Genomic DNA, 114,197 nt, shown 5'->3' on the forward strand with positions numbered 1-114,197 from the left:
CTCAATGGCATCGACAATGAATGGCTGACCAAGGAGCAGGCGAAGGAATACTGCCCGCCGCTCGATATTTCGGCCAATGCGCGTTATCCGGTTGTTGGTGCCACCTTGCAGCGGCGCGGCGGCGTTGCCCGTCACGATGCGGTTGCATGGGGCTATGCACGCGGTGCGACGGAACGCGGTGTTGATATCATCCAGAATTGCCCGGTCACGGCCATTCGCCGCGATGCATCGGGTCGCGTGACCGGCGTTGATACGCCACGCGGTTTCATCAAGGCGAAGAAAGTGGCCGTTTCTGCCGCTGGTAGCACCTCCATTGTCATGGACACGGCAGGCGTTCGTATGCCGCTCGAAAGTTACCCGCTACAGGCGCTGGTGTCCGAGCCGGTCAAGCCGATCTTCCCTTGCGTGGTCATGTCCAACACGGTCCACGCCTATATCAGCCAGTCCGATAAGGGCGAGCTGGTGATCGGTTCCGGTACCGACCAATATGTGTCCTACAGCCAGCGCGGCGGTCTGCCATTGATTGAGCATACGCTTGCGGCCATCTGCGAAGTCTTCCCGATCTTCACCCGTATGCGGATGCTGCGCAAATGGGGTGGTATTGTTGACGTGACGCCGGATCGTTCGCCGATCATTGGCAAGACGCCGGTTCCGGGCCTGTTTGTCAATTGCGGCTGGGGTACCGGCGGCTTCAAGGCGACACCGGGTTCGGCGCATGTCTTTGCCCATACGATCGCACGCGACGAGCCGCACTGGATCAACGCGCCGTTCACGCTTGAACGCTTCACCACCGGTCGCCTGATCGATGAAGCGGCTGCGGCCGCCGTAGCTCACTAAGGAAATAGGGGAAACACAAAATGCTTCTTATCCGTTGCCCTTATTGCGAGATGGAACGTCCAGAGCTTGAATTCGCCTATGCAGGCGAAGCGCATATCGCGCGTCCAGCCGACCCCTCGACGCTTTCCGATGATGAATGGCGTGATTTCCTGTTCACGCGTTCCAATCCACGCGGTACCCATTATGAACGCTGGCGGCACATCAACGGCTGCGGTCGCTTCTTCAATGCGGTGCGCGATACGGTGAGCGACAAGTTCGTCACCACCTACAAGGCTGGTGAACCCCGTCCTGCTTTGGCAGAAACTCCGGCTGCGGAGACGAAATAATGACCGATATGCGCATTCATAACAAAGGCCGTGTCAACAAGGCCAAGTCCGTGCGGTTCAGCTTCAACGGCAAAACCTATTCTGGTTTTGAAGGCGACACGCTGGCGTCGGCCATGCTTGCCAATGGCGAACATCTGGCCGGTCGTTCGTTTAAATATCACCGCCCGCGCGGCATTCTTTCTGCTGGTTCCGAAGAGCCGAATGCGCTGATGGGCGTCTCAAGAGGACCGGGCCGCTACGAGCCGAACACCCGCGCCACGGTGCTGGAACTCTATGACGGCCTCAAAGCCGAAACCCAGAACCACTGGCCATCATTGAAGCACGATGTCGGCGCGATCAATGATGCGCTCTACATGTTTTTCTCAGCAGGCTTTTACTACAAGACCTTCATGTGGCCAAAGAGCTTCTGGAACAAGGTCTATGAGCCTTTCATCCGTGGCGCTGCCGGTCTTGGCAAATCGCCATCCGAACCCGATCCGGACACCTATGCCAGTCGCTATGCCTTCTGCGACGTGCTGATCGCGGGTGGTGGACCTGCCGGTCTGGCGGCTGCTTTAGAGGCCGCAAAGAGTGGCGCGAAGGTTATCCTCGTTGATGAGCAGGCCGAATTTGGCGGTTCGCTTTTGTCCGAGCCAGAGCCGGTCATCAATGGCCGTTCAAGCTGGGACTGGCTCAATGAAACCCTAGCGGCCCTTAAAGCCAATCCGAATGTCACGCTTTTGCCGCGCACAACGGCCATTGGCTATTACCATCAGAACATGGTCGGCCTTTGTGAGCGCCTGACCGATCATCAGGCCAAGCCCGCCACCAATGCGCCGCGTGAACGCATGTGGCGCGTGCGTGCAAGCCAAGTGGTGCTGGCGCAGGGTGCAATCGAAAAGCCGCTGGTCTTTGCAGGCAATGACCGTCCCGGCGTGATGCTGGCTTCCGCTGCGCGTACCTATCTCAATCGCTATGGCGTCAAGGTCGGCAATCAGGCTGTCGTCGTCACTTCGCATGACAGCGCATGGCTTGCGGCTTTTGACCTCGCGGTCGCAGGCGTCAAGGTTCCAGCCATCATCGATGTGCGTTCAAGCGTTGCCGACAGCCTTATCAATCGTGCAAAAATGCTCGGCATTGAAACACTGACCGGCTGGGCTGTAACAGATACAGGCGGGCGCCATCGCGTGTCGTCGGTTCGCGCTAATCCGGTTTCTAACGGCTCGGTCGGAGCTGCGCGCACGATTGCCTGCGATGTTGTTTTGATGTCTGGCGGTTGGAACCCAAGCGTGCATCTGTTCTCTCACACAAAGGGCCAGCTCGTCTGGGACGAAGCACGCCAGATCTATCTGCCGGGCGAACGCACCGAGGAAAGCCGCTGTGCCGGTGCAGGCAATGGCAATTTCGATTTGCAGGCCGCATTGCGCGAGGGTGCGCAAGCGGGTGCTGCTGCAGCCAATGATGCAGGTCATAAAGCCAAAGCGTCGGAATATGCAGTTGCAGGCGATTTTGTCTGTGATGGTGTGAGCTGCCGCGAATTGCCAACGGATCGCGATCCGGGCAAAGCCAAGGCTTTCATCGATTTCCAGAACGATGTAACAGCCAAGGATATTCGTCTGGCCGTGCGCGAAGGGTTTCATTCCATCGAGCACGTCAAGCGCTATACCACCAATGGCATGGCGACCGATCAAGGCAAGACCTCGAACATCAATGGTCTGGCCGTTGCCGCCGATGCGCTCAAGCGCCCGACGCCGCAGGTTGGTCTCACCACTTTCCGGCCGCCTTATACGCCGACGACCTTTGGCGCTTTCTGCGGTTACAATCGCGGCAAACTGTTTGATGTCACGCGCAAGACGCCAATTGATAGCTGGGCTGAACAGCATGGCGCAGCTTTTGAGCCGGTCTCGCTGTGGCGCCGCGCATGGTATTTCCCAAAAACGGGCGAAGACATGCATCAAGCTGTGGCGCGTGAATGCAAGGCAACCCGCCAGTCGCTTGGCATGTTCGACGCATCTACCCTTGGCAAGATCGAAGTGGTCGGCCCGGATGCGGCGGAATTCATGAACCGCATGTACACCAACCCATGGACAAAGCTTGGTGTCGGGCGCTGCCGTTATGGTCTGTTGCTTGGCGAAGATGGTTTCATCCGCGATGACGGTGTTGTCGGTCGTCTGACGCAGGATCGTTTCCATGTGACGACCACAACCGGCGGTGCCGCGCGTGTTCTCAATATGATGGAAGACTATCTCCAGACCGAATGGCCGGACCTTAAAGTGCGGCTGACCTCGACCACCGAACAATGGGCCGTGGTGGCAATCAATGGCCCGAATGCCCGCAAGCTCATCGAGCCAATAGTCGAAGGTCTGGATATTTCTGACGAAGCTTTCCCGCATATGTCGGTTGCGGAATGTAAATTCCTGGGCGTGCCAGCGCGTCTCTTCCGCATGAGCTTCACTGGCGAGCTAGGCTATGAAATCAACGTGCCCGCCCGTTACGGTCTGTCGCTGTGGAAGGCGCTTTATGAGGCCGGTCAGCAATATGACATCACGCCTTACGGCACCGAAACCATGCACGTTCTGCGCGCGGAAAAAGGCTATATCATTGTCGGTCAGGATACGGACGGCACCGTAACGCCGGATGATGCAAGCCTCGGCTGGGCCGTCGGCAAGCAGAAGCCAGATTTCGTTGGCAAGCGTTCGCTGGCCCGTCCGGATATGCTCAAATCAGATCGCAAGCATCTTGTGGGTCTGTTGACCAACGATCCGAAGCTGGTGCTGGAAGAAGGTGCGCAGATTGTCGTTGATCCAAAGCAGGCGTTGCCTATGACCATGCTTGGTCATGTCACTTCGTCCTATTGGAGCGAGGCGCTTGGCCGGTCTATCGCTATGGCCGTGGTATCAGGCGGCAAGGATCGTATGGGCGAAACGCTTTATATGCCGATGCCTGATGGTACAGTGCATGAAGCCACTGTTTCGGGCATGGTCTTCTATGACCCCGAAGGTAAGAAGCTGAACGGATAAGGATTGAACCATGCTTGTTGAGACAAAACCTTATTCGAACCGCAAGGTCGTCATTCCCGGTCGTCTGGAAATCCATGCAGCCGATGACGCTGCCCGTTTTGTCCTACGCATTGCTCCGGAAAAACTGGCCCTGGCTGAAAAGGCACTGGGTGCAAAGTTCCCGGCTAAGATCGGTGGCCTTACGCGCAATGGCGATATTGCGGTTGCCTGCATCGGACCGGATGAATGGTATATCTGGGCAGATGAAAGCAAGGCGGACGCCATTACACAGGCCTTTGCCAAGCTCTACGAGAATGAGCCGCACAGCCTGACGGAAGTCAGTCACCGCGAAACCGGCATCGACATTTCCGGCCCCCAAGCCGAGTGGCTGTTGAATGCCGCTTCCCCGCTTGAGCTCTCAAAGATGAGCTTTCCGGGTGCTGCTCGCACGATCTTCGATCATGCCCAGATCATTCTGTTGAAGTGGGATGCCGATCATTACCGGATCGAAGTGTGGAACTCATTCGCTGATCACGTCTGGACCTTGCTGGAACTGGCCAGCAATGAAGTCGAATTGACACTCTGATTGATCCCTTATTTCCTTAAAAACGCCGCCCCACGGGGCGGCGTTTTTGCATTAGAGCGCATCCCGAAAAGTGTGAAACGGCTTCGCGGGGAAATCAGTCCACTGGACTGATTTCTTATCCCGCTTCGATCGGAAAAAGATGCGCGTCAAAATAAGAGATTAGAGCGCCGATCTGATCCAATCAGATCGAAATGCGCTCTAATACCCCAATTTCAGCCTTGCCTTCTATAAATCCATATGTGAAGACTATATTTACATAAGAAATTCATGAGGAGGGAATTTCCCGATGTCGGAAAGCGAACTGCCGCTGAGCGGGCTTGTCGTTGTCGATATGAGCCAGTTTCTGTCGGGGCCTTATTGCTCGTTGCGTCTGATGGATCTGGGCGCGCGCGTCATCAAGATTGAACGGCCTGATGGTGGCGATCTTTCGCGCAGACTTTATCTGAGCGACACGGAAATCGGGGGCGATTCCACGATTTTTCATGCGATCAATCGCGGCAAGGATAGCCTCGCGATCGATCTCAAAAATCCCGACGATCTGGCTGCATTGAAGAAGCTTCTCACACAGGCCGATGTGCTGATCCAGAATTTCCGCCCCGGTGTCATCAAGCGGCTTGGTCTTGATTACGAGGCCGCCAAAGAAATCAATCCGCGTCTCGTCTATGCATCGATCAGCGGCTATGGCGAAGAAGGGCCATGGGTCGGACGTCCCGGACAGGATCTGCTGGCGCAGGCGCGCTCGGGCCTCATGTGGCTCAATGGTGATGAGGGGCAGGGACCGGTCCCATTCGGTCTGGCGGTTGCCGATATGCTGGCAGGGGCTGCAGCCGCTCAGGGAATTCTCGCAGCGCTGGTTCGCCGCGGCATCACCAATAAAGGTTCGCATGTCGAGACCAGCCTTCTCGAAGCGCTGGTTGATTTCCAGTTTGAAGTGCTGACCACCCACCTTAACGATGGCCGTCGCCTGCCAAAGCGTTCCGATTTCCGCAGTGCCCACGCCTATCTCGCAGCACCTTACGGTGTCTATCCGGCAGCGGACGGTTATCTCGCAATCGCCATGATGCCGATTGCGAAACTGGCACCACTGCTTGAAACAGATACGCTTGCGCCTTTTATTGCCGATCCGAAAGTTGCTTTCGCAAAACGCGATGAGATTAAGCGGCTGATTGCTGCCCGCATTGCCGAGAAAACCGTCGATGAATGGCTCGCCATTCTGGAACCAGCTGATATCTGGTGCGCCCGCGTTCTCAACTGGGAAGAATTGCTCGCAAGCGAAGGCTTCTCAACCCTCGACATGCTCCAGACAGTGACGCGTGAAGATGATGTTGCCATCACCACCACACGTTCCCCACTGCGCATCAACGGACAGCGCCCGAAGGTCGCACGCGCCGCGCCGCGCATTGGCGAAAACAGCAAAGCAATCCGCGAGGAGTTCGGTCTATGAGCACGATCAAGCTTAAAGGCATGACCTGGAGCCACCCGCGCGGCTATGATCCGATGGTCGCAGGTGCCGAACAATGGCTTGCTGACAAGGGCGTCGAAATTGAGTGGGAAAAGCGGTCGCTACAGGATTTCGAGACCTTTCCGGTTGAGGAACTGGCACGCAATTTCGATATGATCGTAATCGACCATCCACATGTGGGCCAGATCACCAAGGAAGGTTGTCTGCTGCCGCTTGATGTGCCGGGCCGCGAAACGGAACTGAAAGAGCTTGCCGATGGCTCTGTGGGCCAGTCCTTCCCAAGCTATAACTGGCAGGGGCGGCAATGGGCGTTTCCGCTCGATGCAGCAACACAGGTTCAAGCATGGCGTCCGGACCTGATGGACAAGCCAGCTACCTCATGGGGCGAGGTGCTGCGTCTGGCGCGCGCCGGGAAAGTCCTGCTGCCACTGCGCTCGCCGCATTCGCTGATGTGCTTTTATACACTGGTTGCCAATGCCGGAACGCCTTGCGCGGTTGAAGGCGAGCTGATCGCTGTTGAGGATGGTGCGAAAGCTTTTGAGCAACTGCGCGAGGTTGCTTCGCTGGTTAAGCCTGAATGTTTCGGCATGGACCCGATTGCGGTGTTTGAGGAAATGGCAGAGCCAGAATCCGAAATTGCCTGTTCGCCGCTGATTTACGGCTATGTGAATTATGCCATGCCGGGCTTCCGCGATCGCCTGATCCGTTTTGCCGATATTCCATCGGGTCCAGCAGGCGTTGCAGGATCGGCTCTGGGTGGCACGGGTATTGCGGTTTCAGCCTTCAGCAAGCATCCGGAAGCGGCAATCGACTTCGCCTATTGGATTGCAAGCGGTGAGGTGCAGAAAGGGCTTTACGCGGCGTCCAACGGTCAGCCGGGACATGCGGAAGCATGGGAAGACGATGGGGTAAACAACGCAACATCGGGCTTCTATCGCGACACGCGCGCAACCTTGGAAGGGGCATGGGTGCGTCCGCGTCACGATGGCTATATGCCGTTTCAGGAAGCGGCTTCCGAGCGTATCAATAAGGGCTTGCTGAACAATGAGAAGGCGGAGGTCGTCGTCGCCGATCTCAACCGGCTTTTCCGCGAAAGCTTTTAATTCAACAAATTGGCTGGCGAGAAACTCGCCAGCCTTTAGGTTTAAATCTTCCAGATGCGCTGGGCATTGTCGGCAAGAAGCAGTGCCTTTTCGTCTTCGCTGCATCCTTTAAGCAGTGCATGGGTTGTCGCCACCCATGTGGAAAGCCCGGCATCGACGTTACTCGCTAAGGTGCAGACAGGCCAATCGCTTCCCCATACAATCCGCTCCCAGCCGAATGACTGAATCACATGCTCCACATAAGGGCGCAGTGTGTCGACGGTCCAGCTTTCAGCGTCAGCATAGGCCACCACGCCAGAGATTTTGGCGATCACATTGTCGCGTTGCGCAATCTCGGTAATCCCCTTCTGCCAGACTTCCAGCGCACCTGATTTGATGTCCGGAACGCCGCAGTGATCGAGCACGAACTGCACGTCCGGGGCGAGATCTGCCAGCGCCAGCACCTTGTCGATCTGGTGCGGGAGTGTGCAGAGATCAAAGGTCAGGCCAGTGCCTTCCAGCCGCTTGATATTCTCCCGAAACAGAGCGCCCTCAGAGACATTATCGGGTACGACATGCAACACACGGCGAAAGCCTTTGATGAAAGGATTGCTGCGGCTCTGTTCCAGATATTCGGCAAATCCCGGTTCTTCCGGGCGGCAAGATGCAATCGCGCCCTTGATATAGCCATTATTTTGACGCGAGATTGCCATAATGTGAGCGGTCTCTGCCACAATTTCAGGGGCAGAAACGTCCACTTCCATGTGTAATGCTGCTTTAATGCCGCAACGTTCGGCCTGCTTCCGATAGGTCTCAAACAGAAAATCGCGGTTCAAAGCTGGTACGTCTCCCAGCCATGGATAGTTGAGCGCGCTTTTGTCTATCAGATGCAGATGGGTATCGATAATCATGAAAACTGTCCTCCGATGTCATACTTTCAAAAAAGAAGAGAGTTTTCAAATAAGAATTATCGGTCTGGATTAATCTGTTGTTCCGATATCGGAACCGACCAGCTTTGAGAGGTCTTTGACGGTCTTTTGCAGCAGGCTGATGGTCTGTGTGATGTCAGGTGCGAACGTCGAATTGACTAGCGTGACATAAGGACAGGTGAGGGCTGCGATGCATGAGCCGTCAGGACCGAGAATCGGTGCAGAGAGGTTGTAGACGCCAGCCACCTGCGCACTTGGCATCATTTCGTAGCCGCGTTCGCGAATCTGATCGAGTCGCTCATAGAAGCTTTCATCGAGATTGCCGCTCTCGCCGTCTTTGACATATTCGGCAATCATCATCTTGCGTTCTTCCGGCGTGCGGAAGGCGAGAAGCACATGGCCGGAACCCGTGTCGAAAAGGCTGATATGCGAACCGACGCGGATCGAAATCCCCCAGTAATCCGGGGCTTCCTGCTGTGCAATCACCACGACAGAACCACGATCAAACACAGCAAGCTGATTGGCCTGCTTCGAGCGATCAGCAAGTTCGCGCATGAAGGGCGTTGCAAAGGAAGCAAGTCTGCGCACCGGCGCATGAAGATGCGCAAGACCGAACAGCTTGAGTGTCAGCGAATAACGGTCACCTTCCAGCTTGGTCACATACCCGCGCTTCACCAGACGATCGAGCATCCGGTAAAACTCGTTGGGGCTGCGGTCGAGGTGCTTGGCAATCTCGGCCTGGCTTAGTCCACCATCGACACTGGCCAGCAGTTCGAGAATGTCCAGCCCCTTGTCCAGCGCAGGCGCGCGATAACGATCATCTGTTTCCAAGCTGGTCCCCTTCGTGAATGGCATACTTCATATACGAACATCGCAAGTGATGAAAGTATTGAAGTCATCGAAATCGCCTTGACCGATTGTGAATAGTATGTTTGCATATAAATATAGGAAGCACAATCGGGTGCGGACTGGGGAGTTGTCCGTAAAAGCGTCGGCCTGAAGTCAGATTGGAATTTCGGGAAACACGATGATCGGGCTCAAGGAGGTTAGAGCGCCGTATGGGGCGTCCAAAAAAGGGCGCGCGGTGTTCTAGTAGGAGGAGAAGCATGAGGAATTTCACGACATCTGTGCTGGCAGGCTCTGTTCTGCTGGCTGCAGGAATGGTTTCCGCGGGGGCTGCGGAACTTCCGGGTAAATTTGAAGGCGTCACCATCAATGCCAAGCTCATTGGCGGTCAGCAGTATGAAGCGCTGTATTCGCGCATTGCTGAATGGGAAAAGGCGACCGGTGCCAAGGTCAACATCCTGTCCAAGAAGAACCACTTCGAGCTGGACAAGGAAATCAAGTCGGACATCGCTTCGGGTTCGATTAACTGGTGCGTTGGCTCCAACCATTCGTCTTTTGCGCCGCAATATCCTGATCTCTATGCCGATCTGAATGGTTTGCTTCCAAAAGAAGAAATCGAAGGCTTCGTGCCATCGGTGATCAAGGCTTCGACGCTTAACGATAAGCTGGTCATGCTGCCACGCGCGCAGTTCGACGTTTCAGCGCTCTATTATCAGAAGAGCCTTTACGAAGACGACGCCAAGAAGACCGCATTCAAGGAAAAATACGGTTACGATCTGGCACCGCCAAAGACCTGGAAAGAAGTTTCCGATCAGGCTGTGTTCTTTGCCGATCCGCCGAATTTCTACGGCACGCAGTTTGCGGGCAAGGAAGAAGCCATCAACGGCCGCTTCTACGAAATGCTGGTCGCTGAAGGCGGCGAATATCTCAAAGACGGCAAGCCAGCTTTCAATTCCGAAGCCGGTGTCCGTGCGCTCGACTGGTTCGTCAATCTTTACAAGGCCAAGGCCGTTCCTGCAGGCACCACCAACTATCTCTGGGATGAGCTGGGCGCTGGCTTTGCATCCGGCACCATTGCACTCAATCTGGATTGGCCGGGCTGGGCAACCTATTTCAACGATCCAAAGTCGTCGAAGGTCGCAGGCAATGTTGGCATTGTTCCACCACCGACAGGTTCTTCCGGCAAGCGCACTGGCTGGTCGGGGCATCATGGCTTCTCAGTCACTGAATCCTGTGGCACCAAGGAAGCTGCTGCTTCGCTCGTCTGGTTCCTGACCAACGAGGATTCGCAGAAGCAGGAATCGGCTGCCGGCACTTTGCCAACCCGCACCGCTGTCTGGGATTACGTGATCGAGCAGGCTGCTTCCGATCCGTACAAGAAGGAAGTGCTCTCGGTGTTCCAGGAAACGGCAAAGACCGCTTTCCCGGTTCCGCAAACCCCGTCATGGATCGAAATTTCCAACGCTGTCTATCCTGAACTTCAGGCAGCGATCCTTGGTGACAAGACCTCGCAGCAGGCGCTTGATGATGCAGCCAAGAAGGCAACGCAGATCCTTGAGGATGCTGGCGAACTCTAGGCCTATCGCCTCATTTAAACTGTGACTTCATGGCCCGCTCTGAACGGGGCGGGCCAATTTTGCGCTTAATGACCGCTTCGGAAGAACAATGTTTAAACGAATTTCCCCGCCGGTTTTGCTTTTGCTTCCGGCCTTCATCATCCTCGCTGCGGTGGTTCTGTTTCCCCTCGCGCTTTCGCTTTATTCAAGCTTCACGCCATTCCGGCTGACGCGCCCTGACAGCCTGTTTAACTTCATCGGTCTGCGCAACTATCAGCGCATCATGGGTGATTGGGTGTTCTGGGCTGCATTCATTCGCACGGTGATCTTCCTCACCATCGCGCTCAATCTGGAAATGCTGCTCGGACTTGGTCTGGCGCTGCTCATCAACAAGGCCACCCACGGCCAGCGCGTTTTGCGCACGCTGATGATGTTTCCGATGATGTTTTCGCCGGTTCTGGTCGGCTTCCAGTTCAAATTCATGTTCAACGACAATATCGGTCTTGTGAACAATGCGCTGCAATCGCTGGGTATCACCGACACCGCTATTCCATGGCTGATCGACGGCAATCTGGCGCTGTTTGCCATTCTGATGGCAGAAGTCTGGATGTCGACCTCGGTATTTGCGATCCTCATTCTGGGCGGTCTTCTGTCCATGCCGCAGGATCCGGTTGAAGCCGCGCGCGTTGATGGTTGCACGCCATGGCAGACATTCCGTTACGTCATCTGGCCTTATCTGATGCCATTTGCCTTCATCGCAATGACCATTCGTTCGCTGGATGTGGCGCGTGCCTATGACATCGTGAAGATCATGACCGATGGTGGTCCGGCACGGCGAACCGAGCTAATCTGGACGCTGGTTGGACGCACCGCTTATTCGGATGCGCAGATGGGCTTGGCCAATGCCATGGCTTATGTCGCGATCCTGCTCTCGATCCTCTTCACCGTAATGTTCTTCCGCAAGCTTGCAGCCGCACGCGCGCAAATCGGAGCGGAGTGGTAATCATGGCTTCCAAAACCCTCTCTAATGATCAGCATCGCCTGCTGCGCCGCGTCAAAAAAGTCGCGTACCTCATCGGCCTGTTTCTCGCGATGACGATCATCTGCCTGCCCGGTCTGTGGATTGTGCTGTCCTCGCTGCGTCCGCCGGTTGAAATCATGGCAAAGCCGCCGGTCTGGATTCCGCAAGAAATCACGCTTGATGCTTATTATGCGATGTTCTCTGGTGCAGGCGGCGGCGGCATTCCGGTCTGGGATTATTTCCGCAACTCGCTGATTATCTCGGTCACATCCACCATCATCGCGCTGATTGTCGGCGTTTCAGGTGGCTATGCCTTTGCGCGCTTCCGCTTCTGGGGCAAGTCAACGACATTCCTCGGTCTTATGCTGACGCGCTCGGTGCCGGGCATTGCGCTTTCACTGCCGCTCTTCATGCTCTATTCGCGCATCGGCATTATCGACACGCATTTCGGTCTGATTGTCACTTATGTGGCGCTCAATGTGCCATTCACGATCTGGCTGATCGACGGCTTCTTCCGTCAGGTGCCGAAGGATCTGGCTGAAGCAGCCCAGATTGACGGCTGCACGCGCTGGCAGGCCTTCTGGCAGGTGGAGTTTCCGCTTGCTGGTCCCGGCATTGCCACCGCAGGCATCTTCGCCTTCCTCACTTCATGGAACGAATATGCGCTGGCTTCCCAGCTGACCCGCTCGGTCAATTCCAAGACTCTTCCTGTCGGTCTTCTCGATTACACCGCTGAATTCACCATCGACTGGCGTGGCATGTGCGCGCTGGCGGTCGTGATGATTATTCCGGCGCTGACCCTCACATTCATCGTTCAGAAGCATCTTGTTGCTGGTCTGACGTTCGGCGCGGTTAAAGGTTGATATTACAATGGCTCAGCTTTCCATTAAAAATCTCGTCAAGCGCTATGGCACAATCGAAGTGGTGCATGGCATCAATCTCGAAATCGCCGACAAGGAATTTGTAGCGCTTGTAGGCCCGTCCGGCTGTGGCAAGTCCACAACGCTGCGCATGATTGCCGGTCTTGAAAGCATTTCCGACGGCGCGCTGGAAATCGGCGGCAAGGTGGTCAACGATCTGCCGCCGCGTGATCGCAACATCTCCATGGTGTTCCAGTCCTATGCGCTTTATCCGCATATGTCGGTGCGCGAAAACATGGGCTTCTCGCTCAAAATCGCCAAGCAGCCACAGGCGGAAATTGACCGTCGCGTCAATGAAGCCTCCGCCATTCTTGGCCTTGAAGCCTTGATGGAGCGCCGTCCGGCACAGCTTTCAGGCGGTCAGCGCCAGCGCGTTGCTATGGGCCGCGCCATCGTGCGTAATCCGGAAGTGTTTCTGTTCGACGAACCACTGTCTAACCTCGACGCGAAGCTGCGCACGCAGATGCGCACGGAGATCAAGAAGCTTCATGCCAAGGTGCAGTCTACAGTCGTTTATGTGACGCATGATCAGGTTGAGGCCATGACGCTGGCTGACCGCATCGTCATCATGCGCGATGGCCATATTGAACAGGTCGGAACACCGGATGAAGTGTTCAAGCGTCCTGCCACGCAGTTTGTTGCGGGCTTTATCGGCTCACCGCCGATGAATATGGCGGAGGCAACTGTGCAGGGTTCGGAACTGGTCTTCGCCAGCGGCGACCGTCTGCCAGTGCCTGCGCAGTTCAAGGCCAAGGTTACGGATGGCGCCAAGGTGACGTTCGGTCTGCGTCCGGATGATCTTTTCCCGACCGGCCACGGCCTGTCTTCGGGTGATGCCGGCACATCGCATGAGCAGGACCTGCGTGTTTCGATCACCGAGCCGCTTGGCAATGAAACACTGGTTTTTGTCGAGTTCGCCGGTAAGGAATGGGTAGCGCGTATGCTCAACCCGCGCCCTCTCAATTCCGGTGAAGCAATCTCCATGCATTTTGATCTGTCGCAGGCGCATCTGTTTGATGCGGCAAGCGGCAAGAGCTTGGCGGTATAGATATGGCACGTATTGAAAAAGTTGAACTGCGCATGGTCGACCTTCCGCCGAAGGTCAAACGTACCGATGCGATCCAGAGCTTTGTCAGTCAGGAAACGCCAATCGTCACCATTACCGACAGTGATGGGGCGGTGGGTACGGGCTATAGCTACACCATCGGCACCGGCGGCTCGTCCGTCATGCGCCTGTTGAACGACCATCTGGTGCCGCTGATTATCAATGAGGATGCGGATTGCATTGAGGCGATCTGGCGTAAGCTCGAATTTGCGACCCACGCCACAACCATCGGCGCGATTACCGCTTTGGCGCTTGCTGCCATTGACACGGCCCTCTGGGATTTGCGTGCGAAGAAACAGAACCTGCCGCTGTGGAAGCTTGCAGGCGGTGCCAAAGATCGCTGTCCGCTTTACACCACTGAAGGCGGCTGGCTGCATATCGAGAAAGAAGCGCTGGTCGAGGATGCTCTAGCCGCCAAAGCCAAGGGGTTCTCTGGTTCCAAAGTGAAAATCGGTAAGCCACATGGTTCGGAAGATTATGCGCGCCTTTCGGCTGTTCGTGCAGCCGTGGGTGACGGTTTTGAGATCATGACCGACTGCAATCAGGGCTTTACGGTTGACGAGTCCATTCGTCGTGCTGAGCGTCTGAAAGAGCTTGATCTTGCATGGATCGAAGAGCCGCTTCCGGCGGATGATCTGGACGGTCATATCCGCCTGACCCGCTCCACCCCGACACCGATTGCGGTTGGTGAATCGATCTATTCGATCCGCCATTTCCGCGAATATATGCAGAAGGGTGCTTGCTCCATCGTGCAGGTGGATGTGGCGCGCATCGGCGGCATCACGCCTTGGCTGAAAGTGGCACACGCCGCGGAAGCCTTCGACATTCCAGTTTGCCCGCACTTCCTGATGGAACTGCATGTCAGCCTCACCTGTGCCGTGCAGAACGGGCGCTATGTCGAATATATTCCGCAGCTTGATGATCTGACCACCAAGGGTATGGAAATTCGTGATGGCCACGCCATTGCGCCTTCCGAGCCGGGTATTGGCATTTCGTGGGATTGGGATGCCGTGCGTGCGCGGTCGGTTTCAGAATTCACCCGCGAGATCGTGAGGTCGTAATGGCGCAGCGAATGGGCATGGTGATCGGGCTGAAGCCTGAAAAGATCGCAGAATATAAAAAGCTGCACGCGAGTGTGTGGCCGGAGATTCTTGCACTCATTTCCGAGTGCAACATCACCAATTACACAATCTTTCTCAAAGAGCCGGAAAACCTGCTGTTTGGCACATGGGACTATGTCGGCACCGACTTTGAAGCCGATATGAAGAAGATGGCCGATAATCCGAAAAATCAGGAATGGTGGTCAGTCTGTATGCCATGCCAGAAGCCGCTTGAAACCCGCAAAGAGGGTGAGTGGTGGGCGATGATGGAGGAGGTTTTCCATCATGACTGAAGCTTTTGACGCCAAAGCCCTGCGCCAGTGGTGGGCGAAGCCGTCTGAACCAAAGCCGATTGTTATCTTCGGCGCGGGCAGCATTGTCGGCGACGCACATCTGCCTGCCTATAAGAAGGGCGGTTTTCCGGTTGCAGGTATTTTCGATCCCAATTTCGAGAAAGCATCGGCACTTGCTGACCAATGGGGCGTGAAGGCTTTTGCCAGTATTGAAGAGGCGCTAGCCGTTGGAAGTGCGATCTTCGATATGGCAACGCCGCCCTCAGCCCATGCTTCGATCCTCCAGCAATTGCCGGAAGGTTCTGCGTGTCTCATCCAGAAGCCGATGGGCAGCGATCTTGCAGCTGCTACGGAAATCTTGCAAGTCTGCCGCGCACGCAATCTCAAGGCTGCGGTGAATTTCCAGCTGCGTTTCGCGCCGATGATGTTGGCACTTTACGATGCTGTGGATCAGGGCTTGCTTGGCGAAGTGGTGGATTTTGACGCATGGCTGGCGCTTGCAACCCCTTGGGGTCTGTGGCCGTTCCTGAAAGGTCTGCCACGTATTGAGATCGCCATGCACTCGATCCATTATCTGGATTTCGTGCGCGGTCTGCTCGGCAATCCGCAAGGCGTTCACGCCAAGACGCTTGGGCATCCAAACCATGAAGTTGCACAGACCCGCACGGCTGCAATTCTCGACTATGGCAACCGCGTGCGCTGTGCACTGTCGATCAATCACGACCATGATTTTGGCCGCAAATTTCAGGCCTGCGAGTTCCGCATTTGCGGGACTGAGGGTGCAGCCTATGTGAAACTCGGCGTCAATCTCGACTATCCGCGCGGCGAACCGGACGAGCTTTGGATCAAGCCAAAGGGTGGCGACGACTGGGTGCAGGTGGAGCTTCAAGGCGCATGGTTCCCGGACGCATTCTTAAACCGCATGGCGCAGTTACAGCGCTTCGCCACTGGTGAAGATGCAGAACTGATCGGCTCGGTTGAAGATGCATGGCACACTATGGCGCTGGTCGAAGCGGCCTATCAGTCAAGCGCTGCGCCCGCCACGCCGCTTGCCGCAAAACCGGAGTTCTGATCATGTCTGAACAGACGATCTATTTTGAAGACTATGAATTGGGCCATCAGCGCATAACCTATGGCCGCACGATCACCGAAACGGATTTCGTAGTTCACGCCGGTCATACGGGCGATTTCTTTCCGCACCACATGGATGCGGAATTTGCAAAAACTTTGCCGGGTGGTCAGCGTATCGCGCATGGCACGATGATCTTTGCAATCGGCGTCGGCCTGACTGCGACGCTGATTAACCCTGTTGCGTTTTCCTATGGCTATGACCGCCTTCGGTTCGTGCGTCCGGTGCATATCGGCGATACGATCCGCACGCGCGTGACGATCAGCGCTAAGGAAGACGACCCGAAACGGACAAATCTGGGCCGCGTTACCGAGCGGTGCGAAGTGCTTAATCAGCGGGACGAAGTGGTGCTTGCTTGTGACCACATCCTGCTTGTTGAACGGAAGGCATGACTATGACGATACGATTTGATGGAAAAACCGCACTGGTGACAGCTGCCGCTCAGGGCATTGGCCGTGCGAGTGCGCTGGCTTTTGCGGAAGCAGGTGCCAAGGTCTATGCGACCGATATCAACGAAGCAGCGCTGAAGGAACTCGAAGGCGTTTCGGGTATCATCACCCGCAAACTCAACGTGCTTGACGAGGCCGAAGTGAAGGCGCTCGTTGCCGAGATCGGTCAGGTCGACATCCTGTTCAACTGCGCAGGCGTCGTCCATGGTGGTTCGATTTTGGAAATGAAGGATGAAGACCTCGACTTCGCCGTCAATCTCAACGTCAAGGCGATGATCCGCACCATTCAGGCCGTGCTGCCGGGTATGCTGGAACGCAAGGACGGTGCCATCGTCAACATGGCATCCGTTGCTTCAAGCGTTAAAGGCGTGCCGAACCGCTTTGCCTATGGCGTCACCAAGGCGGCCGTCATCGGTCTGACCAAGGCTGTTGCTGCCGACTATGTTGCCAAGGGCATCCGCTGCAACGCCATCTGCCCCGGTACGGTTGAAAGCCCGTCGCTGCAGGATCGCCTGCGTGCGCAGGGCGATTATGAAGAGCAGCGTGCAGCCTTCATCGCGCGTCAGCCAATTGGCCGTATCGGCCAGCCGGAAGAAATTGCCGATCTCGCGGTCTATCTCGCAGGTGCAACTTACACGACCGGTCAGGCCTACAACATCGACGGTGGTTGGACGATCTAGGGCAGTCGATATTCAGGCTCTGGCGGCCTGCAAATGGCACTTTTCTGCGCTTCCGGTGCTCATGTACCTTAAAGTACACTCCGCTCCGGTTCTCGAAAAACACCATTTTCGGCACGCCATAACCAGAATCTCAACCACCCTTGTTCGCCCCATCGTTACCAATTCAGCATCCCCACAAGGAGTAAACTCATGAAATTTCTTCGCTATGGCGAAACCGGTCAGGAAAAGCCGGGCCTTCTCGATGCCGACGGCAACATCCGTGATCTGTCTGCCCATGTCAGCGATTTGTCGGGTGCCGTTCTCAGCCCTGAAGCACTAGCCAAGCTCGGTTCGCTTGATGTCAATGCGCTGCCAAAGGTCGAAGGCAACCCGCGCCTTGGCCCATGTGTTGCAGGCACCGGCAAGTTCATCTGCATCGGCCTCAACTATGCCGATCACGCAGCAGAATCCGGTATGGCTGTGCCACCAGAGCCAGTTATTTTCATGAAGGCAACCTCGGCCATCGTCGGCCCGAATGACGATCTGCTGATCCCGCGTGGTTCGGAAAAGACCGACTGGGAAGTCGAACTCGGCATCGTCATCGGCAAGACCGCGAAATATGTCTCGGAAGATGATGCGCTTGATTATGTTGCTGGCTACTGCACGCTGCATGACGTTTCGGAGCGCGCTTTCCAGATCGAACGCGCCGGTCAGTGGACCAAGGGCAAGTCTTGCGACACATTCGGCCCGACCGGCCCATGGCTGGTAACAAAGGACGAAGTTGCTGATCCGCAGGATCTCAAAATGTGGCTCACCGTCAACGGCGAAACCATGCAGGACGGCTCGACCAAGACCATGGTCTACGGCGTGCGCCATCTGGTTTCCTATCTCTCGCAGTTCATGTCACTGCAGCCGGGCGATATCATTTCCACCGGTACGCCTCCGGGCGTTGGCATGGGCATGAAACCACCGCGCTACCTCAAGGCTGGCGATGTTGTCGAACTCGGCATTGAAGGCCTCGGTTCGCAGAAGCAGAACGTGCGCGCGGACGTTTAATTTTCTTGAGCATGATCTCTAAAACCGGTCTCCATTTTTGGGGATCATGCTCAGATCACGGAATCAAACATGACGAAAATTACTGATCTGCGCGTCTTCGATCTGCGCTTCCCGACTTCGCAAAGTCTGGACGGTTCCGACGCGATGAATCCGGACCCGGACTACTCGGCAGCTTATGTCATCCTCGATACGGATGACGAAGCGCTGAAAGGCCACGGGCTTACCTTCACCATTGGTCGCGGCAATGACATTTGCTGTCAGGCTATTCTTGCCATGCGTCATCTGGTGGTCGGCTCCTCGATGGATGATTTCCTCGCGGCCCCTGGCAAGTTCTGGCGTTACCTGACCGGCGATAGCCAGCTGCGCTGGATCGGCCCGGACAAGGGCGCGATGCATCTCGCCACCGGTGCAGTCGTCAACGCCTTCTGGGACCTCGCTGCAAAGCAGGCGGGCAAGCCGGTATGGCGGCTCGTGGCCGATATGTCGCCGGAAGAAATTGCCGATATCGTCGATTATCGCTATCTCACCGATGCACTGACGCGCGAGGAAGCTGTCGAAATTCTGCGCAAAGCAGAAAGCGGCAAGGCAGAGCGTATCGCCAAGCTCGAAGCCACTGGCTATCCTTGCTACACGACGTCTGCTGGCTGGCTTGGCTACGGTGATGACAAGCTGCGTCGTCTCTGTCAGGAAGCGATTGATGAAGGTTTCAACCACATCAAGATGAAGGTTGGCCGTGATCTTGAAGACGATATTCGTCGTCTCACCATCGCGCGTGAAGTGATCGGTCCAGATCGTTATCTGATGATCGACGCCAATCAGGTGTGGGAAGTTGATCAGGCGATCGAGTGGGTCAACAAGCTTGCCTTCTCGAAGCCGTTCTTCATCGAAGAACCGACCAGCCCGGATGATGTTGCAGGTCATCGCAAAATTCGCGAAGCCATTGGCGATGTGAAGGTTGCGACCGGCGAAATGTGCCAGAACCGCATCATGTTCAAGCAGTTCATCGCGGAAGGCGCTATCGACATTGTTCAGATCGACAGCTGCCGTATGGGTGGCCTGAATGAAGTGCTGGCCGTGCTGCTGATTGCTGCGAAATACAACAAGCCAGTCTGGCCACATGCCGGCGGCGTTGGCCTTTGTGAATATGTGCAGCATCTTTCCATGATCGATTATGTTGCCGTTTCCGGCACCATGGACGGTCGTGTGATCGAATATGTCGATCACCTGCACGAGCATTTCATCGAGCCATGCATCATTAAAAATGCAGCTTATATGCCGCCATCGCTGCCGGGCTTCTCGATTGAAATGAAGCCACAGTCGATTACGGAATACACCTTCAAAGGTTGATAGAAAAGCCGCGCTGGAAGCACTTCCAGCGCGGCTTTTGTTTGACGCTTCGTCCGAAGCAAATTTGCTTTACGCTTTTGCTGGAAATGCCTCAGAGAAAGCGGATCATCAGCGCTCCGGTGAGAAGCAGGACCGCGCCTGCGATGCGTCCCGCAGTGATCTCGCGCACAGCAACGCCCATGAAACCAATTCGGTCTGCAGCCAGTCCGGCCATCAATTGTCCAGCGACCGCAAGGCCCATCACGGCGGCAGCCCCGATACGTGGTGTCAGCAAAACCGATGTCGTGACATAGATGCAGCCGAGTGCGCCGCCAGCCACAAACAACCAGCCCGCTGGCACATTGAACGCCGGAATTGCGCCGGTGACACGCGCCGTTACGGCTGCGATCATACCAAGAATGACCGCTCCCGACAGAAACGATATTGCAGCGGCGGTGACTGGCGATCCAAGCCCGCGAGCCAGTGCGGCATTGATGGGAGCCTGAATGGCGATACAGGCACCCGAAAGAATGCCGAACAAGGTCCAGAGCATGGAAAATCCTCGCTAAGATGTTGAATAAGTCATGTGATGATAAGCGCAATGCGCTGAAACCCGAAAGATAACATTCCCAATTATCTGCAGGGTGCAGTGGTCGCAGAAGAAGCGCTGCAGATCAATCGCAGCAAGGCGGCACGCCGCAATCTCACTGAAAAGTGAAGCTGATCGGCGCGTTGGAAAAGCTTATTTCTGTTCGCCTGCGGAGATCAGATTCTTGCCACGGCGCTTGGCGTCATAGAGCAGAGCATCTGCCGCATATAGCGCTGCGGTCACATCGGCAGGCGCAACAGTGAAGCTCACAAGGCCCATCGAGAAACTGACATTGAAGCCTTCACGCGCAACGGCATCATCAAGCAAAGCCTTGATTTGCTGTGCTTCTGCAAGGTCGCTTGCCTTGGTGCCGCCCAATCGCAGCACAATGAACTCATCGCCGCCAGGGCGCGCGCTGACTTCATCCGGCCGATTGCGCCCGGCAAGCACTTCTCCGATCAGCCGCAGCAACTCGTCGCCTGCAGAGTGACCGCGCTCGTCATTGACCTGTTTGAAACGATCAACATCGAAATAGAGCAGCGAGAATGTCAGCCCATGATTACGGAGCGCTAAAATGGCCTTCTCGATTTCCAGCTCGATGCCTGTGCGATTGGCAATGCCGGTCAAACCGTCGACAAGCGCCAGCTTGCGGGCATCACGCATGATGCGGCGCATACTCAGGATTTCGACGGCGGTGCTAGCAAGATTGGTGAGTTTCAGTATTTCTTCAGAGGTACAGGGCCGCGATTTTGTATCGAGCGCACAGATCGCACCCAGCGTCGAGCCGTCTGGAGCAATCAGAGGTGCGCCAAGATAAAAGCGGATACCCGGCGCATCTTTCACGAAGGGATTGGCGGCAAAGCGATCATCGGATGTCGCATCTTCCACCAGAAAGGGCACTTGGCTTTCGATGGTTCGCGAGCAGAAGGTGTTCTCATTGGGCACATCGCCAAAAGTGCAGCCAGCCATGCCAATATGATGCGTTACGCGTTCATCAACCAGAGAGACCGCTGCCATCGGCACACCAAACGTGGACAGGACGAGATTGCAGAGCGCATCCAATGTGCGATCTTGCCCCATCTCGATCGTGTTGTAGGAAGTGAGAACAGCGAGCCGATGTTTGTCGTGTAGAAGCATGGGGCATCATTAAGCAAATTGGAATGTATCAATCAACTATCAAATACGCCCAAAAGCGCCATGTGGACACTCCTAACCAACGACTGGTTGCGCTCTAGGTTTTGTCCCAACGAAGGGTCGTATTTTGTTGCCAGCCGTTTTCATGCAGAAGTGGCATATCGCTCTCGAAACATGGCCAGCCAATACAGAGATAGAAACTGAAGCGCCAGTGTTCTGGTACCTGAAACAGTCTCTTCATGGCGTCCGGTTCAAGAATCGAAACCATGCCAACGCCAAGACCGAGAGAGCGGGCAGCGAGATTGAGGTTCTGCACAGCCATTGCCGTGCTTTGTTCAAGCGTTGATGCCATGGTCTGCCGACCAAGCCCATGGCCCTCCACAGGGTCGTTCTCGGTGAAGACGGCCAGTTGCACAGGGGCGGTGCGAATGGCTTCGAGTTTGAGTTGCTGATATTTGTTGGCACGAGCTTCATCATAGATGCGTGCGGCCTGCCGGTTTGATGCCTCAAACAGACTATAGACGGCTTCCCGCTTCTCAGTGCTTTCAACCTGGAAGATTCGCCATGGCCGCGAATTGCCGACAGATGGCGCATAATGCATCGCCTCGCACAGCTTTGTGAGCAGTTCGTCTGGTATGGGATCTGTCAGGAAATGCCTTACGTCCCGCCGCCAGCGCATAATATTGAAAAGCGCGTTCTGATCAGCCGGGGAGAATTTCATAAGTCCTCTGAACGCGAGACATCAAATGCCAAGGCTATAAGAGCAAAAAATATGTTTTGGAACATCATCTGGAGAAGAGTGGTGCCCGGAGACGGATTTGAACCGCCGACACGCGGATTTTCAATCCGCTGCTCTACCAACTGAGCTATCCGGGCATCCTGTCAGTGATTTCTCACTTAGTGGCGGTGTTGGTGTCCGCCGGAAGTGGGTGCGTTATAGCATTAAATTTCGCGCTGTCCAGCACCCTATCGCACTTTTTATAAGATTTCTTATAAACATGCTAAAGCACCGATTTCACTGTGGAAATCTGAGCCAATAAGGCTCAGTTGTCGTTCTCTTCCTCTTCTTCGATGGTTTTTCCCGGGATGACATAGCTTCCCGAAAGCCAACGATTGAGGTCGATGCTTTTGCACCGCGGTGAACAGAACGGATAAGAATCGCGAGACGAAGGCTTGCTGCACTCAGGGCAGGGACGAGTAGGCCGCAATGGCGTTACCCGTGCATCCGGTGCGGTGGATATGTCTTTCTTGTCACTCATGGGATTTTCAGACCTTGCCGCTTTCCCAATTAGCATAAACCGGATAGTCACCATCGGCCAGCAGGCTTACAGTTTCCTGCAATGGCAGGCCCACCACATTGGTATAGGAGCCAACCAGCTTGACCACGAAACTGCCCGCAAGGCCTTGGATGGCATAGCCACCAGCCTTGCCGCGCCACTCACCGGAAGCGAGATAGGCGTCAATCTGTTTGCGTGACAGGCGCTCGAAACGCAAACGCGTTTCAACGAGCGTCTGGCGCAGATTGCCATTGGGAAGAACAAGGCAGACACCGGTGAAAACCTTATGCATACGCCCCGACAGAAGACGCAGGCATTCCCGCGCTTCCTCTGTGATTTCTGCCTTAGGCAGAACCCGTCGTCCAACGGCAACAACCGTGTCAGCCGCCAGAACAAAAGCACCGGAATAATTCTCGTCGCTCTTGAGTTGTTCCTGGGCGGCCTTTGCCTTTTCACGCGCAAGACGACGCGCGAGCGAACGCGGATGTTCCGCGCGCTCAGGCGTTTCATCAATATCAGCTGGCTGAATATGATCAGGCTCGATACCAACTTGCCCCAGAAGCTCGATCCTGCGGGGAGAGCCGGAGGCAAGAACCAGCTTATGTTGCGCGTTCATAGACACCAGTTTTCCTGAAAAGCGAGATGAGGCTTACTTGAAGCGATAGGTGATACGGCCTTTGGTCAGGTCGTAAGGGGTCATTTCGACCAGAACCTTGTCGCCAGCGAGAACACGGATGCGGTTCTTGCGCATACGACCAGCAGTGTGGGCGATGATTTCATGGTCGTTTTCGAGCTTTACGCGGAACATTGCATTTGGCAGTAGTTCCGTAACAACGCCTGGAAACTCTAGGACTTCTTCTTTCGGCATACGATACCTATTTCTTTCTACGATAAATTGACCCGAAACCGGGCCATAGCTTTAAATTTGGCCGGAACCTATATGATTAGACGGCATTTGTGAACAACGGAATTGGATTAGGCTTACGGGCTGTTAATTCGGGGCTAATCGCTGGGTAATTTGCTGTTTTAACCGATCCCGAACATCCCGATAGGCATTCATTATTTGCTCGCGGCTGCCGGTAACAAGAGTCGGATCCGGCGTAGGCCAATATTCCACATCGACCGAAAAACCACGCATTCGTTCAAGCACAGTGTGATGGGCCAGCGGCGTGAGTGTAATGATCAGATCGAAATAGCCATCCGCCAGTTCTTCCAGCCCACGCGGTTGCCGATCATCCAGCGACAGTCCTTCTTCAACGAGAACCGCATCGACAAAGGGATCGCGCTCGCCGCGTTGCACGCCCGCAGAGGCTATATACATATTGGGTGGCAACAGCTTTCTTGCAAGAAGCTCGGCAATTGGTGAGCGGATCGCGTTCTTGCCGCAGACGAAAAGTACGGAAGTTGGCCGTTTCTCGACCTCTGTTTCTTCCGGTGTGGCGGTCTCGTCCTCAACACGCATTAAGGATCAGCCCCGCCAGTGCAACACGCAGACGAGCGTGAAAAGCCGCCGAGCGGTTGTAAAATCGACTTCGATCTTGCCGTTCAGTCGTGTTTGCAGAACTTGTGACCCTTCATTGTGCAAGCCACGCCGACCCATATCGATGGCTTCAATCTTGCTTGGGGTCGCTGAACGGATCGCTTCATAATAGCTTTCGCAAACCATGAAATAATCACGTACCACGCGGCGAAGTGGCGTCAGCGATAGAATATGAGTCGCAACCACATCACCACTTTCCCGCATGATGGAAAAAATCAGGCGCGATTCCATCAAGGAGAGTTTTAGTTTGTATGGTCCGCCCACATCGTCTCCGACCGGATAGAATGCGTTTTCTTCAACCAGATCGAAAATCGCGACCGCGCGTTCATGCTCGACATCAGGCGTCGAGCGGCCGATGGATTCATCCAGCTCGATGTCGATCAATCGGGCATTAGGAACGCCGGCGGTCATGATCCCTCATAGATTGAGCCGGATGGCGACGGATTGCGCGTGGGCATCAAGGCCTTCTGCGCGGGCGATTTCAATGGCTGCAGGTCCGAGCGCGCGCAGCTGGTCGGGGCCGAGCTTCAGAAGCGACGTGCGCTTCATGTAATCCAGAACCGAGAGGCCGGACGAGAATCGCGCTGAACGTGCCGTTGGCAGAACGTGGTTGCAGCCGCCGACATAATCGCCGATCACTTCCGGCGTATAGGCTCCGATAAACACTGAACCAGCATTGCGGATTTTCGGCAAAAGCGCTTCCGGATCGGCGGTAGCGATTTCCAGATGCTCGGCAGCAATGCGGTTGGCCAGTGGAATGGCCGCTTCAAAATCATCAACCAGAATAACCGCGCCAAAATCGCGCCAGCTTGCGGCCGCTGTTTCAGCGCGCGGCAAGGTTTTGAGCTGGCTTTCGACAGCTTCTTCGACAGCTTTTGCGAAAGGCTCGTCATTAGTCATCAGGATCGACTGCGCGGCCGTGTCATGTTCTGCCTGCGCAAGAATGTCCGCGGCCAGCCAGTCTGGATTGTTGTCCTTGTCGGCAATCACCAGCACTTCCGAAGGTCCGGCGATCATGTCGATGCCGACCGTGCCAAAAACAATGCGTTTGGCGGCTGCAACATATGCATTGCCCGGGCCGACGATTTTCGCAACCGGCGCAATCGTTTCTGTACCATAGGCCAAAGCTGCGACAGCCTGCGCGCCGCCTACACGATAGATTTCTGAAACACCGGCAAGACGCGCAGCAACCAGAACCAGCGGGTTCAGCTTGCCATCGGGCGAGGGGACAACCATCACGATGCGCTCGCAACCGGCAACCTTCGCAGGCACAGCATTCATTAGCACTGAGCTTGGGTAGCTTGCGGTGCCGCCTGGCACATAAAGGCCGACAGCTTCAATCGCCGTCCAGCGTGAACCGAGTTCAACGCCGAGCGCATCGGTGTAGCGGTCATCTTTCGGCAATTGCCGCGCATGATGTTTTTCAATGCGCTCATGAGCGAGCTTCAGCGCTTCAATGGTCGAAGCTGGCGCCTCATCGAAAGCCGCATCAATTTCAGCTTCCGTCACACGGATGCCGGTCTTGTTCAGATCAATACGGTCGAAACGCAGGGAATATTCAATGAGTGCGGAATCGCCTTCACGGCGCACACGATCGACGATTTCGCGGGCAGCACGATCCACATCTTCAGAAACTTCGCGCTTGCCCGCAAGGAGAGCTGCAAAGTTATTTTCAAAATCGGCATCGGCTTGTCTGAGCGTCGTAACCACGCTGGTATTCCTTTAATTTTCAGTCTGGGCGGTGCCCATCAGGTATGTGAAGCGGTTTTGAGCAGCAATCAGGCGTCATGTCGCGGCAGGGAATTTGTTTCCCATGCAGGCCCCAGATCCGTTAGCTGCGCTTCAATGCATTCTACATCCAGACGGATAGCCCCATTTGCCGAGAAAGTCAGTTCCAATGTTCCGGCAGGTGCTTCGCCGGGAACAAAGCGAATGGCGAGCAGCGAAAGCACTTCTTCCGTTTTCTGCCGGTCGATGCCGCTGCCTTTGACTGCGGTTACGCGATTGAAATGCAAAGTGGTGCGGCGACGCTGATATTGCGGCTTGCGGAACAGTTTGGGCTTCGATTCTTCCCACGCAAAGCGATTGGCGGTGAGAACGAAGCGCTTATCCGCTGCCAGATACTGCAGGTCTGATACTTTCAGGACTGCATCTTGAAGATGGGCGGATAAGACCTGCAAATCTTCTTCATCCAGCGCCACAAGCTTCAACATTTCCATATCTGTTATCGTTCCCTGCTATTTTCAGATGACGTGTCAGCAACTTTACATGCCAGCACAAAAAAATCGACAGGCTTTTCAGCCTGTTGATTAATAAGCCCGGAATGAAAGAAAAGCCGGAATGCTTTTGGCAATTCCGGCTTTCGGCTCTTCAGAGCGGTTCCAGTTGATATTGAATCGTTGGAACCGCTCAATTTTTTTGTTTTTACGCATTATCCTTACGCAAAACCGCTTCGCACTTTTGCTGGAAATGCTTTAACCGCTGATGCGCTCGACATTCGCGCCGCAGCGCGAGAGCTTTTCTTCCAGGCGCTCAAAGCCGCGATCAAGGTGATAGACGCGGTTGACGATGGTTTCGCCTTCGGCAGCAAGACCCGCGATAACAAGCGAAACAGATGCACGCAGATCGGTAGCCATAACCTGTGCGCCCTTGAGGCGTTCCACGCCTTCAACAGTTGCAGTCTGGCCGGAAAGCGAAATCTTCGCACCAAGACGTGCCAGTTCCTGAACATGCATGAAACGGTTTTCGAAAATCGTTTCAGTAATGCGCGAGGTGCCCTTTGCTTTTGTCATCAGCCCCATGAACTGAGCCTGAAGATCGGTCGGGAAGCCAGGGAATGGATCGGTGGTCACATCAACCGGTTGAATGCCGTGGCCATTACGAACAACACGCAGACCGCTATTGGTTTCGGTGATTTCGGCACCGGCCTGACGCAGCGTGTCGAGTGCTGCGGTCAACTGGCTTGCTTCTGCACCTTCGAGCAGCACATCGCCGCCGGTCATCGCAACAACCATGGCATAGGTGCCGGTTTCGATACGGTCAGGAATGACGCGAACGCGTGCGCCAGAAAGGCTGGTCACGCCCTGAACATGGATCGTTTCGGTGCCTGCACCGGTGATTTTTGCACCCATTGCGTTGAGGCAGTCGGCCAGATTGACCACTTCCGGTTCGCGCGCAGGATTTTCAATAATCGTTTCGCCCTTGGCAAGCACGGCTGCCATCAGCATGACGTGGGTTGCGCCGACCGAAACCTTCGGGAAGCGATAGCGTGCGCCGATAAGGCCGCCCTGTGGCGCGCGCGCCTTGGCATAACCATTTTCGATGTCGATCTGAGCACCGAGCGCCTGAAGGCACTCAAGAAGGAGGTCAACCGGACGCGTGCCGATGGCGCAACCGCCTGGCAGAGAAACGGTTGCTTCGCCCATACGCGCCAGAAGTGGCCCGATGACCCAGAAGCTCGCGCGCATCTTGGAAACCAGCTCATAAGGAGCAACGGTATCGACAATATTGCGGGCTGTGAAATGGATGGTGCGCGAGTAGGCGCCGTTCTGATGTTCACGGCGGCCGTTTACCGAATAATCGACGCCGTGATTGGAAAGAATGCGGATCAGCTGCTCGACATCGGCGAGGTGCGGCACGTTTTCAAGCGTCAGCGTATCGTCGGTGAGGAGGGAGGCGATCATCAGAGGCAGCGCTGCATTTTTCGCGCCAGAGATAGGAATGACGCCATTGAGCTTGTTGCCGCCGACGATTTTGATGCGATCCATGCTGTTTCACCTTTTGGGCCGAAGCTATTGCCCGGCAATCGATATTTGCAAGTGCCGCGACTCTGAGGCCCGCGGTGCTGCTGTATGAAATGACTGTTCTTACGGCGGAATTACGTCGGTCACGAATCATAGTCGTACGGCAACGCCAGCAAGATTGAATTGCGCTTTTACCGCAGCTGCTCCCTATCTTCAAGGAAGGCTTTGCCGGCTGCGTTTTCGTTCCGCCTGATATGTTATTCCGGAAAATTGAATCGCACGTTAATCGGTGTCGTCTTTGCCAGCGGTAATACCGGTGTTGCGTTCATCGGCATCGCCGGAACGACGCGAACGGGTTTGCGCTTTGCGACGCATCAGATTCGCCCGAAGCTCCTCTGCAAGCCGCTTTTTGCGCCTGTCCGCCTGATTTTTCTTCTCGTCGTGGGTGTTATCTTCGCTCATGAGGGGTGTTTACTACGGCAAAATGCGCGGGAAAAGCGCCTTCTGTGGCGGTTGACAGGGGATTTCCACATTATGTGAAAATAATTGCGATTAGTTGCTTGCGATTTGCGTAATGATGTGTCAGAAGTCCGCCGCGTTCAAGAGAATGCTGCGGTAGCTCAGTGGTAGAGCACTCCATTGGTAATGGAGAGGTCGAGAGTTCAATCCTCTCTCGCAGCACCAGTCTTCTTCCCAAAGTGGGAACAAAAACGCGTCTCCCCACACACAAAAATCAAACTAAAACTTGACGTCTGATGCGTTCATTCGCGCATTGCTGCAAACGCATTCGAGCGCGTTACACACGAACTTTCTCGCGCAAAGAACTGCGGCATCTCAAATGTCGGGATGTTTTAGGATAAGCGGACCAAAACCGCAAATCATTGAAATTAAACAGAAAGCCTGTTGGCTAACTGTTACAATTTCTATCTTATTTTCTTTGAAGAAGAATGGCGCACCCGAAAGGATTCGAACCTCTGACCCCCAGATTCGTAGTCTGGTGCTCTATCCAGCTGAGCTACGGGTGCTTGCCTGTGCCGCGTCTGCTGCGGCGATGGGCGGTTGATAATCGGACAGATTGCTAAATGCAAGCGTCTTCTGAGAAAAAAATGAAGTTCTGTGAAGTTTTCTTGTCAAAGCCCGGATTTCCGGGCTTTTCCTCTGTGTATTAGAGCGTGGAAAACTAACTCATAGCGGGAAAAGCCTGCGCTGCACTCGTATGAAGGCAGTCATGGGCAGGAATCACATGCTGCAACATTCTGATTTCACGCACATTTTTTTGGCTGCGCTGTAAAAAATCAGGCGACTTCGCTCTCAGATCGACTGCTTCGTCTGTCATTCCAGTTTGGAAGGTCGGGAAGGCGAATCTCGAAATGTGCACCGATCGGACGATCTTCGCGCAATTCGATCGTGCCACCATGCGCACGAACCAGTTCCTGCGCGATTGCCAGGCCAAGCCCCGTACCGTCGCTGCGTGTTGAGCCCTTGAAGGCGGTAAAGAGATTGTCGCGCGCCTTTTGCGGCAGGCCGGGGCCGGTATCTTCCACGCCGATGATTGTCGTGGTTCCGATTCTGCCTGCAGAAAGGGTGAGGCGCTTTACGGTGGACACATCGCTGCGCTGATCGCGCTCCATTGCCTGCACCGAATTCCGGCACAGATTATGCAGCACACGGAAGAGCTGCTCGGAATCGACATTCAGTTCGAAATCACCCGGAATGAGGTTTTCGAACTCGATGCCGCTCTCCTTGTTGAGATTAAGTGTTTCCTGCACATCGAGAATGACCGTGGCAAGCTGCACGCGGCGCGGCGCAGGCGGTGCTTCCTGCGAGCGGCCATAGGCCATCACGCTCTCTGAATAGTTGATGGCGCGGCTCAGCGTGTGAATGAGCTTCGGCGCAAAGCGCTGAACCATGGGGTCTCTGGTATCAGCAAGACGGTCCGACATGAGCTGTGCGGAGGCCAGAATATTGCGCATGTCATGATTGATCTTGGAAACAGCGAGACCGAGATCGGCCAGATGTTTCTGCTCTTTCAGGGTACGCTGCAGATCACTTTGAATATGCGCGATCTGCCTTTGTGCAATGCCGAACTCATCCTTGCGGTTTTCGGGCACAAGGATTCGCGTCGGATTGTCAGGCGCGGATGCAAAATCGATCATATTGCGATGCATCAGACGGACGGGACGCAGCAGCATCTCATGGATGATGAGATAGATGAGGCTTGCGGCAATGACCGAGATAAGAAGCGAGATGATTGCAACATTGGTTGCATAGCTCAGCATGGCATGGCGAAGCGGCGCATCGGAAGTGACGATTTCGATGATACGTCCCGGATTGGCGGATGGCGGGTTTGAGCCATATATGCGCAAAGTGCGATTACCACCGTTAAAGAGCGTTCCAAACGCGTCCCAGATTGCTGCAGCTTCACTTATATTATTGAGATCGACCACCTGATCGATATTGCCGGGCATTTCACTCATTGCCAGAAGATGCGATGCGCCCGCTTCACGCAAAGCAATTGCCTTGGTGCCGGTCGCAAGCAGCACCTTATCCTGCACTTCGCGCGGAATATTGATGTTGCCGCTTGCAATCAGCACTTCGCTGACAGCATCCACTGTATCAAGGCGCGAACTCATCCAGCGTACGCGCATATTCGCGATGGATGGAACAAAGATCAGCACTTCTGCAATGAGAACGGCAAGTGCGGTGAGAATGAGAAGCTTGCTCGAAAGCCGGTTACGCCAGCGCAGACGCGTAAAATGGATCGGTGAGGTCTTGTCATCCTGTGGTGAAGCCATAGTTGGTGAATGTGTGGCCGCATCCGCGACGACACCAGCCGTATCCATGGTCTTTTCAACAGCCGCCATACGTTAAATCCAAATTGACAGGCTGTCTGGCTGCAATGCGGCCGTGCCCAATCTCAGTAAGCTCACACAATGCGATACATATAAATGTCGTCTTCTATATATGGAGGCGCAAGTTAATTCCAACGGCCTTTGTCTAAATTGATTGAAAGAAGTTGGCCGCAAGCATTACCGAAATTTAACTCGACGTGCTGAATCGGTCTGTGCAAACTCGCAAATGGGAAAATCCGTGACGCTTCGATTGTTGCAATTCCGATGCAACCTATTGGGGCGATCATTATTTTGATACTGTTTTCTGCATATCCTGCGCCCAACCTGAATATGAATGATTTGAATGAGAGGCGCGTTGCCTAAGCGACAATGCCTTGCCGGAGAGTTGAATGAAGTCTTGGAAGCAGATTGTTCTGTGCCTGCTTATCATTATTGTCGCCGGTGGCGGCTGGTACATATATAAAAACAAAGACTCTTCGACACAGACGGCTTCGGGTGAAGCCTCTGGGCAACAGAAGCATGGTGCGCAATCGGGTGGATCTTCCGGTCGTGCAGCTCCGCTGGTCGTGGTTGAGCCAGCAGGCGAAGAGACAATCAACAATCGTCTGACGGCCATCGGTTCAGCCCGCGCTCTCAGCACGGTTTCTGTCACACCTTATTCGAGCGGTTATATGAATGAGCTGCTCGTTAAGGCTGGCGATGCCATCAAGGCAGGCGATCCGATTGCGATCCTCGACAATGAGACCGAAACGATTGCAGTCAATAAAGCGCAGATCGCACTGAAAGATGCTGAAACCACCCGTCAGCGTATTGCACGGCTGCGCTCCACAAATACCGCAACCGTCGTGCAGGAAGTTGAAGCCGATCTGGCCCTGTCCAATGCCAAGCTCGCTCTTGATGATGCGCAGCTTGCGTTGAGCCGCCGTACCGTGCGCGCGCCAATTACCGGTATTGTCGGTATTCTACCGGTAAACGCTGGAAACTATGTCACTGCACAGACATCCATTGCCCGAATTGATGACCGCTCCAAAGTGCTGATCGACATCTGGGTGCCTGAACGTTTTGCTCCGCAAATCAAGGTCGGCCAGCCGCTTACTGCAGAATCTACCGCTTTTCCGGGCGTAACGGATAAGGGCGAAATCAACGCCGTGGACAACATGCTTGATGAGGCAAGCCGTACGCTGCATGTGCGCGCCGAAATCAACAATGAGCAGGACCGCTTGCGTGCGGGCATGTCATTCTCGGTCACAGTTCTTTTCCCGGGCAACAGTTATCCTTCTGTTGATCCGCTGGCCATTCAGTGGGGCGCAGATGGATCTTATGTCTGGCGCGTTGAAGAAGGTGTTGCAAAGAAAGTATCCGCGCGCATCGTGCAGCGTAACTCGACCAATATCCTGATCGATGGCGCCGTTAAAGAAGGCGACATGATCGTTACGCAGGGCGTGCAAACCGTACGCGATGATGCGCCGGTGCGTCTGCAGGACGAGCAGGGGACAGCCCGCATTGATCCCGCCGCCAAAAGCCGCGTTGCAGGGTGAGGATAAAGCGTGAGCAATCCTAATTCGAAATCCGGAAACAATGGCGGATCGACGGCGCTTTTCATCCGCCGTCCGGTCTTTGCCTTCGTCATCAACGTTCTGATCATTGTCGCGGGTATGGCGGCCTTCACTGGCGTCGATATTCGTGAATTGCCCGATGTGGATCGTCCTGTCGTTACCATCAGCACCGATTTTAGTGGTGCTTCGGCGGAAACGATCGACCGACAGCTCACGCAGGTTCTCGAAAACGCGGTCGCCCGCGTATCGGGCGTTAAAACGATTTCTTCGTCTTCGTCTTTCGAGCGCAGCCGTGTCACAGTCGAGTTCAACGACGGTGTCGATCTCAATGTCGCTGCCGCCGACATGCGCGACGCGATTTCGCGTGTTGCCAACGACGTACCGGAAGAAGCCGACCCGTCCCGCATCATCAAAGCCGACTCCAATGCCGATCCGGTAATGCGCCTCGCTGTCACCTCCGACACGATGGCCGTCGACGATATGACGGTGCTGGTGGAAGACCAGATCCAGGATGTCCTTTCAGCTGTTCCTGGCGTGGCCGATGTGCAGATCAATGGTGATCGCGACAAGATTTTCCGCATTGATATCAATCAGGCGCGCCTTGCAAGTTATGGCCTGACCATTGCGGATCTATCCAGCGCACTGTCTTCCATGGGGCTTGATGCCCCTGCCGGCTCGCTGCGCAGTTCCGATCAGTCAATTGTGGTTCGTGCAACGGCCAATCTTGAACGGCCTGAGGATTTTGAAAACGTCTATATCAAAGGCCGCACGCAAATCCGCGATGTGGCAACAGTAACGCTTGGTCCGGATGTGGAAAGCTCCGCTGTTCGCTCCAACGGGAAGACAGCAATCGGCCTGGGTATCGTGCGTCAGGCACAGTCGAATACGCTCGATATTTCCGAAGGCGTTCGTGCCGCTGTTGCAAATTTGAAGAACACCTTGCCACCGGGTGTGGACGTGACGGTCACCAGTGACGATGCCAGCTTCATCAATGGCGCTATCCATGAGGTCGAAATCGCGCTGATTGCTTCGGTCATTATCGTGGTCGTGATTATCTTCATGTTTCTGTGGGATATCCGCGCAACGCTTATCCCTGCTCTGGCCATGCCAGTCGCCCTTATTGGTACGATTGCCGCGATTTATCTGACGGGTTTCTCGGTCAATATTCTCACGCTGCTCGCGCTGGTGCTCGCCACAGGCCTTGTGGTGGATGACGCGATTGTCGTGCTCGAAAATATTGTCCGACGACGCAATCAGGGCATGGGGCCGCGTGCAGCAGCTGTGCTTGGCACGCAGGAAGTGTTCTTTGCGGTTATCGCGACGACATTGACGCTCGTTGCCGTTTTCGTGCCGATTTCCTTCCTGCCGGGGCAGGCGGGTGGTCTGTTCCGAGAATTTGGTTTCGTGCTGGCGATTGCAATTCTGTTGTCATCGATTGTGGCACTGACGCTCTGTCCGATGCTTGCATCGCGCTTCCTCAAGGAAGGTGCGGAGACTACTGAAGGCGGCGGTCACGGCCCGAAGTTCCTGCGCCGCATTGGCAGCGGCTTGGCGAATTTTTATCGCCGGAGCCTCCATGCCTGTCTTTCGGCTCCATATATCGTGGTGCTGGTGGCCGTGCTCTTTGCTGGCGCATCCTATGTCGGTTTCGGTATGCTCAGACAGGAACTGACGCCGACCGAAGATCGTGCTGTAGCGCTTCTTCGCATCAACGGTCCGCAAGGCATCAGCGTAGAATATCTTCAGTCGCAGCTCGACAGAATCGAAACCGCTATCCAGCCTTTGCGCGATAGCGGTGAGATCCAGACGACTTACGCGATTGCCGGTTCTGGTGGTTCTTCAAACAACGGCTTTGTCGTGCTGACACTTGCACCTTGGAAAGAACGCAGCCGCACGCAGCAGGAAATCATGGCCGACATCACCGCGCGCGTAAGCGGGATTACAGCGGTCCGCATTTTCACTGCTCAGCCAAATAGCCTTGGTATTCGCGGTGCAGGTAACGGCTTGCAGTTTGCCGTTCTTGGCAGTGATTACGCCAAGCTTCGTCCAGCGACGGATGCGATTGTTGCAGCGCTCGAAAAAGATCCGCGCTTTGTGCAGCCGCGCCTGTCAGTCGAACCAACGCAACCGCAGCTTTCCGTCGAAATCAACCGCGAACGCGCGTCCGATCTCGGCATCGATATTACCGGTCTTGCCAATGCAGTTCAGTCTGTTCTTGATGGTCGCAAGATCGGCTCGGTTTACGTGGGCGACAGAAGCTTTGACGTGAAGCTCGTTTCGACCACCAACCCGATCAACGATCCGACCGATCTTGAAAACGTCTTCCTCAAGACGACTGACGGTCGCTATGTCCCGATGTCTTCGATAGCAACTGTCGTTGAAAAGGCTGTTCCGCCGCAGTTGAACCGTGAAGAACGCTTGCGCTCGGTTGCAATCACGACCGACCTTCGCAGCGACTTTGCCTTGGGCGATGCATATGCTGCCGCGTTGCAAATTGCTGCACCACTTCTGCCGCCCGGCGCGCATATCATTCCATTGGCAGAAGCCTCGACATTGAGCGAAACCTCAACGGGCATTGCACTCGTCTTCGGCTTTGCGATCATCATCATCATGCTGGTGCTTGCAGCTCAGTTTGAAAGCTTCATCAGTGCGCTGATCGTTATGGCTACGGTGCCTTTGGGCCTCGGCTGTGCTGTGTTTGCGATGATCCTCACCGGCACAAGCCTTAACGTCTATAGCCAGATCGGGCTTGTGCTACTGGTCGGCATCATGGCCAAGAACGGTATTCTGATCGTCGAATTTGCCGATCAGTTGCGCGATAAAGGCATGAATGTTCGTCAGGCCATCGAGGAAGCAGCCAATATCCGACTGCGTCCGGTCTGTATGACGATGATCTGTTCGGTTCTGGGTGGTGTGCCGCTTGTATTAGCAAGCGGTGCGGGCGCAGAAGCGCGTGTCGCACTCGGCTGGGTTATCGTTGGCGGTCTTGGTCTTGCAACGATTGCCACGCTTTTCGTGACGCCAGTTGCTTATCTCCTGCTCGGACGCTTCACCAAGCCAAAGGTTGAAGAAGAAGCACGGCTTGAACGCGAGCTGGTCAGGGCAGTCGCTTTGGAAGAAAAGCTGAAATAAAGCACATCCCGAAAAGTGGGTACCGGTTTTCGGAACGAGATGTGCGGAAAAGGACTAGAGTATTTCTGGATAGAAATACTCGGTAAAACCCCGGTCGTGAGACCGGGCTTTTCAGAGCATAATTCCTTAAACTTGGATCAGTTTAAGGTAAAATTATGCTCTGGATTTAAAGAGACAGAGCGCCGGTCGTCCAATAGGACGCCCGGCGCTCTAATTGCCTTGTTTACTTCTTCATCGCGTCCGTTACCTTTGCGGACCATGCACCTTCCGGCTTCTTGGTAATGACAGGATCAGAGCCGCCACCAAGCAAAGTTTCGACGGTGCGGTCGGCAGCAGCTACATCAAGCGTGCCGTCAGAACCGTCAATCAGCTTGGCGATTTCCTTCACCATGCGCTCCTGAACTTCCTGTGTCTGCGCACCGGAAGAGTCGTTTTCGAGAATGATCTCGGCGGCTTCATCAGGATGTTCTGACGCATATTGCCAACCCTTCATCGAAGCGCGGACAAAGCGGGCAAGCTTGTCGACCATTGCAGGGTCTTCAAGGCTCTTATCGAGCACGTAGAGCCCGTCTTCAAGCGTAGCGACGCCCTGTTCTTCATAGGGGAACACGACGAGCTGATCCGCCGGAATACCGGCATCGATCACTTGCCAATATTCATTATAGGTCATCGTGGAAATACAGTCGGCCTGCTTCTGGATCAGCGGATCCACGTTAAAGCCCTGCTTGAGCACGGTTACGCCATCCTTGCCGCCTTCGGTCGGGATTTTCAGATGGCTCATCCATGACAGGAACGGATATTCATTGCCGCCAAACCAAACGCCAAGCGTGCGGCCCTTGAAGTCTTCCGGCTTGGTGATGTTGGTGTCTTTGCGGCAGGTCAGCATCATGCCGGATTTCTTGAATGGCTGCGCGATGTTGACGAGCGGAACGCCCTTTTCGCGGGTGGCGAGCGCAGACGGCATCCAGTCCACCACTACGTCAGCACCACCACCGGCGATCACCTGAGGGGGAGCCACATCCGGGCCACCCGGCTTGATTTCAACGTCGAGATTTTCGGCTTCATAAAAGCCTTTATCCTTGGCAACGTAGTAGCCCGCAAACTGCCCCTGTGTCACCCATTTGAGCTGCAAGGTCAGCTTGTCAGCTGCCATTGCCGAGCTGCTCATGAGCGCCAGTGCCAGTCCGGCTGTTCCAAGGCATAGAGAAATTGCCTTTTTCATCTCAGTTCTCCTCTGGTTCTTTTTTATTGCGCGCATTTTGCCCGAAAACCGGTTTCCACTTTTCGGAATGCGCTTTGGTCCGCCTTATGTTGGCGGATGCCAAATCGTCAGGCTTAAGCCCTCCTGTAAGAAGGGTGCCAGAATGTCATTCTGCGCTCGATCAGCGCGATCAGCCCATACGAGAGCGACCCCGCAAGAGCGGCTACAAAGATTTCGGCCCAGACCATGTCCACATTCATGCGCCCGATTTCCGCGGATATACGGAAGCCCATGCCGACAATGGGCGTGCCGAAAAACTCGGCCACAATCGCGCCGATCAGCGCCAATGTGGAGTTGATCTTGAGCGCATTGAAGATGAAGGGCATGGCCGCTGGCAGTCGCAGCTTGACGAGCGTTTGCCAGTAGTTTGAGCCATAGGTCTGCATCAGATCGCGCTCCATCGAACCACTTGCTGCAAGTCCCGCAACTGTGTTCACGAGCATCGGGAAGAAGGTCATGATGATGACGACCGCTGCCTTTGACTGCCAGTCGAAGCCAAACCACATCACCATGATGGGAGCCACGCCGACAATCGGAAGGGCAGCAGCAAGATTGCCAAGCGGCAGCAGGCCTTTGCGCAAGAACGGTATGCGATCAGCGATGATCGCCGTAATGAAACCCAGTCCGCACCCCGCGATATAACCGATGATGACGGCCTTCATGAAGGTCTGCTGAAAGTCGGCCCACAGGATCGGAACCGAACTCGTAATCCGCGCCCATATGACTGACGGGGCTGGCAAGAGCACCTGCGGCACGGCAAACAATCGAACGGTGACTTCCCAAAGGAGAAGCATCGCTATGCCGAAGAGGGCAGGGACGGCAATGTCCAGCAGTTTTTGGGCGTGTGGGTTGCGCGCCTTGAGGCTTGCCACCCAGCCCACAATTGCCCAGGAAACGGCAATCAGCGCGATAATGATTATGACGTTCATCATCATGCAGCCGCCCTTTCTGGTCGCGCACCCATACGTCGGTTGACGATGCGTGCGATCAACCCGACAAGTGCCACAAGCAGCCCCGCCATGATGGCTGCTGCGATGAGGGCGGCCCATATCTGAACCGTCTGCCCGTAATAAGAACCCGCCAGCAAACGCGCGCCAAGACCTGCAACTGCACCGGTTGGCAACTCGCCGACGATGGCCCCCACCAGACTGATAGCGACTGCAATCTGCATCGATGTGAACAGGAACGGCATGGCCGCAGGCCAGCGTAGTTTCCAGAACACCTGATTGCGAGATGCATTGTAAGTCCGCATCAGATCAAGATGCATCACATCGGGCGAGCGCAGGCCTTTGACCATGCCCACCGCAACGGGGAAGAAGGAGAGATAGGTCGATATGATTGCCTTTGGCAGCAGGCCCGAAATACCAATCGCATTCAGCACCACAATAATCATCGGTGCGATGGCGAGGATGGGGATTGTCTGCGAGGTGATGATCCACGGCATCAGGCTTTTGTCCAGCGTGCGCGAATGCACAATACCGACCGCGAGCAACACACCAAGCGCCGATCCCAGCACAAAACCGAGCAATGTCGATGAGAGCGTCACCCAGCCATGATAGACAAGGCTGCGCTTGGAGCTTGGTTTCACGTCAAAGACGGTTTTCCAGATTTCTTCCGCGACTTGATGCGGCGCAGGCAGGACCGGGCGATCCTGATGCATCGTATTGGCCGCAATTGTCGAGAAAGAAATCTCGGTTCCGGCCCGCTCTGCCTGATCGCGCTCAAACGGAGCGTTGAGAAAAACCGCAAGCAGATACCAAAGCCCGATGATCGCCAGCAGAACCGTCGTCACCGGAATGAATTTGTCGCGAAAAAAGGCTCTCATGTCAGCCCCCTTTCATCTAATTTTTGGCCCCGCTGGTTACTCATGAATATGCCCCAGCCGCAGGCCTTCGCGCACACGATGGGCGATTTTGAGAAACGCTTCCGATTCACGAATATCCAGTGTGCGATCCGGCCCGAGATCACAGTCGATGATTTCATGAATGCGGCCCGGGCGCGGGCTCATCACGACGATCTTGGTCGAAAGAAAAACGGCTTCCGGGATCGAGTGGGTTACAAAGATGACAGTCTTTTGCGTTGCGGCCCAGAGCTTGAGAAGCTGTTCGTTGAGGTGATCGCGAACGATCTCGTCCAGTGCGCCGAACGGCTCGTCCATCAGCAGCATATCCGGATCGAATGACAGCGCACGGGCAATCGATGCCCGCTGCTGCATTCCACCGGAAAGCTGCCATGGAAACTTCTTGCCGAAGCCCGAAAGGTTCACCAGTGCAAGGTTCTTTTCGATCCGCGCTTTGCGATCGGCCGCGCTATATCCCATCACTTCCAGCGGCAGGCTGATATTGTCTTCAATGGTGCGCCACGGAAACAGTGCCGCCGCCTGAAAGACATAGCCGTAAGAGCGATCAAGCCGCGCCTGTTCAGGCGTCTTGCCGTTAACGGTTACAGAGCCGGATGTGGGCTGTTCAAGATCAGCCACCACACGCATCAAGGTGGTTTTGCCGCAACCAGACGGACCAATGAAAGAAACAAACTCGCCACGTTGAATGGCGAGATTGATGTCGGACAGGGCATGAACCGGACCGTCATTGGTTTCAAAAACCAGTGACAGATCCTTGATGTCGATCACGGTCTGCGCATTTTTTAAGCCCCTCTCCGGGGCAACGCTGTTTTCCAAATTCATGCGCATTTCCCGAAGCTGAGCTAGAGCCATGTATCAGACCCCTATCGGCATATGTTCGGCGCTGCGTTCCACTTTGCGTGGTGCGACGATTTCTTTCCATTGCGACAGAGCCCGGTTGACCGCGCCGTTAGGCTCGCGTTCAACGAAACGTCCATCACCCGGCTGCGCCGTCACATGCCCCTTGTCGAAGGCAAGACGACCGCGCGAGAATGTCTTTACCGGCAGGCCTTTCAGCTCAAAACCTTCAAAGACATTGTAATCAATGGAAGAGTGCTGCGTCTTGGCGGAAACCTTCTTGGTCGCCTCCGGGTCCCAGATGATGATATCGGCATCAGCACCCGGTAGGACCGCACCCTTTCGCGGATAGATGTTGAGGATCTTCGCAATATTGGTTGAGGTGACAGCCACGAACTCATTGGGCGTGAGACGACCGGTGCGAACTCCACGCGTCCAGAGCACGGGCAGCCGTTCTTCAAGTCCGCCGGTGCCATTCGGAATCTTGGTGAAATTGCCGATGCCATGGCGCTTTTGTTCGGACGTGAAGGCGCAATGATCGGTTGCAACACATTGCAGACTGCCTGCAGCTAAGCCCGCCCAGAGACTATCCTGATTGACCTTGTCGCGGAATGGCGGCGACATCACGCGGCGCGCAGCATAATCCCAATCGCGATTGTGATATTCACTTTCATCGAGCGTCAAATGCTGGATCAGTGGCTCACCATAAACGCGCATCCCTTTCTGGCGTGCGCGGCGGATTGCTTCATGCGCCTGCTCGCAGGATGTGTGCACCACATAAAGCGGCACACCGGCCTGATCGGCAATCATGATGGCGCGGTTGGTCGCTTCACCTTCCACTTCCGGCGGGCGTGAATAGGCGTGCGCCTCCGGTCCGTCATTGCCAGCGGCCAGCAGCTTTGCCTGCAATTGCGCAACGATGTCGCCGTTTTCCGCATGAACGAGCGGCATGGCGCCGAGCTCAGCGCAGCGCTGGAACGATGCGAACATCTCGTCATCATTGACCATCAACGCGCCCTTATAGGCCATAAAGTGCTTGAAGGTGTTGATGCCGCGCTTCACCACTTCCGGCATTTCATTGAAAGCGCGTTCGCTCCAGCCGGTGATCGCCATATGGAAAGAATAGTCGGTGCGGGCCTTGCCTGCCTTCTGGAACCATTCCTGCAACGCGTCGAGTAGATTGCCTTCCGGTCCGGGCAGCACGAAATCCACAACCATCGTCGTGCCGCCTGCAAGCGCTGCAGCGGTGCCGGTGTCGAAATCGTCGGATGAATAGGTGCCCATGAAGGGCATCTGCAAATGCGTATGCGGATCGATGCCGCCGGGCATGATGTAACAGCCCGAAGCGTCGATGGTTTCATCGCCGGTCAGATTATCGCCCACGGCAACAATCTTCTCGCCTTCGATGAGAACGTCGGCTTTAAAGGTGCGGTCTGCCGTAATGACGGTGCCGCCTTTGATAACCTTACTTGCCCCAGAACTAACCATGTTCGCGTTCCCCTTTTTGGTTTTGTTTCGAACATTAAGCAGTATTGGATCGGCTGAAAACTAACTTACAATTTCAGCAGTCTCCAATACGGCATGAAGAAGCACATCAGCGCCAGCCGATGCCCATTCTTTGGAAATATCTTCGTCTTCGTTGTGGCTGAGACCATCCACGCATGGACACATGACCATGGCGGTAGGCGCTACACGATTGATCCAGCAGGCGTCGTGACCGGCGCCTGAAACGATGTTGCGATGGCTATAACCAAGCCGTTCGGCTGCATTGCGAATAGCCGTGACGCAGCCCTCGTCGAACGTGACGGGATCGAAATGTCCGGCCACTTCGATTTCAATGCCGATGCCAAGTTCTTCGGCGATTTTTGGCGCTTCAGTTTCAAATCGCGCTTTCATGGCATCGAGGGTTTTTTGATCCGGCGAACGGAAATCGACGGTGAAAACGATCTGGCCTGGAAGCACATTGCGTGAGTTTGGCGAGACTTCAATATGGCCCACGCCGCCAACAGCATCAGGCTGATGCGACATGGCGATCTCGTTGACGAGCTGCAGCATCTTGCCCAGCCCTACGCTTGCATTCTTGCGCATCTTCATAGGCGTCGAGCCAGTATGCGCTTCCTTTCCGGTTAATGTTACCTGCAACCACCACAGTCCCTGACCATGGGTGACAACGCCAATGTCCTTGTTCTCAATCTCAAGAATCGGGCCTTGTTCGATGTGCAGCTCAAACATCGAATGAATTTTGCGCTTGCCGACCGGTTCGTCGCCCTTCCAGCCAATACGCTCCAGCTCATCAATGAATTTCTTGCCTTTGGCGTCGGTGCGTTCATAGGCCCAATCCTGCTCATGCACACCGGCGAAAACGCCGGAAGCGAGCATTGCAGGTGCAAAACGCGTGCCTTCTTCATTGGTCCAATTGACCACGACGATAGGGCGCTTTGTCTTGATATTGGTGTCGTTCAATGTGCGCATGACTTCAAGTCCGCCAAGCACACCGAGCACGCCATCATATTTGCCGCCTGTCGGCTGCGTGTCGAGATGGCTGCCCATGTAAACCGGATCAGCATCCGCATCTTCGCCGGGGCGAAGGAAGAACATATTGCCCATCGTGTCGACGGTCATCGACAATCCGGCTTTTTCACACCACGACTGGAAAAGCTGGCGGCCTTCGCTGTCTTCATCGGTCAGCGTCTGGCGGTTATTGCCGCCACGAATACCAGGGCCAATTTTGGCCATATCCATCAAGCTGTCCCATAGCCGATCACCATCGACCTTGAGATTGCTGAAACTGGGATTGCTGCTGAGCGCCATATGCTCTGCCTCCACATTTCAAGCATGCATAAGCTGTGGCATTGCTGCCAGCGCTTCGCATGTTATGTTGTTCCCGCGACCCGGCTCTTTGGCCTCAATCTTCTTGCAGTATTTGCAAAAACTTGACTAGTTGGTCAAAATGCAGGCTAGAAGAGCGTTCGACAACGGTCAAGCGGTTTTAAGAAATTTTGCTTCGTCAGAAGGTGTTAAATGGTCACAGATGCGACAGCTCCCGCCGAAGCAGGTGCAAACGAGAAAGCGGAAGGTGCGACGCGCATTCAGGCGATCAACCGCAGGCTTATTCTGGATGCAGCGCTTGATGTCTTTTCCGCCTATGGCTTTCGTGGTTCGACAGTCGATCAGATCGCCGAAAAGGCAGGCATGTCGAAGCCAAACCTGCTTTATTATTTTCCGCGCAAGCAGAATATCTATGTGACGGTTCTTGAAGAGACACTCACAGAATGGCTTGGCCCGTTTGAGAGCATCAACCCGCAAGGTGATCCGCTTGAGGAGTTGCGAAACTATATCGCGCAGAAGCTCGAGCTTTCGGCCAAACGGCCAGAAGCATCGCGGCTATTTGCCAATGAAATTCTACATGGCGCACCGGCAATTACCGAATTTCTGAAAGGTCATTTGAAAGATCTGGTTGATGAAAAAGCGCGGGTCATTCATCGCTGGATTGAGGAGAAGCGCATTGCGCCGATTGATCCCTATCACCTGATTTTCACGATCTGGGCGGTGACGCAGCATTATTCCGACTTCTCGGTTCAGGTCGCAGCCATACTTGGCAAACGCACGGAAGAACCGGATTTTTACGAGCAGACAGCGCGCTCCATTGCGGCAATCATTCTTGACGGTGTGCGTGTTCGCGACGATGTTTCGTCATCATGAAAACGATTCTTATTGCAGCAGCCATTGTCCGTGATGAAGCGGGCCGTTTCCTCCTCGTGCGCAAGCGCGGCAGCGAGATTTTTTTCCAGCCCGGTGGCAAGATTGATGCAGGCGAAGCGCCTGAAATAGCCCTAATCCGCGAGATCGAAGAAGAGCTTGGCATTCGCATTGACGAAAGCCAGTTAAGCTATGCTGCGAAAATGTCAGCGCCTGCAGCCAACGAACTTGATTCCACAGTTGAAGCCGAGCTGTTTCATCTCACCCTGAAAGAAGGGCAGGTGCCTGCCGCTTCCAGTGAGATTGAAGAACTGATCTGGCTCAAGGCTGGTGATCAAAGCCGCCCCGTTGCCCTGCTTTCGCAGAGCATTCAGGCGCGGTTTTCGGATGCAGTTTAAGCGCTCTCGACGCGATTTCCTTCGCCATCGAACAGATGGAGATGCTGTGCCGGGAAGCTTACCTGAACAGAACCCTGCGCATGAAGCGCATCGCGATCCAGCGTGAAAATCTTGAACGGCAATCCGTGCAGGCTGAGATGCAGGATAATGCCGAAGCCAGTCGGCTCGACCAGATCGACATCAGCCGTCAGGTCTGCTGAATTCTCGATATGCACATGCTCTGGACGAATGCCAAGCGTGGCGTTCGCGCCATCCTTGAGTTTTACCGGCTGCGGCAGCGCGATGAGCGTGCCGTCCTTGAGTTTCAGACGCGGGCCACCATCCTTTTCAAGATAGGTAACATCGAGAAAATTCATGGCGGGTGAGCCGATGAAACCTGCCACGAAGAGATTGGCCGGGCGGTCATAAAGCTCCAGTGGAGAGCCGACCTGCTGCACCACACCACCATGCATGGCGACGATACGGTCGGCCAGAGTCATGGCTTCGATCTGGTCATGTGTCACATAGATGGATGTGGCTTTCAGCTCACCATGCAGCTTCTTGATTTCAGCACGCATCTGCTCGCGCAGGCGGGCGTCGAGGTTGGAAAGTGGCTCGTCAAAGAGGAAGGCCTTGGGCTGACGCACAATGGCGCGGCCCATGGCAACACGTTGACGCTGGCCGCCTGAAAGCGCCTTCGGGCGACGTTCCAGCAAAGGATCTAGCCCAAGTTTGGCGGCGGTCGATTTGATGGCGCTTGCAATCTTTTCTTTAGGCGTTTTGCGCAGCCGCATACTGTAGCTCATATTGTCGGCGACACTCATATGCGGGTAGAGCGCATAGGACTGAAACACCATAGCAATATCGCGGTCTTTGGGTGCCAGTTCATTGACGCGCTTGCCACTGATTTGCACCTGGCCGGCGGTGATGTCTTCAAGGCCAGCAATCATGCGCAGCAATGTGGATTTGCCACAGCCTGACGGGCCGACCAGCACAATGAATTCGCCATCTTTGATCTCAAGATCAACGCCGTGCAGAACAGCATGTTCGCCATAGCTTTTGCGGACTGACTGAATATCGATGGAAGCCATAGGGAAAAATCCTTTCAGCCTTTGACCGCGCCAGCCGTGAGGCCCTGCACGAGATATCGTTGAATGAGGAAGAAGAAGAGACAGGCCGGGATCAGCGCGAGCACGCCCGCTGCCATCATCTGTCCGAAATCGACCGAGAATTTTGAGACGAAGCTCAAAAGCCCGACCGGGAACGTGGCTGAATCATTGCCGGAAATCAGCATCAGCGCGAACAGAAGCTCGCTCCACGCTGCGGTGAAAACAAAGCCTAGCGTTGCTGCAATACCGGGCAGAGTCAGCGGCAGAATGATCTGGCGGAAAGCCATGAACTGCGTTGCGCCGTCGATCTTGGCGGCTTCTTCGAGATCCTTCGGAATGCCGTCGAAGAACGATTGCATCAGGAAGGTGGCAAAAGGCACATTGAATGCCGAATAGACGATGATAAGGCCGATCAGGCTATTGGTGAGACCGAGCGGTGCCATGATCTTGTAGATTGGCGCGATCAGCATCACGAGCGGAAACATCTGCGTCAGTAGCATCAGCGCCACAATCCAGTATTTGGCGCGGAAGTTGAAACGTGACAGCGCATAGCCGGAGAGCGATGCCAGCAGCGTAACAATAATGGCAGTTGAGCCGGACACGATCAGGCTGTTGCGGAAAAACAGCGGAAATGAGCTGTTATTCAACACATGGCTGAAGTGATCGAACGTCATACGCGATGGCCATAGCCGCACGCCTTCGCTGTAAAGCAGATCATTGGGTGTGACGGAAACCTTCACCAGCCAGAAAATCGGAAACAGTGCAAACAGAACGAATAGCAGAATGGCAATGCGATGCGCGCCAACAAGGAGGATTTTACGGTTGGTCATGGCCTCAATCCTTGTTCAGAAGCGTCTGGCGCAACAGCACGATGAGCATCGAATAGACCATCAGCAGCACAAGCAAGACCATCGCAATCGCCGAGGCATAACCGAAATCAAGCCGTTTGAAGGCCTGCGTGAAAATATAGCTGGCGACGATCTGGGTCCGGTCGGCAGGACCGCCGCCGGTCATCACGACAATCAGATCGGCACTGTTGGCAATCCAGACGGTGCGCAGCAAAATGGTGATAGCCATGGTTGGCGCAAGGTAGGGAAGCGTGATTGAGAGAAAACGCTGGAAGGGGCCAGCACCATCGATCGCTGCTGCTTCATAAAGGTCGCGCGGGATAGCCTGCAAGGCGGCCAGCATGGTGATGGCAAAGAACGGAATACCCCACCACACACCGGCGGTAATGATGCCCCACATGGCCAGATTAGGGTCGGACAGGATGTTGTCTGGTGCGCTCAGAATACCGATTGCATGTAGCCAATGCGGCAGCGGGCCGATAACCGGATTAAAAAGCCATGCAAAGTTAAGACCTGTGAGGAAAGTCGGCACAGCCCATGGCAGGAAGATCAACGCCTGTGCCAGCCCACGTCCGGCGAATGGCTTGTCGAGCAACAGGGCGAGAATAAGCCCGAACACGAATTGCAGCAGCACCGAGCAACCGGTCCACCAGAGTGTATTTTTTAAGGAACGATAGAAAGCCTGATCGGTCGCAAGTTCGCGGAAATGATCAAGCCCCACATAGCCACCCGAAAACGGGTTGAGCAACTGAATGTCGCGAAAGGCATAGGAGACGCCGAGGATCAGCGGAACCAGCATGACGGCGCCGATGAGGATCAGTGCGGGGGCACTGTAGAGATAAGGTTCGGAGGCGTGCGCAAGTCGCTGCAGAAAACTGCGGCGATCCTGCTTTTGCACGTTGTTGCGCACCGGGGCCTTTATGGAAGCGGTGTCGTTCATCATTTTTCCCTTCGCGGGGCTGCATCATTCGCTTTGCAGGCGTGGCTGTTCCACGCCTGCAAGCTGTTCATGTTGCTATTGCTTTGAAAGGTGCTTCTGCTGTGCCTTGGTCAGATATTCTGCCCACTGGTCGGCCAGCTGATCTGGCGTGATGTCGCCGAGAAGCGCTTCCTGCGAGGTCTTGATGACGAGCGAATCCTTGAAGAATGCAAATTCTTCCAGATAGGTCGGCATGACGGTTGGAACGACGTTCTTGTCAGCCAGTTCATCGAACCAGCCCTTGAACTGCTCGCCGCTATAGAACGGATCGTTCTGAGCGGATTTGAGAACCGGCAAGGCACCGGTGCGCTTGTTCCATTCGATGTTGCCTTCCGGGCCTTCAAGCATCGAGATCAGCTTCCAGGAGAGGTCCTTGTTCTGGCTGCCGCTCATCATCGACCAGCCGGCAAAGCCGATGGTTGGGAAGGTTTTGCCAGCCGGGCCCTTTGGCATGATGGCAACGCCGAAATCTTCCGGCTTCATGCGTTCGGCAATGGCGATCAGCGCATCCGGATCTTGGTTGAGGAAGGCACAGGTGCCGCTATAGAAACCGGCGACGGTTTCGTTGAAGCCCCAGTTGACGCTGTCCTTCGGTGCAAGGCCGTTCTTGTAGAGATCGACCATCCAGGTGATGCCCTTTTTCCAACCTTCGCTGTTCATGGTCGAGGTGCCGTCTTCGTTGAAGAACTTATTGTCACCGGCCATGGATGCAGCAAAAATCACCCAGCCATTGAGGCCGCCGGGGCCACCACGCATACAGAACCCGGACTTGCCGGGAAGAGCGGCAATCTTCTTGGAGGCTTCGACAAATTCGTCCATCGTCTTCGGTGGCTCGGACACACCAGCCTCAGACAGCAGCTTCTTGTTGTAGAACATGGCGTTCAGATAGAAGCCGTAAGGCAGCGTATAGGCTGTGTTCTTGACGCTGCGGCCAAGTTCAAGCGCGCGCTCGGTCAGGTCTGGTGTGGTTTCCCACTTTTCAAGATATGGCTCGAGGCTTTCCAGCATCCCGTTATTGGCATAGAGCGAAACCCAGGTGTCGGGCATTTCCATGACGTCAGGAATTTCACCAGCCGAAACCATGGTTGCGAATTTCTGGAAGGATTCGCCCCATGGCAGCGAGATGATCTCGACCTTGGTGCCCGGATTGGCTGCCTCAAACTTGGCAACGATGGATTCAAGCGTCTTAGTGCGCTCCGGGCTGGTGATGACTTCAACAAGCTTCAGAGTGGTATCGGCAAGTGCCGTACCGCTCAAAAGCATGGTTGCGAATGCGGCTGCTATTAGTTTTTTCATTGCAGTTCCCCTTATTGCTCCTCACTAGATTTTCGTTATTCGGTCGATGCTGTGAGCGCTCCTTCAATATCCCGCCACAGCGCTTCCGTTCCTTCCAGTCCGACATGCAGGCGCACGGAGCGCGGGTCGATGCCGAACGTATGTGCTGAATTTGGCTGTGCTTTCTGCTGCAGCACGACTTCGCCTGGCACGATCAGGCTTTCATGTCCGCCCCAGCTCACGCCGAGCTTGAACAGATCGAGATGATTGCAGAATTCGCGAATGTTCACGCCTTCCCGGAAGATGACCGAGAACAGACCGGACGTACCCTTGAGGCCCGCAGGCAGACGATTGGCAAGTGCCGGGTGGCAGACGGTCTCAACCACATCCAGCGCCTGAAGACGCTTTGCAATTTCCAGTGCCGAAGCCTCATGCGCCTTCATGCGCGTCGGCAAGGTGCGCATACCACGCACCAGAAGCCACGCATCAAATGGTGAAAGCTTGCCGCCGAGATATGGATAGGTTTCTGCACGGATTGCATTGATCAGCTCTTTCGAGCCGGTCACGACGCCGGCCACGACATCGCTATGGCCGCCAAGATATTTCGATGCCGAATGCACGACAAGATCAACGCCAAGCGACAGCGGGCGCTGGAAGATCGGGCTGGCCCAGCTGTTATCGATGATGCTCAACACGCCATGCTGCTTGGCAATGGTTGCCAAGGCACCGACATCATGGGCTTCCATGACCCAGCTCGTCGGGCTTTCCATATAGAAGAGCTTTGCACCGGGCAGGGCTTTTGCAACCGCTTCCTCGTCGCGGCCATCGACGTAGTCTACCTGCACCTGCATGCGCTTCATAATGGTGCCGAACAGGCGGAACGCATCTGGATAGACATGGCGCACGGCAACAATGCGATCACCCGGCTTAACAAATGCCAGAACACTTGAGGAGATCGCAGCCATGCCGCTGGCAAACCCCAGCGCGTCTTCGCCGCCTTCAAGTTTCGCCAGCATTTCTTCAAATGCTCGCACGGTCGGGTTCAGGCCGCGCGTATAGATCGGGCGAACCTTTTCGCCGCGATAGGAGGCGACCATGTCGTCATAGCTTGGGAAGGTGAAAAGCGAAGTCTGCACGATGGGTGGAACCACGGCGTCGTATGCATTGCCTTCATCATGGGCAACCGTAAGCGCTGCGAAATCCAGCGGATCCATCCCGTCGGTCATTTGGACATTTCCTTGATGTCTTCCTCGACTATGTCGAGGATCTTGAGTGTTTCCTGCCGAGCGGCTTCAGGGTCCTGAGCCAGGATGGCGTTAAAGAGCGTGCGGTGGAACGGAAAGGTTCGCCGCGCGAAGTCGATCCGCTCGAACGGATGATCCCAGAAGTGCAAGAAGGCTTCGCGCATCTGTTCGAGCAATTGTCTGAAAAGCGGATTATGGGTCGCGTCGTAAATGGCCAGGTGAAACGCCAGATCTTCCGGGCCAGACGTGCCTTCCGCGATATGAACGCGCTCCATCTCATTGAGATTGCGTTCGATGATGACGAGGTCTTCAGCCGTGCGTTTGCGGGCGGCGACCATGCTGGCTTCGGCTTCGATGCCACGGCGTACTTCAAGCGATTGCAGTAAAGCATCACGCAATTGCGCAGGATCGAATGAAAGCGGCATATGAATGGTTGCCGCCGAAACGGGCTTTAGCAGATAGGTGCCGCTGCCTTTACGGGCTTCGATCACACCCAGCGCCTGAAAGTGTCGGATTGCTTCGCGAATGGTGGAGCGCCCCACGGCCAGCGCGGTCATCAATTCACGTTCGGCGGGAAGGCGATCTCCGGCCTGAAGCTGAGCGGTCTGGATATAGGTTGCGAGCGCATCCGTTACCTGCCGGGCGCGATCCATCGGCGGTAGTGGTGCAATCTGCAGCAGCCTGCGATCTTTCATTCCGCCATCTCCCACTGGCTTCGTGCATCGGAATTTGCGGCATTGCTCTGAAACTTCATTTTTCAGGCATGCGGCAGTTCGAATGACGTCAGGCCGTATCTCTTATTGGTTCTAAAATTGGTCTGACATCATACTAATATCGACGGGAAATCGGCGTTGTCAAGCGGGTGATGATTAAGGCTTTTACGGGATAGTGGTCGGGGTTGTTGAATTATCCTATTGATATTAAATGAATAATTTCTGCACTCTCCTGCTTTTATGCCCAGGTAAATGATCTATTTGTGCGTGAATATGCTGTTTGCATGTGTATGCTTTTCCGATTGCGCTTCGGCAAACTTGCTCCTATCAATCGCGGGAAGAGGCAACGCGTCCCAAAAATTGCGAAGCAGTTTTTGGATAAGGCGCGCTGAAAAAGGCGGCGCGTCCCAAAAAGTGTGAAACGGTTTTTGGATAAGACGCGGTGAAGATGGAGTACGGCACGTTGCGTGCTGTGATTGAGGAGATACCCATGCATCTGAAGGCATCCGAGAAGCGGACGCTTGGCCGCACTGGTCTGACGGTAACCGCGCTTGGTCTGGGAACGGCACCTTTGGGCGGGCTTTATGCGCCTGTTTCGCGTGCTGACGCAGACGCATTGCTGGAAGCTGGTTGGGACAGCGGTATTCGCTATTTCGACAGCGCACCGATGTATGGCTATGGCCGTTGCGAACATTTGCTTGGCGATATGCTGCGCGAAAAAAGCGAACGTGCGGTTGTCTCCACCAAGGTCGGACGCCTGATGACCAATGAGCGCGCTGGTCGCACTTTGCCGCCAGCGCCGCCAAAGAATCCACTCGATTCGGGCTGGCATAATGGCCTCAATTTCCGTGAGGTCTTTGACTATAGCTATGACGGCGTCATGCGCAGCTTCGATGACAGCCAACAGCGTCTGGGCTTTCCTGAAATTGATCTTCTCTATGTTCACGACATTGGCCGCGTGACCCATGCCGACAGACACGAGTTTCACTGGAACGCGCTGACCAAGGGCGGTGGTTTCCGTGCGCTGACTGAGTTGCGCGCGGCAGGCAATATCAAGGGCTTCGGTCTTGGTGTGAATGAATGGCAGATCATTCGCGATGCGCTTGAAGAGGCTGATCTTGATTGCTCGCTGTTGGCCGGGCGTTATTCGCTGCTCGATCAGGTGTCGGAAAAAGAATTTCTGCCGCTGGCGCAAAAGCGTGGCATGGCGCTGGTGATTGCTGGTGTGTTCAACTCCGGCATTCTGGCCGCGCCACGCGGCGGCGAACAGAAGTTCGATTATGCCGACGCGCCTGCTGAAATCATTGCTCGCACCAATCGCCTGCATGATATTTGCGATGAGTATCGTGTGCCGCTCGCCGCTGCTGCTATGCAATTCCCGATGATGCATGAGGCCGTCAGCTCCATTCTGATCGGTGTGCGTTCGCCAGAACAGATCAGGCAGAATGTCGTCTGGTTCGAGCAGTCGATTCCGCACGAATTCTGGACGAAGCTTCGCTCGGAAGGTCTCATTTCCTAATCATGACTTCCAAAATTCTCTGCGTTGGTGCCCTCACCATGGACACCATTCTCCGCCTTGATGAGCTCCCACACGCGGCAGGCAAATATCTGCCGCGTGAAGCGGTCGAAATCGCAGCTGGCATGGCTTCAAGTGCAGCGGCTGCGATTGCCCGGCTCGGTGGCAACGTGGCGCTCTGGGCTTCTGCGGGGATTGATTCAGTAGGCGACCGCGCTGTCGCAGAGCTTTCAGCCGAAGGCATCGATTGCGCTTATATCCGGCGGCTGGAAGGCGCGCGCACTGCATTTTCTTCGATCCTCGTCGATGCGAATGGCGAACGCATTATCGTGCCGTTTTATGATCGCAGGCTTGCAAGTCCGTCTGATCCGGTGCCGCCGATTGCAGCGGGAACCTATGCGGCTGTTATGACCGATGTACGCTGGCCGTGGGCTGCTGAAACAGCACTAAGTGCTGCGCGCGATGCAGGTATTCCGGCCATTCTGGATGCCGATACCGCACCCGTCGAACTGTTGGAAACGCTGTTACCACTTGCAACTCATATTGTTGCATCGGAACCAGCCGCAATCAGCGTCACGGGCACGACGGACTTGCGTGAATGTGTCCGTATTCTCAGCAATCGCTATGATGTTTTCACATCTGTCACGGCTGGCGCAGATGGCTGCTATTGGGCGGAAGGTGCTGGCAAGCCTGTTTCCCATGTGGCGGGTTTCAAAGTCGATGCTGTGGATACGCTCGCTGCGGGCGACGTTTTCCACGGTGCTTTTGCGCATGGTCTTGTTGAGGGCAAGGGGATGACTGACATCATCCGCTTTGCCAATGCCGCTGCGGCCATCAAATGCGCGCGCTTTGGTGGACGTGCCGGTTCTCCAAGCCAGGATGAAGTTGTTTCCTTCATCGAAACCGGTATTGTTCCAGCCCGATAAGCTGGGTTTCAATCGTAGACCTTCCTCATCCTGAGCCGGTGTGAAGTGCTGCCTGAAAGGGTGAGGGCAGCGCATGCCGGCGTTCTGGGCCGAGCCAAACTTACCGAACTCCGAGTTCTCCCACGCTCTCCCAAAATCATCCGAATGCACACTGAACACGAATTGACTCTTTACTAACATGTTAGTATGTGCAAACTTAAAGTTCAAACTTGGGAGGAGCCAGTTTTGGCACATAATCATTCTGGGCAGGAGCGCTTCGGGCTCTCTGCAGCGCTTACCACGCCATTCGATGCTGATGGCAAAATCGATGTCAGCCGGGCGCTGAAACATGCTCGCGCGCGCCTCGATAATGGCTGCTCAAGCGTCACCTTGTTTGGCACCACCGGCGAAGGTTCGTCGATTGCCGATGCTGAACGCGCTGCTCTTCTCGATGCATTTATCGCAGGCGGCTTCCCTGCTTCCAACATTGTTGTCGGCGTCATGGAAAATTCGGTTGCCGATGCTGTCCTTCAGTCGGCCGATGCGCTGCGTCGCGGTTGCAAGGCCATTCTTCTGGCTCCGCCTTCCTATTTCAAAAACCTCTCAGACGAGGGTCTGTTCAACTGGTTCTCGTCTGTCTTCAAAGGTTTGGGCGAAGATGCGCGCAGCATCATTCTCTACAATATTCCATCGGTGACAGCGGTTGAATTGTCGGTCGATCTCATCAGTCGTCTTCGTGCAGCTTTTGGCGGCATCATCACCGGCGTGAAGGATTCTTCCGGCACCTGGGCCTATACGGAAAAGCTGCTTGCAGCCCACAAAGATATTGCGATCCTTATCGGCGATGAACGTGATCTTGCTGCCGGTGTACGGCTTGGTGGACAGGGTGCGATTTCAGGCATGGCCAATCTGTTCCCGGATCGTCTTTTGCGCATGGTCAATGACGGTCAGGATGATGCTGAACTCGTCGGTGCCGTGCAGCAGCTGCTGAACTAACCGGTAACGCCTGCGGTCAAGGCCATGGTTGCGCGTCATACGGGTGACAAGGAATGGCGTCGCGTGCGCGCACCGCTGATTTCACTCAATGACGCGGATTTCGATGCAATTGGTAGTGTATTCGACCGTTTGCATCTGGCAAAAGCGGCCTAATCGCGGCATAAGCCTCGATAACAAAAAAGGGAATGGCTTTGGTGGACGATCACAACGAACCGGTAAAATTGCGGGATAAGGCTTATCAGAGCTTCACCCAGCATTTGCTGGCGCGTGATTTTCATCCGGGTCAGTTCGTTTCGCAGCGCCAGCTCGTCACCATGACGGGCTTGCCGCTGGGTGCGATCCGCGAACTGATCCCGCGTCTTGAAGCGGAAGGTCTAATCAAGACCGTGCCGCAGCGCGGGCTCCAGATCGCGCATATCGATCTTAATCTGATCCGTGAAGCGTTTCAGTTTCGCCTTTTCATCGAAAAAGAGTCGATCGCGATTTTCTGCCAGTCGGCTTCCGATGAATTGCTGCGCTCGCTGCGTGCTGCCCATGAAGATACGCTCAACCGCGCGATGAGCGAAGGTGAAACGCCGGAGCTTGAAGAGCAGGCACAGAATATCGACTGGAGCATGCATGATACGATTGTCGGCTCACTCGATAATGAAATTATCTGGCGTGCCTATCAGACCAATACGATCAAGATGCGTCTGATCAATCAGGAGCGCTTCCGCATCACCGGGCGCGTTATCCCGGTCATGCAGGAACATCTTTCTGTGCTGAGTGCAATCGAAACCCGAGACCCGCAGACCGCCATGGATGCCATCGCCGTTCACATCAATAATGCACGGAAGCTGGCTTTGCAGATTTAACAACCGAGGCCGGGCAAGAGGAGTTGCCGGGTTGAAGGAATCAATGGGCCAGGAAGGCCTAAGGGGAGGAGCATGTAATGAATCTATTACGTCCAACACGTCGCCAGTTTTTGGCAGGCACAGCGGCTATTGCCGCCACAGGTGTAACAGGCATCAGCCCATCTTTCGCGCAGTCGGGTGTCGACTGGAAGAAATATGCGGGCACAACGCTCGAAGTTAATCTCATCAAAAGTCCGCGCGGTGAAATCCTTCAGAAATATCAAAAGGAATTCGAAGAGCTGACTGGCATCAAGGTTAATTCCGAACAGATGCCAGAACAGCAGCAGCGCCAGAAGGCCGTGATCGAGCTGACTTCGGGTCGTCCGAGCTTCGACGTCATCCATATCAGCTATCACGTTCAGAAGCGCCAGTTTGAAAAGGGCGGCTGGCTTGCCGATCTCAATCCGTTCCTGAAAGACCCGACGCTGACCGATGCGTCGCTCACCGAAGATGATTTCGCAAGTGCTGGCCTAACCTTCGCCAAGGATGCCAATGGCCGCTTCGGCGCACTGCCGTTCTCGGTCGATTACTGGATCATCTACTGGAACAAGGAACTCTTTGCCGCCAAGGGCATCGAATTCCCGAAAACCTTCGAAGAGCTGGTTGCAGCGGCAGAAGCGCTTACCGATCCATCGACAAATACATATGGTTTCGTCGCGCGCGGCATGAAGAATGCCAATGCTCCGGTCTATACCAGCCTTCTGCTCGGCTATGGCAAGCAGTCGGTTGATGCGGACGGCAACCTGCAGACGGATTCGGCTGAAGGTATTGAAGCCGCCAAGCTCTATCAGCGTCTGATGACCAAATCAGCACCTCCCGGTGTTGCAGGCTTCAACTGGGCTGAATGCCAGTCGAACTTCCTGCAGGGCCGCGTTGGCATGTGGCTCGACGGTATCGGCTTTGCGCCGCCACTCGAAGACCCGAACAAGTCCCGCGTTGTCGGCAAGGTTGGTTATGGCGTTATGCCAGCAGGCCCGAATGCACAGGCAGCGCCAACGACAGGTGATGGCATCGGCGTGACCGAAGCCTCGAAGAACAAGGAAGCCGCATATCTTTACTGCCAGTGGGCCATTTCCAAGGAAATGGGTGCTCGCCTGTTGCAGTCGGGATCGGGCGTTCCGTTCCGCAAGTCGATCATCGACGATGCAGATGTGCGTAAGGGTGTCACCATGCCGGAAGGCTGGGTCGAAGCTCTCTCGAAATCTGCACCAATCAGCCAGCTCTGCCTGCCGGTCATCGTGCCTGTCACGGAATTCCGCGACATTATCGGTGTTGGCCTCACCAATCTTCTCAATGGTGCAGACGCAGAAGCTGAAATGAAACGCGCGACGGAAGAATTCCGTCCGGTCCTCGCACGGAGCGAAGGAAAATGACATCTGCCGCCCCGATAGGAGCAAAAACGGGAGCTGCTGCCAAAGCAGCTTCCTCCACCAAGACGGCCACAAACCGTCTGCGGCCAAGTTACTGGCCGTTTGTTCTTCCTGCCTTGATCACTGTCGGGGCGGTGATCGTCTTCCCATGGGTGTTTACACTCTGGATGAGTACCAACCAGTGGCAGCTTGGCGGCGAGCAGAGCTTTGTCGGTTTTGACAATTATCTGCGTCTTGCGACCGATATGCGCTTCTGGGAATCCATGTGGCACACGGTTGTTTACACGGTTCTGTCCGTCGTGGCCCCGATGATATTGGGTACGATTGCAGCGCTGGTGTTTGACAGCAAACTGCCCATGCGCGGGCTGCTGCGCGGTATCTTCGTCATGCCAATGATGGCAACACCGGTGGCGGTCGCGCTGGTTTGGACGATGATGTATCACCCACAGCTGGGTGTGCTGAACTATCTCCTGTCGCTGATCGGCATTCCGCCGCAGGAATGGATCTTCAATCAGAGCACGGTTATCCCGTCGCTGGTAGCTGTTGAAACCTGGCAGTGGACGCCGCTGGTCATGCTGATCGTGCTGGGTGGCCTTGCATCCATGCCGCGCGATCCGTTTGAAAGCGCGGAAATTGATGGCGCCAATGGCTGGCAGAAATTCCGTTACATCACGCTTCCGATGATCCTGCCATTTATCATGGTTGCCGTTATCATCCGCTCGATTGATGCGCTGAAAAGCTTCGACATCATCTTTGCAATGACGCAAGGCGGTCCAGGAACGGCATCGGAAACCATCAATATCTATCTCTATAATGTGGCGTTTTCTTACTATGACATTGGTTACGGCTCGGCGATTGCTGTGGTGTTCTTTGTTGTCATTATCGCCATGTCGATGATCCTTCTGGCGCTGCGCCAGCGGACCAAGTGGAACAGCTGAGGACAGGTCATGGCAAGCAAGTCTATTCTTTCAAAGCTTGGCACGGCACTCGTGGTGTTCGTCATCGTGTCGCCTGCAATCTTCTTCTTCGTCTGGATGCTGTCGCTTTCCTTGAAATATGAAATCGACAATGGCGCTTATCCGCCCATCCTGATCCCTGACCGCATAGCATGGTCAAACTATACCGGGATTTTCGAAACCAATGACTTCCTGCTCTATTTCTGGAACAGTCTTCTGGTCACAGGAACCGCGACCCTGCTGGCATTGATTGTCGGCGTTCCGGCAGGCTACGGCATTGCGCGACTGCGTGCCAACAAGTCGGCAATCGTCATCATGATTGCGCGTATGACACCGGGCCTGTCTTATCTGATCCCGCTGTTCCTGTTGTTCCAGACGCTGGGTCTTCTCGGCACGCTCTGGCCGCAGATCATCATTCATCTGGTCGTCACCGTTCCAATCGTGATCTGGATCATGATCGGCTATTTCGAGACAACACCGATGGAGCTTGAAGAAGCAGCCATTATCGATGGTGCTTCCTCGTGGCAGGTGTTCATGAAGGTGGCACTCCCGATCGCCAAGCCCGGCGTTGTGGTGTCGCTCATCCTCGCGGTGATCTTCTCGTGGAACAATTTCGTTTTCGGCATCGTGCTTGCAAGTCGCGAGACACGCACCCTGCCGGTCGCAGTTTACAACATGCTGTCCTTTGAACAGGTCAGCTGGGGTCCGCTTGCAGCTGCAGCCCTTGTGGTCACATTGCCGGTCCTGTTGCTAACCGTTTTCGCACAGCGCCAGATCGTTGCAGGTCTGACAGCAGGCGCCGTCAAATAAGAGTTGAGGTTCAAGATGGCATCTGTATCCATCCGAAATGCAATCAAGAAATATGGCAATGTCGGCGTTCTGCATGGCGTGTCGGTTAATATCGAAGACGGCGAATTTGTCGTTCTGGTTGGCCCGTCGGGCTGCGGAAAATCCACGCTCCTGCGCATGATCGCAGGGCTTGAGGAAATCAGCGATGGTGAAATCGCCATTGGTCCGCGTGTGGTAAATGACCTGCGCGCCAAGGAACGCGATATCGCCATGGTGTTCCAGAATTATGCGCTCTATCCGCATATGACGGTTGCCGACAATATGGGCTTCGCGCTCATGCTGAAAAACGCACCGAAGGAAGAACGCGACAGCCGTGTTAATCGCGCGGCGGAAATCCTCGGCCTCAACAAGCTGCTCGACCGCTTTCCACGCCAGCTTTCCGGCGGTCAGCGTCAGCGTGTGGCTATGGGCCGTGCGATTGTTCGCGATCCGCAGGTGTTTCTGTTTGACGAACCGCTGTCCAATCTCGATGCCAAGCTGCGCGTGCAGATGCGTGGCGAGATCAAGGGACTGCATCAGCGTTTGAAGACCACCACGATTTATGTGACCCACGATCAGATCGAAGCCATGACCATGGCAGACAAGATCGTCGTCATGCGCGATGGTCTGGTGGAGCAGATCGGTGCGCCGCTCGATCTCTATGATCGTCCGGCCAATATGTTTGTCGCGGGCTTTATCGGCTCACCATCGATGAACTTCGTCAATGGCAAGATCGAAGAAGGTTCGTTTGTGGCAGATGGCGGCTTCCGTATGCCGCTTCCTGAAGGCGATTATGCAAGTCTTTCGGGCAAGGCTGTTTATGGTATGCGCCCTGAGCATATGAAGATAGCCGATAACGGCGTACCGGTCACAGTCGAGATCGTTGAGCCGACTGGTTCGGAAATCATGGTCATGGGCAAGCTCGGCGACCAGCCAGTCACCTGCCTGTTCCGTGAACGCCTGACCGTGCGTCCGGGTGATGTGCTGACCATCGCGGTTGATCCGGCAACGAGCCATGTGTTTGAGCCGGAAAAAGGCATGCGCGTTAGTCGCTAAATCATCTGTCAGCAATGAAAAACGCCGGGGTTTTCCCCGGCGTTTTTGATATTTGTTTTACGCGCATCTTATCTGATCGGAGCGGGAACAGAAATTAGTCCAGTGGACTAATTTCCCCGCGTAGGCGGTTCCCACTTTTCGGGATGCGCTCTATTCAGCAGCTTCTTTTACAGCCATCGGGTTATTCGGATGGGTTGTCCAGTTGGCATATTGTGCCGGGATCGGTGCCTTGGTGCGCGGATCGAAATCGCCGATCTGCTCCATGGTGATGCAATCCTCGACCGGGCAGACATTGACGCAAAGATTGCAGCCAACGCATTCCTCATCGATCACCTCAAAGTGCCGCGCACCATTCACCAGATTGGTGATTGCCTGATGTGAGGTGTCTTCGCAGGCAATATGGCAACGACCGCACTTGATGCAGGAATCCTGATCAATCCGTGCCTTGGTGACATAATTGAGGTTGAGATACTGCCAGTCACTCACATGCCCCACGGCCATGCCGCGGAAATCATCAAGCGTCTGATAGCCTTTGCTGTCCATCCAGTCGGAAAGACCGTCGATCATTTCCTCAACGACCTTGAAACCATAGGTCATTGCAGCAGTACAGACCTGAACGGTGCCGCAGCCGAGCGCGATAAATTCAGCAGCATCGCGCCATGTGGTAATACCGCCAATGCCTGAAATCGGCAGGCCATAGGTTTCAGGATCGCGTGCAATTTCCGCCACCATGTTCAGCGCAATCGGCTTGACCGCCGGTCCGCAATAACCGCCGTGGCTGCCGCGACCGTCAATGGACGGAACCGGCGACATGCTGTCGAGATCGACCGACACAATGGAATTGATCGTGTTGATCAGCGATACAGCATCGGTGCCATTGGCCTTTGCGCCGCGTGCAGGTTTGCGGATATCGGTGATGTTTGGTGTCAGCTTGGTGATCACCGGCATACGACTATATTGCTTGCACCATTTCACAACCATGCCGACATATTCCGGCACCTGACCGACGGCCGCACCCATGCCGCGTTCGCTCATGCCGTGCGGACAACCGAAGTTCAGTTCGATGCCGTCAGCGCCGGTTTCTTCCACCAGTGGCAGAATGGCTTTCCATGCTTCTTCTTCGCACGGCACCATGATCGATGCGATCAATGCGCGGTCGGGCCAACGCATCTTCACTTCTTTCATTTCACGAAGGTTCACTTCGAGCGGGCGGTCGGTGATCAGCTCGATATTGTTAAGACCAAGCAGACGCCGGTCAGCGCCATGGATAGCGCCATAGCGCGGACCATTAACATTGACCACCGGCGGGCCTTCGGAACCCAACGTTTTCCAGACCACGCCACCCCAACCAGCCTTGAAAGCACGCTCGACATTGTAAGCTTTGTCAGTCGGCGGAGCCGAAGCCAGCCAGAACGGGTTTGGCGACTTGATGCCGAGGAAGTTCGTTGAAAGATCAGCCATGTTTACTCTCCTCAGCCCTGTTCCTGGCCCAAAGGCACACTGCGGTCACGATGAGTAGACGGAGTTGGCGCATGAAGCGCGCCGCCCGACAGCACCGCATCGGCAAAGCCTTCAATCGCTTCGGGACGTTTCGTCAGCGTCGCATGGATGGATTCAGCGGCAACCTTGCCGTCTTCCACCGATGCAACGGTCAGATCCTGTCCACCTGCAACGCAGTCGCCCCCCGCCCAAATGCCCTCAACGGATGTGCGACGTTCATCATCGACGCTAATGCGTCCTTTGGAGAGTCCGATGCCTGAACCTGCAATTGGCTCTGGTTCAAACTTCTGACCGATTGCCTTGAAAACCTGATCGGCTTCAAGAATGAGATATTCGCCGGTGCCGGAAAGCTTGCCGCTATCGGCATTGGTATATTCGAATACTACGGCATTGACGGTGCCGTCGTCGCTCCGCTCAAGTGCATGTGGCTGCAACCAGTGACGGATCACCACGCCGTGGATCTGCGCCAATTCCTGTTCATAGGCGCTGGCATTCATGCTTTCCTGACCGCGACGATAAACGATGGTCACGTTTTCAGCACCGAGCTTCTTGGTCTGGATGGCAACGTCCACTGCGGTCATGCCGCCACCGATAACCACAACATGACGGCCAACAGGCAGAGACGCGAGGTCTTTTGCCTGACGTAGATTGGCGATGTAATCAACGGCATCGATCACGTTGGGCGCGTCTTCGCCAACAAGTCCCAGATCATTCACGCCGGGCATTCCCATGCCGAGGAACACCGCATCATAGCCCGCTTTTAAGGCTTCAATCGTGATGTCCTGACCGAGTGTCTGGTTATACTCGATATTGATCGCGCCGATTTTCAGCACGAATTCCAGTTCGCGCTGGGCAAAATTATTGACCGTCTTATAGGCGGCAATACCATATTCATTAAGACCGCCGCCCTTGGGGCGCGCTTCAAAAATCGTCACCCTAGACCCAAGCATCGCAAGGCGGTGCGCCGCAGAAAGGCCCGCTGGACCTGCGCCAACAATGGCGATGTGCTTGCCGGTATCAGGTGCGCGCTTGAATGGGTGATTGCCGGTTTCCATCAAAACATCGGTGGCATAACGCTGCAATTCACCAATCTTGACCGGCTTACCTTCCGAAGTTTCGCGAACACACACTTCTTCGCACAGCGTTTCGGTCGGGCAAACGCGGGCGCACATGCCACCCAGAATGTTTTCTGAAAGAATGGTCTTTGCCGCACCAATTGCATTGCCGGTATTGATCTGGCGAATGAAACGCGGAATGTCGATGCTGGTAGGACATGCATTCATGCAAGGCGCATCATAGCAATAATAGCAGCGGTCGGATTCAACGAGGGCTTCATGCTTGTTGAGCGGCGGATGCAGATCATCGAAAACATGCGCATAATCGGCCTTTTCCAGCCGCGAGCCATGGATATCAGGCCCGTTTGCGTGTCCCGGATTATCAATTGCATCAATAGGTGAATTCTCTGCTGATCTCATCGATCGCATCTCCCATTTTTGCTTGTTAAGGCGCGGGTTCCCTTTGCGCACCTTGAACTCTGTTCCGGGCTGCGATCTTTATCGTCGCGTGATGCCCGTTAATGACAGGATGACAGATTTTTACGGAAGGTCAAATTTTTTATCATCTGGTCAATTTATGACTTTTAGGCACCACAAATGTAGAAAAGGCCCGGCTTTGGAAGCACGGGCCTTTGTAACTTGATGGGAGCATAAAATCAGATTGTCTCTGACTTGATAATATTGTTGTCAGAGGTTTCGTCTGTCTCAGCGCCCGGGAAAGCTTCAGCTTCTTTAGGAAGGGCAGGGCGTGAGCTTAGCACCAGCGCACAGCCAGCAATGATGACGGCCGCTCCGACAAACTGGATGATGGAGAGCTGTTCTTTCAGGAAAACCGCGCCCACCAGAACCGCAATCACGGTGACTGCAAATTCTACGCTAATGGCTTTTGTTGGTCCGACGTTTCCGACCAGTCTGAAATAAAGCACATAGGTGAGGGCGCTCATCACGCAGGCCGAAATCAGCAGGTAGATGAAGTCAACAAGTCCCGGCATAGCTGGTACAGGGATGGCAACGATCAGTGGCAAAGTCAGGATGCCGCCAAAGACGAATGCGCCAATGGTGGTTTCCCATGAGCCAGTGGTTGAAAGGCGACGGCTTGCATAATTGCTGCCGAAAGCTGCCGAGAAGCAGGAGAAAAGTACAGCCACACAGCCCATGATAAATTCAGGCGTAACCGCAACTGCCGGGAAGCCGACCAGAAGCACGATGCCCGTCACACCGAGCAGCAGACCGATCAGGCCGCGTGATGTAATGCGCTCAAGCCCCCAGAGCTGGCTGATGACCATCGAAAAAAGCGGAATGGATGCAACGCAGATCGCGGCCATCGCCGTTCCAATGAGTGGTGTTCCGTAGGAAAGGCCGATCAGCTGGCCCGCAACGGTGGTTGCACCAACAACGGCAAAGGGTTTCCATCCAGCGTGAAAATCAAGCTTGCGCCCGGAAAGTTTGGCGATTGCAAACAGTGTTCCTGCGGCAATGAAGGAGCGGAAGGCAACGGCGCCCACCCAGCCGAAGGCCTCGACCACGCGCAGCACCACGAGGAACGATAGCCCCCATGCAATGGCTAGGAAAATATAGGTCGCGGTGTCTCTGGGTTTCATGCCGATAGGCCTTCATCATGCTGCTGGATTATCGACTACCTCATAGGGACGAAAAGCAAAAACGCTTTCCCATCTATTCTCATACCATCTTGGAATGAAATTATGCCGTTTTTGCAGCGGCATTTTGTGCCGCTTTTTGTGCCGCCGCAGCACCGATATTGGCAAAGAAGCGATCCGCAATCTTGCGGGCGACCGAACCGAGCAGTTTCGACCCAAGTTGTGCGATCTTGCCACCAGCATCGCCACGGATCACGTAGCTCAGGATCGTGTCATTGCCATCTTCAGTCAGAGTCACGTCGGTGTCGCCATGCGCAAAGCCGGCAATAGAGCCTTCACCGCGCCCGGAGATCGTATAGGAGGCAGGCGGGTTCATGTTGGAGAGTTCAAGCATTCCATGGAAACGCACTTTGATCACACCGAGGCTGACTTTCAGCGCGGCTCGAATTTCTGTTTCAGACAGACGTTCCAGATCTTCGCAGCCGGGAATGCAGTTTTTTAGCGTATCGATGTCGTTGAGTGCGTCCCAGACGGCCTGCCGGGGTGCGCTAATTCTCTCTTCTCCGACGAGGTCCATGCTTTGACTAAACTCCTGATCAACCTAAATTGATGCATATGCATATATGGAACCACATCAAAAGGAAAATTTCTGTAATTTAACGGATGCATTTCTCGAATAAACTGCTTAATTATCCGCAATTAAATCGATTTGATTGACTGGGAGTACCATCATGGCAAGAGACACGGCGAAGCTTGAAGCAACGGTCGCAAAGCTGAAGAAACATTGGGCGGAATCTGCACCAAAAGACATGCGTGCCGCATTCAAAGCCGATCCGGGCCGTTTTGAGCGTTATTCGCTGTCGCTTCATGATCTGCTGTTCGACTGGTCGAAGGCCCGCGTCAATGATGAGACGGTTGCACTTCTGACCGAACTTGCAAAGGCGGCTGATGTTGAAGGCCGTCGCGCTGCAATGTTTGCAGGTGAGCACATCAACAACACCGAAGATCGCGCTGTTCTGCATGTGGCCCTTCGCGACACCACGTCGAAAGAAGTGCTGGTCGATGGCCACAACGTCCTGCCGGACGTGAAGGAAGTGCTCGACCGTATGGCTGCCTTCTCCGATGGCATCCGCTCCGGCTCCATCAAGGGTGCGACAGGCAAGAAGATCACCGATATCGTCAATATCGGGATCGGCGGTTCCGATCTCGGCCCGGTCATGGCGACGATTGCGCTTTCGCCTTACCATGATGGCCCACGCGCACATTATGTGTCGAACATCGATGGCGCGCATATTGCCGACACGCTCAATGTGCTTGATCCGGCAACGACACTCATCATCGTAGCGTCGAAGACCTTCACCACCATCGAAACCATGACCAACGCGCAGACCGCGCGCAAATGGATTGCGGATGCTCTGGGTGAAGATGCCGTTGGTGCACATTTTGCTGCCGTCTCGACCGCGCTTGATAAGGTTGCCGCATTCGGTATCGGCGAAGAGCGCGTCTTTGGTTTCTGGGATTGGGTCGGCGGTCGTTATTCGGTCTGGTCGGCGATTGGCCTGCCAGTGATGATCGCTATTGGTGCAGATAATTTCCGCAAGTTCCTTGCTGGCGCACATTCGATGGACGTGCATTTCCGTGATGCGCCGCTGGAAAAGAACCTGCCAATCTGGCTCGGCCTTATCGGCTATTGGCACCGCGCTATCTGCGATTATTCCAGCCGCGCAGTCATCCCTTATGATCAGCGTTTGGCGCGTGTTCCAGCCTATCTCCAGCAGCTCGACATGGAATCGAACGGCAAGAGCGTGACGGTTGACGGCAAGCCGGTTTCCGGCCCAACGGGTCCGGTTGTCTGGGGTGAGCCTGGTACGAATGGCCAGCACGCTTTCTTCCAGCTGCTGCATCAGGGCACCGACACCATTCCGCTCGAATTCATCGTTGCGGCAAAGGGCCATGAAAAGCATCTTGATCATCAGCACGAAATGTTGCTCGCCAACTGCCTTGCGCAGTCGGAAGCCTTGATGAAGGGCCGTACGCTCGATGAAGCCCGCGCGCAGCTCCAGTCTAAGAAGCTGCCCGAAGCGGAAGTCGAACGCATTGCACCGCATCGCGTGTTCTCCGGTAACCGTCCGTCGCTCACCCTTGTTCACGACAAGCTGGATCCGTTTGCATTCGGTCGCCTGATCGCTCTTTACGAACATCGCGTGTTCGTGGAAGCGCAGATTTTCGGCATCAATGCGTTTGACCAGTGGGGCGTGGAACTTGGCAAGGAACTCGCAACCGAGCTTCTTCCGGTTGTTTCGGGTGCCGAATCTGCTGAAGGCAAAGACGCTTCGACAGTGGGCCTCGTTGCCCATTTGCATGCACGCCGCAAAGCCTGATATTACAAACAGGTGGATAAGGATAAAGCCGGGTTTCACACCCGGCTTTTTTTCCGTCTAGGTATGAAGTGCTGAATGAAAATGGGAACTGAAATGAAGACCGAGATTATCGAGTTTGCCGGCGATGTACCGGGTAACGCCATTGAACTGCGTGTGCTGCGCTTTGCAGGCAAAGACAGCGATGCACCGACCGCCTATCTGCAATCGTCGCTGCATGGCGGTGAATTACCGGGACAGGCTGCTCTGCATTTTCTCGTTCCGATGCTGAAAAAAGCATCTGAAGAAGGCCGCATTCTCGGCAATATCACGGTTATCCCACAGGCAAATCCGATTGGCTCGAACCAGTGGCAGGCACATCAGCATCTGGGCCGTTTCGAGTTTTTCTCGGCGGTTAATTTCAATCGCGCTTTCCCGCTGCTGCCGGATTTCGACACGTCTGAATTGCCCGGCCCGGACGCGCCGGTAGCGCTTGCACAGCGTCTGAAAAGCACACTTCTGAAGCTTGCTCTCGAAAATGACATTGTGCTCGATCTTCATTGCGATGATGAAAGCGAAAACTACGTCTATATCGCCAAGGAATTTGTGGAAGACATGAAGGATCTGGCCGTGGCACTCGGCTCGACCGCGATCCTCGCATGGGACACGACAGCGGATGCAGCTTTTGAGGAAGCCTGCGCGCATCCTGTTCTGCAATTGCCTGCCGATAAGCGCAACATGAAGCGCCGCGCCGTCACTACGGTTGAATTCCGGGGCTTAAGCGATGTCTATGCTGACATGGGCAAAGGTGATGCCGAAGGCCTTTACAAGTTCCTCGTCCATCGTGGTGTCATTGTCGACGAAAGCGTAAAGCTCGATCTCGACTACAAGGGCCTCATCACGCCGCTTGAAAATGTAGAGATGCTGCGCGCGCCGGAAGGCGGTATGGTGCTTTATCATGTGGTTCCGGGCGATGTGGTGGAGGCGGGTGCAAAGCTTGTGACCGTCGTGACCCGTCCGGGTGAACCGGAAGGCGACATTACGCTGACCGCGCCGCAGGCAGGCCGTATTCTCACGCGCCGGACACTGCGTTATGTCCGCCGTGGTGACGATTTGCTGAAACTGCTCGGCTCAAAGCCTTCGGCAGTCAAGAAACGTTCCGGTGCGTTAGAGGCATGAGTGCATCCCTTTCCTCCGAAAAGTTGAAATCAATCCGTGCCATCCTGTTCGATAAGGATGGCACATTGATCGATTTTGACCGCACATGGTTTACCGTGTCGTGGAACCTCGCGCAGCGCACCGCCAATGGCGATGAGCATCGTGCACGCTCGCTGCTCGACGCTGGCGGTTATGACTGGGAAGCATCGCGTTTTCGCGCCAATTCGGTGATTGCTGCCGGTACGGTCGAAGACATCGTTCAGCTCTGGCACCCGGATATTGACGAGGCTGGTTTCAAAGCCAAGATCGCTGAGTTTGACAGTTATACGGTTGCTGAAGGTGCGCGTTCTGCGGTTGCAATTGAAGGCTTGAAGGAAACCTTGGAAACCCTTCGTGAAATGGGTTTTGTCCTTGGCATTGCGACTAACGATTCAGAAGCGGGCGCCCATGCCACAGCCAAGGCGCTGGGGATCGACCATTTGTTTGATGTCGTGATCGGCTATGACACGGCAGAGCGCCCAAAGCCATTTGCAGACCCATTGCTCTATTTTGCGAAAAAAGTGGGCCTTGAACCGGGCGCAATCGCCATGGTCGGCGATAATCTGCACGATCTAGAAACGGCACATGCTGCAAAAGCTGGTCTTGGTGTTGGCGTTCTGTCCGGCAACAGCCCACGCGAAGCGCTTGAGCCTCACGCCGATGTGGTGCTTGATTCCATCGCTGATCTGCCAGCTTTGTTCAAATGATCCTGGCTGGATGGTAAAACGCCATCCAGCAGCCATTCTGTCATTTCCGGCCAAAGACTTTGAGAAAATCGCGAGCGGAAAAAGCCGAGATGACCGATTGGCTGGCCGCCAGTGTCGGCTGGTGAATACCAGCGCTGCTCAATCGGCGCGCTGATATGATAGCTTAAAAAGTGATTGACGGCGCGCCGCGTTCCCCATTGATCATCTTCCAGTCCGACTGCAAGAACAGGCATTTTGACCTTGGCCAAAAGCTCAGCTGCGCCAAGCTGCGGATCGTCAAAGAAATAGTTCTTCATCCGGCACCACCGCGCCCAATCGCGGAATACCGATCCGGGGATTGGCTCGCCATTCATCCAGCGTGGCATATTAGGTGTGAGGTAGGAGACAGGCACGCCAACGATATTCATGCGTGGCCAGACCCATTTATCGTCCAGAAGATGCACTGCACCCGACATGGTTGCCACCATGCCATAACGTGAGAAACCGCTGGAACAATCAGAAATGCCCAATGCCTGTCCGCCAAACGATTGGCCGATGCCAACCGTCTCATGTCCTGGCGCAACTGCCTGCAAACAGCGGAGTGCGGCAGGAAAATCCTTAACGGCCCAATCCTTGAAACGGATTTCGGGTACTGCTTTGCGGGCACGGCGGGAAGCGGCGACGCCACGATAATCGTAAGTTAGAACCGCGCGCGCACCGTTGGCGATGAGGTGCTTGGCAAAGGCGGAATAAAAGCCTTGCGGCACGGCGGTTGCCGATGAAATCAGCACAAGGGGCTTTCTGCCTTCGCCATGGAACAGCTGCCCACAAAGTGGGAAGCCGTCGCTGGCTTCAAAGGTGACTTCTTCAATCATCGGCCCATTCCCTTTGACACAATGCTCTGCCGTCTGCGGCTCAGTAGAGCCGCAGTTTGTCATCCTTAATGATTGAGACTGTTTAGTCTCTAAGTTCACGACGCAGGATTTTGCCGACATTGGTTTTCGGCAGTGCGTCACGGAATTCGACTTCGCGCGGACGCTTATAGTTGGTGAGGCGCTGGGCGCAGAAGGACTTCACATCTTCCTCCGTCAGGTTAGGATCGCGGCGCACCACGTAGAGCTTCACGACTTCACCTGAATGTTCGTTTGGAATGCCGACGGCTGCCGATTCCACGATACCGGGATGTTCCGCAGCCACTTCCTCGATTTCATTCGGATAGACGTTGAAGCCGGAAACGAGGATCATGTCCTTCTTGCGGTCAACGATCTTGGTGAAGCCGTTTTCGTCCATGAAGCCCATATCGCCGGTACGGAAGAAACCGTCTGGCATGATAGCGCGGGAAGTTTCATCGGGGCGGTTCCAGTAGCCGAGCATGACCTGAGGGCCACGCACACAAATCTCGCCCACTTCCCCAAGCGGCTGATCCTTGCCGTCATCATCACGAATGACAATATCGGTCGATGGCATCGGAAGACCGATGGTCCCGCTAAACTCGGTCGCATCAAGTGCATTGGCTGACGCAACAGGCGAGGTTTCGGAAAGGCCATAGCCTTCCGTTATGTGACAACCGGTCATTTGCTGCCAGCGTTCAGCCACAGGGCGTTGCACCGCCATACCGCCACCCAGTGTGAGAATAAGCGGTTTGAAATTCAACGCTTTGAATTCATCATTGTTCATCAGGGCATTAAACAGGGTGTTGAGGCCCGGAAAAATATGGAACGGATATTTCTGCAGTTCTTTGACGAATGCAGGAATATCGCGCGGGTTGGGAATGAGGATATTGCGCGCGCCAAGCTTCATGCCGATCATCGCGTTCACGGTCAGCGCGAAGATATGATAGAGCGGCAATGCGCAAACGAAGTTGAGTTCCTTCGGTTTGCCCTTGTTCTGGAAGGCTACATCCATCCAGAGCTGCATCTGCTCAACATTGGCGAGAATATTGGTGTGGCTGAGCATTGCGCCTTTGGAAATGCCTGTGGTGCCGCCGGTATATTGCAGGAAGGCGAGGTCGGAGTTGCCGACCGGAACCGGGTTGAAGGATTTGCCGCGCCCCTGCGTCAACGCATCCTTGAAGCGCACATGGCCCGGAATATTCCATGCTGGCACCAGCTTCTTTACCTTGCGCACCACCAGATTGATGATGTGGCCTTTAAAGCCATGCATATCACCCATCGTGGCAACAATAATGTTCGGTACATGGATGGAAGCCAGTGATTTTTGAACTGTCGCTGCGAAGTTTTCGAGCACGACCAAAGCTTTTGCACCAGAGTCGTTTAGCTGATGCTGAAGCTCGCGCGGTGTATAAAGCGGGTTGACGTTGACGACGACCAGACCGGCACGAAGAATTGCCGAGATAGTAATCGGATACTGCAGAATATTTGGCATCATGACGGCGACGCGATCACCCTTGACCAATCCACGCGACTGAAGCCAGGCAGCAAGCCCGCGCGAGTTTTCGTCCAGATCCTTATAGGATAGATCCTTGCCCATGCAGGTGAATGCTGGCCTGTCTGCAAATTGACGGCACGCATTGGAGATCATGTCGCCAATTGAAGTGGCTTTGCTCAGATCAATCTCATGCGGAACGCTTTTCGGATAGGATTTCAGCCAAATCTTATCCAGTGCAGGTGATGCTTCAGCTGCAGTGCCCACTGCTGAGCTCGACGTGGTTTTGGTTTCTGTTGCCTTTTTTACCATGCCTTCTCCCCGGATTGCTCCGTCCGTTGTTTGAGCAGCAAGCCCGCCACCCTTCTCCCAATGATGCCAGATCCTCAATAAAGGAAAGGCACGCTCCTCAAAAATTAATGTGGTCGACTTTCGTCGTAATCGCAAGAGTTACATTGACGTAAGCGTAAATTAAAATTTGAGAGAACGTCTCTCCCAATAATTACGGAGAGGGGATCACGATGCGGTGAGGCAATGTCTATTGGAGATACAAAGTGCAGCTTTACGCGACAGGAACCGGTTCGCGGCGCATGGATTTCATCATGGTTTTGATGGCTTTTCCGCCATCGCTGACCAGATCGAACCCGCGTTCACTTCTGAGCCATTCATTGAGCAGGCCACCCAACACGGCGAGCAGGATTTGCGCGGCTGAAAGGGAAGTCCATTCGCTGGAAAGCTCTCCGCGTCGTTCTGCAACTTCGAGCAATCCTGTAAAAAGCGAAAGCACATTCGCGCGGGCTTCTTTTAGATGCTCAACAAGCGGAGCGATCTCGCCGACATATTCACAACGTTGGTGGATGATAGTGAATAGATTCTGCTGCCGCTCATTGGTGATGAACAGTTCAAGTGCTGTTAGGATCGACTGTTCAAGAACATAAAGAGGATTGGGATGGTCACAGGCCGCCGCCTGTAGCATAATCTCTTCATGTGGGAAGCGAGTGCGGTTGATTAGCGCTTGAAAAATGTCGAGCTTGTCGTGAAAATGGAAGTAGATCGCACCGCGTGTCACACCAGCATGACCCGCAATCTCCATCAGAGTAGATTGCGTTAAACCGCGTTCCAGAAAGACATGCTCGGCGGCCGTCAGAATAGCATCACGGGTTTCCGCGGCCTCGGCTTTGGTCCTGCGCATTCGGGTTCTTTCGATATTCCAAGGTGAATAAAAACCCCAAAGCCGTCTCGGGATTTTACTTCACAATTGGGATAAATCATTCGTGATATGTAACATTAGGTGATTGACTATAACACGGTAATTCGTATTTACAAACATTCGTGTATGTTTATTCGGCCGCACCGTGCGACATCAAGGGCAACTCCCATTATGACCATGAACCGTTCTATTCGGCTTTTTGCGGCAGGAGCCGCATTTTTCATTATTGCAGGACAGTCTGCCTATGCGCAGGCGCCAGGAGGGGCTACGCCACCACCTCCGCCGGTCACTGTTACAGAACTCAAGGCGCAGAACGTTTCAGTCCCTTATGAATATGCCGCTCGCGTGAGCGCATATCGTGATGTTCAGGTGCGTGCTCGCGTTGGCGGCATTCTTTTGCATCGCAACTTTATTGAAGGCACGGAAGTCAAAGCTGGCGACGTGCTTTTCGAGATCGATCCGGCACCATATGAGGCTGAAGCTGCTCGCGCACAGGCGCAGGTTGCGCAGGCTGAGGCTACCTATCAGCAGTCGATCCGCGATGCGGAACGGGCCGAGCAGCTCGTTCAGCAGAAGGTGCAGAGCACAGCCGTCCGTGATACTGCCCTGGCGACGCGAGACCTTAACAAGGCTGCAGTTGCGGCTGCCAAGGCGCAGTTGCGCACGGCAGAACTGAACCTGAGCTATACCAAGGTTACGGCGCCTATCAGCGGCATCACCAGTCTCGAACAGGTTTCCGAAGGCAGTCTGATCGGTACGGATGCTTCGTCGAGCCTGCTGACATCGATCACCCAGATCAATCCGGTTTACGTCAACTTCTCCTTCACGGACTCGGAAGCTGCGGAAATCCGCAAGCTGCGTGAAGCACGCGGAGCGACGGGACAGGATGCGGATCGTCTACGCATCCGGATTCTGTTTGGTGACGGTGATGCCTATGACCATGAAGGCACCATCGACTTCACATCCTCGTCGCTCGATACGGAAACCGGAACGCTTGGCGCCCGTGCTGTCGTTGACAATCCTGATCAGCGCTTGATCCCAGGTCAGTTTGTTCGCGCATCGATCCTTGGCGTAACCATCGACAACGCAATTCTGGTTCCAAAAGCGGCTCTGATGCAAAGCCCGCAAGGCCAGTTCGTCTATGTTGTGAACAAGGAAAACGTTGCGGAAGTTCGGCCAGTTACGGTTTCCCGCGAACTGACGGATGCATGGCTCGTCAGCAAAGGCGTTCAGGCTGGCGACCGTATCATCACCGAAGGTGTGATCAAGGCGGCCCCAGGCAAAACGGTTCAGCCGGTTGAAGCTTCAGCTGAGAAGGCTGCAAGCGAAGCTGGAGCAGAGGCCGGAAAAGAACAGGCGGCAGACAAGCAATGAATAGATTCTTCGTCGACCGTCCGGTTTTCGCGGCGGTCATCTCCATCATCATTGTGCTGGCAGGCCTCATTGCGATGCGGATCCTGCCTGTCGCGCAATATCCCGAGCTGACGCCGCCCCAGGTTGTCGTCAGCGCGACCTATCCGGGCGCAAGTGCTGAAACGGTCACGCAAACCGTTGCGGCACCGCTTGAGCAGCAGATCAATGGCGTCGAGAACATGCTTTATATGCAGTCCTCGAGCCTTGGCAGCGGCACCATGCAGCTGACCGTGACCTTTGCTCTGGGCACCGATCCGGATCAGGCAACGATCAACGTCAACAACCGTGTTCAGCGTGCAACTTCGTCTCTGCCGCAGGAAGTGCAGCGTCTCGGCGTGACCGTCGATAAGCGCTCCAGCACCATTCTCGGCATGGTGGCGATGTTCTCCACCACGGATCGCTATGACCGTACCTATGTTGGTAACTACGCGCTTTTGAACGTCATCGACGACCTCAAGCGCCTTACTGGTGTGGGCGATGTTCAGCTTCTCGGCAACATCGATTATTCGATGCGCGTCTGGCTGCGTCCGGACAAGCTTGCACAGTATAATCTGACACCAACCGATGTTCAGACGGCAATTCAGGAACAGAACGCACAGTTTGCGGCAGGTCGCTTTGGCGATCAGCCTGATCCGCAGGCAGGGCCGTTTACTTACACGGCAACAACGCAAGGCCGTTTGCCGGACGCATCAGCGTTCGAAAACATCATTCTTCGTTCCGACAAGAATGCTGCAACGCTGCGTCTTAAGGACGTTGCCCGTGTGGAACTGGGTACAGAAAGCTATCTGGTAGATAGCGCCCTCAACGGCACTCCGGCTGTTCCGATTGCGATTTATCTGCAGCCGGGCGCCAACGCGCTCAACACGATGGAGCTTATTCAGAGCCGCATGGCGGAGCTGAAAACAAGCTTCCCTGAAGGTATCGACTATTCGGTTCCATTCGATACGACCAAGTTCATTAAGGTCTCTGTCGAGGAAGTGATCCATACTTTCATCGAGGCTATCATCCTCGTTGTTCTGGTGGTCTTCATCTTCCTTCAGAACTGGCGTGCAACGCTTATTCCAGTCATCGCGGTTCCGATCTCGATTATCGGTACATTCGCAGGCATGTATGTGCTTGGCTTCTCCATCAACCTGCTGACATTGTTCGGTCTGGTTCTGGCGATCGGTATCGTCGTGGACGACGCCATCGTGGTGTTGGAAAACGTCGAACGCATTATGACGACCGAGAAACTGCCGCCACGCGAAGCTGCCATCAAGGCAATGAGCGAAGTGACAGGGCCGGTAATTGCGATTGTTCTGGTGCTCTGCGCCGTGTTCATTCCGGTCGCTTTCATGGGCGGTCTGGTCGGCGAAATGTATAAGCAGTTCGCTGTTACGATTGCGATTTCGGTGACGATCTCCGGTATCGTGGCTTTGACGCTGACGCCCGCACTCTGCGCGCTGATCCTGAAGCCCGGCCATCATGAGCCGATGCTGCCATTTCGTATCTTCAACCGCTTCTTCGACAGTTTGACGCGCGGTTATACCAACGGCGTGCGCTTCTTCCTGAAACGCGCTGCTATTGGCTTGCTGATTTTTGCAGGTCTGTTGGGCGGTACATATTATCTCTTTGAGAAAGTACCGGGATCGCTTCTGCCAGACGAAGATCAGGGCTTCCTGTTCAGTGTGGCCATCCTGCCGCCAGCGGCATCGCTGGAGCGCACAAGTGCGGTTCTTCATGAGGCCAGCGAAAATATTCGTAAGCATCCCGCGGTAGAAAGCGTGTTTGAAGTCTCCGGCTTCGACCTGCTCTCGGGTGGTCTTAAGACCAGTGCCGGTACGATGTTCATCATGCTCAAGGACTGGAAAGAACGCACGACGCCGGATCTCGACGCGCGCAATCTGCCCGGTGCAATCATGGGTATGAATGCGGGCATTCAGGATGGTCTGGTTCTGGCATTCAACCCACCTCCGATCATGGGTCTCAGCACGACCGGCGGTTTCGAACTTTACGTGCAGGATCGTACGGGTGGCGGTGTTGAATCGCTGACTAATGCGACCAAGCTTCTGACAGATGCCGCGGCCAAGCGCCCGGAACTGACGGGTGTGCGCACAACGTTTGATCCGAACGTGCCGCAGTATGATATCCAGCTTGACCGTGAAAAAGCCAAGGCGATGGGCGTGCCGATCAATTCGGTCTTCACCGCCATGCAGGCGACCTTCGGTAGCGTTTACGTCAACGACTTTACGCTTTATGGCCGCAACTATCAGGTCAATCTGCAGTCGGAAGCCGAGTTCCGCCGCGACCCGAGCGATTTGAAGCATGTGTTTGTGCGCGCCGATTCTGGCAGCATGATCCCGCTGAGCGCGCTGGTAACGGTCAAGCGCGTTGTTGGCCCTGATCAGCTTGAACGTTTCAACGCGTTTAATGCGGCTAAGGTCACGGGTAATCCGGCACCGGGTTACACGTCGGGTGACTCGATCAAGGCGATGCAGGAAGTGGCTGCTGAAGTGCTCCCGCAGGGCTATCAGATTGCCTGGACTGGCTCCGCCTATCAGGAAGTCACGACAAGCGGCAGCGGTAGTCAGGCTATGATCTTCGGCTTGCTCATGGTGTTCCTGATCCTTGCCGCCCAGTATGAACGCTGGAGCCTGCCACTGGCAGTCATTACCGCTGTGCCTTTTGCGATCTTCGGTGCATTGCTGGCAACTGATCTGCGTGGTCTGACCAACGACGTCTACTTCCAGATCGGTCTGGTGACGCTCATAGGTCTCGCGGCAAAGAACGCGATTCTGATCGTGGAATTTGCAGTGTTGCAACGCGAAGAGGGTAAGTCAGCCATCGAAGCTGCTGCTGAGGCTGCTCGCCTGCGCTTCCGTCCGATTGTGATGACGTCACTGGCGTTCATCCTTGGTGTGGTCCCGCTGGCAATCAGCTCTGGTGCAGGTTCGGCAAGCCGTCACTCGATCGGTACCGGCGTTATCGGTGGTATGTTGGCTGCGACCTTCATCGCGACCTTCTTCATTCCGATGTTCTATAGCCTGATCGCACGCAAGCCGCCTAAAAAGCGTCCTGATGATGTAGCTGGAGCGCCAGCGCCTGTGCAGCAGCAGGCAGCACATGGCGACGAGAGCGGTGCGACGCACTAAAAGTGATCAGCCCCGGCATATTCCTACGGATGTGCCGGGGTTAGAGAATAAGAAAAAGCCCCGCTCTCAAGCGGGGCTTTTTGTTGAATGCCGTAAGGCGCCAACGGAGCATCTGATGACTCAAGCGCATCCTATGGCCCATCATTATTTGGAAGCTTATGTGCGAAGTCTACCAAGCGCTATCCGCACCTGTTCGCTACGCTTCGTCAAAATCCATCGCCATCTACAGGCTCGTGACCGACAATCTATCTCGGGATCACCTGACTTTCTTAGAAATGCGTCATTATGCTTTGAGCAATCGCCCAAAGGATAATTGCTGCAGGAACAGTCAGGCACGCCAGAAAAATCCCAAAGAACACATAGGTTGCTTCATTCGGCGACCGCTGGGTCTGTGCAGGAGACTTGTGCCAATGAGTGCTGATGCCTTGGTACATGTATAATTCCTCCTTCTCCTCGATTTTGATTATCGATTAAAAGAAGAATTCTTCAAGAACAAATAAACATATGGATTTATTGGGAAAATGTGATATAAGGCGATACGAAATTACATAATAAGACGCGATTTAGCGCTTTAATTTCCTGAAAATCCAATTCAATATTTTGATTTCAAATAATTTTACTTATGTACTGTAAGTATCGAATGGTCGGAAATTTCAATAATCACTGAAAATTCGCGGTGCTGCGTTCCCGTTGGTGCGACAAAATGGCACGAAATTCTGCGGCGTGCGTCGGTCAAAGAGTTGGCATGAACGGGCGTAACCCGCCGAACAGATGATTCTGTCACGCGATTCATGCGCAGCTGTTGCAGGTCTTAATCAATAGAAGCTGGTTGGGAAGTAGCGCAGATAGAGCTCTGTGAGTTTGCCCTGCTGCTGTAATGACTGCAACGCACTGTTAAAAGCGATTGCCAGAGCAGCATTCTTTTGAGCGACAGCAATTGTCAGACCTGAGCCAAGATATTGCGGTGCCAGATATGGCCCGTCTGTGAAGACGCAGCAATCATGAGCCTGATCACTTTCAAGCCAGAATGACAGCGACATGCCGTCATCAAAAGCAGCGGTGATCTCACCTTTTTGCAGTGAAGCTAAGAGAGCAGCTCGGTCGGGAAATGATTTGGCAACGGCTTGTGGAAAATATGCTTTTAAAAGCTGTTCATGCGCAGAGCCTGCTACAACGCCAATGTCTTTGCCGCGTGTTGAAATCGCCGCAGGTTCGGAAAAGCTATTTGCTTTTTTGGTTATGAAGCGTGCGGGAAAGCGCATATAGGCGCGGGTGAAAACGAATTTCTGCCGGCTTTGCGCATTGACACTCAAGCCTGCGATGATTGCTTCCGCTTCACCACTTTCCAGCTTGGCTTCAAGTTCATTCCAGGGAACAGCCTCGATCTGGCATATGTCGCTCAATCCCATCTGACTGCAGAGCGTTTTCGCAAGGTCAATATTGTAGCCTGAAAGTTGTCCGGCTTCGTTAAGTGCATTGAAGGGCGGGAAATCGAGCGTCGTCACGAAGCGCAGCCGATTAAGTCCCTGAAGGGATGGCAAGGCCAGCCTTTCCTTCTGGTTGAAGAAGTCAGGTGCCTTGGGCGCGGGCTGGGCGCCGACGGAGATGCTGCTGGCAAGCCAGCAAGTTGCAACCGCTATGCTCAAAAGGTGCCGTTTCATTGGAGCCTTGTGTAAGCAATATCTGATAATTTCACGTTAATAGAGCCTATGTGGAAAACTATGCAATGAATTTGAATGGGTTGGCATTAATTTGACCGTAAAGATCCTGAATATAGTTATATTTAAATAATTCTGTTTCAATTTAAAATAGAATGAAATAAATATCTATATAGAGGGGTTATTTTCTAAATACATAATTTAGTTAAATAAATAATCCTCATCAAGCATTATAATAAATATTAGTGAAAAATAAAAATAGTCCATTAGTAGTGCGGGGGTACTATGAGTAACGGATCGATTGCTTCCGATCTGGGGATATGCACGGCCATATCTGCCAGATTGGAGCGACGCGGTGTGTCGCGTGATTGCCTGACGAAAGCCTATGAAGCATCCATCATCAACGGGACAAGCTTTTGCGCCGAAATTTCGCATCAGCGGGGTGTTTCAGAGACGTTGTTGTTTGAAGCAATAGCCGACTATCTCGAATTGACATTCACAGAGGAGGTCCTCTCGTCACGCGTCTTTGTTACGGGTGAAGAGACATCGGCGATTTTTACGGAGCCGGGACAATTGACGGTGCTCGGAAAGGACGGCACTTCCTATCTTTATCTCGCCCCGACTGAAAGTCGTATTGCAAAACTGCGCGACCATATTCAGCAAACACCAGAACTGCGGGAGCGGATTAGGATTTCCACACCGTCGGTCATCAAGAAGATCCTTCGCCAGCGCCATCAGAAGGATTTGATCGCGCGGGCGCATGGAATGACACCACAGCTGTTTTCAGCAGCCCGGGTCCTTGAAACGCCACAGGCTTTCATCATTGCAATGGGGCTTTATGCGTTTATTGCAAGTTTCGTGAATTGGCCGTCAAAAACTATTCTATTCCTGCACGTCTGTCTGACATTGTTCTTTTTCGGCTGTGTACTCATCCGCCTCTTCGCAGCGGTTTCAAGCCGTCGTCTGCGTTTTCCAGAAATCGTGCCGTTTAATCGATGCGACTTGCCGGTCTACTCTGTTCTGGTGCCGCTCTATCGTGAACAAGCAGTTGTGGGGCAACTAATTGCTTCGCTGGAGAGGCTTAACTGGCCGCGCAGCAAACTCGATATCAAACTTGTCTGCGAGAGAGACGATTTTGATACCATCGGGGAAATCAGGGCGAGGGCTCTTCCATCAAATTATGAGCTGGTTCTCGTTCCAACAGGCGGTCCGCGCACCAAGCCGAAGGCGTTGAACTATGCGCTTCAATTTGCACGCGGCGAAATCATAGCCGTCTTTGATGCAGAGGATCGTCCTCATCCAGATCAGCTCCTTGAGGCATGGCAGGCGTTTCAGCGGGGTGGCGATCAGCTTGCTTGCGTTCAGGCGCCTTTGATTATCGGAAACTTCCGGCAAAACCTGCTCACGCGTATGTTTGCATTTGAATATGCCACGCTGTTCCGTGGGTTGTTGCCATGGCTTGCTTCCCAAGGATTGGTTATCCCACTGGGCGGCACATCCAATCACTTCCGCCGTTCATGCCTTGACCAGGTTGGTGGGTGGGACGCCTATAATGTCACCGAGGATGCCGATCTTGGAATGCGGCTCGCTCGCTTTGGTTACGGTATCGATGTTATCACTCGGGGCACCGTCGAAGACGCGCCGGTTGACTACTCGGTCTGGCATAAGCAGCGTACGCGCTGGATCAAAGGCTGGATGCAGACATGGCTCGTTCATGGACGTAATCCATATGCCACCTGGCGCGAGCTTGGCTGGTGGCGCTTCGTCGTCAACCAGATTTACACCTTGGGTATTATTGGTTCGGCGCTTCTGCATCCATTCATGCTGGTGACCGTGCTGGTTCTTGCGGGGTTTATGCTGTTTGGCCCTCTCGATTCCCAAAACCAGTGGCTGTTGCGCATTGATATGATCAATATCATGCTGGCCTACCTGAGTTTCTATGTGCTTGGGTCGAAGACTATGGAGCCGACGGAATTAGGCGGTTATGCCTATATTCTCGCCATCCCAGCCTATTGGGTCTTGATCTCAGTTTCGGCATGGCGAGCTCTGTGGCAGCTGGTGTGGAAGCCGCATCTCTGGGAGAAAACACCACACCAGCCAAGCACGTTCTATTTGCCGGAATCGGATGCCGCCGGTGTTTTGGAAGCAAGAAACTCAGCGCCTCGTCCGATAATGGATTGATCTTCCGGGCCGATGGCTTCGAGATCACGCCCTTCATAAGGCAAACTCAGGAGAATGCGCCGGATTGCAGCCAATCTGGCGCGTCTCTTATCGTTGGATCGAATAATCGTCCATGGCGCGTAACCGCTATCTGTGCGCTCAAGCATGACATGCAGCGCTTTGGAATAGTCATCCCAGCGTGAAATACCCGCAACATCCATCGGTGAGAATTTCCAGCTTTTCAGTGGGCTGTGGCGGCGCTCATGGAAACGCTTGAGCTGCATTTCCTGTCCGATATCCAGCCAGAACTTGAACAGGTGGATACCTTCGGTGACGATCATCCGCTCGAAATCAGGCGTTTCCGTCAGAAACGTTTCAAGTTGCTCGGGCGTACAGAACTGCATGACGCGCTCAACACCTGCACGGTTATACCAGGAACGGTCGAAGGTGACGAATTCACCCGACGTGGGGAAGAGCTGCACGTAGCGCTGAAAATACCATTGACCGCGCTCGGTTTCAGTGGGCTTTGGCAAGGCGACATTGCGCGCAGTTCTGGGGTTCATGAACTGCCGGATGGTGAAGATTGTTCCACCTTTGCCAGCAGCATCCCGCCCTTCAAAGACGCTGATTACCCGTCCACCGGTACTTTGCAGCCAGTATTGCATTTTGACGAGCTCGATTTGAAGCCGCTCCAGCGTTTCCTCATAATCCTTCGATTTCATTTTATCAGGATAAGGATATCCGCCAGATTGCAGAGCCTGGTCATCAATCCAGTCCGGAAGCTTGGGATCGTTGATATCGAACTTGTGGGTGTCGCCTTCGATTTTGATCTTCAGAGGCTTGTCGCCGGATTTTGAATTGTCTTTTTCCGCTTTCTTTTTGTTAGCTGTCTTTGAACTGTCACCCACGGCAAGCTCCTTTGGTTTATATAAAGGCACGTTTACGCAGTGCCCGCCGAACCTAGTGCATGCCGCAGAAATTGGGAAACCGTCTTCGCGGGGAAATCAGTTTACTGGGCTGATTTCTAATCCCGCTACGATCCGATAACGACATGCGAAAGAACAAGGACTTAAAGCGCATCATTTGGAAATGATAAAATGCGATACGCTTTAATGCATGATATGGGCTGTTTATAAGCCGCGTAAAGGATCGTTGACCCGCTTTCGGGACAATTACATGCGTAAGGTAAATGGCTTGCGCGCTGTCTGAATTGAGAGATTTGAGAATGAGTGAAAGCAGCAACCAACCTTCTCCCGGTTCCGAGCCAGAGGAAACCCTCTTTGCTCCGCTTCTCAGGGTCAAGGGTGTGCTTATTGCCAGCCTGGTGTTGGTGGTTTGCATCATGGTGCTGGAGTTGCCCTTGTGGTTTCGCATCCTTTTGATGGTTCTGGTCGTCGTTGGCGCCATCTGGGTCGCAAGCGCCACGCGCGATGACCCTGTTGAGGAAAAGCTGCAGGATGAACATCCCGTCAATGAAATGGCTGGTGTTTCCGGTGAGCGGCTTGCCGATCTTCTGACCGATCCGATGATTGTATTTGATCAGCGTGGAACTGTGCTCTTCGCAAATGCTGCAGCGCTCAGTGCCTTCCAGTCACTTGAAAAAGATACAGGTCTTTATCTGCGGTTTCGTGCTCCGGAAATGCACGCACTTATTCAAGGCGTGATTGCTGACGGTGAGCCGCGCAGCATAGACTATTTCGAGCGTGTGCCGATTGACCGCTGGTATAAGGCGATGGTGAAGGCTCTAAGGGATGCATCGGGCAAACCGGAACTTTTCGTTCTTCTGTTCCGCGATCAAAGTGAAACACGTCGCATCGACCGTATGCGTTCGGACTTTATCGCTAATGCCAGTCACGAGTTGCGTACGCCGCTTGCCTCATTGCTTGGGTTCATCGAGACGCTGCAAGGCCCGGCACGCAATGATGCAGGCGCACGCGAGCGGTTTCTGGGTATCATGCAGAAACAGGCCGAGCGCATGTCGCGTTTGATTGACGATCTGCTTTCTCTCTCACGTTTGGAAATGCGCGCGCATTTGGCGGTGAGCGAATGTGTGGATATGACCGCTGTGCTCAACCACGTAGCCGACACACTGACACCTCTCGCCGCGGGTCTTGATGTCGTCATTGAGCGACACTTCCCGGATCATCCGGTCAATGTGACTGGCACCAGAGATGAACTTATCCAGGTTTTCCAGAACCTCGTTGAAAATGCCTGTAAATATGGGCAGGGCGGCAAACGTATCATTCTAAGCCTGGACGAAGAGAGCAGCGAAAACGCCTCGGAAGTCGTAGCCTCGGTGCAGGATTTCGGTCCGGGCATTGCTGCCGAGCATCTCCCGCGTCTGACCGAACGCTTTTACCGCATCGATGTCGAAACAAGCCGTGCTCAAAAGGGAACAGGTCTGGGACTTGCTATCGTCAAGCACATCCTCGCTCGCCATCGCGCCCGCCTTGTTGTACGCTCGCAGCTTGGCGAAGGTTCTACCTTTATGGTCCGTCTGCCCAAGCGGGCGTAGGCAGATCATCCATGCTTCTTATAGCATTTCCAGCAAAAGTGCGAAGCGGTTTTGCGTCGGATAATGCGTAAAAACAAATAGTTACAGCGGTTCCAACGATTCTTTCTTAACTGGAACCGCTGTAACGGACAGTTGGGAGCCGCCTTGAGGAGAGAGAGAGCAAAGAAAAACCCCGGAGCGGAAACGCTGCCGGGGTTTAAATTTATTGGACGCTGGTAAAGGAGATTAGCGCGCGCGACGACGTTCCGCCGTCGGCTGGAAAGCCAGCTTCGAATGATAGCTGCAATATGGGCTGGATTCACCGGATTCACTGCCGCAGAAGTGGAAATCTTCATTGAGTGGATCGCCGATCGGCCACTTGCAGGTGCGCTCGCTGAGCTGCAGAAGTGTCAGCTTGCGGGAAATTGGAACAACGACGTCCGACGCTGGGCGTACGACGCGTTCTGTTACGGCATCTGCAACATATTCCATCTGAAGCGCAGTTGCACCGACGGTCTGCGTGACAGTTGCTGTGCGAATGGTTGTGGTCGCCTGTGGGCGGCTTGCACCATTGCTATGGGTGGTTGCTGCAGGACGCGGGGTCGCTGCAACGGTATTTACTTTTTTACTGCGTGGTGCTGCGGTCGTGGTCTTGCCACGACCCGAAAGCTTCAGGCGGTGCACTTTACCGATCACTGCATTGCGGCTGACGCCACCAAGCTGCGCTGCGATCTGGCTTGCACTCAAGCCTTCGTTCCATAATTTCTTTAGCAGTTCGACGCGCTCATCTGTCCAGTTCATCGCCCTGGGCTCCAATCAGTTTTCGTTATCCGGAATCCACCAGCGTCCCCGGATTGCTCCAGGCACAAACACTATATCTATCCGGGTGACTAGGTCCGCCGTACGAAATGTAGTTTTTTACTTTAAATAGAAACTACAATACCGAACGACTCCATGACAAGGGATAGCCTTGCCAGGCGGATTCCATTTTTATGGTTTTCCCCAACTTGGGTGCTAAAGACGGTTTTTCTGAGTCAGCTACGCGTATTTCGCGGGTGCATTTCAGAGGGATTTCCCGTCGGGGAAGACATCTGGCGTCTATATATCGACCCGATCGGAAAAATGCCACCCCTGCAACCGCATAGGTGCCATCTTAATCCCGCTCTTTATAATGTGAGCTTCCCGCATGAACTCATGCATAAAGATGCATGATTATCCGGGTGGGCTTTGATTGACATTTTTTTTGCGAGCGCCAATATACGCGCGGGATTAAATATTGCCGCCCTGAGGGCGGTTTTTTATTTCCGCCGGGAGGACCATGCAAAGACATGTGATCCCCGAACCCGCCAGTGAACGATTGCGTTCATGTGCGGGACATCAACACAATGGGAAACGCTGCCTGACCGGCCCTAGCCGGAGGCGCTGCATTTAAAAGGCTAATGGAGGCCTGACTGCAATGACCGACGTTACGACTGTGCAACCGCTCTACGACACTTACAATCGTGCGGCTCTGCGCTTCGAGCGAGGTGAGGGCATCTGGCTTATTACCGAAGGCGGCGACCGTTATCTCGATTTCGCAGCTGGCATCGCGGTTAACTCGCTGGGCCACTCCCATCCGCATCTGGTTAATACGCTTAAAGAGCAGGCTGACAAGCTCTGGCACCTGTCGAACCTCTATGAAGTTCCTGGTCAGGAAAAGCTTGGCAAGCGTCTCGTAGATGCGACTTTTGCAGACAAGGTATTCTTTACCAATTCCGGTGCTGAAGCGCTGGAATGCGCGATCAAGACTGCGCGCCGCTATCATTATGTAAACGGCAATCCTGAGCGCTTCCGCGTCATCACCTTTGAAGGCGCGTTCCACGGCCGTACGCTGGCAACGATCGCTGCTGGCGGTCAGGCTAAGTATCTCGAAGGTTTCGGTCCGAAGGTCGAGGGCTTCGATCAGGTTCCATTCGGCGATGAAGCGGCGCTGCGTGCCGCAATCACCGAAGAAACTGCGGCAATTCTGCTTGAGCCTGTGCAGGGCGAGGGCGGTCTGCGCGGGTTCCCTGAAGAATTCATGCGTCTTCTGCGCAAGATCTGCGACGACAAGGGTCTTCTTCTGATCCTCGATGAAGTGCAGACCGGCGTTGGCCGTACCGGCAAGCTTTTCGCCCATGAATGGTCGGGTATCACGCCAGACATCATGGCAGTCGCAAAGGGTATAGGCGGTGGCTTCCCAATGGGCGCTTGCCTTGCAACAGCAGAAGCTGCCAAGGGCATGGTGGCCGGCGTTCACGGCACGACCTATGGCGGCAACCCGCTTGCTATGGCTGTTGGCAATGCCGTGCTTGATGTCGTGCTTGCTGACGGCTTCCTTGAAAACGTGCAGGAAACTGCGCTGACCATGAAGCAGGGCCTTGCCTCGATCATCGATCGTTTTCCGAACGTTATTTCGGAAGTACGCGGTCGCGGCCTGTTGATGGGCATCAAGTGCGTGGGTCCTAACGTGAACCTCATTCAGGCTTTGCGTGATGAGCATCTGCTCAGCGTTGGCGCTGGCGACAATGTCGTTCGTATCCTGCCTCCGCTGGTTACGACGCCTGAAGAGGCCCGTGAAGCACTGGCACGGATTGAAGCGGCCGTTGAACGGCTTTCCGTCGCAAATCCGATCAGCAAGACGGCATAAAATCATGGCGAACAACGGTATCAAGCACTTCATCGATTTATCGACAGTTCCATCATCGGAACTGCGTGTCATCATGGAAGACGCCAAAGCCCGCAAAGCACGTCTGAAGGCTGGCGAGATCGAAAAGCCTTTCGCCGGCAAGGTTCTGGCGATGATTTTCGAAAAGCCGTCCACCCGTACCCGCGTGTCGTTTGACGTCGGTATGCGTCAGCTCGGCGGTGAGACGATCATGCTCACGGGGTCGGAGATGCAGCTCGGTCGCAGCGAGACGATTGCGGACACCGCCAAGGTGCTTTCGCGCTATGTTGACGCGATCATGATCCGCACGACATCGCATGATCGTATGCTGGAATTGGCTGAATACGCGACTGTTCCAGTGATTAATGCACTGACCGACGACACACACCCTTGTCAGATCATGGCTGACGTTCTTACATATGAGGAACATCGCGGCTCGATCAAAGGCAAGACCTTTGCCTGGATGGGGGACGGTAACAACGTCCTGCATTCGCTTGTGGAAGCTGCGGCGCGTTTTGATTTCAACGTCAATATCGCAACGCCGGAAGGCAGTGAGCCGAAGCAGCAATATATCGATTGGGCAAAGGCAAACGGCGCGAAAATCCTGTCCACAGTAGACCCGGACAAGGCAGTGAACGGTGCAGATTGCATCGTCACAGACACCTGGGTTTCGATGGGGCAGGAAGATCACGCTCGCGGCCATAATGTTTTCATGCCTTATCAGGTCAATGCGCATCTGATGGCTAAAGCTGACCCGAAGGCGCTTTTCATGCACTGCCTACCCGCACATCGCGGCGAGGAAGTGACCGACGAAGTGATCGACGGCCCGCAATCGGTCGTATTCGATGAAGCTGAAAACAGGCTCCACGCCCAGAAGGCCATTCTGGCTTGGTGCCTGCAAGGAGCATAATTTGGCTGACAAGACCAGCATTGAGCATAACGAAGAAGAAGTCGTTCAGATCGACCTGAATAACTTCGACTTCGCGGGCGATGACGCCGTTGTGCCCTTCCAGGTGGAAGGGCTCGACGTGCGCGGTCGCGCCGTTCAGTTGGGTGCAAGCATCGACGCTATTCTCAAGCGTCACAATTATCCGGAAACAGTCGCACGCCTGCTGGCGGAAGCGACTGTGCTCACGGTTCTGCTTGGCACGTCTCTGAAATTCGAAGGCAAGTTCATCTTCCAGACCCAGTCCGACGGACCTGTCGATATGCTGGTCGTGGATTTCCGCACACCACGTTCGGTGCGTGCCTACGCACGTTTTGATGCCGAGCGCGTCGCGGAAGCGGTGAGCGCAGGCAAAACACGTCCGGAAGAACTGCTTGGCCGTGGCACGCTTGCTTTTACGGTTGACCAGGGTTCCCACACGCAGCGCTATCAGGGCATTGTGGCTCTCGATGGATCGACGCTGGAAGAGATCGCACGCACCTACTTCCGCCAGTCGGAGCAGATTGCAACCGATATGAAGCTAAGCGTTGCAAAGCTCGTTGAGCGCGGCAGCGACGGCAAACTCGTCGAACGTTGGCGCGCCGGTGGCTTGATGATCCAGTTCTTGCCGGAATCCGAAATTCGTTCACGCATGCCGGACCTTCCGGGTGGCGATGGCGACGAAAACACAGTTGTTCTCGACCTTGAAGACGACGGCTGGGATGAAGCGCGCTCGCTGGTCGGCACGATTGAAAGCTCGGAACTGACCGACCCGCAGGTTGGCTCGGAGCGTCTGCTTTATCGTCTGTTCCATGAGCGTGGCGTTCGCATCTATGAGGCGATCCGGGTTATCGATGATTGCGCCTGTTCGCGCGAGAAGATCGAAGGCGTCTTTTCAAACTTCTCGGCTGAAGAAATTCAGGATAGCGTGGAGGATGGCAAGATTTCGGTTACGTGCGAATTCTGCTCCAAAACCTATGAGTTTGATCCTGCACAGTTTGCGAAATAAATAAGCGCATCCCGAAAAAGCGCGATGCGGTTTTCGGGATAAGCGAGACATGAAAAAGGCGCTTCAAAAGAAGCGCCTTTTTTAGTTCAGCGTGCGGCGGGCTTCTGGAATATCCAGCGAGAAAGCCGGAATATCGACTTCAAAGGCATTCCCGTCGGAAGCTTGCATTTGATATCGCCCAACCATGACACCGGATGTCGTGCTCAAGGGGCAGCCTGAAGAGTATTGATAAGAGTCGCCGGGATTAAGCGTCGGCTGTTCGCCGATAACGCCTGCGCCCTGTACTTCTTCAATATGGCCATTGCCGTCTGTGATCTGCCAGTAACGCGAGCGCAACTGTACAGTCTGAGATGAATTGTTGGCGATTGTGATCCGGTAGCCCCAGACATAGCGGTTGTCGTCTGGCTCGGACTGGTCTTCGAGATAAAACGGTTCAGCCGTTACTTCGATACCCCGCGTTACCGCTTTGTACATACGCACCCGCCTTTGAATCGCATCAAGTCTACTTGTCTCACCTATCGCTAAAGTTGCGCGGGAGGTCAACGAGTTGATGCCGACAAATGCAGCGCAATTGCCGAAATGTTCCGGCAATTGCGTCGTTTATGCATCGTTTTGCGGTCGAAAGCTGCAAAATTAGTCGATTTTTGTTATCGAGCGGCAGCTAGCGCTTCCAGCACATCCTCAACCAGATCATCCTGATCTTCGAGACCAACAGAGATACGCAGCATACCGTCAGAAATACCGAGTTCCGCGCGGGCTTCGTCCGTGAGGCTCTGATGCGTAGTTGTGGCGGGGTGAGTGATGATGCTCTTTGCATCGCCCAGATTGTTGGAAATGCTGAAGACCCGCAGCGCATTTTCAAACTTGAACGCAGCTTCCTTGCCGCCTTCGAGTTCCAGCGCGATCAGCGTCGAGCCGCCGGTCATCTGCTTGGCGATGATATCGGCTTGTGGGTGATCAGCGCGGCCCGGATAAATGACCTGTTTCACACCTGCCTGACCGGCAAGCGCATCGGCAACGGCTGTAGCCGACTGTGTCTGCTGACGCACGCGAACGCCGAGCGTTTCGAGGCCTTTGAGCATGATCCATGCATTAAATGGGCTCATACCCGGGCCGGTATGACGGAAGTAAGGCTGGAGAACTTCTTCAGTCCACTCCTGATCGGAAAGAATGATCCCGCCAAGACAACGGCCCTGACCATCAATATGCTTGGTGGTCGAATAGACGACGATATGCGCGCCGAGCTCCAGTGGCTTCTGGTAAAGCGGCGTCGCAAACACGTTGTCAACGATCAGCTTTGCGCCGATTTCATTGGCAATGTCTGCGACAGCAGCAATGTCGATCACTTCGAGCGTCGGGTTCGACGGGCTTTCGAGCAACATCACTTTGGTGTTCGGACGAACAGCTGCTTTCCAGTTTTCAATCTTTGAGCCGTCGATGATCGAAAACTCAACGCCATAGCGCGGCAGCAGCGTTTCAATAATGTAACGCGACGACCCAAAGACGGCGCGTGCGCAGATGACGTGTTCTCCAGCCTGTACCTGACAGAGAATGGAGGCGGCGACCGCCGCCATACCGGAGGTGAAGGCGCGCGCATCTTCGGCACCTTCAAGCGCACACATGCGCTTTTCAAACATGTCTGTGGTTGGGTTGGCATAACGCGAATAGATGAAACCCGGGTCTTCGCCTGTGAATCGCGCTTCAGCGGCTTCTGCTGTCGGGTAAAGAAAGCCCTGCGTCAGATAGAGGGCTTCGGACAACTCTGCAAAGCCCGAACGCAGCGATCCTGCATGAACGAGCTGAGTTGCCGGGCGTAACTTACGGGTAGTCTTATTCGTCATTTTTTTCCAACCTGTCGAAAGCTGGTCGGCCGGGGCCTGGAAATGCCTCGGCGGCCAATAAAAAACCGGCCTCGCGAACACGCAAAAGGCCGGTAACGAACCGCGGCCTTATTTTAGCGAATTCTTTAACGTGGCTGCAAGCCGGCCGGCCAAATCACCACGGAACACTTTTTCCTTATGCCTCTTGGGCAGGGTCGTCAATGCTTGGAAGGTCAGTTTTCAGGAAAAGAGCTGCCGGTGAAAGGTGCTTGGCCTCTGATTCCTGCGGAAAACCCCGAAACCAAGGGCTTTGAGGGTTGGCATCGGTGCTTAGAGCGGTCAATGGTCTTAGACCAATTTTAAGTAATTCACGGAGTTCAGTGGTATGACACAGAGGGAAGCAGGAATTCTGGCAGATGCGGATATTGCCGCGCTGTTTGAAAGCGGTTTGCTCAAATCTGCGCGTCCATTGGATGCCGATCAGATTCAGCCTGCAAGTCTCGACCTGCGATTGGGTGTGAAAGCCTATCGTGTGCGCGCATCCTTCATGCCCGGTCCGGGAACGCCGGTTATCGACAAGCTGGAACGTCTCAAGCTTCACGAGATCGATTTGACCGCAGGCGCGGTGCTTGAAACCGGCTGCGTCTATATCGTGCCATTGCTTGAAAGCTTGTCGCTTTCGCCGGAATTGTCTGCTTCCGCTAACCCGAAAAGCTCGACGGGCCGCCTTGATATTTTCACCCGCGTTATCGCCGATGGTGCGCAGGAGTTCGACAAGGTGCCTGCTGGCTATAATGGCCCGCTTTATCTCGAAGTCAGCCCACGTACTTTCCCGATTGTTGCACGCACTGGCTCGCGCTTGTCGCAAATCCGTTTTCGACAGGGACGTGCCCAGCTGACTGAAGCAGAACTTGCAACATTGCATCAGAACGAAACGTTGGTGGCTGCAGAACAGCCAAATATCTCTGGCGGCGGCATCGCGCTGTCAGTTGATCTGTCGGGTGATAAGGACAAGCTGATCGGCTATCGCGGAAAGCATCACACAGCTGTTGTCGATGTCGATAAGCGAGCTGCCAATGACGTTCTCGACTTCTGGGAGCCGATCTATGATCGTGGGTCGCGTGAACTGGTGCTCGACCCGGATGAGTTTTACATCCTCGTTTCGCGCGAAGCGGTGCATGTGCCGCCGCTTTTCGCAGCGGAAATGACGCCTTTCGACCCGCTGGTCGGTGAATTCCGTGTGCATTATGCAGGCTTCTTTGATCCGGGCTTCGGTCACACCGCTGCTGGTGGAACGGGAAGCCGTGCGGTTCTGGAAGTGCGCAGTCATGAAGTCCCGTTCATTCTCGAACATGGCCAGATTGTCGGCCGTCTTGTTTATGAGCATATGTTGAATCGCCCGAAAGCGCTCTATGGCATCGATCTGGGATCGAACTATCAGGCGCAGCAACTTAAGCTCTCCAAGCATTTCAGGTGATTGCGTTCTTCCTGATCCCGTTCGTATAAAGTGGGATGTGGTGGAGGACTGCTTAGGTGAGAAATGGGAAGGATGAGGTTCGGGAAATCATAACGGATGTGCCATCGCGCCGTCTGTCCGTGGGCATCGTTGCGTTGCCCGGTTTTACGCTGACGGCCCTCAGCCTGTTTCTCGACCCATTTCGCCTTGCAGCCGATGATCGTGATAAAAGCCGCCAGATCCGGTGTGCCTGGAAAATCTGCACATTGTCGGGCGATCCGGTCACATCCAGTTCCGGTATGGTGATTGAACCGACAGCACCCATCGGTGAGCTGGATGAGTGCGATTATGTGGCAGTTGTCGGCGGTTTGCTTGCGCAGTACCGCCCACGTCAACAGGCTTTGATTGACCTTATCAAACGCGCCGATAAGCGCGGCAAGACCGTTGTGGGCCTTTGCACAGCAGCCTTTCTGCTGGCTGAGGGCGGCTTGCTTGATGACCGAAACTGTTGTGTCAGCTGGTTCCATCGTGATGATTTTCTCGATCTTTTCGATGGCCATACCGCTGATACGACAAGCCTTTTTCATCGCAGCGGACGTCACTATACCTGTGCGGGTGGCCTGGGCGCGGCATCGCTTTCACTTTCGATCATCCAGAATGAAATCTCCGAGGAGTTGGCCCGTAAAAGCGCGTCCATTTTGATGATCCCTTATGAACTGGTGCGTTCTGAACAGCCGGCATTAAGCTTCAATGGCGTTCGTTCGCCGATGATCCGTAAGGCAATCCGCATTTTTGAGGAAACGCTTGAAGAGCCGGTGCAGATGATCGATGTGGCACGCAAGCTCGGCATTTCGGTGCGTCAGATGGAGCGCGGTTTTCGCATGGCCGTGGGGCGCACGGCTTTTGAGGTGCGTGAAGAATTGCGCGTTAAAAAGGCGCGGGAGCTGCTGTCCGAAACCGGGCTATCTTTGCTGGAAGTGGCAGTCGCCAGCGGCTTTACGGATACGCGCAGTATGAACCGCTCTTTTGTTCGCCAAAAGCAGAAGCCACCACGGGATTATCGCAAAGAACGCTGAATCTATGAGCTTACTTGCGAATCCCGCGCCGACAACCTATTTTCCGCGGCGAAACTGCCACTTTGGCAGGCGACCAAATACTGGAGATTTGCATGTCTGATGGTGTAAACCGTTTTCTTGGCGATACGCCTGCACGCGTGCTGATCAAGCTTGTGCTGATCTCGCTGGTGGTTGGCGTGGTGATGAGCGCGTTCCACTGGACGCCTTATGATATCCTCTATGGCATCCGTGATTTTGTTCTGCGTCTTTGGAACATGGGCTTCTCTGCCATTGCAGGTTTTGCCGATTATCTCATCCTCGGTGCGGCCGTCGTCATTCCTGCCTTTATTTTGCTCCGTATCCTGAGCTACCGGAAATAATCAGAGCATTTCCTGCGAAAGTGCGAAGCGGTTTTGCGTAGGAAAATGCTTAGTAAAAAGCCTTTCGGAAGCGGGAAATGCAAAACAACGACACCTTTAACCTTACCCGGCGGGGGGTTCTGATCCTCGCCGGTGGCGCTCTGGCTTTCGCGGCTTTGCCCGCGGGTTTTGCAGACGCTGCAGCAGACGTTGACCCGACAGAGCTCTTCAATCAGATCCGCAAGTCCAACGGTCTGCCGCTTATGGCAACCAACGGCAAGCTTGAGCAGGCAGCGCTTTATCAGGCACGTCGTATGGCGAGCCATGGCAAGATCGGCCACTCGGTCGGCTGGGGCAATGGGTTTGTTTCGCGGCTCAAACAGGCTGGCATTCGTGGCCCTGCGGCGGAAAATGTTGCCGCTGGACAGCCAAACACACAGGCCGTTTTTGATGCCTGGATGAAATCACCAGGGCATCGCAAGAATATGCTTGATCCGACCTTCGAGCATTATGGCCTTGCATGGGCGACGCCTGAAAACAATCCGCGTCGCCTATACTGGGCGATGATGCTCGGCCTCTGAATATTGTTGAACGCGCTCCTGACATAAGGCTGTCAGGGCTGCGACAATACGGTGGCCGAATTCACTGTCGTTTTGAATGATTCCAGAATAGAGCTTACCGATATTGCGACCGATATTCGAGGAAAGCCAGGGATCAGATGCTGCACGATCAGAGCATTGTTTCCAGACCATTTGAAGTGACCCATCGCATGGTGATGATGATCGCCGTGCCGATGACACTCGCCGCCGTCACTACGCCCTTGCTTGGGCTGGTGGATATGGGTGTGGTCGGTCAGATGGGGCAGGCCGAATTGATTGGTGGCCTCGCTATTGGCGCACTGGTTTTCGATTTTCTGCTGACCATGTTCAGCTTTCTGCGCTCCGGAACCACCGGGCTTGTCGCACAGGCGATGGGGGCAGGCGACAAGGCAGAAGAACAGGCAATCTTCTGGCGGGCTATCATTATAGCGATTGCTGCTGGCTTGCTGATGATACTGAGCCTGCCGCTCGTGCTAACCGTTGCGTCTGATTTCATTCACCCGACACCTGCCACTCAGGAAGCGATGGTGACTTATGTGTCAATCCGGATGCTTTCGGCACCGGTGGCGCTTATTAATTATTCCGTACTGGGTCTGCTGCTCGGACGGGGGCAGGGTATTCTGGGCCTCAGCCTTCAGGTGCTAATTAACGGTATCAATATTATTCTCTGCATTGTGCTCGGGCTGGAACTTGGCTGGGGTGTGGCCGGTGTTGCATGGGCCACGGTGACGGGCGAAACTGTTGCGGCAATCATTGGCCTCACGCTTGTTGCGCGCCACTTCAATCGCTCGACAGGACGCAGGCCTGATTGGGCGCGCATCTTTCAGAAAGAAGGTCTTGTGCGGATGGTCGCGCTTAACCGCGACATCATGATCCGCTCCATTCTGCTTTTGACTGCCTTTGCATTCTTCACCCGCGCGGGTTCAGAGCTCGGTCCGGTGACGCTGGCGGCAAACGCGGTTTTGATGAATTTCTTCCTCGTCTGCGGTTTCTTTCTCGATGGTATGGCCGCCGCAGTGGAACAGATCGTAGGCCGCTCGGTCGGGGCGCGCTATAGCCCGGCATTTGTTCGCGGTGCGAAACTTACCTTCGTTTGGGGGCTGGTCATGGCCAGCTTGATTGCATTCACTTTGCTGGTGTTTGGTGATGCGATTATCGACCTTCTGTCGAAGGCTTCCGATGTGCGCGATGAGGCGATCAAATATCTGCCATGGGCGGCATTAACCGGGCTCACCGGCCTGCTCGCATTCCATATGGACGGCGTTTACATCGGCGCAACATGGTCGCGCGATATGCGCAACATGATGTTCTTCTCGCTGATATTCTTTTTGGCTGTGCTTTATGCAGTAAAGCCCGTGATGGGAAATCACGGGCTTTGGCTGGCAATCAATCTGTTCCTATCGATCCGCGGCATCACGCTTCTGGCGTTGCTGCCGCGCAGATACAGAACAGAGTTTTTTAAAGCATGACCCCGAAGAGTGGGAACCGGTTTTCGGGATAAGATCATGCTCAGGAGAAGTTTAGTCAGGCAGACGGCGCGCGGCCCACTCCTTTGTGTCGCGGTCGCGCAGATTGGAAATGCTTGCCACGCCTTCGGTTTTGACGGCGTCTGAAAGTCCGCGCACGATTTCGGATGCGAGACCAGGACCTCGATAGATCATGCCGGTGTAAAGCTGGATGAGATCAGCACCCGCCTTGATTTTCGTAAGGGCGGTTTCAGCACTGTCGATACCGCCAACGCCGATCAGCGGCATGTCAGCGCCGACCCGCTCGCGCATACGTGCCAGAATAATCGTCGAACGCTCAAATAGCGGTGCGCCCGAAAGGCCACCTGTTTCTTCGCGGTTCTCTGTGCTGTTCAGACCGTTGCGCGAAAGCGTTGTGTTGGAAACAATAATACCGTCGAGCTTCTGCTCAAGCGCTTCTGCAGCAATATCGTCGAGTTCTTCGTTGCTCAGATCAGGCGCGATCTTGAGGAAAACCGGACGCTTCAGCGTGCACATCTTGCCTTCTTCATCGCGGGCAGCAAGCACACGCGAGAGCAGCTCGCGCAGCGCATCGCGGGATTGCAAATTGCGCAGGCCCGGCGTGTTGGGCGAAGAGATGTTGACGGTGAAATATCGTGCCAGCTGATAGAACTTGCGAATACCGGCTACATAATCGCCGATACGGTCTTCAGCATCCTTGTTGGCACCGATATTGACGCCGACAATACCGCTCTTTCCAGCGCGCTGCGAAAGGCGCTTGAACGCTGCATCGTGGCCTTCATTGTTGAAGCCAAGACGATTGATCACAGCACGATCATCCACCAGACGGAAAATACGCGGACGCGGATTGCCGCTCTGCGGACGCGGCGTGATGGTGCCTACTTCGGTAAATCCGAAGCCGATCTTCAAGAGTGCATCAGGAACTTCGGCATTCTTGTCGTAACCGGCTGCCATGCCCACGGGATTTGGAAACTGTAGACCTGCAATCTTAACCGAAAGTGCCGGGTCATGTGGACGGCTGCAGGTGACAATGCCAGTTTTCAGCCCTGCGATGGACAGACCATGCGCTTGCTCGGCGTCGAACGTAAACAATGCACGTCGCCCAAAAAGTTCAAAAAGCCCGCTCATTTGTCCTCAAGCTCCGGGAAGATGTGGAGACCATCTTTGTCGAGCAGCAATGGCTCGACCTTAACCACTGCCGATAGTGGCAGCATTGCATAAAGATGCGGAAACAGCGCCCCGCCGCGCGAGGTTTCAAATTTCAGCGCATCGCCCAAGGCGGCTGTATCTACGCTTACCAGCAGCAGATCCGTTTGCCCGGCAAAATGTTTGGCGGCTGTTTCGCGCACCTGTTCACTGGTGGAGAAATGGATATAGCCATCGGCAATATCAACGGGTGCCCCGGTAAAATTGCCAGCCTCTTCTGCCTGCGCCCAGAGATCGCGCGGGGCGATCTTGTAGATGGTCGTTTTGGTCATGGCGGCTCTCTAGCCCGAATTTATCAGAAAATCAAAGCATGACTTGTTCGTTTTTCGCGCATAGCTCCCATATGATGGGGGTAGGCTCAAGCGCATCCCGAAAAGTGCAAAGCAGTTTTTGGATAAGATGCGCGAAGAAATAGAGTGCATCCCGAAAAGTGCAAAGCGGTTTTTGGATAAGATGCGCGAAGAAATAGAGTGCATCCCGAAAAGTGTGAAGCGGCTTTCGGACGGGATGCGCTTAAACAGGCTATTAGGGAGACAGAACCATGTCTGGCAAAAACATGCCGTTGTTTCGCACACTCGCCACGGTTTCACTTCTTGGGACCGGCTTTATTGCCAGCAGTGCTTATGCGCAGGAAAATGGCCGCTATCGCCTTGAAGGCACGGAAACCGGCTATGTGCGGCTCGATACGCGAACGGGTGCGCTTTCAGTCTGCAATGAGCATCAGGGGCAGCTTGTCTGCAAGATGGCAACCGAAGACCGCGAGGCTTATGAGAACGACATTTCCGATCTGCAGGACCGCGTGAAAAGGCTTGAGGATAAGCTTGCAGCAGTTCAGTCGGGTGCTGCATCTGCTATGCCGTCAAAGCTGCCGTCCGATGCAGAGTTCGAACAGTCGCTTGGTTATATGGAACGCTTCATGCGCCGCTTCATGGATGTCGCAAAGAGTTTTGACAGTGAGCCTGAGAAGCCGGCGAATGGTGAACAACAGTAGGCCTGTCGTTATTTAGTAGTGCTTGCGTGTTTTGCCTGAAAATGCTTGCCTTCCCTAGTCTACTTTACCAATAAAGGGGGGGTGGCAGGGGAGGAAAGTCCGGCAATGCAGGGCTGGGGAATTATAGGCGTCGCATTTCTGTATCTGTTGATGCTGTTTGCGGTGGCAAGCATCGGTGACAGACGTGCTGCGCGCTGGAGTAGTGTCCCGCGTCCCTATATTTACGCACTCAGTCTTGCCGTTTACTGCACTTCGTGGACCTTCTTCGGCTCGGTCGGTTTATCAGCCCAGCGCGGGCTTGAGTTCTTAGGCATCTATATCGGGCCTATTCTGGTTTTCACGCTTGGCAATCGTCTGCTGCGTCATATTGTGCGGCTTGCAAAGGCTGAGCATATCACTTCCATCGCCGATTTTCTGGCAGCGCGCTATGGCAAGAGCTTTGGTGTGGCGTCGCTGGCAACCTGTATCGCAGCGGTAGGGTCCATTCCTTATATCGCGCTACAGCTCAAAGCTGTTTCCGGCAGTGTCGGTCTGGTGATGGAGCATTACGGCTCTGCCTTCGATCCTTCGTCCTTTGTGTTTGGCGATATTTCGCTGCCTGTGGCAGCGGTTCTGGCGGTCTTTGCGATCCTGTTCGGTACGCGCCATACGGATGCAACAGAGCACCAGAATGGGCTTATTCTGGCGGTTGCGCTCGAATCAGTGATCAAACTCTCCGCATTCCTTGCTGTGGGACTAGCCTGCACTTTCTTCGTGTTTGGGTCGCCCGGTGAACTGATAGAGAAGATCTCGCAATCGCCCGCAGCACTTGATGCATTTCACTACGAAACATCCATCGGCACATGGATTGTGCATACGATGCTGAGTGCTGCGGCCATCATCATGCTGCCGCGACAGTTTCATGTAACGGTCGTGGAAAGCCGCAGCGAAAAAGAACTGCGCACGGCTTCGTGGCTGTTTCCGCTCTATCTGATCTTGATCAATATCTTCGTTTTCCCGATTGCGCTGATTGGCGTGATGACGCTTGGAAATACGGTGAGCGGCGATCTTTATGTACTAGCTTTGCCACTTTCAGCCGGTGCACACTGGCTGGCGTTGATTGCGTTTTTAGGTGGGCTTTCGGCTGCGACCGCGATGGTGATTGTCGCCTGCGTGGCGCTCTCGATCATGATCTCCAACCACCTTGTTCTGCCGCTAATCATCCGCAGATTGGCCGTGCGCCATCCGACAGAGCAGCGTGATCTGACGATGATCATTCTCAATACCCGGCGGCTGACGATTATCGGTATTCTGGCACTGGCCTTCGCCTATTACCGCATGGCGTCGAATAATATTCATCTCGCATCCATTGGCCTCATATCCTTTGCGGCCATTGCGCAATTCGTGCCGTCTTTTATTGGCGGCCTGTTCTGGCGCAATGCCAATGGGCGCGGGGCGATGCTGGGCCTTTCGGCGGGCTTTCTGATCTGGGCCTACACTCTGTTGTTGCCGACGGTTGCGCCTGAAAATGCTGCCATTTTGCGGGATGGATTTCTGGGGTTCACGGCTCTACGCCCAGAAGCGCTGTTTGGCACTGACATGCTACCGCTCACCAATGGCGTGGTCTGGAGCCTGGCCGCTAATACGTTGTTCTATCTTCTTGGCTCGCTGTCGCGTGCCTCGACGCCGCTTGAACGTATTCAAGCCAGTATTTTCCTGCCACGCTATTTTATAGGCACCCCCACGCTCAAGCGTTTCCGCACAACCGTTACCGTTGCCGAACTCAAAGCAACCATGGCCCGTTATCTCGGTGCCGAACGTGTAGAGCGCGCTTTCCTGCGTTTTGAAGGGCGTGAGCAGCGCAGGCTTGATCCGGGCATGACAGTTGACACGCCGCTCATCCGCTACGCAGAACAATTGCTTGGCACGGCCGTCGGCTCTTCGTCGGCACGTCTGGTTCTGTCCTTGCTGCTCAAGCGCAATGACGCATCAGCACGCGATGCGCGGCAGTTGCTGGATGATGCTTCCGTTGCCCTGCAACAAAACCGCGATCTTTTGCAGATCGCTCTCGACCAGATGGACCAGGGTATCACGGTTCTCGATAAGGACTTGCGGCTAACCTGCTGGAACCGTCAGTTTCGCAGGCTGTTCGATCTGCCTGATGAAGTGATGCAGGTGGGCATACCGGTATCCGAGATTGTGGAGCATCTGGCGCGTAGCGGCGATCTCGCAGCCAATGCACAGAACGCCGCCATTCGTTCGCTGGCGACATTGCGCAAACCGTGGCGTCTGACGCTGAAATCGACGGGTAAGGTGTTGGAAATCAATTCCAATCCGATGCCAGATGGCGGTCTCGTGGCGACCTATACCGATATTACTGATGAGGTCGAGGCGGATATCAGCCGTCAGCGGGCCGCGGAAGTGCTGGAGCAGCGCGTTGCTGACCGTACGGCAGAACTAACCCATGTGAACCAGAAACTTGCCAAAGCGCAGAGCGTCGCCGAAGAAGCCAATCTGGGTAAGACGCGCTTTCTTGCTGCGGCTGGTCACGACATTTTGCAACCGCTCAATGCAGCACGGCTTTACAGCACCGCACTGGCCGAAAAACTCGGTCGTGCAGAAACAAGCCAGCTCGCCCGAAACATCGATTCTTCACTTGAATCAGTGGAAGCCATTCTCGGAATGGTCCTCGATATATCGCGACTTGATACGGGTGCGCTGAAGCCTGAAGTTTCGGCCTTCCGGCTCGACCGGCTTTTGAGCCAGATCGCCACTGATTTCACGCCGATGGCACGCAAAAAAGGGCTGAAACTGCGCGTGGTTCCATCGAGTATCGTGGTCAAGACTGATCGCAACATGCTGCGTCGTCTTATCCAGAACCTCGTTTCCAATGCTATCAAATACAGCCGTAAAGGCGGCATTCTCTTAGGCGTCCGTCGTCGCGGCAATGTTGTGGAATTGCAGGTGCTTGATACAGGTATCGGTATCCCGAAGCCGAAGCTTAAACTCGTTTTCCGCGAATTCACGCGCCTCGATGAAGGAATGCGCGAGGCAGAAGGACTGGGGCTTGGTCTTTCGATCGTCGATCGTATCGCACGGATGCTCGAACTACCGCTGACGGTTTCATCGGACCCGGGCAAGGGTAGCGTTTTCACGCTCTGTCTTCCGATCAGCGATGAAGCGGTGCCGGTTGAGGAAATCGCCAGCCGCAAGGGCGTGAAACGTGCCTCCAGTCTGACGGGGCTTGACGTGCTCTGCATCGACAACGACGCCAATATTCTGGCCGGGATGGAAACCCTGCTCAATGGCTGGGGCTGCAATGTGACAACGCTGCGCGGTGGTGCCGGGCTGAAAGTGTTCTGTGTCGAGCGTGAAGTGGCACCGGATATTATCGTGGCTGACTATCATCTCGATAATGAGAACGGGCTGGATATGATCGGTTTCACGCGCGAGACTTTCGGGCACGAGATTCCGGCTATTCTGCTGACGGCTGATCGTTCCAAGGAAGTTCGCAAACGAGCCGACGACGAGAACGTGACGGTATTAAACAAGCCGCTGCGTCCCGCAGCCCTGCGCTCGCTTTTATCGAGCGCATTGCATCAGCGCCAATCAGCAGCGGAATGAATTATCAGAGTGGCTCTGAGCTCAACGCATCATTACCAATGCGTGACAGAAGAATGACCGCCTGTGTGCGGCTGTCAACGCCAAGCTTCTGCAAAACAGCGGAGACATGTGCCTTGACGGTGGCTTCCGAAACATTCAGCTCATAGGCGATCTGCTTGTTGAGCAATCCCTCGGCGAGCATGGTGAGAACACGCGTTTGCTGCGGTGTAAGCGTTCTGATCTTGTTGATCAGCGTTTCGATTTCCGGATCATGTGCCTGATCAAGATCGATGTCTGATGGTGTCCAGATGTCGCCGGCAAGAACCGCATGTACGGCTTCACCAATGGCTTCCATACTGGCCGATTTGGATATGAAACCCGATGCACCGAGTTCGACCGCGTGGCGGATTGTTGCGGCATCATCGGTTGCTGAAACAATGATGATCGGGAGAGCGGGCTGAAGCGCTTTAAGCGTGACCAGACCGGAAAGGCCCGTGCCTCCGGGCATCGTAAGATCCAGCAGCAGCAGATCAATATCGTCGCGTTCTACGACCAGTTTTTTCGCGGCATCGAAATCTCCGACTTCGATGATTTCAGCCTCTTCAGGCAAACTGGACAGAACCTGCCGCAACGCGCCTCTGAAAAGCGGATGGTCGTCAGCGATGATAAACTGCATAAGCCTCGCACGCCATTTTCTATGTCCTCCCCGAGCGATGCATTATTACATGCAACTCTTTTGTTTTATGCCGATTTTCAATCCGGGCAACCAAAAATAGCGGTATTTGGCTTGAACATATGTCGCATTGCCGCCTTCTGGCCGCATTATGTGCTAATTTCACATATGAACGAGAGCGACCCGGCAAAGATGGGAACGGCTCTAACGGGAACGAAAAGGCACTTTATGACGCGCAATACGCTTTATCCTGAAATCCAGCCCTTCAAGGAAGAGATGCTGCAGGTTTCGCCTCTGCACCGCATCCATGTCGAACAATGCGGCAATCCTGATGGCAAACCCGTTATCATGATTCATGGCGGTCCCGGCGGCGGCATCACGCCTGCCATGCGTCGTCTGCACGATCCCGAGAAATATCGTATCATCCTTTTCGATCAGCGCGGTTGCGGACGCTCCACGCCTCATGCTGAACTGCGCGAGAATACCACCTGGGATCTCGTGGCCGATATGGAGCATATCCGCGCTCATCTCGGTCTAGATAAATGGCAGGTATTCGGCGGCTCATGGGGCTCGACACTGGGGCTGGCCTATGCCGAAACTCATCCTGAGCATGTCTCGGAAATCATTCTGCGCGGCATTTTCATGGTGCGCCGGTTTGAAGTCGATTGGATGTACTCCAATGGTGCAAGCATCATCTTCCCGGATCACTTTGAGGCCTATCAGGAGCATATTCCGGAAGATGAACGCGGTGATATGATCGCAGCTTACTATAAGCGTCTGACGGATCGAGATCCGCAGGTGCAGCTTGCTGCGGCTCGTCTGTGGGCGCGTTGGGAAGGATCGGTGTTGTCGATCCAGCCTGATCCAGCGCGTGTCGAAGCCTTCGGCGAAGACCTCTACGCGGTCGCTTTCGCCCGGATCGAATGTCACTATTTCCAGAACCGTGGCTTCCTCGAAAGCGATGACCAGCTTCTTCGGAATGTCGAGCGTATCCGACAGATTCCGGGCGTCATAGTTCATGGACGGTATGATATCTGCACGCCATTCATTAATGCATGGCAACTCAAGAAGATGTGGCCCGAAGCCGATCTGAAGATCGTTGAAGATAGTGGGCATTCCGTTACTGAACCGGGCATCACCCACGAATTGATTGAAGCAACAAAACGCTTTGCAGCTTAAGATCAAAAATAAGAGGCGCATTTTCTGCGCCTCTTTCTTTAGCTAGTTTAAAAAAAGACGCCTCTAATTGGTGCTTTTTGAAAGTTCATCTTTTCTTTGAATATTTTCGCCTACAATCTAGCGAGCGAACAATTGTGATCGTGGCTGATCGCAGGAGTTCATCGTAGTGATTTATCTGGCGAAGCTTACCCGCAGCAAAGACGGCCCCGGTTAAGCTCGTGTTTGAGAGGGATACTGGCTAATGTTGAAAGAATTCAGAGAATTTGCTCTCAAGGGCAACATGGTCGATCTGGCCATCGGTGTTATCATCGGCGGGGCATTTGGTGGTCTCGTTAACTCCATCGTCAATGACATCATCATGCCGGTCATTGGTTTGATCACCGGTGGTATCGACTTCTCCAACATGTTCATCCAGCTTGCTGGCGATCCAAAGTCCACGCTCGCTGCTGCTCGTGAAGCTGGCGCGACCATTGCTTATGGTAACTTCGTTACCCTGCTCATCAACTTCCTGATCGTTGCCTGGGTTCTCTTCATCGTGGTCAAGGCGATGAACCGCCTCAAGAAGAAGGAAGAAGCCAAGCCGGAAGCTGCAGCAGAGCTGCCACGCGATGAAGTTCTGCTGGCCGAAATCCGCGATCTTCTGGCAAAGCAGAGCAAAGCCTGATTGCTTTCAGAATAGTTTCTCAAGAGCGGAGCCTTCGGGCTCCGTTTCTCGTTTGATCTATCAATAAGACTGATCAGATCATCACAAAATACCACATGATTTCATGTGTGCTCCTTGCTAATCAGGTGCAAGCACAACCGGATTTTATGTGGGAACAAATGACGCTTATCGCCAAACTTCGACCTGAAGCAGCCCAGTCACCCGAAAGCGGCATTGTTGCCGTTGCCAATCATGGCCGGGGTAAGCCGGGACTAATTCCGCTATGGGTTGGAGAGGGCGATCTGCCCACTCCTGATTTCATCCGTGAGGCGGCCCAGAAGGGTATCGCAGATGGTGAAACCTTCTATACGTGGCAGGCTGGCATTCCTGAACTCCGTGAAGCGCTTGCCCGTTATCACGCGCGTCATTTTCCGCAATCCTTCAATCCTGAAAACTTCTATGTCACCGGTTCAGGAATGCACGCCATTGAAATGGCGCTGAAGGCAACCACTGGTGCGGGTGAAGAAGCAATCTATCTTTCGCCTGCCTGGCCTAACTTCGTTGGCGCGGCAGGGCTTGCAGGGGCAGTTCCTGTGCCGGTCGAGCTAGAATTCGGCGCCAATGGCTGGGTTCTTGATCCTGAGAAGATTGCTGCGGCGATTACACCACGCACCCGCGCCATGTTCATCAATACGCCGTCCAATCCGACTGGCTGGACTGCCGATGTTGAGACGCTGCGCTTCATCCTCAATCTGGCCCGTGAGAAGGGCATCTGGATCATTGCCGACGAGATTTACACCCATTTCTATTATGGCGGTGGGCGTGCGCCATCCTTCATGGATATCATGGAGCCGGATGACCGTATCATCTTCGTCAATTCCTTCTCAAAGAACTGGGCGATGACCGGCTGGCGCGTGGGTTGGATGACGGTACATCCGTCCATCGGCCCTGTTGTCGAGAACATGATTCAGTATTCCAATTCCGGTGTGGCGCAGTTCATGCAGCGCGGTGCGGTTGCGGCACTTGACCATGGAGATGACTTCATTGCCATGCAGGTGGAGCGTGCGCGTTCAACGCGGGACCGTCTCTGCGCGACGTTGCAGGAAACTGGCAGGGTGCGTTTGGCGCCGCCACAGGGTGCTTTCTATCTGTTCTTCGGCGTCGAAGGTGTGACGAATTCGGTCCAGGCTGCGATCGATATGGTCGATAATGCAAATGTCGGTCTCGCACCGGGCAGCGCATTTGGTCTGGGTGGTGAGGGCTTCTTCCGTCTTTGCTTCTGTCGCGATCCGCAACAGGTGGATGAATCGGCAGCGAGGCTGGTGCAATGGATCAATCAGAGATAGCGGTTAGCTTCGGATAGGGCTTTATCGCCCAAATCAGCCCTACTGCCACTATCTGGCAGCAGGCTAATGCGATACATCTCAGATTATGTCCCGATCAGAACGTCTTTTTGAACTCTTGCAGGCGTTGCGCCGTCACCGTCGGCCGGTTAGTGGCAAAACGCTTGCCGCGGAAACCGGTGTCAGTATCCGCACGCTGTATCGCGATATTGCAAGTTTGCAGGCGCAGGGGGCAGAGATAGAGGGTGAACCGGGTATTGGCTATGTACTCAAACCCGGCTTTCTGTTGCCTCCATTGATGTTTCGTCCCGAAGAGATCGATGCGCTGGTACTGGGTGCGCGGTGGGTGGCGGAGCGAACCGACCACAAGCTTCAGGATGCTGCAAAAGGCGCACTTGCACGCATAAGCGCTGTCTTGCCCGATGAATTGCGGGCAACGCTTGATACCTCAACGCTCCTTGTCGGTCCGAGTGCAAAGCTGCCGACCGATGGCATCGATACTGCAATTCTTCGCGAAGCGATCAGGGCTGAACGCAAAGTTCTGCTCGATTATCAGGACGGCAATGGCCAAGTGACAAAGCGCGTGATCTGGCCGTTTGCACTTTCATTTTTTGATGATGCGCGCGTGCTCGTTGCGTGGTGCGAATTGCGTGAAGGCTTCCGGCACTTTCGCACGGACAGAATTGCTGCGGTTGACGTTGTGGAACAGCGTTATCCGAAACGCCGTCAGACTCTGTTGCGTGAGTGGCGTGAGACACAAGGAATTAAACCACGCGAATTATGATACTGCCAAAAACTGGCAGTGTGGTGCTGTAGATCGAGGATGTCACAATTTTACAGAGGACATTTTGATGATCGACAAGAACAGTATCCTGCTTTTCGTCACCGACACAGACGCAAGCATTCGCTTTTATACAAAGCTGCTCGGGCAGGAGCCGGTAGCGGCCAGCCCGACATTTGGTATGTTCATTTTGCCTTCTGGTCTTGGCTTGGGCCTTTGGAAAAAAACTGGCGTTGAACCGGCACCAACCGCCGCAGGCGGGGCGGCTGATCTTGGCTTCCGCGTGAATGAACCGGGAATGGTCGATTCAATGTATGTTGATTGGAAGGCGAAGGGGGCTTCCATCCTCATGCTGCCGACCGACCTTGATTTTGGACGCAGTTTCGTTGCTGCCGATCCGGATGGGCATCGCCTTCGGGTCTACACAGTCGATGATGAATAGCAAAAAGGCCGGTGAAAACCGGCCTTTTTTGATGCTTTATTGCTGAACTTATCAGCCGCCCGCTTTGGAAACCATCAGCGGAATGATGCGGTCTGAATTAGCAGCTTTCGGTGCATCCGGTTCTGCAAATGGGATGCCAAGCGTGTTCCAGACTTCCAACAATGCATCCTTGAGACCATCAATCAGCAGGTCGTCATGCAATGGTGACGGAGTGATGCGCAGGCGTTCGGTGCCGCGTGGCACAGTCGGATAGTTGATTGGCTGAATATAGATGCCATGCACGTCGAGAAGACGGTCGCTGGCTTTCTTGCAAAGTTCCGGATCGCCAACCAGAATTGGTACGATGTGTGTTTCCGAAGACATGACGGGGAACCCGGCGGCCGACAGAACGTCCTTGGCGCGCTGCGCCTGACGCTGCTGGCCATCGCGTTCGACCTGCGAAACCTTCAGGTGACGGATCGCAGCGGTCGCGGAAGCAGCAACAGCTGGCGGAAGCGACGTCGTGAAAATGAAGCCCGGCGCATAAGAGCGCACGGCATCGATGATTGCGCGAGAACCGGTGATATAGCCACCCAGCGCGCCAAATGCCTTGGCAAGCGTGCCTTCGATAATGTCGATGCGATCGGCAAGGCCGTCACGTTCGGTGATGCCACCACCACGGGCGCCATACATGCCAACAGCATGGACCTCATCGATATAGGTCATGGCGTTATATTTGTCGGCGAGGTCTACAATCTTTTCGATAGGCGCAATGTCGCCATCCATCGAATAAACGGATTCAAACACGATCAGCTTGGCACGGGAATGGTCCGCAGCTTTCAGAAGCTGTTCGAGGTGCTCGACGTCGTTATGGCGGAAAATCTTCTTTTCTGCACCGGAGCGACGCACGCCTTCGATCATTGAAGCGTGGTTCAATTCGTCAGAAAGGATCAGGCAATTTGGAAGCAGCCGTGCAATTGTCGAGATCGATGCTTCGTTGGAAACGAAACCTGATGTGAAGACGAGACCGGCTTCCTTGCCATGCAGATCGGCAAGTTCTGCTTCCAGCTCTACGAGCGGATGGTTGTTACCCGAAATATTGCGGGTTCCACCTGCGCCGGAGCCTGTATTGTTGGCTGTATCGCACATTGCTTTAATGACATCAGGATGGTGCCCCATGCCAAGATAGTCGTTCGAGCACCAAACGGTGATCTCACGGGCAGTGCCATTGTTACGCCAGGTAGCTCGGGGGAAGCGGCCCACAATGCGTTCAAGATCAGCAAACACGCGGTAACGCTTCTCGGCGTGCAACTGGTCGATCGCTTCTTCAAAAAACCGGCGATAGTCCATTATACGCTCCTTGTTACTGCTCTAGTACCGCTTTTGCTCGATTGCGTCCATGCCGCAATGACGGGCAATTTGCCACGCTTTCGTGAAGCTGCATTGATCAAAATCAAACAAATAGCCGGTTTTCAGTATCTGAACAAAAAAGGCGAACTATCTGGTCATCAGGCGGTAGATGAATTTTGGTGCCAAATCTCGGCGGCGTACATAGACCCGCGGCATACCGAATGGATCGTCGGATGCTCGTGCGCGGGCACGGACAGTCGTTGTTGCAGTTTCATATCCGGCTTCGCGGCACATCTCGCGATGCACGGCATGATTCCCGCCATAGGGATAAGCGAAGTTAGTCACTTCTGATCCAAGCATGTCCTCGAGCATAGTCTTGGATAGGGCGATCTGCTGGCGAGCTTCGTCTTCCGGTATCTGTTCAAGATTGACGTGATCGATTGTATGCGCGCCGACTTCGTGGCCGAGTGCTGCCCATTCACGCATCTGCGCGACTGACATACAAGGCGTCAGCGGCACACCCATGGCCTGATCCCACACATTGCTGCCGCCAACTTGATTGGCAACGAAATAGTTGGTTGCTGTGAAGCCAAAATCGGCAAGAACCGGCAGCGCATTCTCATAATTATTGAGAAATCCGTCATCGAAGGTGATGACTGCGACTTTGCCGGTCTTCTCGCCTTTAATATAAGGCATGGCATCGCGCAGTGAGAGGCCTTGATAACCAAGCCTCTTCAGCCAGGCCATCTGGTTTCGAAACTTGTCCGGATGCACCCAAAGCCCGCGAAAAGGAATCTTCTTATGTGGGAGAGGGGCAATCTGATGATAGAGAAGAATCGGAACAGCCATTTGTTTCACTTCGATCTTGCAGAAAAGCGACGCACACGCATCCGGTAGATTGGGCGCAGGATCTCACGCGCAAGCTTATCTGAGAAGGACTTCTTGTGCTGGATGGTCGTCCCGCCAAGCTGTGCGGAGATTTCCTTGACCCCGCCTGGAATGACTGCAAGCGGCTGCAGGCCCGTCACCCAGCGCATTTGTACAGTGGTGTCGACAGGTCGGTCGAACTGTTCTGTCGCTGCAAGTAATTTCTGAGCCGCGTCGAAACTCACAAGCTGCGCCACCATACCAAGCCCGATTGGATTGGGAATGATGATGCGTATCTGGTCGTTGCGAAACACTTCGCGACCATGTTCGCGATCGTCGCGGAAAGTGAATCGTACGAAGCTGCCTGGCTCAAAATGATTGGTGACGGCATGGAAGGCGGCGTTAAAAACGGCTGTCAGTTCGATGTCGTCTTCGATGATAAAACCGGCATCGAGTTTCTGATCAACAATGGCCTGCCAAGCTTTGCGATGCGACAGAAAGCACGCGATTTCATTCTTGCTCAATTCAAAAGGATAACGCGGCGCATGAAGTTTGCGGCGGTAAACGCGTTTGATTTCCGCGTCTGCGAGTGCGCGGCTGTCAACAGCGTCAATGACTTCTGTTTTGACAGGCAGTTCACGAATGAGTTTGTCGACTTGCGGTCCGCGATCGGTCGAGCGCGCCAAGTGGATGATAAAGGCCTTGATGTTCATGTAAAACCTGAGCGCGCAAAAAGTAAATTCAGCCGAAGCGGCGTTCTATATCTGCTATGCGCTTAATTTTCGCAAGTCACACTTACTAGCCTACTTTATGAAGATCTCCCGCAGCGATCTTTTCTTCGATCCACTTGCGCTCGGCTGCCCAGTCGTGCCGCTTCCAGCCTTCCCAGCTGAAGCCACAGATTTTGACGTCCCAATCGGGTAAAGAGTATTTACGCAGAACAAGCCAGATACCGAAGAAGCCAGTGCTGGGAAAGACTGTCTTCATGCGGTCAGCGCCAATGCCAAGCTCTTCACAAACAGCGAAATAATCCTGCGAAGGCATGATGCGGATCTTCTTTCCAGCACGACCGAAATAATCAATTGCCTGATTGGTCCAGTCAGCGCGGCGGCCTTTTAGGCGTGAGAGAAAATTGGGGTGGTGGTGGAACCGCTTGATGATGCTCGGATGAAATGCAAACAGAACTTCAGGGGTCTTTCGAACAATCTCTGAATTTATGAAAGTCGGATCTTTGATCCATTGTTCCATCTGCTTGCTCGATGTTGCAAGCATCAACATGTCGGTTTTTGTGCCGCTCATTCCGAGAGAGACGCGCGGTTCATTGAAACGAAGGACAAGATCGGCTGCGTCAATTTCAGAAGACAGATCACGGTCGAGAGGACCGTTCCCGACAATAAATATCGTTTTGTTCATACGTTGGGGAATCTTATTCTGTTAAGCCAGATAAACAGATTTAGTTAAAATCCGAAGATTACAAGTTTCGAACGCCCTCCTAACTCTATGGAGAGGTGTTTTGCCGATCACTTTTATCGCGGGCAGTAACGAACTGCGTTACTGCGGGTTGCTCATTGTGTCAGCGCTGACGTCATTGCAGCCATGCAGTTTATGCACTTCTCAAAACGATTAAAAAGACGGAAGCTTCATATTGGGAGGAAGGTAAAAAGCTCAGCGCTTAGAAGGTGCTGAATATAAGGGGATACCACAATGAACCACCTCCGTACCCAGTTTTCCCGTTGGATGCAGTATCGCGAAAATCTGCGCGAGTTGAGCGGTTGCACTGACCGCGAGCTTTATGATCTCGGTCTGACGCGAGATGACATTCATCGCGTAGCCCGTGAAGCAGCTTTCGCCTGATTACTCAGGCGAAGCGTCTATAAGGCAGCTTCAAACTTCGCCCGGCTTTTTAAAGCGGATGTGAATGTCGTCGCCTGCAAGATCAAAACCGGCATAGTTGCGCTGAAAGGCGATAAGGGCATCATTTACGCCCTTTGAATAATCGTCGTCATGCACTTCGACGTGATGCCGGTAAATGATGCGATCGTCTTTGTAGAATATAACCTGACCTTCCATGATGGCCTCCTCTTAAAGCCTTATGGTGCCTGCTGAGCAAAGCTCACGCACATCGGTATCTTCTATCGAGATAGGCGTTGGCTTGTTGCTTTCAAGCTTTGCCGCTGTCGTTTTCGCCTTTGCAAAGCGCAAGCCATGCTCTTGCGGCATGGGAAAGAAACGCGCCTTTGCGCCAGATCAAGGCCAAGTCCCAATTCACTTCCGCGTCTCTGATCCGATGGATGCGAACGCCGGGATTCTTGCGCTGTTCGGCGATCATTTGCGGCAGAAAGCCAATACCCATGCCTGCCGCCACCAACTCGACAATAAAGTCGATCTGGCTGGAGCGCACGGCGACATGCGGAAACAATCCACGCTGATGACACGCATCCAGAATGATATGATTGAGCGCGAAGCCGCTTTCGAAAAGAATGAAGGGCAGGCTCGCAATGTCCGACAAGGGAATGCCACCATCATCGGTGAAACTGTGATTGGCTGGAAGCAGGGCTACGACCGGTTCGCAGCGGACCTCCTGCCATTCGAAGCTCTCTTCGACGGGCAGAAGCGAGGCGGCAAGTTCCACATCGCCAGCCAGCAAAAGCTCTTCCAGCCGCTTGCTGCCGTGTTCGACAAGCTGAATGTCGATATCGGGGTAGAGCTTGGTAAAGGCTGCAAAGACCGGAGCAAACAAAACGCTGGAGCCGATGGGTGGCAAGCCAAGTCGCAAGAGCCCGCGCTTAAGTCCGCGCAACTCGCCGAGCTCGGTCAGCATATCATCTTTTTCGGTCAGCATCGCCAATGCGCGGCGGTAGACGATTTCGCCTGCACTTGTCAGGCGGGGTGGGGTGGCCTCTCGGTCAAGCAATGTGAGCCCGAGTTCTTCTTCGAGCTGCCGCACCGTCTTGCTGACGGTGGATTGGGTGGCATTGATGGTGCGGGCCGCGGCCGAAAAGCCGCCCTGTCGCACCACTTCCACGAAAGCCTGAAAGCCGCGTAAGTTCATAAGCTATTCTATTATGGAATAGCTGCAATGAAATCAATTCATTTCTGGAATGGCGGCGCAGCCCCTATATTGAATTCACAAACACCCGCACTGGAACATGACCATGACCACCCATAACCTGATGATCCGCTTTCGCTATGCGCTGCACAACAGCCGTCTGATGCAGATTGCGACCCTGTTCGGCTTCTGGCTGGCAGGTGAGGGTTTTGTCCGCCTGGTTGGACTGCCGCTACCCGGTGGTATTGTCGGCATGGCGCTGGTTCTGGCGCTGCTCTTAAGTGGTCGCATCAGCCTGTTCAGCATGAAGCGTGGCGCGGAATGGTTTCTGGCGGAAATGCTTTTGTTCTTTGTGCCTGCGGTTCTCGCCGTTCTTGAGCATCAGGAGCTGCTCGGAATGCTCGGGGTGAAGATCATGGCTGTTATTTTGGTTGGCACGCTGACTGTGATGACAGTGACAGCACTTACTGTTGATATGTGCTATCGCCTGAGTGTGCGCTATGCCGCTAAGTAATCCCTATGTGGCGATGCTGTTTTGGTCAGCGGCCACAATCCTCCTTTACCTGGCAGCAAAGCGCGTCTACCGCCGCTTTCCAATGTGGTGGCTGACACCGCTTGCCGTTACACCATTGCTGCTGATGGCGCTTCTCATTGGCATGAATGAAAATTATCGCAGCTACTTTGGCGCAACACATTGGCTTGTGGCTTTACTTGGCCCTGCGACCGTAGCCTTTGCCATTCCGATCTATCAGCAACGCGCAACCATTCGTCGGTACTGGCCTGTTTTGCTGGTCGGTGTGGTGATGGGCAGTTCGTCGGCGATGCTCTCCGCATGGGGGCTGGCGCACCTTCTTGGCCTCAATGATGCGATCAGCCTCAGTCTGATGCCGCGCTCGATGAGTACGCCTTTTGCCATGACGGTGTCCGGCGATATTGGCGGCACGCCTGACCTGACGGCAATCTTTGTGGTCATCACCGGCGTTTTTGGTGCAGCTCTGGGCGAACTCATGCTCAACTGGCTGCCATTGCGCTCGACGCTCGCACGCGGCGCGCTGTTCGGCATGGGCGCGCATGGTGCAGGCGTCGCCAAGGCGCACCAGATTGGCAGAGAAGAAGGTTCGATCGCTGGCCTCGTGATGGTGCTTGTCGGACTGGTCAATGTTCTGGCTGCGCCTTTCATTGCCCATCTTCTTTGAATCATTGTTTTAGCAGCATATTTTTCTACAAATGCTTATTTAATGAGCGGAACTCTTATATTCACATTTCTGCAACAAACTTAAGCATCGGCGTATTTGCATAACTGTTATGCGTTATTGGTCGTTGTTGAATAAAGAGGCTCAAGGTAAACATTGCTCATCGGGTTCACTCCTCCTCCCAGAACCCGATGACGAATACGGCACTCCTCCTCCCAGCCGTATTCAAGATCAGGCCGCGCATCCTCCTCCCGCGCGGCCTTTTTCTTTTTCTAATCTCCCAAAAACACATTCTGATCTGTTAACAGTGCGTCGCCGCATAGCCCCATGGGCATTTGAGCCGATGTAAACTATCTCTCGGGCAAGTTCACATTTGCGGTGAGTGCCTCTGTCTGAGAGACTTGCCGCCACAAAAGCGGGAGATCGCAATCATGACCAGCGGCATCCATCACCTCACGCTCATTACGCGCAAGGTTCAGGCCAATGTCGATTTCTATGCAGGCTTTTTGGGCCTGCGTATCGTCAAGCAGACTGGCGGCTTTGAAGATGCCGAGCAGTTGCACCTCTTCTATGGTGATCGCTCGGGCACGCCCGGCTCGCTGATCACTTTCCTCGTCTGGGAAGATGGTGCGAAAGGCCGTGTCGGTCATGGTCAGGTCAGCGAAATTGCGCTTGCCATTGATCGTTCTTCTGTTGGCTTCTGGCTGGAGCGGGCATTGCGCTATCATGTGCAGTCCGAAGGTCCGGTGCAAGAGTTTGGCGAGCCAGTGCTGCGCCTGCGCGACCCAGATGGCGTGATCGTCAAGCTGGTCGGTAGCGATCTTGCAGCCAATGACGCATGGGTGTCTGGTGACGTTCCGACAGAACATGCCGTGCGCCGCATCCGTTCGGCCACGATCCTGTCCGAGCAGCCTGAGCAAACTGTCAGCTTCATCGAGCGTTACTTCGGTTTTCATTCTCAGACGAAAGAAGGCACGATAGATCGTCTCGTTTCCGATTCAGGTGATGCAATTGACGTGCGCGACGCAAGTGGTTTCTGGCCGGGTATTCCGGGAACGGGTATTGCCGATCATGTGGCTTTCCGTGCCGCAACAACTGACGATGTGACGACACTGGAGAAGGAGCTTTCAAAGCTTAACTCCAGCGAAGTGAATGTGCATGATCGCAAATACTTCACATCTCTCTATGTCCGCGAGCCGGGCGGAACTCTGTTTGAGTTTGCCACAGACGCGCCCGGGTTCACTGTTGACGAAACGGTGGAGACACTCGGCCAAGCTCTTTTTGTGCCGCCGGGCAACGAGCAGCAGGCTGACGCGATCCGTGCTCGTATGCCTCAATTTGGTCTGCCGGGCGAGGAGCGGGTGATCTATCGCGAATTGCCGTTTGTGCATCGTATTCATCAGCCGGAAAACCCGGATGGCACGACGCTCATTCTTTTGCATGGGACGGGTGGCAATGAAAACGATCTCATGCCGCTTGCTCGTCTTGCCGCGCCTCGTGCAACGCTACTTGGTGTTCGCGGACGTAGCACCGAAGAGGGCATTCAGCGCTGGTTTCGCCGGTTCGACCTGAAACGGTTCGACCAGAACGACATTCGGTTTGAGGCGGAGGCTTTTGAAGCTTTTGTCGAGGGGGCGGTTGCTGCTTACCGCATCGACCCTGAACGAACTGCCTTCATAGGCAATTCCAACGGGGCGAATTTACTTGCGGCTTTCATGCGGCTGCATCCGCATGTCGTGCGTAAGGCTGTATTGCTGCGCGCAACGGATGTTTTGGAAGAGCAGCCAATTGCGGACCTTTCGGACGCTTCTGTCCTGTTACTCAACGGGATAGGTGATCCATTTGGAGATGCATCCGGCAAACTGGAAGCGGCCTTGCGGGCGGATGAGGCTGCAGTAGACGTTCTTTCCGCAGAAGGTGGTCACGGGCTGTCGGATGAAGATGTCCGGCTGACCGGTGAATGGCTGCAGCAAAAGCTCTGACCGTTTGTAAGAGATAAGAAAAAGGGCCGCCGAAGATCTCCGGCGGCCCTTTTGTTGTTTAATCGAGAGGCTTCAAGCCCTTTTCAATCGCCTGTCGTTTTCCTTCAAGGAATGGCGGCAGTGATAAGCTGTCGCCGAGGGTTTCAAGTGGTTCGTCAACTGCGAAGCCAGGACCATCGGTTGCGATTTCAAACAGAACGCCATTGGGTTCGCGGAAGTAGAGCGAGCGGAAATAATAGCGCTCGACCTCACCGCTTGATGGAATACGAAACGTTCTCAGACGATCCACCCATTCCTGCATGGTTTCCTGATCCGGAGTACGGAAAGCAACATGATGCACTGCACCTGCTCCCTGGGCAGCAGGTTCCAGATTAGGCTGCACAGCGATGTGCAACTCAGCACCCGCACCACCGTTACCCATTTCAAAGACATGGACATGGCCTTCGCCATCAGGCGATGCATAGTCGCAAGCTTCACGCATGTTCATCACCTTTTCCAGCACGATTTTTGTCGGTGCCAGATCCGGAACACTTAGCGTGATCGGGCCAAGGCCACGTATCTGCCGCTCAGCAGGAACCGGGCTTTTCTCCCAGCTATGCGATGCGCCTATGCCACCATCATCGGTCAAGCGCAGCCGCTGGCCTTCCGGGTCCTCAAAATCGAGAACTGCGCGACCGGCAATCTCGAATATGTCGCCGGTTTCGATACCCTTTCCTTTGAGGTGATTGCGCCACCAATCCAGGCTTGCAACCCCGTTCACGCGCAATCCTGTCCGCGAAACACTGTGTGTGCCGCGCCGTTCACGATGGACGGGCCAATCGAAAAAGGTAATGTCAGTCCCCGGAGATGCCAGCCCATCGGCATAGAACAAATGATATGCGCTGGTGTCATCCTGATTGACGGTTTTCTTGACAAGTCGAAGCCCGAGCGTGTCGGTATAGAAGCGACGATTGCCCGGTGCATCAGCGGTAATGGCTGTCAGATGATGCAACCCTGTGAGTTGCGGCTTAAGTTCTGAAGTCATTGTATGTCCTCCTGCGCAAAAGCGGATTTGCCCGCGCTGTTGGTTCAAATATCGGGCGCTTGGGATCTGCAGAAAAGTGGCTGTTGCGGAAACAGTGTGTAACCAAGATGCCGCATCGGGACGATCTTTCCACAGCCCCCACATTTAGGACTTGGCATATCCTCTCAGGTAAAGAATATATTAACCGCGCGCTCCGTGATGGTGAGAGCGCTCTTCGGTTTGTATCTTGTCAGGAGAGTTGGGTTTTGCGGAGCATCATTCGTCGTACTGCCCCGGCATTGCTTGTCTGCCTGACGCTGATCACCGGCTGTGCAAGCCGTCCGGATGGTGTTCTCGTTCCTATTGCTGCAAGTGTTCCCGGCGCATCAAAGGTCGATCTTCTGGTGGCAACTACGCGCGCGCCTTCCGGCAATCCAGGAACGCTATTTTCCGGCGAACGCGATCAGGACATCAGCCTGACTGAGATCATGGTCTCCATCCCGCCTGAAAAGAACCGCAAGGTCGGCGAAGTTCAATGGCCAAAGAAGCTGCCCGCCAATCCGCTCAAGGATTTTGCCACAGTTGAGGTCAAAGCGATCAATACCGAAACTGGTGCGCGTCAGTGGCTTCAGCACAGCCTGCCGAAATCTCGGCGTGTGATGGTGTTCGTCCACGGGTTCAACAACACCTATGAGGATTCGGTCTATCGTTTCGCGCAGATCGTTCATGATTCAGGTGCCGAGGTTGCACCTGTCATCTTCACATGGCCGTCGCGCGGCAGCGTGTTTGACTATAATTACGACAAGGAAAGCACGAATTATTCACGCGATGCACTTGAAACGACTTTGCGTAAAATCGCCGAAGATCCGCGTGTAAAAGATATCACTGTCATGGCTCATTCCATGGGCAGTTGGTTGACGGTTGAAGCTCTGCGCCAGATGGCGATCCGCGACAAGCGTGTTAATCCGAAGATTAGCGATGTCATTCTCGCGTCCCCTGATCTCGACGTGGATGTGTTCAGCAAACAGTACCGCGCGATGGGCAAAGACCATCCGCGCTTCACGCTTTTCACGTCGCGCGACGACCGAGCCCTGCGTGCTTCTCGTTTCATCTCGGGTAATGTTGATCGTCTCGGACAAATCGACCCTTCGGTAGAGCCATATCGTTCTCAGCTTGAGACAGCGGGGATAACTGTCATCGATCTCACGCAGCTTAAAGCCGGAGACAGCCTCAATCACGGCAAGTTTGCCGCAAGCCCAGAAGTCGTGCAGTTGATAGGTCAGCGTCTCGTCACTGGCCAGACGATCACCGATTCCGACATTGGACTGGGTGAGCGTCTCGGTGCTGTGGCTCTTGGTACGGCGCAAGGTGTAGGCAGTGCTGCATCGCTGGTTGTCAGTGCGCCGATTGCCGTCTTCGATCCAAACACTCGCCGCACCTATAATGAGCAGATCGACAGGTTTGGCAGAACAGTGGGCGGCACGGTCA

General features: G+C 54.5%; 104 protein-coding genes, 3 tRNA genes, 1 pseudogene and 1 riboswitch (2 of these 109 only partly in view). Of the genes and pseudogenes, 57 read left to right on the forward strand and 51 right to left on the reverse strand.

Going from position 1 to position 114,197, the window contains the following annotated elements; all coding sequences use genetic code 11:
- The 6 genes from CEV34_RS08480 to CEV34_RS08505 all read left to right on the forward strand — a co-directional run.
- On the forward strand, positions 1–837 hold the 3' portion of the coding sequence (locus tag CEV34_RS08480; RefSeq protein WP_007873389.1) for a sarcosine oxidase subunit beta family protein. The gene continues 417 nt to the left of window position 1, outside the view; 837 of the gene's 1,254 nt are visible here — the last part of the coding sequence; the start codon falls outside the window, past its left edge; it ends in the stop codon at positions 835–837.
- A gap of 20 nt (positions 838–857) precedes the next feature.
- Complete coding sequence (locus CEV34_RS08485) at positions 858–1,163, forward strand: sarcosine oxidase subunit delta (protein ID WP_007873390.1); 306 nt, start codon at positions 858–860, stop codon at positions 1,161–1,163.
- Positions 1,163–4,162: a sarcosine oxidase subunit alpha gene (locus CEV34_RS08490; protein ID WP_094543517.1), complete on the forward strand. Its 3,000-nt coding sequence runs from the start codon at positions 1,163–1,165 to the stop codon at positions 4,160–4,162. Before CEV34_RS08485 ends, CEV34_RS08490 begins: the two co-directional genes overlap by 1 nt.
- A gap of 10 nt (positions 4,163–4,172) precedes the next feature.
- Positions 4,173–4,727: a sarcosine oxidase subunit gamma gene (locus tag CEV34_RS08495; protein WP_007873392.1), complete on the forward strand. Its 555-nt coding sequence runs from the start codon at positions 4,173–4,175 to the stop codon at positions 4,725–4,727.
- Positions 4,728–5,013: 286 nt separating this feature from the next.
- Positions 5,014–6,171 carry a CaiB/BaiF CoA transferase family protein gene (locus CEV34_RS08500; protein WP_007873393.1) on the forward strand — a complete coding sequence of 386 codons (1,158 nt, stop codon included), beginning with the start codon at positions 5,014–5,016 and terminating at the stop codon, positions 6,169–6,171.
- On the forward strand, positions 6,168–7,292 hold the full coding sequence (locus CEV34_RS08505; RefSeq protein WP_007873395.1) for an extracellular solute-binding protein: 1,125 nt from the start codon (positions 6,168–6,170) through the stop codon (positions 7,290–7,292). Before CEV34_RS08500 ends, CEV34_RS08505 begins: the two co-directional genes overlap by 4 nt.
- A 41-nt stretch (positions 7,293–7,333) precedes the next feature.
- On the opposite strand, the gene CEV34_RS08510 is transcribed toward CEV34_RS08505, so the two are convergent.
- The gene (locus tag CEV34_RS08510) at positions 7,334–8,182 is read right to left on the reverse strand and encodes an amidohydrolase family protein (RefSeq protein WP_094543518.1); all 849 of its coding nucleotides are present in this window, start codon (positions 8,180–8,182) and stop codon (positions 7,334–7,336) included.
- A gap of 69 nt (positions 8,183–8,251) precedes the next feature.
- Complete coding sequence (locus CEV34_RS08515; protein ID WP_051063901.1) at positions 8,252–9,055, reverse strand: IclR family transcriptional regulator; 804 nt, start codon at positions 9,053–9,055, stop codon at positions 8,252–8,254.
- A 251-nt stretch (positions 9,056–9,306) separates the two neighbouring features.
- On the opposite strand from CEV34_RS08515, the gene CEV34_RS08520 reads away from it, so the two are divergent.
- The 11 genes from CEV34_RS08520 to CEV34_RS08570 all read left to right on the forward strand — a co-directional run bounded on the left by CEV34_RS08520 (position 9,307) and on the right by CEV34_RS08570 (position 19,681).
- Complete coding sequence (locus CEV34_RS08520; protein ID WP_007873401.1) at positions 9,307–10,623, forward strand: ABC transporter substrate-binding protein; 1,317 nt, start codon at positions 9,307–9,309, stop codon at positions 10,621–10,623.
- Between the two features lie 88 nt (positions 10,624–10,711).
- A complete protein-coding gene (locus CEV34_RS08525) occupies positions 10,712–11,605 on the forward strand; it encodes a carbohydrate ABC transporter permease (RefSeq protein WP_007873403.1) in 894 nt (297 codons plus the stop codon).
- 2 nt (positions 11,606–11,607) lie between these two features.
- Positions 11,608–12,486, forward strand: coding sequence for a carbohydrate ABC transporter permease (locus CEV34_RS08530; RefSeq protein WP_007873406.1), 879 nt, complete (start codon positions 11,608–11,610; stop codon positions 12,484–12,486).
- Positions 12,487–12,493: 7 nt separating this feature from the next.
- Positions 12,494–13,591: an ABC transporter ATP-binding protein gene (locus tag CEV34_RS08535; protein ID WP_007873408.1), complete on the forward strand. Its 1,098-nt coding sequence runs from the start codon at positions 12,494–12,496 to the stop codon at positions 13,589–13,591.
- Between the two features lie 2 nt (positions 13,592–13,593).
- A complete protein-coding gene (locus CEV34_RS08540) occupies positions 13,594–14,709 on the forward strand; it encodes a mandelate racemase/muconate lactonizing enzyme family protein (protein WP_007873410.1) in 1,116 nt (371 codons plus the stop codon).
- Positions 14,709–15,041: an L-rhamnose mutarotase gene (locus tag CEV34_RS08545; RefSeq protein WP_007873411.1), complete on the forward strand. Its 333-nt coding sequence runs from the start codon at positions 14,709–14,711 to the stop codon at positions 15,039–15,041. Before CEV34_RS08540 ends, CEV34_RS08545 begins: the two co-directional genes overlap by 1 nt.
- Positions 15,034–16,113, forward strand: coding sequence for a Gfo/Idh/MocA family protein (locus tag CEV34_RS08550; RefSeq protein WP_007873412.1), 1,080 nt, complete (start codon positions 15,034–15,036; stop codon positions 16,111–16,113). Before CEV34_RS08545 ends, CEV34_RS08550 begins: the two co-directional genes overlap by 8 nt.
- A 2-nt stretch (positions 16,114–16,115) precedes the next feature.
- On the forward strand, positions 16,116–16,562 hold the full coding sequence (locus CEV34_RS08555) for a MaoC/PaaZ C-terminal domain-containing protein (RefSeq protein WP_007873413.1): 447 nt from the start codon (positions 16,116–16,118) through the stop codon (positions 16,560–16,562).
- A 2-nt stretch (positions 16,563–16,564) separates the two neighbouring features.
- Positions 16,565–17,299 carry an SDR family oxidoreductase gene (locus tag CEV34_RS08560; protein WP_007873414.1) on the forward strand — a complete coding sequence of 245 codons (735 nt, stop codon included), beginning with the start codon at positions 16,565–16,567 and terminating at the stop codon, positions 17,297–17,299.
- 189 nt (positions 17,300–17,488) lie between these two features.
- The gene (locus CEV34_RS08565) at positions 17,489–18,334 is read left to right on the forward strand and encodes a fumarylacetoacetate hydrolase family protein (protein ID WP_007873415.1); all 846 of its coding nucleotides are present in this window, start codon (positions 17,489–17,491) and stop codon (positions 18,332–18,334) included.
- Between the two features lie 69 nt (positions 18,335–18,403).
- The gene (locus CEV34_RS08570) at positions 18,404–19,681 is read left to right on the forward strand and encodes an L-fuconate dehydratase (RefSeq protein WP_064320118.1); all 1,278 of its coding nucleotides are present in this window, start codon (positions 18,404–18,406) and stop codon (positions 19,679–19,681) included.
- A gap of 91 nt (positions 19,682–19,772) precedes the next feature.
- Here the strand turns inward: CEV34_RS08570 and CEV34_RS08575 are convergent, their stop codons facing one another.
- From CEV34_RS08575 to CEV34_RS08635, 13 genes are all read right to left on the reverse strand, one after another.
- Positions 19,773–20,213 carry a DMT family transporter gene (locus CEV34_RS08575; RefSeq protein ID WP_007873422.1) on the reverse strand — a complete coding sequence of 147 codons (441 nt, stop codon included), beginning with the start codon at positions 20,211–20,213 and terminating at the stop codon, positions 19,773–19,775.
- 189 nt (positions 20,214–20,402) lie between these two features.
- Entirely contained in the window at positions 20,403–21,386 is a 984-nt protein-coding gene (locus CEV34_RS08580) for a sensor domain-containing diguanylate cyclase (protein WP_007873423.1), read from the reverse strand.
- A gap of 94 nt (positions 21,387–21,480) precedes the next feature.
- Positions 21,481–22,104 (reverse strand): 5,6-dimethylbenzimidazole synthase, encoded by a 624-nt coding sequence (gene bluB, locus CEV34_RS08585; protein ID WP_007873424.1) that lies wholly within the window; start codon positions 22,102–22,104, stop codon positions 21,481–21,483.
- Positions 22,105–22,183: 79 nt separating this feature from the next.
- Positions 22,184–22,259, reverse strand: a tRNA-Phe gene (locus tag CEV34_RS08590).
- Between the two features lie 167 nt (positions 22,260–22,426).
- Positions 22,427–22,642, reverse strand: coding sequence for a DNA gyrase inhibitor YacG (gene yacG, locus CEV34_RS08595; RefSeq protein WP_007873426.1), 216 nt, complete (start codon positions 22,640–22,642; stop codon positions 22,427–22,429).
- 7 nt (positions 22,643–22,649) lie between these two features.
- Positions 22,650–23,276, reverse strand: coding sequence for a Maf-like protein (locus CEV34_RS08600; RefSeq protein WP_007873427.1), 627 nt, complete (start codon positions 23,274–23,276; stop codon positions 22,650–22,652).
- Between the two features lie 33 nt (positions 23,277–23,309).
- Positions 23,310–23,528, reverse strand: coding sequence for a translation initiation factor IF-1 (gene infA / locus CEV34_RS08605; protein WP_007873428.1), 219 nt, complete (start codon positions 23,526–23,528; stop codon positions 23,310–23,312).
- Between the two features lie 123 nt (positions 23,529–23,651).
- Positions 23,652–24,122, reverse strand: coding sequence for an arsenate-mycothiol transferase ArsC (locus CEV34_RS08610; protein WP_007873429.1), 471 nt, complete (start codon positions 24,120–24,122; stop codon positions 23,652–23,654).
- A 6-nt stretch (positions 24,123–24,128) separates the two neighbouring features.
- Positions 24,129–24,611, reverse strand: coding sequence for a UPF0262 family protein (locus CEV34_RS08615; protein WP_007873430.1), 483 nt, complete (start codon positions 24,609–24,611; stop codon positions 24,129–24,131).
- Between the two features lie 6 nt (positions 24,612–24,617).
- Positions 24,618–25,910, reverse strand: coding sequence for a histidinol dehydrogenase (gene hisD / locus CEV34_RS08620; RefSeq protein ID WP_007873431.1), 1,293 nt, complete (start codon positions 25,908–25,910; stop codon positions 24,618–24,620).
- A gap of 68 nt (positions 25,911–25,978) precedes the next feature.
- The gene (locus CEV34_RS08625; protein ID WP_007873432.1) at positions 25,979–26,419 is read right to left on the reverse strand and encodes a DUF2948 family protein; all 441 of its coding nucleotides are present in this window, start codon (positions 26,417–26,419) and stop codon (positions 25,979–25,981) included.
- 255 nt (positions 26,420–26,674) lie between these two features.
- Positions 26,675–27,967, reverse strand: coding sequence for a UDP-N-acetylglucosamine 1-carboxyvinyltransferase (murA, locus tag CEV34_RS08630; protein ID WP_094543520.1), 1,293 nt, complete (start codon positions 27,965–27,967; stop codon positions 26,675–26,677).
- Between the two features lie 258 nt (positions 27,968–28,225).
- Positions 28,226–28,405 (reverse strand): hypothetical protein, encoded by a 180-nt coding sequence (locus CEV34_RS08635; RefSeq protein ID WP_007873438.1) that lies wholly within the window; start codon positions 28,403–28,405, stop codon positions 28,226–28,228.
- A gap of 147 nt (positions 28,406–28,552) precedes the next feature.
- Between CEV34_RS08635 and CEV34_RS08640 the strand changes: the two genes are divergently transcribed.
- Positions 28,553–28,627 (forward strand) — tRNA-Thr (locus CEV34_RS08640).
- Positions 28,628–28,891: 264 nt separating this feature from the next.
- Here the strand turns inward: CEV34_RS08640 and CEV34_RS08645 are convergent.
- Positions 28,892–28,968 (reverse strand) — tRNA-Arg (locus CEV34_RS08645).
- A gap of 270 nt (positions 28,969–29,238) precedes the next feature.
- On the reverse strand, positions 29,239–30,807 hold the full coding sequence (locus tag CEV34_RS08650; RefSeq protein WP_007873440.1) for a sensor histidine kinase: 1,569 nt from the start codon (positions 30,805–30,807) through the stop codon (positions 29,239–29,241).
- A 377-nt stretch (positions 30,808–31,184) separates the two neighbouring features.
- Here CEV34_RS08650 and CEV34_RS08655 point away from each other — a divergent pair, with 377 nt between their 5' ends.
- Positions 31,185–32,333: an efflux RND transporter periplasmic adaptor subunit gene (locus CEV34_RS08655; protein ID WP_007873443.1), complete on the forward strand. Its 1,149-nt coding sequence runs from the start codon at positions 31,185–31,187 to the stop codon at positions 32,331–32,333.
- A 9-nt stretch (positions 32,334–32,342) separates the two neighbouring features.
- Positions 32,343–35,483, forward strand: a complete 3,141-nt coding sequence (locus tag CEV34_RS08660; protein ID WP_007873444.1) for an efflux RND transporter permease subunit — start codon at positions 32,343–32,345, stop codon at positions 35,481–35,483.
- Between the two features lie 223 nt (positions 35,484–35,706).
- Here CEV34_RS08660 and CEV34_RS08665 read toward each other — a convergent pair whose 3' ends face one another.
- The 6 genes from CEV34_RS08665 to CEV34_RS08690 form a co-directional block, all read right to left on the reverse strand.
- Positions 35,707–36,705 (reverse strand): ABC transporter substrate-binding protein, encoded by a 999-nt coding sequence (locus tag CEV34_RS08665; protein ID WP_007873445.1) that lies wholly within the window; start codon positions 36,703–36,705, stop codon positions 35,707–35,709.
- Between the two features lie 113 nt (positions 36,706–36,818).
- Positions 36,819–37,679 carry an ABC transporter permease gene (locus CEV34_RS08670; RefSeq protein ID WP_007873447.1) on the reverse strand — a complete coding sequence of 287 codons (861 nt, stop codon included), beginning with the start codon at positions 37,677–37,679 and terminating at the stop codon, positions 36,819–36,821.
- The gene (locus CEV34_RS08675) at positions 37,676–38,569 is read right to left on the reverse strand and encodes an ABC transporter permease (RefSeq protein ID WP_007873449.1); all 894 of its coding nucleotides are present in this window, start codon (positions 38,567–38,569) and stop codon (positions 37,676–37,678) included. The genes CEV34_RS08670 and CEV34_RS08675 overlap by 4 nt, the downstream gene beginning before the upstream one ends.
- Positions 38,570–38,605: 36 nt before the next feature.
- On the reverse strand, positions 38,606–39,427 hold the full coding sequence (locus CEV34_RS08680; protein ID WP_007873451.1) for an ABC transporter ATP-binding protein: 822 nt from the start codon (positions 39,425–39,427) through the stop codon (positions 38,606–38,608).
- 33 nt (positions 39,428–39,460) lie between these two features.
- Positions 39,461–40,930 (reverse strand): dihydropyrimidinase, encoded by a 1,470-nt coding sequence (gene hydA / locus CEV34_RS08685; protein WP_007873452.1) that lies wholly within the window; start codon positions 40,928–40,930, stop codon positions 39,461–39,463.
- 60 nt (positions 40,931–40,990) lie between these two features.
- On the reverse strand, positions 40,991–42,253 hold the full coding sequence (locus tag CEV34_RS08690) for a Zn-dependent hydrolase (RefSeq protein WP_007873453.1): 1,263 nt from the start codon (positions 42,251–42,253) through the stop codon (positions 40,991–40,993).
- A 210-nt stretch (positions 42,254–42,463) separates the two neighbouring features.
- Here CEV34_RS08690 and CEV34_RS08695 point away from each other — a divergent pair, with 210 nt between their 5' ends.
- Together CEV34_RS08695 and CEV34_RS08700 are read left to right on the forward strand one after the other, a co-directional pair.
- Positions 42,464–43,144 carry a TetR family transcriptional regulator C-terminal domain-containing protein gene (locus CEV34_RS08695; protein WP_007873454.1) on the forward strand — a complete coding sequence of 227 codons (681 nt, stop codon included), beginning with the start codon at positions 42,464–42,466 and terminating at the stop codon, positions 43,142–43,144.
- A complete protein-coding gene (locus tag CEV34_RS08700; RefSeq protein ID WP_007873455.1) occupies positions 43,141–43,539 on the forward strand; it encodes an NUDIX hydrolase in 399 nt (132 codons plus the stop codon). The genes CEV34_RS08695 and CEV34_RS08700 overlap by 4 nt, the downstream gene beginning before the upstream one ends.
- Here the strand turns inward: CEV34_RS08700 and CEV34_RS08705 are convergent.
- From CEV34_RS08705 to CEV34_RS08730, 6 genes are all read right to left on the reverse strand, one after another.
- Positions 43,536–44,609 (reverse strand): ABC transporter ATP-binding protein, encoded by a 1,074-nt coding sequence (locus tag CEV34_RS08705; RefSeq protein ID WP_007873456.1) that lies wholly within the window; start codon positions 44,607–44,609, stop codon positions 43,536–43,538. The two genes, CEV34_RS08700 and CEV34_RS08705, sit on opposite strands and share 4 nt — an antisense overlap.
- A gap of 14 nt (positions 44,610–44,623) precedes the next feature.
- Positions 44,624–45,457 carry a carbohydrate ABC transporter permease gene (locus CEV34_RS08710; protein WP_007873457.1) on the reverse strand — a complete coding sequence of 278 codons (834 nt, stop codon included), beginning with the start codon at positions 45,455–45,457 and terminating at the stop codon, positions 44,624–44,626.
- Between the two features lie 4 nt (positions 45,458–45,461).
- The gene (locus CEV34_RS08715; RefSeq protein WP_007873458.1) at positions 45,462–46,415 is read right to left on the reverse strand and encodes a carbohydrate ABC transporter permease; all 954 of its coding nucleotides are present in this window, start codon (positions 46,413–46,415) and stop codon (positions 45,462–45,464) included.
- 75 nt (positions 46,416–46,490) lie between these two features.
- Positions 46,491–47,750: an ABC transporter substrate-binding protein gene (locus tag CEV34_RS08720; RefSeq protein WP_007873459.1), complete on the reverse strand. Its 1,260-nt coding sequence runs from the start codon at positions 47,748–47,750 to the stop codon at positions 46,491–46,493.
- Between the two features lie 35 nt (positions 47,751–47,785).
- Complete coding sequence (locus CEV34_RS08725; RefSeq protein ID WP_007873461.1) at positions 47,786–48,955, reverse strand: PLP-dependent transferase; 1,170 nt, start codon at positions 48,953–48,955, stop codon at positions 47,786–47,788.
- Entirely contained in the window at positions 48,952–49,668 is a 717-nt protein-coding gene (locus CEV34_RS08730) for a FadR/GntR family transcriptional regulator (RefSeq protein WP_007873462.1), read from the reverse strand. The genes CEV34_RS08725 and CEV34_RS08730 overlap by 4 nt, the downstream gene beginning before the upstream one ends.
- A gap of 508 nt (positions 49,669–50,176) precedes the next feature.
- Here CEV34_RS08730 and CEV34_RS08740 point away from each other — a divergent pair.
- From CEV34_RS08740 to CEV34_RS08775, 8 genes and pseudogenes are all read left to right on the forward strand, one after another.
- The gene (locus tag CEV34_RS08740; RefSeq protein WP_007873463.1) at positions 50,177–51,205 is read left to right on the forward strand and encodes an aldo/keto reductase; all 1,029 of its coding nucleotides are present in this window, start codon (positions 50,177–50,179) and stop codon (positions 51,203–51,205) included.
- A gap of 2 nt (positions 51,206–51,207) precedes the next feature.
- Positions 51,208–52,128 (forward strand): PfkB family carbohydrate kinase, encoded by a 921-nt coding sequence (locus CEV34_RS08745; RefSeq protein ID WP_007873464.1) that lies wholly within the window; start codon positions 51,208–51,210, stop codon positions 52,126–52,128.
- 225 nt (positions 52,129–52,353) lie between these two features.
- Positions 52,354–53,256 (forward strand): annotated as a pseudogene (locus CEV34_RS08750) (dihydrodipicolinate synthase family protein).
- Positions 53,257–53,297: 41 nt separating this feature from the next.
- The gene (locus CEV34_RS08755) at positions 53,298–53,957 is read left to right on the forward strand and encodes a GntR family transcriptional regulator (RefSeq protein ID WP_007873467.1); all 660 of its coding nucleotides are present in this window, start codon (positions 53,298–53,300) and stop codon (positions 53,955–53,957) included.
- Between the two features lie 77 nt (positions 53,958–54,034).
- Positions 54,035–55,369 (forward strand): ABC transporter substrate-binding protein, encoded by a 1,335-nt coding sequence (locus CEV34_RS08760; RefSeq protein ID WP_007873469.1) that lies wholly within the window; start codon positions 54,035–54,037, stop codon positions 55,367–55,369.
- A complete protein-coding gene (locus CEV34_RS08765) occupies positions 55,366–56,304 on the forward strand; it encodes a carbohydrate ABC transporter permease (RefSeq protein ID WP_007873470.1) in 939 nt (312 codons plus the stop codon). The genes CEV34_RS08760 and CEV34_RS08765 overlap by 4 nt, the downstream gene beginning before the upstream one ends.
- Before the next feature lie 9 nt (positions 56,305–56,313).
- Positions 56,314–57,132: a carbohydrate ABC transporter permease gene (locus CEV34_RS08770; RefSeq protein ID WP_007873472.1), complete on the forward strand. Its 819-nt coding sequence runs from the start codon at positions 56,314–56,316 to the stop codon at positions 57,130–57,132.
- 15 nt (positions 57,133–57,147) lie between these two features.
- A complete protein-coding gene (locus tag CEV34_RS08775) occupies positions 57,148–58,206 on the forward strand; it encodes an ABC transporter ATP-binding protein (RefSeq protein ID WP_007873473.1) in 1,059 nt (352 codons plus the stop codon).
- A gap of 150 nt (positions 58,207–58,356) precedes the next feature.
- Here the strand turns inward: CEV34_RS08775 and preA are convergent, their stop codons facing one another.
- From preA to CEV34_RS08795, 4 genes are all read right to left on the reverse strand, one after another.
- Entirely contained in the window at positions 58,357–59,667 is a 1,311-nt protein-coding gene (gene preA, locus CEV34_RS08780; protein ID WP_007873474.1) for an NAD-dependent dihydropyrimidine dehydrogenase subunit PreA, read from the reverse strand.
- A gap of 11 nt (positions 59,668–59,678) precedes the next feature.
- Positions 59,679–61,190: an NAD(P)-dependent oxidoreductase gene (locus tag CEV34_RS08785; RefSeq protein ID WP_179253477.1), complete on the reverse strand. Its 1,512-nt coding sequence runs from the start codon at positions 61,188–61,190 to the stop codon at positions 59,679–59,681.
- A 227-nt stretch (positions 61,191–61,417) separates the two neighbouring features.
- Positions 61,418–62,362, reverse strand: coding sequence for a DMT family transporter (locus CEV34_RS08790; protein WP_007873478.1), 945 nt, complete (start codon positions 62,360–62,362; stop codon positions 61,418–61,420).
- A 100-nt stretch (positions 62,363–62,462) separates the two neighbouring features.
- Entirely contained in the window at positions 62,463–62,936 is a 474-nt protein-coding gene (locus tag CEV34_RS08795) for a CoxG family protein (protein WP_007873480.1), read from the reverse strand.
- A gap of 154 nt (positions 62,937–63,090) precedes the next feature.
- Here CEV34_RS08795 and pgi point away from each other — a divergent pair, with 154 nt between their 5' ends.
- From pgi to CEV34_RS08810, 3 genes are all read left to right on the forward strand, one after another.
- Positions 63,091–64,740 carry a glucose-6-phosphate isomerase gene (pgi, locus tag CEV34_RS08800; protein ID WP_007873482.1) on the forward strand — a complete coding sequence of 550 codons (1,650 nt, stop codon included), beginning with the start codon at positions 63,091–63,093 and terminating at the stop codon, positions 64,738–64,740.
- 93 nt (positions 64,741–64,833) lie between these two features.
- A complete protein-coding gene (locus CEV34_RS08805) occupies positions 64,834–65,895 on the forward strand; it encodes a M14 family metallopeptidase (protein ID WP_007873483.1) in 1,062 nt (353 codons plus the stop codon).
- Complete coding sequence (locus tag CEV34_RS08810; RefSeq protein WP_007873484.1) at positions 65,892–66,620, forward strand: HAD family hydrolase; 729 nt, start codon at positions 65,892–65,894, stop codon at positions 66,618–66,620. The genes CEV34_RS08805 and CEV34_RS08810 overlap by 4 nt, the downstream gene beginning before the upstream one ends.
- Here the strand turns inward: CEV34_RS08810 and CEV34_RS08815 are convergent.
- The 3 genes from CEV34_RS08815 to CEV34_RS08825 all read right to left on the reverse strand — a co-directional run bounded on the left by CEV34_RS08815 (position 66,566) and on the right by CEV34_RS08825 (position 70,176).
- Positions 66,566–67,474 (reverse strand): alpha/beta hydrolase family protein, encoded by a 909-nt coding sequence (locus CEV34_RS08815; protein WP_235819026.1) that lies wholly within the window; start codon positions 67,472–67,474, stop codon positions 66,566–66,568. The two genes, CEV34_RS08810 and CEV34_RS08815, sit on opposite strands and share 55 nt — an antisense overlap.
- An 82-nt stretch (positions 67,475–67,556) precedes the next feature.
- Positions 67,557–69,296: a long-chain fatty acid--CoA ligase gene (locus CEV34_RS08820; RefSeq protein ID WP_007873486.1), complete on the reverse strand. Its 1,740-nt coding sequence runs from the start codon at positions 69,294–69,296 to the stop codon at positions 67,557–67,559.
- 250 nt (positions 69,297–69,546) lie between these two features.
- Positions 69,547–70,176: a TetR family transcriptional regulator gene (locus CEV34_RS08825; RefSeq protein ID WP_007873487.1), complete on the reverse strand. Its 630-nt coding sequence runs from the start codon at positions 70,174–70,176 to the stop codon at positions 69,547–69,549.
- 189 nt (positions 70,177–70,365) lie between these two features.
- Between CEV34_RS08825 and CEV34_RS08830 the strand changes: the two genes are divergently transcribed.
- Both CEV34_RS08830 and CEV34_RS08835 read left to right on the forward strand, forming a co-directional pair.
- Complete coding sequence (locus tag CEV34_RS08830) at positions 70,366–71,568, forward strand: efflux RND transporter periplasmic adaptor subunit (RefSeq protein WP_094543523.1); 1,203 nt, start codon at positions 70,366–70,368, stop codon at positions 71,566–71,568.
- On the forward strand, positions 71,565–74,738 hold the full coding sequence (locus CEV34_RS08835; RefSeq protein ID WP_007873494.1) for an efflux RND transporter permease subunit: 3,174 nt from the start codon (positions 71,565–71,567) through the stop codon (positions 74,736–74,738). The genes CEV34_RS08830 and CEV34_RS08835 overlap by 4 nt, the downstream gene beginning before the upstream one ends.
- Positions 74,739–75,553: 815 nt before the next feature.
- Here CEV34_RS08835 and CEV34_RS08840 read toward each other — a convergent pair.
- Positions 75,554–76,399, reverse strand: a complete 846-nt coding sequence (locus tag CEV34_RS08840) for a transporter substrate-binding domain-containing protein (protein WP_007873496.1) — start codon at positions 76,397–76,399, stop codon at positions 75,554–75,556.
- Between the two features lie 282 nt (positions 76,400–76,681).
- On the opposite strand from CEV34_RS08840, the gene CEV34_RS08845 reads away from it, so the two are divergent.
- On the forward strand, positions 76,682–78,577 hold the full coding sequence (locus CEV34_RS08845) for a glycosyltransferase family 2 protein (RefSeq protein WP_007873497.1): 1,896 nt from the start codon (positions 76,682–76,684) through the stop codon (positions 78,575–78,577).
- On the opposite strand, the gene ppk2 is transcribed toward CEV34_RS08845, so the two are convergent.
- The gene (gene ppk2, locus CEV34_RS08850) at positions 78,505–79,464 is read right to left on the reverse strand and encodes a polyphosphate kinase 2 (RefSeq protein WP_007873498.1); all 960 of its coding nucleotides are present in this window, start codon (positions 79,462–79,464) and stop codon (positions 78,505–78,507) included. The genes CEV34_RS08845 and ppk2 overlap by 73 nt on opposite strands.
- A gap of 317 nt (positions 79,465–79,781) precedes the next feature.
- On the opposite strand from ppk2, the gene CEV34_RS08855 reads away from it, so the two are divergent.
- A complete protein-coding gene (locus tag CEV34_RS08855; RefSeq protein WP_007873499.1) occupies positions 79,782–81,071 on the forward strand; it encodes an ATP-binding protein in 1,290 nt (429 codons plus the stop codon).
- A gap of 225 nt (positions 81,072–81,296) precedes the next feature.
- Here the strand turns inward: CEV34_RS08855 and CEV34_RS08860 are convergent, their stop codons facing one another.
- Complete coding sequence (locus tag CEV34_RS08860) at positions 81,297–81,851, reverse strand: GcrA family cell cycle regulator (RefSeq protein WP_007873500.1); 555 nt, start codon at positions 81,849–81,851, stop codon at positions 81,297–81,299.
- A 655-nt stretch (positions 81,852–82,506) separates the two neighbouring features.
- Here CEV34_RS08860 and CEV34_RS08865 point away from each other — a divergent pair.
- From CEV34_RS08865 to CEV34_RS08875, 3 genes are read left to right on the forward strand one after another with little or no spacing between them, the layout of a single operon-like run.
- Complete coding sequence (locus CEV34_RS08865; protein ID WP_007873501.1) at positions 82,507–83,718, forward strand: aspartate aminotransferase family protein; 1,212 nt, start codon at positions 82,507–82,509, stop codon at positions 83,716–83,718.
- Between the two features lie 4 nt (positions 83,719–83,722).
- Positions 83,723–84,646, forward strand: a complete 924-nt coding sequence (gene argF / locus CEV34_RS08870; protein ID WP_007873502.1) for an ornithine carbamoyltransferase — start codon at positions 83,723–83,725, stop codon at positions 84,644–84,646.
- Between the two features lies 1 nt (position 84,647).
- Positions 84,648–85,670: an Hsp33 family molecular chaperone gene (locus tag CEV34_RS08875; RefSeq protein WP_007873503.1), complete on the forward strand. Its 1,023-nt coding sequence runs from the start codon at positions 84,648–84,650 to the stop codon at positions 85,668–85,670.
- An 81-nt stretch (positions 85,671–85,751) separates the two neighbouring features.
- Here CEV34_RS08875 and apaG read toward each other — a convergent pair whose 3' ends face one another.
- Both apaG and CEV34_RS08885 read right to left on the reverse strand, forming a co-directional pair.
- The gene (gene apaG / locus CEV34_RS08880; protein ID WP_007873504.1) at positions 85,752–86,144 is read right to left on the reverse strand and encodes a Co2+/Mg2+ efflux protein ApaG; all 393 of its coding nucleotides are present in this window, start codon (positions 86,142–86,144) and stop codon (positions 85,752–85,754) included.
- 173 nt (positions 86,145–86,317) lie between these two features.
- Positions 86,318–87,511, reverse strand: a complete 1,194-nt coding sequence (locus CEV34_RS08885) for an O-succinylhomoserine sulfhydrylase (protein WP_007873505.1) — start codon at positions 87,509–87,511, stop codon at positions 86,318–86,320.
- 90 nt (positions 87,512–87,601) lie between these two features.
- A riboswitch (SAM riboswitch) is annotated at positions 87,602–87,682 on the reverse strand.
- A gap of 193 nt (positions 87,683–87,875) precedes the next feature.
- Here CEV34_RS08885 and CEV34_RS08890 point away from each other — a divergent pair.
- The 5 genes from CEV34_RS08890 (at position 87,876) to CEV34_RS08910 (ending at position 92,428) form a co-directional block, all read left to right on the forward strand.
- The gene (locus tag CEV34_RS08890; protein WP_007873506.1) at positions 87,876–88,967 is read left to right on the forward strand and encodes a 2'-deoxycytidine 5'-triphosphate deaminase; all 1,092 of its coding nucleotides are present in this window, start codon (positions 87,876–87,878) and stop codon (positions 88,965–88,967) included.
- 56 nt (positions 88,968–89,023) lie between these two features.
- The gene (locus CEV34_RS08895; protein WP_007873507.1) at positions 89,024–90,022 is read left to right on the forward strand and encodes a GlxA family transcriptional regulator; all 999 of its coding nucleotides are present in this window, start codon (positions 89,024–89,026) and stop codon (positions 90,020–90,022) included.
- Between the two features lie 92 nt (positions 90,023–90,114).
- Positions 90,115–90,381: a DUF6460 domain-containing protein gene (locus tag CEV34_RS08900; protein ID WP_007873508.1), complete on the forward strand. Its 267-nt coding sequence runs from the start codon at positions 90,115–90,117 to the stop codon at positions 90,379–90,381.
- A gap of 77 nt (positions 90,382–90,458) precedes the next feature.
- The gene (locus tag CEV34_RS08905; RefSeq protein WP_007873510.1) at positions 90,459–90,941 is read left to right on the forward strand and encodes a CAP domain-containing protein; all 483 of its coding nucleotides are present in this window, start codon (positions 90,459–90,461) and stop codon (positions 90,939–90,941) included.
- Positions 90,942–91,078: 137 nt separating this feature from the next.
- Complete coding sequence (locus tag CEV34_RS08910) at positions 91,079–92,428, forward strand: MATE family efflux transporter (protein WP_007873511.1); 1,350 nt, start codon at positions 91,079–91,081, stop codon at positions 92,426–92,428.
- Between the two features lie 51 nt (positions 92,429–92,479).
- Here the strand turns inward: CEV34_RS08910 and CEV34_RS08915 are convergent, their stop codons facing one another.
- Complete coding sequence (locus CEV34_RS08915) at positions 92,480–93,574, reverse strand: quinone-dependent dihydroorotate dehydrogenase (RefSeq protein WP_007873512.1); 1,095 nt, start codon at positions 93,572–93,574, stop codon at positions 92,480–92,482.
- Complete coding sequence (locus tag CEV34_RS08920; RefSeq protein WP_007873513.1) at positions 93,571–93,924, reverse strand: DUF952 domain-containing protein; 354 nt, start codon at positions 93,922–93,924, stop codon at positions 93,571–93,573. Before CEV34_RS08920 ends, CEV34_RS08915 begins: the two co-directional genes overlap by 4 nt.
- 269 nt (positions 93,925–94,193) lie before the next feature.
- On the opposite strand from CEV34_RS08920, the gene CEV34_RS08925 reads away from it, so the two are divergent.
- Complete coding sequence (locus CEV34_RS08925; RefSeq protein ID WP_007873515.1) at positions 94,194–94,643, forward strand: hypothetical protein; 450 nt, start codon at positions 94,194–94,196, stop codon at positions 94,641–94,643.
- Positions 94,644–94,748: 105 nt separating this feature from the next.
- Positions 94,749–98,246, forward strand: coding sequence for a PAS domain-containing hybrid sensor histidine kinase/response regulator (locus tag CEV34_RS08930; RefSeq protein WP_007873516.1), 3,498 nt, complete (start codon positions 94,749–94,751; stop codon positions 98,244–98,246).
- Between the two features lie 4 nt (positions 98,247–98,250).
- On the opposite strand, the gene CEV34_RS08935 is transcribed toward CEV34_RS08930, so the two are convergent.
- On the reverse strand, positions 98,251–98,901 hold the full coding sequence (locus CEV34_RS08935) for a response regulator transcription factor (RefSeq protein ID WP_007873517.1): 651 nt from the start codon (positions 98,899–98,901) through the stop codon (positions 98,251–98,253).
- A gap of 225 nt (positions 98,902–99,126) precedes the next feature.
- On the opposite strand from CEV34_RS08935, the gene pip reads away from it, so the two are divergent.
- The 5 genes from pip to CEV34_RS08960 all read left to right on the forward strand — a co-directional run bounded on the left by pip (position 99,127) and on the right by CEV34_RS08960 (position 103,286).
- On the forward strand, positions 99,127–100,077 hold the full coding sequence (gene pip / locus CEV34_RS08940) for a prolyl aminopeptidase (protein ID WP_007873518.1): 951 nt from the start codon (positions 99,127–99,129) through the stop codon (positions 100,075–100,077).
- 241 nt (positions 100,078–100,318) lie between these two features.
- A complete protein-coding gene (mscL, locus tag CEV34_RS08945; protein ID WP_007873519.1) occupies positions 100,319–100,741 on the forward strand; it encodes a large conductance mechanosensitive channel protein MscL in 423 nt (140 codons plus the stop codon).
- A gap of 158 nt (positions 100,742–100,899) precedes the next feature.
- Positions 100,900–102,066 carry a pyridoxal phosphate-dependent aminotransferase gene (locus CEV34_RS08950; protein ID WP_007873520.1) on the forward strand — a complete coding sequence of 389 codons (1,167 nt, stop codon included), beginning with the start codon at positions 100,900–100,902 and terminating at the stop codon, positions 102,064–102,066.
- A gap of 85 nt (positions 102,067–102,151) precedes the next feature.
- On the forward strand, positions 102,152–102,847 hold the full coding sequence (locus tag CEV34_RS08955; RefSeq protein WP_007873521.1) for a helix-turn-helix transcriptional regulator: 696 nt from the start codon (positions 102,152–102,154) through the stop codon (positions 102,845–102,847).
- Positions 102,848–102,914: 67 nt separating this feature from the next.
- Positions 102,915–103,286 (forward strand): VOC family protein, encoded by a 372-nt coding sequence (locus tag CEV34_RS08960; protein WP_007873523.1) that lies wholly within the window; start codon positions 102,915–102,917, stop codon positions 103,284–103,286.
- Positions 103,287–103,337: 51 nt separating this feature from the next.
- Here the strand turns inward: CEV34_RS08960 and hemA are convergent, their stop codons facing one another.
- The 4 genes from hemA to CEV34_RS08980 form a co-directional block, all read right to left on the reverse strand.
- Positions 103,338–104,615 (reverse strand): 5-aminolevulinate synthase, encoded by a 1,278-nt coding sequence (hemA, locus tag CEV34_RS08965; RefSeq protein WP_007873524.1) that lies wholly within the window; start codon positions 104,613–104,615, stop codon positions 103,338–103,340.
- Positions 104,616–104,762: 147 nt separating this feature from the next.
- Positions 104,763–105,464, reverse strand: coding sequence for a polysaccharide deacetylase family protein (locus CEV34_RS08970; RefSeq protein WP_007873525.1), 702 nt, complete (start codon positions 105,462–105,464; stop codon positions 104,763–104,765).
- Positions 105,465–105,469: 5 nt separating this feature from the next.
- The gene (locus CEV34_RS08975; protein ID WP_007873526.1) at positions 105,470–106,195 is read right to left on the reverse strand and encodes a glycosyltransferase family 25 protein; all 726 of its coding nucleotides are present in this window, start codon (positions 106,193–106,195) and stop codon (positions 105,470–105,472) included.
- Between the two features lie 85 nt (positions 106,196–106,280).
- Positions 106,281–106,895, reverse strand: a complete 615-nt coding sequence (locus CEV34_RS08980; protein WP_007873527.1) for a glycosyltransferase family 29 protein — start codon at positions 106,893–106,895, stop codon at positions 106,281–106,283.
- 291 nt (positions 106,896–107,186) lie between these two features.
- On the opposite strand from CEV34_RS08980, the gene CEV34_RS08985 reads away from it, so the two are divergent.
- Entirely contained in the window at positions 107,187–107,336 is a 150-nt protein-coding gene (locus CEV34_RS08985) for a DUF1127 domain-containing protein (RefSeq protein WP_007873528.1), read from the forward strand.
- 30 nt (positions 107,337–107,366) lie between these two features.
- Here the strand turns inward: CEV34_RS08985 and CEV34_RS08990 are convergent, their stop codons facing one another.
- Both CEV34_RS08990 and CEV34_RS08995 read right to left on the reverse strand, forming a co-directional pair.
- Positions 107,367–107,552, reverse strand: a complete 186-nt coding sequence (locus tag CEV34_RS08990) for a hypothetical protein (RefSeq protein WP_007873529.1) — start codon at positions 107,550–107,552, stop codon at positions 107,367–107,369.
- A gap of 91 nt (positions 107,553–107,643) precedes the next feature.
- Positions 107,644–108,534: a LysR substrate-binding domain-containing protein gene (locus tag CEV34_RS08995; RefSeq protein ID WP_007873530.1), complete on the reverse strand. Its 891-nt coding sequence runs from the start codon at positions 108,532–108,534 to the stop codon at positions 107,644–107,646.
- A gap of 103 nt (positions 108,535–108,637) precedes the next feature.
- Here CEV34_RS08995 and CEV34_RS09000 point away from each other — a divergent pair, with 103 nt between their 5' ends.
- The 3 genes from CEV34_RS09000 (at position 108,638) to CEV34_RS09010 (ending at position 111,706) form a co-directional block, all read left to right on the forward strand.
- The gene (locus CEV34_RS09000) at positions 108,638–109,045 is read left to right on the forward strand and encodes a CidA/LrgA family protein (protein WP_007873532.1); all 408 of its coding nucleotides are present in this window, start codon (positions 108,638–108,640) and stop codon (positions 109,043–109,045) included.
- Entirely contained in the window at positions 109,032–109,727 is a 696-nt protein-coding gene (locus CEV34_RS09005) for an LrgB family protein (RefSeq protein ID WP_007873533.1), read from the forward strand. Before CEV34_RS09000 ends, CEV34_RS09005 begins: the two co-directional genes overlap by 14 nt.
- A gap of 428 nt (positions 109,728–110,155) precedes the next feature.
- Positions 110,156–111,706, forward strand: coding sequence for a VOC family protein (locus CEV34_RS09010; protein WP_007873535.1), 1,551 nt, complete (start codon positions 110,156–110,158; stop codon positions 111,704–111,706).
- A 58-nt stretch (positions 111,707–111,764) separates the two neighbouring features.
- Here CEV34_RS09010 and CEV34_RS09015 read toward each other — a convergent pair whose 3' ends face one another.
- Positions 111,765–112,730: a ring-cleaving dioxygenase gene (locus tag CEV34_RS09015; RefSeq protein WP_007873536.1), complete on the reverse strand. Its 966-nt coding sequence runs from the start codon at positions 112,728–112,730 to the stop codon at positions 111,765–111,767.
- A gap of 245 nt (positions 112,731–112,975) precedes the next feature.
- Between CEV34_RS09015 and CEV34_RS09020 the strand changes: the two genes are divergently transcribed.
- A protein-coding gene (locus tag CEV34_RS09020; protein ID WP_007873537.1) for an alpha/beta hydrolase crosses the window boundary here: on the forward strand, positions 112,976–114,197 show its 5' portion. Its footprint extends 20 nt past the window's final position; only the first 1,222 of its 1,242 coding nucleotides appear in the window; it begins with the start codon at positions 112,976–112,978; the stop codon falls past the right edge of the window.

It is taken from the genome of Brucella pseudogrignonensis (assembly GCF_002252525.1).
Taxonomy (GTDB): Bacteria; Pseudomonadota; Alphaproteobacteria; order Rhizobiales; family Rhizobiaceae; genus Brucella; species Brucella pseudogrignonensis.

Bases quoted from the DNA above. Each gene is read 5' to 3' on its own strand.
- CEV34_RS08490 (WP_094543517.1), top strand. From the start codon at position 1,163: ATGACCGATATGCGCATTCATAACAAAGGCCGTGTCAACAAGGCCAAG.
- mscL (WP_007873519.1), top strand. From the start codon at position 100,319: ATGTTGAAAGAATTCAGAGAATTTGCTCTCAAGGGCAACATGGTCGAT.
- CEV34_RS08905 (WP_007873510.1), top strand. From the start codon at position 90,459: ATGCAAAACAACGACACCTTTAACCTTACCCGGCGGGGGGTTCTGATC.
- CEV34_RS09000 (WP_007873532.1), top strand. From the start codon at position 108,638: ATGACCACCCATAACCTGATGATCCGCTTTCGCTATGCGCTGCACAAC.
- CEV34_RS08840 (WP_007873496.1), bottom strand. From the start codon at position 76,399: ATGAAACGGCACCTTTTGAGCATAGCGGTTGCAACTTGCTGGCTTGCC.
- CEV34_RS08540 (WP_007873410.1), top strand. From the start codon at position 13,594: ATGGCACGTATTGAAAAAGTTGAACTGCGCATGGTCGACCTTCCGCCG.
- CEV34_RS08565 (WP_007873415.1), top strand. From the start codon at position 17,489: ATGAAATTTCTTCGCTATGGCGAAACCGGTCAGGAAAAGCCGGGCCTT.
- CEV34_RS08790 (WP_007873478.1), bottom strand. From the start codon at position 62,362: ATGAAACCCAGAGACACCGCGACCTATATTTTCCTAGCCATTGCATGG.
- CEV34_RS08805 (WP_007873483.1), top strand. From the start codon at position 64,834: ATGAAGACCGAGATTATCGAGTTTGCCGGCGATGTACCGGGTAACGCC.
- CEV34_RS08770 (WP_007873472.1), top strand. From the start codon at position 56,314: ATGGCAAGCAAGTCTATTCTTTCAAAGCTTGGCACGGCACTCGTGGTG.
- CEV34_RS08925 (WP_007873515.1), top strand. From the start codon at position 94,194: ATGTCTGGCAAAAACATGCCGTTGTTTCGCACACTCGCCACGGTTTCA.
- CEV34_RS08890 (WP_007873506.1), top strand. From the start codon at position 87,876: ATGACACAGAGGGAAGCAGGAATTCTGGCAGATGCGGATATTGCCGCG.
- CEV34_RS08825 (WP_007873487.1), bottom strand. From the start codon at position 70,176: ATGCGCAGGACCAAAGCCGAGGCCGCGGAAACCCGTGATGCTATTCTG.
- CEV34_RS08545 (WP_007873411.1), top strand. From the start codon at position 14,709: ATGGCGCAGCGAATGGGCATGGTGATCGGGCTGAAGCCTGAAAAGATC.
- infA (WP_007873428.1), bottom strand. From the start codon at position 23,528: ATGCCGAAAGAAGAAGTCCTAGAGTTTCCAGGCGTTGTTACGGAACTA.
- CEV34_RS08865 (WP_007873501.1), top strand. From the start codon at position 82,507: ATGACCGACGTTACGACTGTGCAACCGCTCTACGACACTTACAATCGT.
- CEV34_RS08795 (WP_007873480.1), bottom strand. From the start codon at position 62,936: ATGGACCTCGTCGGAGAAGAGAGAATTAGCGCACCCCGGCAGGCCGTC.
- CEV34_RS08910 (WP_007873511.1), top strand. From the start codon at position 91,079: ATGCTGCACGATCAGAGCATTGTTTCCAGACCATTTGAAGTGACCCAT.
- CEV34_RS09015 (WP_007873536.1), bottom strand. From the start codon at position 112,730: ATGACTTCAGAACTTAAGCCGCAACTCACAGGGTTGCATCATCTGACA.
- CEV34_RS08990 (WP_007873529.1), bottom strand. From the start codon at position 107,552: ATGGAAGGTCAGGTTATATTCTACAAAGACGATCGCATCATTTACCGG.
- CEV34_RS08930 (WP_007873516.1), top strand. From the start codon at position 94,749: ATGCAGGGCTGGGGAATTATAGGCGTCGCATTTCTGTATCTGTTGATG.
- CEV34_RS08985 (WP_007873528.1), top strand. From the start codon at position 107,187: ATGAACCACCTCCGTACCCAGTTTTCCCGTTGGATGCAGTATCGCGAA.
- CEV34_RS08485 (WP_007873390.1), top strand. From the start codon at position 858: ATGCTTCTTATCCGTTGCCCTTATTGCGAGATGGAACGTCCAGAGCTT.
- CEV34_RS09005 (WP_007873533.1), top strand. From the start codon at position 109,032: ATGCCGCTAAGTAATCCCTATGTGGCGATGCTGTTTTGGTCAGCGGCC.
- CEV34_RS08495 (WP_007873392.1), top strand. From the start codon at position 4,173: ATGCTTGTTGAGACAAAACCTTATTCGAACCGCAAGGTCGTCATTCCC.
- CEV34_RS08525 (WP_007873403.1), top strand. From the start codon at position 10,712: ATGTTTAAACGAATTTCCCCGCCGGTTTTGCTTTTGCTTCCGGCCTTC.
- CEV34_RS08775 (WP_007873473.1), top strand. From the start codon at position 57,148: ATGGCATCTGTATCCATCCGAAATGCAATCAAGAAATATGGCAATGTC.
- murA (WP_094543520.1), bottom strand. From the start codon at position 27,967: ATGGATCGCATCAAAATCGTCGGCGGCAACAAGCTCAATGGCGTCATT.
- CEV34_RS08560 (WP_007873414.1), top strand. From the start codon at position 16,565: ATGACGATACGATTTGATGGAAAAACCGCACTGGTGACAGCTGCCGCT.
- argF (WP_007873502.1), top strand. From the start codon at position 83,723: ATGGCGAACAACGGTATCAAGCACTTCATCGATTTATCGACAGTTCCA.
- CEV34_RS08960 (WP_007873523.1), top strand. From the start codon at position 102,915: ATGATCGACAAGAACAGTATCCTGCTTTTCGTCACCGACACAGACGCA.
- CEV34_RS08650 (WP_007873440.1), bottom strand. From the start codon at position 30,807: ATGGCGGCTGTTGAAAAGACCATGGATACGGCTGGTGTCGTCGCGGAT.
- CEV34_RS09010 (WP_007873535.1), top strand. From the start codon at position 110,156: ATGACCAGCGGCATCCATCACCTCACGCTCATTACGCGCAAGGTTCAG.
- CEV34_RS08815 (WP_235819026.1), bottom strand. From the start codon at position 67,474: ATGATTGAAGAAGTCACCTTTGAAGCCAGCGACGGCTTCCCACTTTGT.
- CEV34_RS08860 (WP_007873500.1), bottom strand. From the start codon at position 81,851: ATGAACTGGACAGATGAGCGCGTCGAACTGCTAAAGAAATTATGGAAC.
- CEV34_RS08700 (WP_007873455.1), top strand. From the start codon at position 43,141: ATGAAAACGATTCTTATTGCAGCAGCCATTGTCCGTGATGAAGCGGGC.
- CEV34_RS08680 (WP_007873451.1), bottom strand. From the start codon at position 39,427: ATGAATTTGGAAAACAGCGTTGCCCCGGAGAGGGGCTTAAAAAATGCG.
- preA (WP_007873474.1), bottom strand. From the start codon at position 59,667: ATGGCTGATCTTTCAACGAACTTCCTCGGCATCAAGTCGCCAAACCCG.
- CEV34_RS08635 (WP_007873438.1), bottom strand. From the start codon at position 28,405: ATGAGCGAAGATAACACCCACGACGAGAAGAAAAATCAGGCGGACAGG.
- CEV34_RS08570 (WP_064320118.1), top strand. From the start codon at position 18,404: ATGACGAAAATTACTGATCTGCGCGTCTTCGATCTGCGCTTCCCGACT.
- CEV34_RS08810 (WP_007873484.1), top strand. From the start codon at position 65,892: ATGAGTGCATCCCTTTCCTCCGAAAAGTTGAAATCAATCCGTGCCATC.
- CEV34_RS08715 (WP_007873458.1), bottom strand. From the start codon at position 46,415: ATGAACGACACCGCTTCCATAAAGGCCCCGGTGCGCAACAACGTGCAA.
- CEV34_RS08785 (WP_179253477.1), bottom strand. From the start codon at position 61,190: ATGCGATCGATGAGATCAGCAGAGAATTCACCTATTGATGCAATTGAT.
- CEV34_RS08765 (WP_007873470.1), top strand. From the start codon at position 55,366: ATGACATCTGCCGCCCCGATAGGAGCAAAAACGGGAGCTGCTGCCAAA.
- CEV34_RS08975 (WP_007873526.1), bottom strand. From the start codon at position 106,195: ATGAACATCAAGGCCTTTATCATCCACTTGGCGCGCTCGACCGATCGC.
- pgi (WP_007873482.1), top strand. From the start codon at position 63,091: ATGGCAAGAGACACGGCGAAGCTTGAAGCAACGGTCGCAAAGCTGAAG.
- CEV34_RS08740 (WP_007873463.1), top strand. From the start codon at position 50,177: ATGCATCTGAAGGCATCCGAGAAGCGGACGCTTGGCCGCACTGGTCTG.
- CEV34_RS08745 (WP_007873464.1), top strand. From the start codon at position 51,208: ATGACTTCCAAAATTCTCTGCGTTGGTGCCCTCACCATGGACACCATT.
- CEV34_RS08845 (WP_007873497.1), top strand. From the start codon at position 76,682: ATGAGTAACGGATCGATTGCTTCCGATCTGGGGATATGCACGGCCATA.
- CEV34_RS08615 (WP_007873430.1), bottom strand. From the start codon at position 24,611: ATGACCGCCGGCGTTCCTAATGCCCGATTGATCGACATCGAGCTGGAT.
- CEV34_RS08655 (WP_007873443.1), top strand. From the start codon at position 31,185: ATGAAGTCTTGGAAGCAGATTGTTCTGTGCCTGCTTATCATTATTGTC.
- CEV34_RS08920 (WP_007873513.1), bottom strand. From the start codon at position 93,924: ATGACCAAAACGACCATCTACAAGATCGCCCCGCGCGATCTCTGGGCG.
- CEV34_RS08710 (WP_007873457.1), bottom strand. From the start codon at position 45,457: ATGACCAACCGTAAAATCCTCCTTGTTGGCGCGCATCGCATTGCCATT.
- CEV34_RS08535 (WP_007873408.1), top strand. From the start codon at position 12,494: ATGGCTCAGCTTTCCATTAAAAATCTCGTCAAGCGCTATGGCACAATC.
- CEV34_RS08520 (WP_007873401.1), top strand. From the start codon at position 9,307: ATGAGGAATTTCACGACATCTGTGCTGGCAGGCTCTGTTCTGCTGGCT.
- CEV34_RS08610 (WP_007873429.1), bottom strand. From the start codon at position 24,122: ATGCGTGTTGAGGACGAGACCGCCACACCGGAAGAAACAGAGGTCGAG.
- CEV34_RS08885 (WP_007873505.1), bottom strand. From the start codon at position 87,511: ATGACGAATAAGACTACCCGTAAGTTACGCCCGGCAACTCAGCTCGTT.
- CEV34_RS08580 (WP_007873423.1), bottom strand. From the start codon at position 21,386: ATGCTTCTACACGACAAACATCGGCTCGCTGTTCTCACTTCCTACAAC.
- CEV34_RS08955 (WP_007873521.1), top strand. From the start codon at position 102,152: ATGTCCCGATCAGAACGTCTTTTTGAACTCTTGCAGGCGTTGCGCCGT.
- CEV34_RS08625 (WP_007873432.1), bottom strand. From the start codon at position 26,419: ATGGAAATGTTGAAGCTTGTGGCGCTGGATGAAGAAGATTTGCAGGTC.
- hydA (WP_007873452.1), bottom strand. From the start codon at position 40,930: ATGGTTAGTTCTGGGGCAAGTAAGGTTATCAAAGGCGGCACCGTCATT.
- CEV34_RS08515 (WP_051063901.1), bottom strand. From the start codon at position 9,055: ATGCCATTCACGAAGGGGACCAGCTTGGAAACAGATGATCGTTATCGC.
- CEV34_RS08830 (WP_094543523.1), top strand. From the start codon at position 70,366: ATGACCATGAACCGTTCTATTCGGCTTTTTGCGGCAGGAGCCGCATTT.
- CEV34_RS08855 (WP_007873499.1), top strand. From the start codon at position 79,782: ATGAGTGAAAGCAGCAACCAACCTTCTCCCGGTTCCGAGCCAGAGGAA.
- CEV34_RS08510 (WP_094543518.1), bottom strand. From the start codon at position 8,182: ATGATTATCGATACCCATCTGCATCTGATAGACAAAAGCGCGCTCAAC.
- CEV34_RS08980 (WP_007873527.1), bottom strand. From the start codon at position 106,895: ATGAACAAAACGATATTTATTGTCGGGAACGGTCCTCTCGACCGTGAT.
- apaG (WP_007873504.1), bottom strand. From the start codon at position 86,144: ATGTACAAAGCGGTAACGCGGGGTATCGAAGTAACGGCTGAACCGTTT.
- CEV34_RS08720 (WP_007873459.1), bottom strand. From the start codon at position 47,750: ATGAAAAAACTAATAGCAGCCGCATTCGCAACCATGCTTTTGAGCGGT.
- CEV34_RS08705 (WP_007873456.1), bottom strand. From the start codon at position 44,609: ATGGCTTCCATCGATATTCAGTCAGTCCGCAAAAGCTATGGCGAACAT.
- CEV34_RS08550 (WP_007873412.1), top strand. From the start codon at position 15,034: ATGACTGAAGCTTTTGACGCCAAAGCCCTGCGCCAGTGGTGGGCGAAG.
- CEV34_RS08670 (WP_007873447.1), bottom strand. From the start codon at position 37,679: ATGATGATGAACGTCATAATCATTATCGCGCTGATTGCCGTTTCCTGG.
- CEV34_RS08690 (WP_007873453.1), bottom strand. From the start codon at position 42,253: ATGGCGCTCAGCAGCAATCCCAGTTTCAGCAATCTCAAGGTCGATGGT.
- bluB (WP_007873424.1), bottom strand. From the start codon at position 22,104: ATGAAATTCTCCCCGGCTGATCAGAACGCGCTTTTCAATATTATGCGC.
- CEV34_RS08500 (WP_007873393.1), top strand. From the start codon at position 5,014: ATGTCGGAAAGCGAACTGCCGCTGAGCGGGCTTGTCGTTGTCGATATG.
- CEV34_RS08760 (WP_007873469.1), top strand. From the start codon at position 54,035: ATGAATCTATTACGTCCAACACGTCGCCAGTTTTTGGCAGGCACAGCG.
- CEV34_RS08725 (WP_007873461.1), bottom strand. From the start codon at position 48,955: ATGACCGACGGGATGGATCCGCTGGATTTCGCAGCGCTTACGGTTGCC.
- pip (WP_007873518.1), top strand. From the start codon at position 99,127: ATGACGCGCAATACGCTTTATCCTGAAATCCAGCCCTTCAAGGAAGAG.
- CEV34_RS08970 (WP_007873525.1), bottom strand. From the start codon at position 105,464: ATGGCTGTTCCGATTCTTCTCTATCATCAGATTGCCCCTCTCCCACAT.
- CEV34_RS08575 (WP_007873422.1), bottom strand. From the start codon at position 20,213: ATGCTCTGGACCTTGTTCGGCATTCTTTCGGGTGCCTGTATCGCCATT.
- CEV34_RS08915 (WP_007873512.1), bottom strand. From the start codon at position 93,574: ATGAGCGGGCTTTTTGAACTTTTTGGGCGACGTGCATTGTTTACGTTC.
- CEV34_RS08900 (WP_007873508.1), top strand. From the start codon at position 90,115: ATGTCTGATGGTGTAAACCGTTTTCTTGGCGATACGCCTGCACGCGTG.
- CEV34_RS08835 (WP_007873494.1), top strand. From the start codon at position 71,565: ATGAATAGATTCTTCGTCGACCGTCCGGTTTTCGCGGCGGTCATCTCC.
- CEV34_RS08600 (WP_007873427.1), bottom strand. From the start codon at position 23,276: ATGAACGCGCAACATAAGCTGGTTCTTGCCTCCGGCTCTCCCCGCAGG.
- CEV34_RS08505 (WP_007873395.1), top strand. From the start codon at position 6,168: ATGAGCACGATCAAGCTTAAAGGCATGACCTGGAGCCACCCGCGCGGC.
- CEV34_RS08665 (WP_007873445.1), bottom strand. From the start codon at position 36,705: ATGAAAAAGGCAATTTCTCTATGCCTTGGAACAGCCGGACTGGCACTG.
- CEV34_RS08675 (WP_007873449.1), bottom strand. From the start codon at position 38,569: ATGAGAGCCTTTTTTCGCGACAAATTCATTCCGGTGACGACGGTTCTG.
- CEV34_RS08555 (WP_007873413.1), top strand. From the start codon at position 16,116: ATGTCTGAACAGACGATCTATTTTGAAGACTATGAATTGGGCCATCAG.
- CEV34_RS08730 (WP_007873462.1), bottom strand. From the start codon at position 49,668: ATGAAAGATCGCAGGCTGCTGCAGATTGCACCACTACCGCCGATGGAT.
- CEV34_RS08820 (WP_007873486.1), bottom strand. From the start codon at position 69,296: ATGGTAAAAAAGGCAACAGAAACCAAAACCACGTCGAGCTCAGCAGTG.
- CEV34_RS08950 (WP_007873520.1), top strand. From the start codon at position 100,900: ATGACGCTTATCGCCAAACTTCGACCTGAAGCAGCCCAGTCACCCGAA.
- CEV34_RS08695 (WP_007873454.1), top strand. From the start codon at position 42,464: ATGGTCACAGATGCGACAGCTCCCGCCGAAGCAGGTGCAAACGAGAAA.
- CEV34_RS08995 (WP_007873530.1), bottom strand. From the start codon at position 108,534: ATGAACTTACGCGGCTTTCAGGCTTTCGTGGAAGTGGTGCGACAGGGC.
- CEV34_RS08935 (WP_007873517.1), bottom strand. From the start codon at position 98,901: ATGCAGTTTATCATCGCTGACGACCATCCGCTTTTCAGAGGCGCGTTG.
- hemA (WP_007873524.1), bottom strand. From the start codon at position 104,615: ATGGACTATCGCCGGTTTTTTGAAGAAGCGATCGACCAGTTGCACGCC.
- yacG (WP_007873426.1), bottom strand. From the start codon at position 22,642: ATGAGTGACAAGAAAGACATATCCACCGCACCGGATGCACGGGTAACG.
- CEV34_RS08530 (WP_007873406.1), top strand. From the start codon at position 11,608: ATGGCTTCCAAAACCCTCTCTAATGATCAGCATCGCCTGCTGCGCCGC.